The sequence below is a fragment of the Xenorhabdus sp. KK7.4 genome, assembly GCF_963876465.1.
Taxonomy (GTDB): domain Bacteria; phylum Pseudomonadota; class Gammaproteobacteria; order Enterobacterales; family Enterobacteriaceae; genus Xenorhabdus; species Xenorhabdus stockiae.
Genome location: NZ_CAWNQF010000066.1, coordinates 1 through 98,430, shown reverse-complemented (window position 1 = coordinate 98,430; position 98,430 = coordinate 1). Strand labels below are relative to the sequence as shown.

Here is a 98,430-nt window from a genome sequence, read left to right as displayed (position 1 = left end):
TCACTAGAATGCAAATGTCAGATTGCGATGCGCCTGTTAGGGCGCGGCAGGTAAGAGAGCCTTATAGGCGCATATGAAAAACCCCCGGCTATGCCGGGGGATACTTATTATGTTAAGTTACTATTCAAATTAAGTTACCACAGAATTATCGCTGTTTATGAAATCCGTTATGGTTCCTCTTCCACTACAGCAAGCAGTCATGCGCGCTTTACGGCAAAAAATGATTCAGGCCAGTGAATTCCTTCAGCAAACGTTTCCTGAACCCTGTGTGACCTACCAGCAAAGAGGGACAATCGCAGGAAGTGCTCGTTTACAAGATTGGGAAATTCGTCTTAACCCAATTTTGCTCATTGAAAACGAGCAGTCGTTTATTGATGAAGTCATCCCCCACGAATTAGCTCATCTATTGGTTTATCATCAGTTTGGCAAGGTCGCACCTCACGGCAAAGAGTGGCGTTATATTATGGAAACCGTGTTTAAAGTACCTGCCAACCGAACCCATCAATTTTCAGTGCACTCCGTTTGCAGCAAAATATTCATCTATGGCTGTCACTGTCAGCAGCACGAATTAAGCATCAGGCAACATAATAAGGTGCTCAGAGGTAAAAGTTGCTATGTCTGCCGACAATGTGGGGAACGATTAACACTTTTGGGAAAAAATAAACCAGATAAGCCTCAATAACCGCTAAAATGCCCCGCAATCAGGGCGCTTTATTATTTTTCTTAATTTTTTCTGCTTCATTAATAATCTGATCAGCGGTTTTCCCATTCAATGATTGGTAAAAGCTCTTTTCCAGGCTTTCCATAGCATCATATTTTATTTTCCCCTGCTTGTTGTTCTTAAACAGTTCATCAAAATCGATATTATGAAACATAACAATATTCAATGAATCATCAAATTTTAGTTTTTTATCTTCAGGTAGGGTATCCCTGATCTTTTCGATGGATGTTTTTACCGCTATTCCATTCGTTCCATCAATCTTCAGCGGCTTCTCACAGCCTGCTAATGTAAAACCCAATAAACAAATTACTAACAATTTTCTCATAATCAACCCCGCCCAATTATCTGTAGTGTAATAATAGCAGAGAGCGATAAAAATAAACTCACTTAACTCAAAAAATTATTATTAAATAAATATTATTTACAAATTGTTTACTATCATCTTGTTTTTTTAGATTAAGCTATTTTTATTCTATAATATTTTCAATAGACACCTGAAAAATCCATAATATAAGCCGATAGAAATAATAAATTATATTGATAATAAAATTGGCAGGATAATAATTAAAAATCTATTTATGATTTCATAAGAAATCGCAAATTTATATTAAAAACGCAACAGAACACCATAAAGAATAATAATAAAACCATATCAATAATTATTCTCTGAATTTATTTCAGATGTTTATTACTCCGTTAAAATATAAACATCACTCTCTTATTTATTGATACAGGCCTTATATATTTAAATCCAAAATTAAGAATAGGCTCAATAATTTTTTTGAATATATGGTTTAGCATACCAAAAATCAAAGTATCTGGAGAATATAATGAAGAAGTTACATGATATCGCAACAGAATTATTACCTGCCAAATCTTATAGAATGTTGATTGGCGGCGAATGGGTAGATAGTACTTCAAAAGAAACCATGAAAAGCTATAACCCGGCAACCGGAGAACTACTAACTGAATATGCAGCAGGAAATGCTCAGGATGTTGAACTGGCTGTCCGGGCGGCAAAAAAAGCTTTACCGGCATGGCGAAAAACTTCAGCTGAAAAAAAGCAATCCCTCCTACTGAAAATTGCCGATTTACTGGAAGCTGAAGCAGAACGTTTTATCACCCTGGAAACCTTAGATGGGGGTAAAACACAATCTTTGTGCCATAATTTTGATATCCCATTCGCTATCGATCACTTCCGTTATTTTGCTGGTGTGATCCGTGCTCACTCTGATGCATCTGATGTCATTGATGAGAATACTCTCAGCCTGGTTATCAGAGAGCCAATAGGTGTCATTGGTCAAATTATTCCCTGGAACTTCCCTCTGCTGATGGCAGCCTGGAAAATTGCTCCTGCTCTGGCGGCGGGTAATACTATCGTTATCAACCCGGCCAGCCTGACGCCTATCACGCTGTTAGAACTAGGCCGTATCATTAATCAGGTTCTTCCTGCGGGCGTTGTCAATATCGTCACAGGCCGAGGCTCTGTTGTTGGTCAGGCTATCCTCGATCATGAAGGCATTGACAAGGTAGCCTTTACAGGCTCAACAGAAGTCGGTTACAACGTTGCCGCCGCCGCCGCTAAAAGGCTTATTCCCGCGACGCTCGAGCTGGGAGGCAAATCTGCCAATATCGTTTTCCCTGATGCCAATATGAAAAAAGCGGTCAAATGTGCAGCCCATGCTATTTTGCTGAATCAGGGGCAGGCTTGTGAGTCTGGTGCTCGTCTATTCCTGCATAAAGATATCTATGATTCATTCCTGCAATCATTAAAAACCGTCTTTGAATCTATCCGCGTCGGTGACCCGATGGATCCGGCCACTGAGATGAGCTGTCAGGTCAGTGAAGAGCAGATGAATACGATTCTGGGCTATATCGACCTCGCTAAACAGGAAGGTGCGACCATTCTTACCGGTGGTAAACGCATTACTGGTGCAGGTTATGACGATGGCTTCTTTGTCCAGCCAACGATCCTTACCAATGTCACTAATAATATGCGGGTAGCGCAGGAGGAAATTTTCGGGCCAGTGCTTTGTGTCATTCCTTTCAGTAATGAAGACGAAGTTGTGGAAATGGCTAACGATTCAGAATATGGTCTGGCGGGAGCAGTCTGGACACAGGATATCAACCGTGCCCTGCGTGTCGCAAAAGCCATTGAGGCAGGCCGTATATGGATTAATACCTATCATGAACTTCCGGCTCACACACCGTTTGGCGGCTATAAGAAATCAGGACTTGGGCGGGAAACGCATAAAATGATTCTGGATGCCTATACTGAAGTTAAAAATATCTACATCAGTACCAAAGAAGATTAAATCGTAATATAAAATCAATCGCTCCGTAAAAGGAGTCGATTGATTTTAGAGTTTTCCAGAGGCTGACAACGTTGCATAAATGGTCTTGAGCGGTAATACCAGTGTAAGTGGCTCATCATTCAATGGCACTGCACCATATCCTTTATACCAACTGCATACATCATCGTTTTTCGCATCTATCAGCATTGCCACACCACCAACCTGCATCGCTGCCTGTAAGCAACGTCGCCCTGCCGATAACAGTAATTGACCTCCAACACCCTGCCCCTGAATAGACTTATCGACAGCTAGCCGGCCTAATCGAAATACTGGTACATCATATCTGCCAAGCCCCGATGTAATTACATCAGGAGTTCGTTCATAAAGAAGTGAAGCAGGGCTGACAGAATAAAAACCATGAATCCGTGTGGGATCACGATTATCAATGGCCAGAAAAGTTTTTGCTGCACCTTTCTCATGATTTTGTCGTGCATGGCGCTGTAGATACTGGTTTAACTGGACATCACCGCAATCAAACGCCGCACGATTATGATGTTTGCTAATGGCTTCCTCATGCCAATCGCTAAACATTATTTTCTCTCCGGCATAGCGAAAGCTGCTGCCAACAATTTAGCATTTGGTTCTGGGGGATTATCCAGTAACTCCATTACAAGTTTGCTATCACGTTCAGTTAAATGCATTCGCTCTTCATCTTCGACAACTTTTTTAGCAATAGGCAATACATGACTAACGACAAAATCAGTTAAATTAGTTTGCTGAATTGCTGCTGCACGTGCCAGCAAAGATTTTGCATCGGTACTAATGCGTAATGAGATCCTCTCATTGGTTTCCACAATAATCTGAGGCATGATCATTCTCCTTAGCTGTATATGTTTCGTACAATTATAAATCTTTTATGTACACTTTCAATACATACAAAAATTAATCAGCAGAAATATTTTTTCCTAAAAAAAAAAGGATGCCAACCGGCATCCTCATTTTTATTAATATGAATATCAATTAAATCCAGAAGAACCAGGCAACGACAGAAATAATTGCGATACATGCCAAGTTCAATACGATACCCACACGTACCATTTCCGTCTGCTTGATATAGCCAGAGCCATAAACAATCGCATTCGGTGGTGTTGCTACAGGCAGCATGAATGCACAGGATGCACCAATACCAATAATCATAGTCAGCACAATCACCGGCATTCCTAAAGCTTCTGCAACTGTGGCAAAAATAGGAACAAGCAGCGCTGCACTGGCTGTATTACTGGTAAATTCCGTCAGGAAGATAATGAATGCTGCGATAGCAACAATGATCACAAACCACGGGCTTGAACCAAATGTTGTCGCCATACCATTTGCCATCACTTCACTGGCACCAGAGTTTTTCAGGACAGCACTTAATGTCAGGCCGCCACCAAACAGCATCAACACGCCCCATTCAGTGTTATTTTGGATCTGTGACCATGTTGATACGCCAGTGATACCAATCAGAATAGCCGCACTCACCGCAATGATGGTATCCAAATCTTTAATGCCACCCAGAGCATCACTAATGATAGAGCTGGAAATCCAGCACACAACTGTCAGCAGGAAAATAAACATGGTGATAACACGTTTACCATTCCATTCCAGATGCTCAAGTTCCAGATCAAATTTATGATTCAGATTCGGACGCAACATGATGTACATCAGCATGACCATAACCGGCAACAGAATAATCACCATTGGTACGCCATATTTCATCCATGTCACAAAATCCATGCCCAGCTGTGCCGCAGCAATTGCGTTAGGAGGACTGCCGACCAAAGTCCCCAAACCGCCAATACTGGCACTATACGCTACACCCAGTAACACAAAGACAAATGTATTACGTTCGGTACGTACATCCAGATTGGCCAAAATACCCAGAATAAGCGGCAACATCATTGCAGCTGTTGCCGTGTTGCTGATCCACATAGAAAGCAGAGCTGTGATACCAAATATCAGCATCACCGCCACTGACAAACGTCCACGGGCAATCAGCAGAAGACGGTTGGCTATCAGTCTGTCCAGACCTTGGATATGTAGCGCTGTCGCCAGTGCAAATCCACCAAAAAATAAGAATATAATTGGGTTTGCAAAAGATTTCAGCGCGTCACCGGTATTCATCAATCCCATTCCAACCGCCAGAATTGGAATACACAGTGCAGTAATTGTGACGTGAATAGCTTCGGTAAGCCATAACACGCCGACAAATGCCATCAATGCCAAACCTGCATTTGCTTTTTCGCTATAAGGCAAAAACTTCAGCAAAGCAATCAGCAAGATGATATCCAGCGCAAGAATAATAAAGCCTCTTTTATTTGAGGGCATCGGCCCGACCGCTGGGGTTAAAGATTCTGAAGCGTCCATGAAGACTCCATACAACAATGAAACATAACTCCGTAATGTATAAATAATAATTAATGAATCATTGCTCTAAATGTTAAAGAATTACATTACATGTGAAATAATAAGGAGTCTGAACGATAAATAAAATACGAGGTGTGCGATTTTGGGATCTGCTACGCGAGATTTGCTTAATTAATAATTAAAAGAGCAAAAAAACAGCATATTTTATGGAGTTATGTCACATTTCTGGTTTTTGAGTTGCCTGAATAATTATCTATTATCCGGCAGAGAAAGAAAAGAAGAATAAGGCGAAAGGGTATAACTCTTTCGCCAAATCATAAATAAAATTACTATTTATTGAAGCAAATCAGCAATTATGCCTGACCTTTAACTTCCTGCAGACCATTGAAAGGAGCACGGTTGCCCAGCGCTTCTTCGATACGGATCAGCTGATTGTATTTAGCAACGCGGTCAGAACGGCTCATTGAACCTGTTTTGATTTGACCCGCCGCAGTACCTACTGCCAGATCAGCAATGGTTGCATCTTCAGTTTCACCTGAGCGGTGAGAGATAACCGCTGTGTAACCTGCTTCTTTTGCCATTTTGATTGCAGCCAGAGTTTCGGTCAGAGAACCTATCTGGTTGAATTTAATCAGAATGGAGTTAGCGATACCTTTTTCGATACCTTCTTTCAGGATCTTGGTATTAGTTACGAACAGATCGTCACCAACCAGCTGGATTTTATCACCCAGAACTTTAGTCTGGTAAGCAAAGCCGTCCCAGTCAGACTCGTTCAGGCCATCTTCGATAGAAACGATTGGATACTCTTTGGTCAGACCTTCCAGATAGTGAGTGAACTCCTGAGAAGTGAAAGTTTTACCTTCGCCTTTCAGTTCATAGTTACCCGTTTCTTCGTTATAGAATTCAGAAGCTGCGCAGTCCATCGCCAGAGTGATGTCTTTACCCAGTACATAACCCGCTTGTTCTACCGCTTCTTTGATAGCGGCCAGAGCAGCTGCGTTGGATTCCAGATTTGGTGCATAACCACCTTCATCACCCACTGCAGTGTTCATGCCTTTTGCTTTCAGAACTTTTGCCAGATTATGGAAAACTTCAGAACCGATGCGTACCGCTTCTTTCAGCGTGCTCGCACCTACTGGCTGGATCATGAATTCCTGAATGTCTACGTTGTTATCAGCGTGCTCACCACCGTTGATGATGTTCATCATTGGCAGAGGCATAGAGAATCGACCCGGAGTACCGTTCAGTTCAGCAATGTGCTCGTACAGAGGCATACCCTTTGACGCTGCTGCCGCTTTAGCATTTGCAAGAGAAACAGCCAAAATCGCGTTAGCACCGAAGTTGGATTTATTTTCAGTTCCATCCAGCTCGATCATGATTTTGTCGATATTCGCCTGATCTTTAGCATCCTGACCAGCCAGAGCCTGCGCAATCGGGCCATTTACCGCAGCAATTGCCTTCAGTACACCTTTACCCATGAAACGGGATTTATCACCATCACGCAGTTCCAATGCTTCACGGGAACCTGTTGATGCACCTGATGGTGCCGCAGCCAGACCTACAAAGCCGCCTTCCAGATGTACTTCCGCTTCTACCGTTGGGTTACCACGGGAATCGATGATTTCACGGCCGAGCACTTTAACGATTTTGGACATTAGGTTTTCCTCAGTACAAGTTAAATTCCGGGCAATTGATGGTTACTCAAAAGGTAGAGCAAAATCCCATCAATCGCCCTATATCTTATTTCATCTGGCTTTTCTGGTATTTGCCTGCGGCTTCAACGAAACCGGCAAATAACGGATGGCCATCGCGAGGCGTTGAAGTGAATTCAGGATGGAACTGACATGCCACAAACCACGGGTGATTCGGGTTCTCAATAATTTCCACCAGCTTATTATCGATTGAACGACCAGCAATACGCAGGCCTGCATCTTCAATGCGTTTCAACAATAAGTTGTTCACTTCGTAACGATGGCGGTGACGTTCGATAATATCGTCCTGACCATACAGGTTACGCACCAGACTGTTTTCAGTCAGACGGCACAGCTGGCCACCAACACGCATCGTTCCGCCGAGATCACTCTCTTCGCTACGTACTTCAACGTTGCCGTTCTCATCACGCCATTCGGTGATCAGACCTACAACCGGTAACTTACATTCAGGTTCAAACTCAGTCGAGTTAGCCCCTTCCATGCCCGCAACATTGCGCGCAAATTCAATCAGAGCAACCTGCATTCCCAGACAAATTCCCAGATAAGGGACTTTGTTTTCACGGGCATAACGTGCTGTCATAATCTTGCCTTCGATACCACGGCCACCGAAGCCGCCCGGCACCAGAATGGCATCCAGACCTTTCAGTATTTCAACACCACGGGTTTCAACATCCTGAGAATCGATCAGTTTGATGTTGACGGTCAGGCGATTTTTCAGACCAGCGTGTTTCAGTGCTTCAATCACGGACTTATAAGCATCCGGCAATTCGATATATTTGCCCACCATACCGATGGTCACTTCGCCCGACGGATTAGCTTCTTCATAAATGACCTGTTCCCATTCGGACAGATCCGCTTCCGGGCGTTCGATGCTGAATCGATTACAAATATAATCATCTAAGCCCTGAGATTTCAAGAGGGCCGGGATTTTATAAATAGAATCAACATCTTTTAAAGAGATAACTGCTTTCTCTGGTACGTTACAAAACAGAGCAATTTTTGCCCGCTCGTTAGCCGGAATAATGCGATCTGAACGGCAGATCAAAACATCAGGCTGGATACCAATGGAAAGCAGTTCTTTCACTGAATGCTGAGTAGGCTTGGTTTTCACTTCACCGGCTGCTGCCATATAAGGCACCAGAGTCAGGTGCATAAACAGCGTGTTCTCACGGCCTACTTCTACTGCCATCTGACGAATGGCTTCAAGGAATGGCAGGGATTCGATATCACCGACAGTACCGCCGATTTCCACCAGCACAACATCATAGCCTTCTGCGCCACGGATGATGCGGTCTTTGATTTCGTTAGTGATATGAGGAATAACCTGAATAGTTGCGCCCAGATAATCGCCACGGCGTTCTTTGCGCAGAACTTCAGAATAAACACGACCCGTCGTAAAGTTATTGCGACGAGTCATTTTGGTTCGAATGAAACGTTCGTAATGACCTAAATCGAGATCAGTTTCAGCGCCATCTTCGGTTACGAAAACTTCCCCGTGTTGGGTTGGGCTCATTGTACCTGGATCAACGTTGATGTACGGGTCCAGTTTCATAATGGTGACATTGAGTCCACGGGCTTCGAGTATGGCCGCCAAAGAGGCTGCGGCAATGCCTTTACCCAGAGAGGATACGACCCCGCCGGTCACAAAAATATAATTAGTTTTCATGCTGAACCTGAAAGTTTAGGTTTAAAAGGATGATGAATATAACAGGACGGGAAAGCAGTATACCCTAACCTTAAATGCGCTACAAACCATATCTCCTTTATCTATTTAAGTGTAGCAATTTCCAGGAGAAATTAATCACTGCCCAGATCAAAAAAAGTCCAGTTATCTCTGGATAAACCGGACTTTTATGCAGAATTAAACTTTCTGCTTTTTCACCTTCTCCCACATTTTATCCATTTCCTCTAATGTGGCAGTTTCCATTGTTAATCCACTATCGAGGATAAGCTTTTCAACATTGCGAAAGCGGTTTTCGAATTTCTGGCAGGCTTTCTGGAGTGCCATTTCAGGTTTATGCCCCAAATGACGGGATAAGTTAACTACCGCAAATAACAAATCACCCAACTCTTCTTCTACGCGCTCATCATCCACAACTGCCTGTTTAGCTTCATCCATCACCTCGTCAATTTCTTCATAAACTTTATCTAACACCGGGCCGACGGTATCCCAGTCAAACCCGACAGAGGCACAGCGTTTCTGAATTTTATAGGCTTTCATCAGTGACGGCAGGCTGGCAGGGATATCATCCAGAACGGAGTACTGGTCTTTTTCCGTTCGTTCTGCGGTTTTGCGCTGCTCCCAGCTACCGATAGCTTCTTCACTGCTGATACCTGCCTGTTGATTGAAGATATGTGGATGCCTGCGTTCCAGTTTGTTACAGACAGCTTCGCAGATATCGTCGAAATCAAAAAGCTGTTCTTCCTGCGCCATTTGGGCATAAAACACAATATGGAACAGCAGGTCGCCCAACTCTTCTTTCAGGGCATTGGCATCATTGCGTTCAATGGCATCGATGACTTCATAAGTCTCTTCCAGCGTGTAAGGTGCAATGGTAGCCGAAGTTTGTACCTTATCCCACGGACAACCGTGCTGAGGATGGCGCAACTGCGCCATAATCTCTTTCAGTCTTTCAATGCTTTTCATACTATCAGTCATACTTGCAACTACCGTGGTATTTACTTTATCCATAACTGTTTAATTTCCATGCAGACGTCTGGCTTCAATCACATCAGGCAGTTGATTCAGTTTTGCCAGAACCCGACCCAGCACCTGCAAGTTGTAAATCTCAATGTTCATATCGATAGTTGCCAGTTGCTGCTTCACATCGCTGCGACTACTGACACCTAATACATTCACTTTTTCGTTAGCAAGGATTGTGGTGATATCACGCAATAATCCGCTGCGATCGTTGGCAAGCACTCTCACCACCAGAGAATAACCACTGGAGTAACTTTCTCCCCATACCGCATCCACCACACGTTCTGGCGCACTTGCTTCCAGTTCAGTTAACTGATCACAATCCGCCCGATGGATGGAAATACCGCGTCCACGTGTAATAAATCCGGTAATCTCATCCCCCGGAATCGGCTGGCAGCAGCGGGCGATATGGTGCATCAGGTTACCTACCCCTTCCACAACAACCCGACCATTATCTTTTTTATTGTTACGAGGAGTGAACGTCTTGCTTTCTAAAGTACGGAGCGCTTCCCGATCCGCCTCTTCCGCTGTAGTTTTATTAAATTTGCTTTGCAGGAAATTCGCCAGCTGGTGAATTCGGATATCACCGACACCAATCCCTGCCAGCACTTCCTCCAGCGAGTTCACGTTATAACGGGCAATTAGCTCTTTTTCTGCTTCTTTAACTGTGACACCCAAATGTGCCAGTTCACTATCCAGCATCTGGCGCCCGGCAATAATGTTTTTATCGCGATCCTGTTTACGAAACCAGTTGTGGATCTTAGCCCGCCCACGGCTGGTCGTGACATAGCCAAGATTAGGATTCAGCCAGTCACGGCTTGGGTTCGGTTGTTTCTGGGTGATAACTTCAATCTGATCACCCATCTGGAGCTGATAACTAAATGGTACAATGCGCCCGCCGATTTTCGCCCCGATACAACGATGACCAACATCGCTATGAATATGATAGGCAAAATCCAGCGGTGTTGAACCCGTCGGTAAATCAATCACATCGCCTTTTGGCGTGAAAACATAAACACGATCATCAAATACCTGACTGCGGACTTCATCCAGCATCTCTCCGGTATCCGCCATCTCTTCCTGCCATGCAATCAGCTTCCGTAGCCATGCAATCCGACTTTCATAGCTGCCGGATTTACCCCCGCCAATCGCCGTACCTTCTTTATATTTCCAGTGAGCAGCCACACCCAGTTCAGCATCATCATGCATCTGGCGGGTGCGGATTTGGATTTCAAGTGTTTTACCGTTTGGCCCCAACACCACAGTATGGATTGACTGATAACCGTTTGGTTTCGGATTGGCAACGTAATCATCAAACTCATCCGGCAAATGGCGGTAGTGAGTATGCACTATTCCCAATGCGGCATAGCAATCCTGTAAACGTTCAACGACAATGCGAACGGCACGCACATCAAACAACTCATCAAACGCCAGCGATTTTTTCTGCATCTTGCGCCAGATGCTATAAATATGTTTGGGACGCCCGTAAATTTCTCCCGAAATCCCTTCTTTGAGCATATAACGGCGCAGCGTCGTGATAAATTTTTCGATGTATTGTTCGCGGTCAATCCTGCGCTCATGTAAAAGTTTAGCAATTTTTTTATATTCATCGGGATGCAGATAGCGGAAGCAGAAATCTTCCAGCTCCCACTTTAACTGACCAATCCCTAATCGGTTGGCAAGAGGTGCATAAATATTGGAGCACTCTTTTGCAACCAATACCCGTTCATCTTCACTCGCATCCTTAACTTCCCGCAAATAGGCGATCCGCTCCGCCAGTTTAATAATCACACAGCGGAAATCTTCTACCATTGCCAACAACATCCGGCGTACATTATCCACCTGCACTGAGCAGGTAGCATCGGTATGCGTGGCTTTCAACTGGCGGATAGCATCCATTTCCAGCACACCATGAACCAGATCCACGATGGGTTGACCAAACGTTTCTGTCACAGTTTCGCTGTTAAGTAGACGGGCATCAAGAAGGGGAAAAAGCAGTGCCGCACGCATGCTGTCATTATCCATGCTCAGTGTGGACAGAATTTCCACCATTTCAACCCCACGCCACAATAACAACTCGGCATTAGGGTGATTCTGAACTTTTTCGTGACAGTAATGCCATGTTTCGGCTAATTTTTCACTGGATTGTGGATTAACAATATTTAAACTCGCAATCCACTTATCGACAGCAAATTCACCTGCCGGTGTGAGATGAGCACTTCTTACTGCAACCATAATTTCTCCCTACTCGATAGTCATCGGCTCTCGGCTGAATAAAGCCATAGATTCCAGATGACCGGTGTGCGGAAACATATCCAGCATCCGCACACTAACAAGATGATAACCGGCCTCCAGCAGAACTTTGCTGTCCCGCGCCAGGGTTGTGGGATTACAAGAAACATAAACCACTTTTTCAGGGGCCAGTTTTACTATATGTGACATGACACCAGCAGCACCTGCACGAGCGGGATCCAATAATACTTTATTGAAGCCCTGTGCGGCCCACGGCTGCTGATGGATATCCGATTCCAGATTTTCGTGGAAAAAATTGACGTTACTAAGCCCATTTAACCGAGCATTATATTGCCCGCTTGCAACCAATGCCGCAACGCCTTCCACACCAACAACCGCCTGAACTTTAGCCGCTATTGGCAGAGTGAAATTTCCCATACCACAGAAGAGATCCAGTACGCGGTCTTCCGGCTGCAAATCCAGCCATGAAAGGGCCTGAGCGACCATTTTCTGGTTAACCGCATCATTCACCTGAATAAAATCCTGCGGGCTGAATACTAATTTTAAACCATCCACCTGATACCACGGCTCAGATTGCTCTTCTTCAGGAGACAACGGCTCAAGAGGAGTTTCATCGCCAGCCAGATAAATCATCACCTGATTTTGCTTCGCAAAAGCCCGCAGTATTTCTTTATCTTCATGCTTTATGGGGGCGAGATGACGTAAAACAACTAACGGGCCATTATCTGCCAGCACTAATTCAACATGTCCCAGTCGTTTCGCCACTTTCAGGCTGTTTAAACACAGGGTTAGTGGCTGCAATAATTTTTCCAGTTCAGGGTGCATGACCGGGCAATGCCCGATATCCACCAAATCATTGGTCTGGCTCTGACGGAATCCCATCACTAATTTACCCTGTCTGGCCTGATATTGCAGGCCAAGCCTTGCCCTGCGCCGATACCCATACTCAGGGCTGTGAATAATGGGTCGCGCACTGATACTGATGCCTGTCTCCCGCTGGATCAGATGTTCCAGTACACTGGCTTTCGTTTTCGCCTGTAACTCAGGTGCGACATGCTGCTGCTGGCAACCTCCGCACATTTTGAAATGCGGACAGCGCGGATTCACACGAAACGGGCTGTCTGATAAACGTTTTACCACTTTGGCTTTAGCAAACTGGCGTTTCTCTTCTGTCAGTTGAACTTGCGCCTGCTCACCGGGCAATAACCCCGGAATAAAGATCGTTTTTCCTTGATGGCGGGCAATACCCTGCCCCTGAGCATCAAGATTGTCTGCGGTAACGGAAATAATGCTTCGGTTTACGGAGCGGCGATTTGGGGAGTAAAATTGCACCATGATTCTGACTGACTTTGAAAAATTGAGTTTTGATTTTCCCACAATGGATGCTTATGACCAAATATAGCCTGCGCACCCGTATGATGAGCCTGATTTTGGTTCCTGTCTTATTGGTCGGAACACTTGTGAGTATATCATTTATCTCATACCGCTATTATGAGTTGAAGAGCCTGATAGTCCGCAGTGGGATCAGCATTATTGAGCCTCTGTCCATTGCCAGCGAGGTAGGAATAAATCTGGATAACAGTAAGGGCGTAAAATCATTGATAAATCGCCTTCATCGCCGGAATTCTGAAATCGTTATGGCCATTGCGATTTTTGATGAACACCATCAGCTGTTCGAAATTTCCAATGATAAATATGATGTCAACCTGTTGCGACTCAGGCCGAATGATCCTATTCCGACAACACTGACTAAAGAAGAAGACAGCAACAGCATTATCCTGAAAATGCCGATTATCTCGGAAAGCAGTGCTTCTAACGGGTGGCCGGAAACACCACATAAACCCGTCCCCATCGGTTATATCGCCATTGATTTGGATTTACGGGCCGCTCAACTCCAGCAATATAAGGAGATTGCAACCTCTATCATTTTGCTGATCCTCTGCCTCGGCGGAACGGCACTGTTTGCCCATATTCTGGTGCGTAAAGTTACAGAGCCTCTGGAATGTATGGTCAAAGCCGTTAACCGTATCCGGCAGGGGCAGTTGAATACACGAGTAACGGGAGCCATGCCGGGCGAGTTATCCGCACTCCAGAATGGGATTAATACCGTCGCGGAATCGCTGTCAAAATATAAAGACGAAATGCAGTTGCATATCGATCAGGCGACTTCTGACCTACAAATTACAATGGAACAGTTGGAAATTCAAAATGTGGAACTGACTATCGCTAAAAAACGGGCACAGGAAGCAGTCAGGATAAAAACCGAATTTCTGGCGAATATGTCTCATGAACTGCGAACCCCGCTTAACGGTGTTATCGGTTTTACCCGCCAGATGCTGAAAACACCGATAACCTATCAACAGGCAGAATATCTTCATGTCATTGAACGTTCCGCCAACAATCTGCTGAAAATCATCAATGACATTCTGGATTTTTCTCGTCTGGAATCCAATAAACTAATATTAGATCAAATACCTTTCTTACTGCGTGATACCGTCAATGAGGTGATCGAATTACTGACACCTTCTGCCAGTGCGAAAAATCTTCCCCTGCACCACTATATCGATGACCAGCTACCAAACCTGATGATTGGTGATCCCATCCGTTTGCAGCAAATACTCACTAACTTAATTGGCAATGCGATTAAATTCACAGATGAGGGCAATATCACACTGGAAATAAAGTTGCGCCAGCAAAGGCACCATATGGTGCAAATCGATTTTACCGTAACTGATACCGGGATTGGTATTAAATCAGAGTACCGCCCTATTCTGTTTCAGGCATTCAATCAGGCCGATGCCAGCATTACACGTCATTACGGCGGCACAGGGTTAGGGTTAAGCATCACCAAGCGGCTGGTTAATGAAATGGACGGAGAAATCGATTTCATCAGTGAACCCACCAGAGGGACGGTCTTTTATTTTGATATCTGGCTGGAAAAAGAGGAGTTCCTGTTAGATTCAGTGCCTGCACATTTATCTCAGCCCCACTCGTCATTCCGCCTGCCTATGACGGTTATGGCAGTCGATGATAATCCGGCTAATCTGAAATTAATCGGCACACTTTTAAGCGAACAAGTGGATAACACTATTCTGTGCAGCAGTGGTATGGAAGCCCTGAAAATGGCGAAAAAACATTCTCTGGATCTCATCCTGATGGATATTCAGATGGCAGATATGGATGGAATTCAGACTTCAGAACAAATCCATCAATTGCCGGAACATAAACAAACCCCTATTGTTGCTGTCACCGCTTTTATCTGCGATGAAACCTGCAATCAGGGACATTCTCCTTTTATCGACTGTTTATCTAAACCACTGGATGAGGCTCGCTTAAAAGACTTACTACATCAGTACAGTCCAACCAAAAAACCACAAGCCATAGACTGGAAACTGGCTTTACAGCAAACCGCCGGCAAAGAATCACTGGCGCTGGAAATGCTGGCAATGCTGGTGCAATCTCTGCCGGAGATGAAAACGAGAATTGAGCAGGCATTGACCGTGGAAGGTGAAGCCCACCGTAAACAGTTTTTGCATCATGTTCATCAGCTGCATGGCAGTTGCTGCTATAACGGCGTACCTAAATTAAAGATGATTTGCGAACTGATCGAAAAACAGTTAAAGCAGAATATTTCTCTGGCTGATTTAGAGCCTGAACTACTGGAGTTTATTGACGAAATCGACCATGTTATTGCGGCAGCTCCTGACATACTGAGAGCCGCCAGAGCACTCACTTCGATACCATAAACTTGCGATATTCTTCGTAAGCATAATGGTCTGTCATGCCACTAATGTAATCCTGAATCAGACGTGCCCGATAGTAAAATTCGATCACGTCTTTTTCAGTTTCGTCAGTGGCAATAATTCCCTCTACCGCTTCGTTATAAGCCAGCCGGTGTTTAGTTGAAAGCTTGTGTAACAGGCGGGTTTCGATAAAGTATTTTGTGTGGAAGTTATTCTGGTGTAACTCCCAGAAATCTTCTCGGGATAGTTCCAGTAACGGGCTATAAACATCCAGCAAACCGGTAATAATCCGGTAGCCCTGTAATTCCAGTTCTTCCACTTCCGGGTGATTGAATACCCGTTTGCGCGTCACGCTCTTTAAGGTACTCAGTAAACGGTGCTCTTCACCGTTGGCTTCCAGTAAAGCATAATTGAAAGTTCCGGCATAAATTTCCGGTAAATGTTCAATAAAACGCTGTGCCGTATAAGGGACTAATTTACCGGTAATAAATACCCGTAAATACATAAAAAATTGTTCGTGGATATTGCGGCGGGCTTCATTATTGGTTGTTTTTTTATAAGCCTGAATTACCGTCGATTCGAACAAATCGCCTTTATGGTGACCACCATTCTCTTTCCATTCCTGTTTCAGGTATTCCACAAGCTGCTCAACATTAAAAATACCTTTCTCAACCGCATCATCCAGATCAGCGATACAATAAGAAATATCATCGGCGGCTTCCATAATATAGGTCAGTGGAAAACGGCAGAAATCCCCCAATTGCAGCTCTTTCTTTAATTCACGGATAAAACCATCTTCTGACCAGTAATAGCCTTTTTTCTTCATCAGGTAACTGAATTCTTCCGGAGATTCTTCGAGACGATAAGCCGGACAGGTATATTTGAGAATACAGCCGATTTGAGCATACGTCAGATTCAGTTTAAGCAGGCTGTGTGCCAGCCGGATAGCCTGCGCGTTTCCTTCAAACTGGCATAGATCCATCCTCAACTGGCGTCGGAACAGATCTTTTTTCTCTTCTCCACTCAAACACAGTGCTGCAACCTGACAATTATCCTGCCGATTGGCCTGTTCGGTCTCAGGTAATTCAGTCTCAGGTAAATAGTCAGGATCTAACCGGCGGGAGAACCAATCCTTAATCGCCGCCTCACCAAAATGACCAAACGGGGGGTTGCCGATATCATGCATCAGACAAGCCATCTCAATCAGGCTTTCAAAAGCGCTCAGACGCTCACTCAGCCCATATTTTTCCAGCAAATTCTGTTTTGTCAGTTCGGCAATAATCGTTTTAGAGATATAACGACCAATTTGCTGCACTTCCAGTGAATGCGTTAACCGGCTGCGCACCGCCGCATTACGCTCCAGCGGAAACACCTGCGTTTTCTGCTGCAACCGCCGGATAGCCGCAGAGTTGATGATCCGCCCGCGATCACTTTCAAACTGCCGGTTTATCTGCTCTTCATTAGCATCAGGGATGGAAGCGTTTCGGTACTTACGCTGAAAATTCAGTTTTTGCTTGAAATCAATCTTAGACATCAATCCCCCCATATCGAATGATATGATTATTTATGGTCGGAACCTCTGGCAGACGGTTATTTAATGATACACTGCCGCATTAATCAGGCCTATACCCGTCGTCTTTCAAGCTGCCTCTTTGTTGGCTACGCTCACTCACCCCAGTCACATAGTTTTCTATGCTCCCGGGGATGTGTTCCCTCGCCGCCTCGATGCAACTCGAAATCCATAGGGTATATATGAATAGGCACAAACTAATAACAAAAGAGAGTATGACACATGAAAGTAGGTGTAATAGGTGCAATGGAACAGGAAGTGACTTTGTTACGCGACCAGATCGAAGGTCTGCAAACATTGTCGCGCGGTGGATGTGAGATCTATACCGGTAAACTGAATGGTGTTGATATCGCCTTGCTGAAATCCGGTATCGGTAAAGTCTCTTCCGCACTTGGCACTACTCTGTTAATTGAACACTGTCAGCCGGATATCGTAATTAACACCGGTTCAGCAGGCGGTCTGGATCCGAAACTGAAAGTGGGTGATATTGTGGTATCTGAAGAAGTACGTTACCACGATGCCGACCTTACCGCTTTTGGTTATGAACCGGGCCAGATGGCGCAATGCCCTGCGGCATTCATTGCTGATGAAAAATTAATTACTTTAGCTGAAAAATGTATCCAGTCTCTGGAACTGAACGCCGTCCGTGGTCTGGTTTGCAGTGGCGATGCCTTTATCAACGGTTCAGAACCACTGGCACGTATCCGGGCGACTTTCCCGAACGTTGCAGCGGTTGAGATGGAAGCCGCAGCTATTGGTCATGTTTGTCATCAATATAAAGTGCCTTTCGTTGTTGTTCGCGCTATTTCTGACGTTGCAGATCAGGAATCTCATATTAGCTTTGATGAGTTCCTGGTTATCGCGGCACAGGAATCCACACGGATGATCAACGCAATGCTGACTGAACTCAGCAAGCAGTAATTGATTAGAGCCTATTTTATAGGCTCTAAAGTCTGGAACATCACTTAATGAAATTCTATTTGAAAACCACCGCTTATCACTCGGTCTGGATGGTATTCTTATTTCTGCTGTATAGCTTTTTAAGTGTTTTCAGTGCGCCACTATACGCAGCAGCGTCCCGTGTTATCAGCCTTGCCCCCTCCACCACTGAACTTGCCTATGCCGCAGGCATGGGCGATCAGCTTGTCGCTGTCAGTGCTTACTCCGATTATCCTGAAGCAGCAAAAAAACTGGAGCAGGTCGCAGACTGGCAGGGTATCAATGTTGAGCGGATCATCGCCCTGAAACCTGATTTAATCTTGGCATGGCGCGGTGGCAATCCACAAAGGCCACTGGAGCAACTCGCTGCACTCGGTATTCCGATTTTTTACTCTGATGTGAAAAAAGTAGAGGATGTTGCCACTGATTTAGAGCGGCTGGCAGCCTATAGTTCACATCCGGATACAGCCAAAAAAGCCGCTGCGGATATCCGGCAAAAATTCAGTCAGCTAAAACAAACTTATGCCAAAGCAAACCCTACACCAGTATTTATCCAATTTGGTATAAATCCAATTTTCACTTCATCCAGCCATACCATTCAGAGTGAAATTGTTTCTGCATGTGGAGGCAGAAACATCTTTGCCGATAGCCCCGTACCGTGGCCTCAGGTTAACCGTGAACAGGTTCTGGTGCGCAAACCGGAAGTCATCGTGATGGGCGGAACGGAAGATCAAAAACAGCGAGTAGCCGAATTCTGGCGACCACAGTTAAATGTCAGCATTGTCACCATCAACGATGACTGGTTCAGCCGTGCCGGACCAAGGATTATTCTCGCAACTGAGCAATTGTGTCAGCAATTAACACTGTTTTAAAAATAAGAATTCAAACATTACTGCTTCATTATTTTTATATTTTAAAATCTCTTTTTTCTGGTTATAATCCACACATCGATTTTATACTGGTAATTATTACTAATATAAAATTGATATCACAAAAATAACTTATGTTATTAGAGGTATTAATTATGAAAAGAACACGCAAAATAGCTAAACCATCAGCCTGTGAATAATCTCATAAACTTTTTTTGTAAATAAAAAACAGGAATAGGATTAGCTCCTATTCCTGCTTTATCTATGTAAAATAAAAAGGATTACTAAAATGACAAAAGAAGAATTTACTGAAAAAGTCAAACTCCTTGATCTTACGTGGATTATTAAGAAAATCACCCAAAAAGACCCGAATATAGCTAAAGTATGGACAGAAGAGGGGGCAAAGGATGCAATGGAACAGTATAAAAATTTTATGTTTCTTCTATATAAATATAAAGGCAAGAATATAAAAATTGTTCCATCTATCGAAGTAGATGAAATATGGCATCATCATATTCTTGATACTCAGCGTTATCAAAAAGATTGTCAAAATATTTATGGTCACTTTATGCATCATTCACCCTATTTCGGGTTGCGGGATGATAATTATCTCAAAGAATTAAATAAAGATTTTATGATAACTCAAGAGCTTTATTTCAAAGAATTCGGGGACTATATGTACGAAGTTGACTTTTAAGCATTAAATAAATTTAATTACCATCCATCTATAATAAGTAAATTTTATATAAGTAAAATTATTTAGATCAATAAGTGCAATGAAAAAATGACTCAACGTGAAAACTCTATAAGCTTGATAGCGCCTTAAGGGCAACGTGAACGTTGCCCTTAAGTTTTATACACTTCGTCTTTCAAGCTGCCTCTTTGTTGGCTGCGCTCATTCACCCCAGTCACATAGTTATCTATGCTCCCGGAGATGAACTCCCTTACCGCCGCGACGCATCTTGAAATCCATTGTGTATACATTGAAATGAGAATGTTCAATGTACCCAATCAGATACTAAAAGAAGAGCCACAACCACAAGTCGTTTTTGCGTTCGGATTAGTGACGATAAAGCGGGAGCCTTCCAGACCTTCGGTATAATCGACACAGCCGCCTACTAAATATTGCAGGCTCATCGGGTCAACGACCAGTTCAACACCCTGTTTCTGAATTGTCATATCACCTTCGTTAATTTGATCATCGAAAGTGAAACCATACTGGAAACCGCTACAACCACCACCTGTAATATAAACCCGCAAACGCAGATTCGGGTTCTCTTCATCAGCAACCAATACTTTCACTTTGTTGGCTGCGGCATCAGTAAACTGCAAAGGTAATGCAGCATCATCGCTCATATTTTTACTCCAGTCCGGTTTTCCGGTAAAAATTCTCGGAAAGTTACTGTATACCCAATAGGGGGCATAAACCTTCAGATCAGTTAGCGACGATTATCTAATACCTGACTGATTCGTTCAAGTTTTGCCAGACATACTTATCCTTTACTTCTAATTTGGCTTACCTATTAGGGTGATTTAGAATGGCAAATCTACATATCTGTTGTCTTTCAGGAGCATTGATTAATGAGCCAGTCCGAAACACTTTACTCTCAGGCAAAACACGTTATCCCCGGCGGTGTAAACTCTCCGGTGCGCGCTTTCAATGGCGTTGGCGGTACACCTGTATTTATCCAGAGCGCCAATGGTGCCTATCTTTATGATGTCGATGGTAATGCCTATATCGATTATGTCGGTTCATGGGGACCAATGGTTCTGGGACACAATCACCCTACTATCCGCAACGCTGTCATTGAAGCTGCTGAACGTGGTCTGAGTTTTGGTGCTCCTACAGCTGCCGAAGTAGAAATGGCAAAACTGGTAACAGAGCTGGTTCCTTCAATGGATATGGTTCGTATGGTGAACTCAGGCACGGAAGCAACGATGAGTGCCATCCGTCTGGCTCGTGGTTATACTCAGCGCGATAAAATCATCAAATTCGAAGGTTGCTACCATGGTCACGCGGATTGCCTGCTGGTAAAAGCCGGTTCCGGTGCCCTGACTATCGGGCAGCCAAATTCTCCGGGAGTTCCTGCTGATTTCGCCAAACACACTCTGACCTGTGTCTACAATGACCTGAATTCAGTGCGTGAAGCATTCGAAAAATTCCCGGAAGAAATTGCCTGTATTATCGTCGAGCCAGTTGCCGGCAATATGAACTGCATCCCACCGCAACCTGAGTTTTTGCCGGGGCTGCGTAAACTGTGTGATGAATTCGGCGCTCTGTTGATTATTGATGAAGTAATGACAGGTTTTCGTGTTGCTTTAGGTGGTGCACAGGAATATTACGGAGTTAAGCCTGATCTCACTTCTCTTGGAAAAATCATCGGTGGTGGGATGCCTGTCGGTGCATTCGGTGGCCGTCAGGAAATTATGGAAAAACTGGCCCCAACCGGCCCTGTTTATCAGGCGGGAACCCTTTCCGGCAACCCGATTGCGATGGCAGCAGGTTTAGCCTGCCTGAAAGAAGTTGCTCAAATTGGAGTCCATCAACGCCTGAGTGAACTGACGGATAAACTGGCAACAGGATTAAAAAATGCGGCTGCCAAAGCTGATATTCCTCTGGTTATTAACCACGTTGGCGGTATGTTCGGTATTTTCTTTACCGATGCGGAAAGCGTTACCTGCTATCAGGATGTGATGAAATGTGATGTTGAACGATTCAAGCAATTCTTCCATTTAATGCTGGATGAAGGCATTTATCTGGCACCATCCGCATTCGAAGCCGGTTTTATGTCTATCGCTCATTCAGAGGAAGATATTCAACGTACCGTTGATGCTGCTGCTCGTTGTTTTGCTAAGCTGAAATAAATTTTCTGTTATGGCACCACAATTTAGTGGTGCCGAATAAATAGCAACAGATTATGAAAAAACACTCAATATTTCTGTTTTAATTAGATGGAACTTGACCAAATTTAAGTAGATTTCCGCTGGGATCAAATAGATACATTTCTAACCCTCCCCAACTGGTTTCTTTTATATCTGATATTTCAACTTTACCGTTAAGCTCATCAAATACTTCCTGAATATTCTCTACGTATATATAACATGAAGTATTTTCCGCTATATATTTATCATCACAAGACCAAAAGTGTAATTCTGTATCTCCTCTCGATACTATTCCATATTGTTCACCGAATTGAGAATCACAGGTAAAACCTAACCTTTCGGTATAAAACTGGATCATTTCATCCATATTTAATGCAGCTAAAACGGGTACAGATTCCCAAGAACTCATCTTACTGACTCCTTAAATAGGAATATTTTCCTCTAAAAAATACATTGCACTATACCAACACCCGTATCGCCTGAATTGCAGACATTACTGCCAGTACTCCCAACAGAATAAGCATCAGCCAGCGAAAATGCTGTGCACTGATCCGAGTTCTCAGACGAGTACCAATCAAGAGAAAAAGGACAGATAATACAGTCAGTAACAGTACAGGCCATAAATAATCCGAAGAGAATAGTTCAAAGGCTTCGTTACGTAATACTACCAATTGGCTGATTTTGCCGAGCAAAAAACAGAGATTAGCCGCCCGCGCGATTTCATGACGATCACTGCTCATTGCCAGCAGACACATTATCAATATAGGTGACATGGCATTTGTCGCCCCACCGATAATACCCGCCACCAAGCCGAATAGTGACAAAATAACCGGATTTGTAGATAAACGGAGATTCGTGCTACGGATACTATTGATAATGTAAAATGCAATAATTCCACTTAATAGTAATTGCAAATAAGCTGGATTAACCAGAAATAAAAGTTTTGCTCCAATAAAACTGCCGACTAAGGAAAATAGTGCCAGCAAACTGTATTTATGTAATATCGGGACAATTTTCCCACCGGATATGACACTTAACAAATTGACCAATAATGTTGGCCATAAGGCTAAAACCACCGCCTCTTTTAATGGCATAAATAGACTTAATGCCGTTGTACTGGCAATGGGGAAACCAATGCCACTGATGCCATGTAATAAAGCAGCGATAATAAATAGTAGAGATAAGATAATAATATTCATAAATTGAAATTTTTTATATTTTACTAAAAAAATCCTGTAATGGATCATAACCCATGATACTTTGATTATGAGCATTCAGGACTAAAAAACCATACAGAATAGAAATAATCACTTCTGAGAAAAATAAATTTAAAATATGCTTACTTCATACATATGTCAAAAATTTCGTGTATAAAATCACAACAACATTTCATCTGAAACTAGACAGGATCAAGGAAAATAATGTCAAAACGTACTATTTTGTTAACTGGAGCAAGTGGGCGTATAGGACGGACTTTTTTTCTGGCAATGCAAGATCGTTATATTTTCACTCTTGTAGATCAAAAACACCCTGACTATCACATTCCTGCCCCACATTGTTTCATACTGGCTGATTTATCTAACCCCTCTGTTGCGGAAGATTTAGTTTCTGATGTAGAAAACATTATCCATCTCGCCGGTATTCCCTACGCAAATGCAGAATTTGAAGATTTATTACCTGCCAATATCTTAACCACAACTTATCTACTTCAGGCCGCAGCCAAATCACGATGCCGTCGTTTTATTTTTGCCAGCAGCGCACAAACGATTGAAGGGTATTCAATAGATAAGCAAATACCTGACAATATTGCGACATCACCTGCCAATATATACGGTGTAACAAAATGTTTTGGGGAAGCGCTTTGTTCCTATTTTGCAACCCAGAAAGGTTTGTCTTCCATTGCAATTCGCATAGGTGCATTTGAATTTAAAGATAATCACGAACTGAAAACTGCCCGTGACCTCAGTGCATGGCTCAGCCCAGATGATGCAGTTCAGTTAATTACTTGTGCCATTGAAGCAGAAGAAATTACGTTTTTTATTGCTCACGGCATTTCTGATAATCGTTTTAAACGCCTTGATTTAACTGAAACAAGAAAAGTGTTGGGATATTCCCCAAAAGATGATGCATTTCAAACATTTGATCTACGTTTATTCGAATCTTGATATATGCTTCAAAATTAAATTCCCCACCTGTAAAAGTGGGGAATTACATGTAATTACAGCCTATTTAAAATAACTCTTTACTGTCCAAACATCTCTTTCAGCCAGCCCGGAGCCTCTTCTTGGCCCTCCTCAATTGGCTGCTGTACGGATTGCTGACATAACGCCTGTGGATCATCGGTCCAGACCGGTAACATTCTGATACCACCACCTTCGCAGTTAAAAGAACCATCTTCATTAACTGACATATCGACAATACCTTCCGGAGCACGATTATCCAGCGCCAATGGAGTCTCATTCGCCAGATAACGTTCGTAAATCTTCAATGCTCCTGTTGCTCCCGTCAGCCTAGTCGGCTTGTTGTTATCCAATCCGGCCCAGACAATCGCGACTTCTTTACCATCAATCCCGGCGAACCAAGTATCACGCAATTCATTGGTAGTTCCCGTTTTTCCTGCCAGATTATATTTACCATACTTTCCGGTCAGTGAACGGCCCGTTCCCCGCGCCACAACCTGCTGCATACCATATAACGTCAGATAAGCGGCCTGAGCAGGTACGGCTCTTTCCGCCTGTGGGTAACTCTGGTAAACCACTGTGCCATCTTCAGCAATGATAGAGCGCAGTGCGGAGAGTTTGGCCCTATTTCCTCCACTGGCAATGGTCTGAAACTCCTGAGCCATTTCCATCGGGGTCAGATTTATACCTCCCAGCAACATTGCCGGCACTTTCTGAATCTCTTTAGCAGGAATGCCCAGTAACACCAAGGTATTGGCGATATGATCCAATCCCACGTCCAGCCCCAGATTGACTGTCGGAATGTTGATTGAACGTGCCAGCGCATCAACCAGCATCACTCGTTCGCTGAAATTTCGGCTGAAGTTTCTCGGCTCCCACGGTTCCCCCCCCGCCTGAGGTATTGAGATAGGTTCATCCGCCAGCCAGGTATTCAGGCGATATTTATCAGGTTCACTCAATGCAGTCAGATAAGTTGCAGGCTTGGCAAGCGAACCAATTAAGCGACGCGCATCCATAGCACGGTTAAAGCCCGGATATTGTGGCTGCGAACCTCCAACCATTGCCCGGACTTCGCCACTGAAACGGTCAACAACAACCATTGCACCTTCCAGATTAGGCACCGGACGATTTTTATCTTTGCGCAATGCCGCAATACCGTTTTCTATCGCATTTTCAGCCGCATCCTGCGCCACTGGATCTAATGTAGTGAAGATTTTGACACCGGATAAATCATCAATTTTCTCACCCAGCTTTTCTCGTAGTTCCTGACGTACCATCTGCATAAATGCAGGTTGAGGTGCTATCACAGCGCTTTTCGATTTTACACCGAGTGGACGCGCACTTAACAGGTCATACAGCTCCTGATTAATCACTTTTCGATTCTGGAGAATTTTCAATACGACATTACGACGTTCCAGTGCACTTTTAGGGTTACGCCACGGGTTGTAATACGAAGCTCCTTTAACCATCCCTACCAATAATGCCTGCTGATCCAGACTCAGTTCATCAATCGGACGACCGAAATAGTAAAGACTCGCTAACGGAAAACCGCGGATCTCTTCATCGCCACTCTGCCCCAGAAAAACTTCGTTCAGATAGAGTTCGAGAATGCGATCTTTGCTGTAGCGAGCCTCCAGCAGTACGGACATTAAGGCTTCATTGGCTTTACGACTGAAAGTCCGTTTATTCGTCAGGAATAAATTTTTGACTAATTGCTGGGTTAAGGTACTGCCTCCCTGAACTGCACGACCTGCCAGCAGATTTTCCAGCGCAGCACGAGCAATCGAAAGTGGCCTGATACCACCATGTTCGTAGAAATAGCGATCTTCCGTTTCCAGTAAGGTCTGAACCAGTAGATCAGGAAAACCGGAACGTGGAACAAACAAACGCTGCTCACCGTTCGCAGACTGCATCATTGTAATAAGTTTTGGATCAAGACGGAAGAAACCAAACTGGCGCTGGTTCTCCATGTTTTCAATACTGGTTAACTGATTGTCATCGAAAGTCAGACGAGCCTGAATCTGGCCTTCTTTGCCATCAGGAAAATCAAATGGCCGACGCAGCATTTCAATGCTATTGCCTCTGACCACAAATTCACCTGCACGGGTTATTTTAGTCACCTGCCTATATTGCATGCCTTCCAGTAACCGAATCATTTCGGCCTTACTGTAATTCATGCCGGGTTCAAGATTTACCATACGGCCATATACCGCCGCAGGGAGCTGCCACACTCTACCATCAATGCGATGGCGGATTTTGCCATCCAGATAAAAACCATATATGCCAATGAGTACTGCCAGCACAATCAAAATTTTCAATAACAGCAGCCAGATCCATTTACTTCCTTTTTTTACCTGAGGAGATTTCTTCCCTTTCTTCGTCATGAGTTCCTCCTCATCATCGGTGTCATTTTCGTCTTCAACATCATTATATTCATAATCATCATAGTCATCCCGCCGATGACGTTTGTTTGCCTGACGCCCACGACGATGTTTTGATTTTTTACCCTTACGTCCGATTGGCTGACGATCATCATCAGACATACCGAATTCTCCAGTTAAATGCTTTATTTAATAACTAAATATATTTTTTTACCCGCCTTGTCGGTGCTGTGTTTGCCGGATCATCGGGCCATAAGTGTTTTGGATAACGCCCTTTCATCTCTTTTTGCACTTCACGGTAAGCCCCCTGCCAGAATGCTGCAAGATCCTGCGTGATTTGCAACGGCCGCTGAGCCGGAGACAATAGCTCAACAACGACAGGTACACGCCCTTTTGCCACAGCCGGATTTTGCTGTTCCCCGTACATTTCCTGCATTTTTACGGATAGTACGGGGGGTTTATCATAAAAGTATTCGATACCGATCCGGCTTCCGGTTGGCACAGTGTAATTAGTAGGCAATTCATTATCCAGTACTTGCCGTTGCTGCCAGTCAAGTAAACTCACCAGAGCAGCTGACAGTTCAACCTGCTGCAAGCCTTTCAAATTTCTCACACCTTCCAGCACCGGTTGTAGCCACTGTTCAAGAGAAGCCAATAACGCTTCATCATCAACCGCAGGCCATTGCGTTTCCGGCAGCCATTCCTGCGCCCGCTGTAAACGAACACGCAGCTGCAATGCTTCCTGTGACCAGTTCAGCGCTACCAGACCTTCCTGCCGAACCCAGTTCAGCAGAGCTTCCTGCAATTCGGCATCTGAAGGTTTTGCCAAAGGCTGTGATCTGACTGTCAATCGTCCACATTTCAGTCTCTTCCATGCCCGCAAAGTTCCTTTATTATCATCCCATTCAATAGCTGTCTGTTCTGTAAACAAAGAAGAATATTGCCGGATGATTTGCTCAATATCTAATGGACAAGCAAGCAAAATATGTGCATCCGGCATCTTATTACCCTGCTGCAATAAAGGAACCACCAGCCATGTTTCCCCCGAAAGCGGCTCCTCCCGTGCAAGCATAGCTCCCAGCCCTGTAGCCAGTTGGAATCGCCCGAGATTATCACGGTTTTTTGCAATTCTGTCGGGGAAGCCCTGTACCAGTAACTCAGGTATATACTTCACATTACTATCGGCAGCATTTGCCATATTATTACCCGCCAGTTCCCTGAGTAACTGTTTTGACCGTTGCTGCCAGTTCGGTTGAAATGTGTTAAGGCAATGAGTGAGATCCCACTGTCCCCGGCGCGGTGGTTCTTCAAGGATTGCAACAAGTTTTGCTGCTGTTGCCAATATTCCCCGATCTGAATCCTGCCTGTCATATTGCTCTTTAGCTAGACACAACATGGCGGCTAAGCGAGGCTCACAACCCGATTCTGTCATTTGCCAGCCACGGGCGGTTAACTGCTGCTTATCATCCAGTGCTCCCAGCCGTACAAGCAGAGTACGGGCAACAGCCAGTGCGGCCTGTGGTGGATTATCCAGCCAGCGTAGTTGAGTACTGTCACGGCATCCCCACTGTAGTAACGAAAGCAGCAAGCTACTCAAATCGGCGTGCAGAATCTCAGGTTCACTGTGTTCCGCTGCCCGTTCAGCCTGCTCCTGACTGAACAAATGCCAGCAGACACCCGCTTCCAGCCTGCCGGCTCGCCCCGCCCGCTGCACCATTGATGCCTGACTGATACGCTGGGTAATCAGACGGGTTAATCCTGTCCGAGGTTCAAACCGGCTGGTACGTTCCAGACCACTGTCCACCACCAGACGAATACCTTCAATAGTCAGGCTGGTTTCTGCAATATTGGTCGCCAGTACAACCTTACGTTTTCCTGCCGGAGCGGGCATTATCGCCATTCGTTGGTCTGTTAACGATAACGCGCCATATAGCGGACACAATAATGTATCGCTACCGATTTTTTCTTCTAAGTAAGTCTGCACCCGCTGAATTTCCCTCACACCGGGTAAAAACAGCAGTAATGACCCCGGCTCCTGCTGCAACAAACGTAATACTGTTGACGCCACTGATTGTTCAAAAGGCAGATGAGCAGGCAGGGAATGATAACTTCTCGTTACCGGATAACTACGACCTTCGGAGACCACAACCGGTGCTTCTGGTAATAAAGAAGAAAGACGCTGGTTATCCAGCGTTGCAGACATCACCAGAATACGCAAATCATCGCGTAACCCTTCCTGTACATCTAACAACAGTGCTAAAGCCAGATCGGCCTGTAAGCTACGTTCGTGGAATTCATCAAGGATAACGAGAGAGACATCACTCAATTCAGGATCCTGTTGCAACATCCGGTTCAGGATACCTTCTGTGACGACTTCAAGACGTGTGTGAGCACTGACTTTTGTTTCCAGACGCATCCGGTAACCCACCGTTCTGCCGACAGGCTCATTCAATTGTTCTGCCAGACGCTCCGCAACACTGCGTGCCGCAATACGCCGGGGTTCCAGCATGATGATCCGCCCACTAAACCGTGACTTGTTGAGAATTGCCAGCGGTAGTCCGGTTGATTTTCCGGCACCGGTCGGGGCATGCAGTAATACCTGTTTTGAAGTTTCCAGCTGAGCTATGACTGAATCCACAACGTCATAAATGGGTAATAACAAAGGTTCACCATAATGATTAACTTTCAATGAGTGCCATTGTAGCATTAGCGACTTTAATTTCAGTTTCCGTTTAATTTTAGTTCATGTGACTCCGTGCAGGTTAAGTCATGATGAAACTGTTGGTTCAGGTATAAAGGAAAGTTTATGGAATTTTCACCACCGCTAAAGCACGCTACATTAATTCGCCGTTATAAACGTTTTCTGGCCGATGTTCTGACTCCGGAAGGTGAAACGCTGACCATACACTGTGCCAATACCGGAGCAATGACCGGATGCGCAACACCGGGTGATACTGTTTGGTATTCCACCTCTGATAATCCAAAACGTAAATATCCCAATAGCTGGGAACTGACACAGACTCAGGACGGGCACTGGATTTGTGTCAATACCCTCAGAGCCAACGATCTGGTTTTTCAGGCCATTGAAAACGATCTCATTTCAGAATTATCCGGTTACGAAAAAGTCAGCCGTGAAGTGGGCTATGGAAAAGAGAAAAGCCGGATAGATTTATTGTTAGAGTCAAAACAAAAAGTTAACTGCTATATTGAAGTGAAATCAGTCACCCTGTTGCAGGGAAATAATGGTTATTTTCCTGATACTGTGACAATTCGTGGGCAAAAACATTTACGTGAACTATCATTGATAGCACAACAGGGACAGCGGGCTGTCCTGTGCTTTGCCGTGCTACATTCCGGCATTAATCACGTTATGGCAGCAAAACATATTGACCACGATTATGCTTTTCTTTTGGAACAAGCATGCAATTTAGGGGTCGAAGTAATCTGTTACGGGGCCAGCATGACAGAAAACAGGATGGTTCTAAGTCACAAATTGCCTTTTGTATCAATGGGATGATTTGTAAACAGATCATGCTGATGAGGTGAGTTTTGCAGCATATTTAGGCAGTAAACACGGCTGTCTTCACACCATTGCAAAACTAATGGTAGGAATAATTGCCAACCTCGCAGTCATCTGCTATTTATAGCGGCCTATTTTTTTCCCCCTACTGTCAGGGGGCTCGTTTGATAGTGCGTGTGTAAGGAGAAGCATTATGCAAGAAGGGCAAAAACGTAAAACCTCGTCCTTGAGCATTCTCGCCATCGCTGGGGTAGAACCTTACCAAGAGAAGCCAGGCGAAGAATACATGAACGATGCCCAGTTAACGCATTTCAAGCTCATTCTGGAAGCATGGCGCAATCAACTCAGGGATGAAGTAGACCGTACTGTATCTCATATGCAAGATGAGGCAGCGAACTTCCCTGATCCGGTTGACCGTGCGGCGCAAGAAGAAGAATTCAGTCTTGAATTACGTAATCGGGATCGTGAACGTAAGTTGATCAAAAAGATCGAAAAAACGCTGAAAAAAGTCGAAGATGATGATTTTGGCTTCTGTGAATCCTGTGGGGTTGAAATCGGCATCCGTCGTTTGGAAGCGCGTCCTACAGCTGATTTATGTATTGACTGTAAAACGTTAGCTGAAATTCGCGAAAAGCAAATGGCTGGCTAATGGGTAGGTGAGTACGGCGCTGAAAGGCGCCGTATATACCTTTCATCTGATCCTGACATGACTCAATCTGAATCCGAACACTCCTCATTATACGTCGGGCGTTTCGCACCATCCCCATCTGGCGATCTCCACTTTGGCTCTCTGGTGACAGCTCTGGGTAGCTATTTACAGGCCCGTGCTCACCACGGCAAGTGGCTGATGCGTATTGATGATATTGATCCACCACGGGAAATTCCCGGTTCAGCGGGTAGAATACTACGTGCCTTAGAGCACTATGGGCTTCACTGGGACGGAGAAGTGCTGTACCAGTCCCAACGCCATGAGGCTTATCGGGCGATACTTGCTCAGTTGCAGCAGCAGGGAAACAGTTATTACTGTACCTGCACCCGCCAGCGCATTCATCAGCTGGGCGGATTTTATGATGCTCACTGCCAGCATCTACAACTGCCTGCCCATAATGCCGCTATTCGCCTGAAACAGGATCACCCTGTGTATGATTTTTACGACAAATTACAAGGTAATGTTACCGTACCGGTAAAAATGGCTGAAGAGGACTTCATTATTCATCGCAAAGATGGATTATTCGCCTATAATCTTGTCGTTGTTATTGATGATAACTATCAAGGCATCACTGAAATTGTCAGAGGAGCAGATTTGATTGAACCTACGGTTCGCCAAATATCCTTATATCGGTATCTGAATTTTACAACACCGGATTATGTACATTTGCCTCTTGTATTAAATAAAGAGGGAAATAAACTTTCCAAGCAAAATCATGCAAAACCGATCCCTCTTGATGATCCACGTCCATTGCTGGTGGAAGCGTTATCATTTTTAAACCAGCCAACGATTGCTGGCTGGCAGGATATCACCACGGAACAACTGCTAAAGCAGGCAATTATTGGCTGGAATATAAATCATGTTCCGCCTCAGGACATAATCAATGGACAATTTAAATAAAGTGTTTCTATTGATACTGCAAGCATTCTCAAAGAATGCCCAGTAAGTTATGATTAGCGGCTGTTTTTGTTTTAATTTTATCCGTCACTATCGAGGTGTACCATTTTTAACCGAGTAGCAACTTTCTGCCGTAATTTGCTGATCCGCGAAACCAAGATAAAACGCGAAATACAGGCAGCCAGTGAAAGGCCAGTCACCATATCTGACCATCCTGCTCATAAAAAGAGCAGCACTCTGCCTAAACGCCGCAGAGTGAATCGCACATCTTCATCAAATGCTGAAAACATCAAAATGAAGAATAAATCCGGAAAGGCAAAACCTTCTGATTCCCCAATTGCCGTTATTCCACGGGAACAGCATTCTATTTCACGTAAAGATATCAGTGATAATGCATTGAAGGTTTTATATCGCCTGAATAAATCGGGTTTTGAGGCTTATTTAGTCGGCGGCGGTGTCCGTGATTTACTGTTGCATAAAAAACCCAAAGATTTTGATATCGCGACCAATGCTACCCCTGAACAGGTTCGCAAATTATTCCGCAATTGCCGTCTTGTTGGTCGTCGCTTCCGTCTCGCTCACATTATGTTCGGGCCGGATGTCATTGAAGTTGCCACATTCCGTGGGCCACATGAACAAGTTGAAAGCAATGATCGTAATCAGTCTCATAAAGCCCAGAGCGGAATGCTATTGCGAGACAATATCTTTGGTTCTGTGGAAGAAGATGCTGCACGCCGTGATTTTACAATTAATAGCCTTTATTACGGGATTGAAGATTTCGCATTACGGGATTATGTCGGTGGAATGGCGGATCTGGAAAAAGGGATCATACGCCTGATTGGTGATCCGGAAACCCGCTACCGGGAAGATCCAGTGCGGATGTTGCGTGCAGTCCGCTTCGCCAGCAAGCTCAACATGACCATCGAAAAGAACACGGCTGAGCCAATCCCTCGTCTGGCATTTCTGCTACGGGATATTCCGTCAGCACGCCTGTTCGAAGAGTCCCTGAAGCTGCTGCAATCAGGGCACGGTTACAGCACATATAAACTACTGTGTGAATACCAGCTGTTTGAGCCACTATTCCCGTTAATCCAGCGCAGTTTCACCCAGTCCGGTGATTCGCCGATGGAAAAACTGCTGGAACAGGTATTAAAGAATACCGATTACCGTCTCCAGAACGACAAACGGGTCAATCCGGCTTTCCTATTTGCGGCAATATTGTGGTATCCACTGATTGAACATGCCGAGAAGCTGACTCAGGAAGGGGGCTTACAGTATTACGATGCTTTCGCCCTGGCCATGAATGATATTCTTGATGAACAGTGTCGTTCTATCGCCATTCCTAAGCGTCATACCACAACAATGCGTGATATCTGGCTGTTGCAGCTTCGCCTGCCGCGCCGTCAGGGTAAACGGGCAAATAAATTAATGGAGCACCCGAAATTCCGGGCAGCCTACGATTTATTAGAATTACGCGCCAGCATTGAGCCACGCCATGAGCTGAAAGAACTGGTACATTGGTGGACAGAATTCCAGCAATCTACCGCATCACAGCAGCGGGGCATGATCTCCGAGCTTGGCAGCGAGCCTGTTCGTCGCAGAACCCGTCACCGCCGTGGCAACCACCTTCGTCATAACAGGAACAACAACTAGTATGACCCGGGTTTATATCGCCATTGGCAGTAATCTGGCCTCCCCCTTGCAGCAAGTTAATAATGCACTTGCTGCACTTAAATCGATCCCTGATACAACGTTTATTAACCGTTCCTCATTTTATCGGACTAAACCTATGGGGCCACAGGATCAGCCTGATTACCTCAATCTGGTTGTTGCATTAGATACAAACTTACAACCGGAAATATTGCTTGATCACACTCAGGCAATAGAACTGGCACAAGGTCGGGTCCGTAAAGACGAACGTTGGGGGCCAAGAACGCTTGATTTAGATATTATGCTGTTCGGTGATCACATTATTAATACTGAACGCCTGACCATTCCCCACTACGGTTTAAAACAGCGTGAATTTATGCTTTATCCGCTGGCAGAAATAGCCCCGGATCTTGTGTTTCCTGATAAAGAAACATTAGCAGAACGATTAAAACATGTTCCAGAAAATGGCCTGACGTTTTGGTTGTAACACAGCAGTTTTGTACCCAATGAATTTCAAGTTGTATCGCGGCAGCAAGGGAATGACAAATTCGTCGGCAGCGAATTTGCCCAGCCAACAAAGAGACAACATAAAAGACGACGGGTATACGAAGGAAAAGTAACGCAATATCTCATACAATCATGGCCTATTTCTGGATAATCAGAACCTGTTCCAGCGGGTATCAGCTTAGATACCCGAATGGACAAGGCTCTATACCCAACAACGGGTATGAATATTCAGGAGATAACAATGAAACCCACATCTCTGGCTCATCTTAGCCAGTTAAAAAAAGAGAAACGTAAGTTCGCAACAATTACAGCCTATGATGCCAGCTTCGCTCACCTTTTTGCTGCACAGGGCATCAAAGTCATACTTATTGGTGATTCACTCGGCATGACCATTCAGGGGTTTGATTCCACCTTACCGGTTACTGTTGAAGATATTGCCTACCACACCAAAAGCGTCCGCACCGGCGCTCCCCAGACTTTTCTCATCTCAGATATGCCTTTCATGAGCTACGCCACACCGGAGCAAAGCTGCAATAATGCGGCTGAATTAATGCGTTCGGGGGCCAATATGGTCAAAATTGAAGGCGGAAGCTGGTTGTGTGAAACAGTAAAAATGCTGACTGAGCGCTCTGTGCCTGTTTGCGGACATCTGGGCCTGACTCCACAAGCCGTTAATGTGCTGGGAGGTTACAAAGTTCAGGGGCGTGATGAAGCGACAGCTCAGCAACTGCTCGACGATGCCATCGCTTTGGAAAAAGCAGGCATGCAGCTATTAGTGCTGGAGTGTGTACCAACAGAATTGGGCCGTAAAATCACCGAAGCGCTGGAAATTCCGGTTATTGGCATTGGTGCGGGGAACCATACAGATGGTCAGATCCTCGTTATGCATGATGCTTTAGGCATTACCGCCAAACCACCCAAATTTGCTAAGGACTTCCTTAAAGAGACCGGCAACATACGAGATGCCATCAGCCTGTACATCGAACAGGTAGAAAATGGCACGTACCCTGACCAAGCTCATTCATTCAACTGATTTATACCCGCGAGATTTCCAGAAAAACACTAAGTTTTCAGAAAAATAACGAGTATAACCCAGCATGATTGCTAATTATGACTGCTAATTAAAGGAGTAGAGCAATGCTGATCATAGAAACAATCCCCATTTTACGCCGTGAAATTCGCCGTTGGCGTCAGGCAGGAAAACGAATTGCCTTTGTCCCTACAATGGGTAATCTGCATGATGGTCACATGGCTCTGGTTGATACCGCCAAGGCTCAGGCTGATGTGGTAATTGTGAGTATTTTTGTTAATCCGATGCAATTTGATCGCGAAGATGACTTAGTCAATTATCCGCGTACCCTACAGGAAGATTGCGAAAAACTGAGCCGTCGTAATGTCGATATAGTGTTTGCTCCCAATGCCAACGAAATATATCCGCATGGCTTGAATGGCAGCCAAACTTTTGTTGAAGTCCCTGAACTCTCTCATATGCTTGAAGGTGCCAGCCGCCCGGGGCATTTTCGGGGAGTCACCACGGTTGTCAGCAAACTGTTCAACCTGACCCAGCCGGATCTGGCCTATTTCGGTGAAAAAGATTTTCAGCAGTTACAGATTATCCGCAAAATGATCACTGACATGGCTTATGATATCACTCTGGTTTCTGTGCCTATCGTCCGTGATAAAAAGGGACTGGCTTTAAGCTCACGCAACAGCCTTCTCTCTACAGAAGAGAAAAAAATAGCGCCACAATTAAACCAGATTATGCAACGTGCCGCCGAAAAACTGAAAAGTGGCGAGCGGAATATTGAACAACTGCTTGAGATAATATCCACGGATCTGCGTGAAGAAGGTTTTATACCGGATGAACTGTTTATCTGTGATGCAGAAAATCTGCAACCCTTGACTCCACAGAGTAAAAAAGCGGTGATCCTGATGGCAGCATGGTTAGGCAAAACACGCCTGATTGATAATCAGCAGGTTGATTTAACCGCTTAATTTTGCTTCGAGGATGTGTATCAGCAGTCGCGCCGACACGATCCACATCCTCATATGAAAACAGCTGTCTGACTGGTCGTTATCCAAAATCAGCACTAGTAAACGCAATTTTATTATTTAATATTCATAAACCAGCTTTGTTATCTTTCTATACCGTTATCCCCGTCTCTATCAATGCATCCGGTTAACAAGGAAAATCAAGCATGGCACACAAATTACGCTTTAGCAGTTTACTGTTATTACTCGCCCTTTCTGGCAATGCACTGGCTACACAACCTCAGCAAATTACTATTGGTTATCAAAAATCGAATATTTTTACATTGCTAAAATCCCGTGGAACACTGGATGATGCATTAGAAAAAGAAGGTATCAAGGTACGCTGGGTAGAATTTCCTGCCGGGCCACAAATGCTTGAAGGGCTTAATGTTGGCAGTATCGATTTGGCATCAACCGGTGATGTTCCCCCTGTTTTTGCTCAGGCAGCAAGAGCCGATTTAGTTTATCTCGCCTACGCCCCTGCTCACCCGAAAACCGAAGCTATTGTGGTTCCGAAAGACTCAGCCATTAAAACTATTCAGGACCTGAAGGGAAAACGCGTTGCGCTAAACAAGGGTTCTGATGTGCACTATCTGCTTGCCGCGGCGCTGGAAAAAGCCGGATTGAGCTATAAGGATATTAAACCGGTTTATTTACCCCCCGCCGATGCCCGTGCCGCTTTCCAGCGCGGAGCCATTGATGCCTGGGCTACCTGGGACCCTTTCCTGTCCGAAGTAGAAATCAATACCGGAGCACGCCAGATAACTAATGGTGAAGGGCTGGTACCTCATTACACGTTCTATCTTGCCAGCCGTAAATTTGTTGATACCTATCCGCAAACAGCGGAAAAAATCATTCAGGAATTAGTTGTTCTCAGTGACTGGGCAAATCAGCATCCTGACGAAGCTGCTACCATTCTTGCTAACGCCACGAAACTTGATAAAGCTATCTGGCAACGGACGCTTGCACGTTTTACTTATGGTGCTGAGCGGATGACTCCGACTGTTTTTAACCAGCAACAGGTTCTTGCTGATACCTTTACCCGTCTCAGATTATTGCCTGTAAAAATAAATGTTCGTAGTGCAAGCTGGTCTTTAGATAATATTCCGGTCAATACACCATAGTTGGCCGTCTGATTGGGGTCTGAAGTCATCCCTGACGAGTACCCTGATAGATCCGAATGGCCATCATCACTATTCAGTACGACGAATCCACAGCCACACCGATTGATAAGCCCATTTTTACGTTTGCCAATGCTCCCTACACAGGGAGCGGCAACGGATGCCTGAATTATCCCTTTCAGTCTTCATGCTTGATTATCTTGCTTATCCACGATCTAGCACTTTTATTCAGCATACTCTTTCTGAGGTTCCTCTGTGACAGGCCGCTCAGCGCCCCCAATGCTTTCACCAAAAGCGCCTGCTTTGGCAGAACGGAGCGCTGAATTCGCCTTGTTTACCTGCACTGAATCTGTTTTCAGCAATGGCATTACCAATTCGGCAAACCGATGTGCTTCTTCGAGGTGAGGATAGCCGGAGAAAATAAAATTACTGATCCCCAATGCCTGATATTCGCGGATCCGTTCAGCTACCTGTTCAGGGCTTCCGACCAATGCCGTTCCTGCACCACCACGAACCAGACCAACACCAGCCCATAAGTTCGGCGCAATCCGTAAATTATCCCTTGAACCCTGATGCAGTGAGTTCATCCGTGCCTGTCCGGCAGAATCCATCCGGGAAAAAATTTTCTGAGCCTGAGCGATAGTCTCATCATCCAAATGAGCAATCAGGCGATCAGCAGCAGCCCATGCTTCCTCTTCTGTCTCACGGACAATAACATGCAGACGAATACCATATTCCAGCGTCCGGCCTTGCTTCTCTGCGCGCTCACGGACCTGTTGTAGTTTCTGCGCAACCAGTTCAGGTGGCTCTCCCCAGGTCAGATAGGTATCAACCTGTTGTGCTGCCACATCAAGCGCATCTTCAGAGGAACCACCAAAATAGAGCGGAGGGCCATTTTTCTGGATAGGTGGAAACAATAATTCTGCCCCTTCTACCTGTAAATGTTTCCCCTGATAATCCACTTTTTCACCCGCCAGCATACGGGAATAAATATCAAGAAACTCACGGGTCAGCTGATAACGGTCAGCATGGCTAAGGAAAATACCATCACCTTTATTTTCCACCGGATCACCACCGGTCACGACATTAATAAGAACCCGCCCCTCAGAAAGCCTGTCCAGCGTGGCAGTCATTCTTGCAGCGAGTGAAGGTGGCTGTAATCCCGGTCGTACCGCGACCAGAAAACGCAGATTACGGGTGACGGGTACCAGAGCAGAAGCCACCAGCCACGGGTCTTCGCAGCCTCTTCCGGTTGGGATCAAAACACCGTGATAACCAAGGCTATCCACAGCCAGAGCAATTTGTTGCAGGTAAGGAAGATCAACAGCACGCCCACCTTTGGCAGTACCTAAATAACGCCCCTCACCGTGGGTAGGTAAGAACCAGAAGAGATTAATGTTACCATTGCCATAAACTGTCATTGTGTTTTCCTTGATAGATAGTGTCGCGGATAGATTTGTATTTATTTTTCTTTTAGATGATTGCTCGTAATGATTACGATGCCTGATTATCTGGCTGCACTCTCAGGGTTACCCGTTTTACCGGAATGCAGCCAATCCGAATGGCGATCATGCTTCCCCTGCTCACCCGGTGCCATAATCGCCTCAAGAACCTGAGCTTCTAATGCTGATAACGTTGGCATCGTAATTGTTCTGGGACGTCCAAGAGGGATCTCCAGATCCATACCGATCTCCCCCTGCTCTATCAGTAAGATCCGATCTGCGATCAGAACGGCTTCATGAACATCATGAGTCACTAAAATGACGGTAAACCCATACTGCTGCCAGAGTCGCGTTAGCAACTGCTGCATTTCCAGACGGGTCAGGGCATCCAGTGCGCCAAACGGCTCATCAAGCAATAATAAACGGGGGCGGTGAATCAGCGCGCGAGCCAAAGCCACACGCTGTTTTTGCCCTCCCGACAATGCCGAAGGCCAGTCATTCGCTCTGTCAGCCAGACCGACAGCTTCCAGTACTGCCAGTGCTTCCGGTTTCCAGTTACCGCTAAGACCCAGCCCGACGTTATCAATCACCTTTTTCCAGGGAAGCAGACGCGCATCCTGAAACATCATCCGTACTTCACTTTCAGATGCACTCAGGGGATCACCGTCAGCACTCAGACTACCTGCGGAAACAGACTCCAGCCCCGCCAGCAGGCGTAGTAACGTGCTTTTACCACAGCCACTACGTCCGACAATAGCCACAAATTGTCCTTTCTGAATGGATAAATTAAGAGATTTAAGGATTTCACGCTCACCAAACTGTTTGCTGACACCCTCCAGAGTAAGACTTAACCCTTGCTGAACTAACGACAGATGCTTCATGAGTTTCTTCCTCCTGTCTGCCATGACGGATGCCAACGCAGTAACCAGACTTCTAACCCATATGCCACCATATCAGCCAGTTTACCCAGCAGCGCGTACAGAATAATCGCCAATACCACAATATCTGTCTGCAAAAACTCACGGGCATTCATCGCCAGATAACCTATTCCGGCATCAGCAGAAATAGTTTCAGCAACAATCAGGGTCAGCCACATTAAGCCGAGTGAAAAACGGACACCAACAAGGATCGAAGGCATTGCTCCCGGTAAAATAACCTGCCAGAACAAACGCCAGCCATTGAGTCCATAGTTACGAGCCATCTCAATTAATCCCCGATCAAGATGGCGGATCCCATGAGATGTATTAAGGTAGATAGGGAAGAAAGTCCCCAGAGAAACTAAAAATATTTTGGCACGCTCATCAATACCAAACCACAAAATAACCAGCGGGATCAGTGCCAAATGCGGAACATTACGCAACATCTGAACTGTGCTATCCAGCAAGCGTTCCCCGGTTTTTGACAACCCCGTTATCACCCCCAATGCGAGTCCACAGCTGCCACCAATGGCAAACCCACTCAAAGCACGCCAGGTACTGATATAAAGATTGCTCCAGAGTTCCCCGTTTTGCAGTAACGTCCATCCTGCTTGCAGTACCTTTTCAGGTGGGGGCAATATACGATCCGATAGCCAGCCTTCATAACCAGCAACTTGCCAGCACACAACAAGTAATCCCGGTAGCAACCAAGGCAGGAAACGAGACTTAGATAACGATGTCCGGTTACCACCTAAAAAGAAAATACGCATAGAAACCCCACTTATGCAGCCAGGATCAGAATCAGTTATTTCATTTTTAAATCTCGAAGCGAATGAAGAGAAATAAATATTTTTACTTTGTAAATCTAAAAAGTGGCAATAGAACGCAACACACAGCGTGTAATGCGCGACAGGTATATTACGATTGGTTCATGATTCACAATTTATTTATTACTTAAAAGAATAACTTTTATAATTAAATTATTTACTAGCCAGAGAATATATTTCTATATTGACGAAATATTTTTCTGACAACCTTGGTGCAATGAACTTTCAACAACTAAGAATTATCCGTGAAGCAGAACGCTGCCATTTTAACCTGACGGAAGTGGCAAAAGTGCTCTATACATCACAATCAGGCATTAGCCGTCATATTCGCGAGTTGGAAGAAGAGTTAGGTGTTGAGTTATTCATTCGTCATGGTAAGCGGTTCCTTGGGCTGACAGAGCCGGGTAAAGAGATGCTGATCATAGCACGCCGCATACTTAATGATGCTGACAAGGCTCAACGATTAGCTGAACACTTTACCGGGCAGCATCAGGGAGTACTGACTATTGCCACTACTCATACCCAAGCCTGTTATAGCCTTCCCCAAGTGATAAAAGTATTCCGTGAAATCTATCCGGGGATCCGGTTAGTACTTAATCAGGGTTCGCCCACAGAAATCATGAAAATGTTACTTAACGGTGAGGCAGATATTGGTATTGCATCAGAAATGCTGACCCAGAATAGCAATATTACTGCATTCCCATGGTTTGACTGGCATCACTCTTTACTGGTTCCTGCGGAACATGAACTGGTCTGGAGCCCTGATATTACATTGGAACAACTGGCAACTTACCCATTAGTCACTTACCGATACGGTATTGCCGGGCGTTCTCAGATTGATAAAGCATTTCATAATGCGCGGCTCAACCCAGATATCGTCCTCAGTGCGCAGGACTCTGACGTAGTCAAAACTTACGTAAAACTGGGGCTGGGAATCGGAATAGTTGCTGAAACTGCCAGCCAGCATAGCCTTGATCCAGATTTAGTCACACTCAAGGCCCGTCACCTTTTCTCCCCCAACACGGTCTGGATGGCAGTTAAACATGGCCAGTTACAACGTGACTATCTCTGGGAATTCATACTACTGTGTAACCCTGATTTATCGCTGGATAAAATTAAAAACAGCGTCGTTGCAGGTAATAAAAATATTCCGACCTGGCTTGATTTTGAAATTTGAGACATTGGAAAGCCCTTAAAAATTAGCTAATTTTTAAGGGTAAGCAAAAAACCATCATCTCCCGGCAAACGGAATATACTGCCAGCCTCCATCTCATTACCCAGTACTGCCTGAACCCAAACGGTACCATCTGCCAATCTGAGGGAAGAGAGGATCATTCCGGTTTTACGCCAGCGGGAACCCAACTGCCATTCTAATTCACTCCCAACCGCCGGAAGATAACTGGAATCACCGGCCAGCCAATACATGGCCCGTTTGTTAACACCACGGTATTTGGTACGGGCAATCGTCGCCAGCCCCATGTACATCCCTTTTTCAAAACTAATACCACCTTCAATATTGTGGAGATTAACAGCCTGAGGAACGAGCTGTACGCTGACAGCTGCCTCAATCACTGGAAAACCGGCTTCTATATCTAATGCCAGCCACTGTTCACTACCACTTAGCTGCGCCGGAAATTTTTCCATTAACTCTTCGGCCATCACAGTATCTGTAATTAATAAAAATCTCTCCTGCGGTGATGAAAAATAAAGTAACGTAGTCGCACCATGCTGAATAACCGTATTATTCACATCTGGTAAACCAGGGAAAAATACTGCCAATGCAGTCCGGCAATTTTCACCCGCAACCCCCAATAACGAACTTTCCGTTTCTTCAGCCACCACAACTTTAGAGAACACCGCATATTTCTTTAATTCAGCAAGCTGTATCTCAATTACACTGCGACGCTCAATATAGGCATATCCTTCATCACGATGAAATAACCTCAGACTACTCCACATTTTTCCTTTGGCATCACAGTGAGCCGTCAGGACATGCTGGTTTTCAGCCAGAATATTGATATCGGCAGTCAGTTGCCCCTGAAGATATTTCTGGCTATCCATCCCCGTAACAGTAACCAATCCCCAGTCATTAAGAGAAATAAGTGTCAATGGAAGCCTGGCTGAATGCACTGGGAAAAGGGAAGGTGACTTCGGAAGAATTTGGCTGACCATAATGGCTCCTGTCGATAAATATTCTGTTTATATCCGTTATATTTCAATAACAGTCATATATTGAAGAAAAAAACCAATAATGCTGATAGGCACAGATGAACTGAAAATAAAAAATACAACCCTTTTCAAAATATGGAATAACAATACAACCTTTTTAAATTTGACAAAAAAATAAAATGTCACTATAAAACCTCTAGTTAACCTGAGGTCAATAGAAATGGAAAAAAATAAGCATATTGATATTAATAGGGCATTAACGGTTGGAGAAGTAGCAAAACGTAGTGGAGTGGCGATATCAACACTGCATTTTTATGAATCGAAAGGATTAATAAAAAGTTCACGTAATTCAGGAAATCAGCGCCGCTTTCCCGCTGTTGTACTGCGTTACATCGCAATTATCAAAGTCGCACAAAGCACCGGCATCCCATTAAAAGAAATACAGAAAGTCCTTAGCCAATTCCCTCCTAACAGTAAACTGACAGCCGAACAATGGCGCATACTTTCCTCACAATGGCGGGATACGCTGGAACAACGCATCACAAAATTAACCCATCTACGCGACTATCTGGATAGTTGCATTGGCTGTGGATGTCTTTCTCTGACAGAATGCCCGTTGCGCAACCCAAATGATATTCTGGGAGAAACGGGAACAGGAGCAAGAATGTTTGAACAAGAATATGACTGACGTAAAAAATAACTTATCAAAAAAATTATCTTTTTTAATAATGGAAGATCTATTTTTGACTCAATAAACCCATGTTATTTATTTTTTTATTTTATATCATCCTCTGTAATTAATTTATCAGGATTTTATCTCCCTACTCTATTTTCCTGAAATAATTTTAAATCTACATAAATTAATACCATTTTATTCCGTTAAATTTCTTCGGAGCACATAATGAAAAATATTTTAAAAACATCATATCTCGCAATGACATTAGCACTAACAGGTCTCATAACAACAACAGCGACCCCCACCGCATTGGCCAAACCTGCTGAGCAACCTGTAAATCAGGTGCCTGGTTATTACCACCATATGTTCGGTGATTTAATGGTGACAGCTGTTTATGATGGCTATGTTGACCTTTCTCCTTCTTTATTGAAAGGGCTTGATATCAACAATATCAAAAGTCTGATTACACGGATGTTCCAGATTGAAAATAAAGAGGGTATTCAAACCGCAATCACTGCCTATCTTGTCAACACCAAAGAAGGTTTGATATTGATTGATGCGGGTAGCAGCAATTGCTTTGGCCCTACTGCGGGAAATATTGTGAATAATATCCGTGCCGCTGGTTATCAGCCAGAATCGGTTAAAGCAATATTGCTGACACACATGCACCCGGATCACGCCTGTGGCATCACCTCCCCGAGTGGTGAAATTGTATTCCCGAATGCGACCCTATATATTTCTGAGGAAGAAAAAAACTTCTGGCAAGCACCTGAAACCATCGCTTCAGCCACTGAAATAAATCGTTCATTCATCACTCAAACATTGAATGCCATCGAACCGTATGTTGCTAAAAAAGCACTGCGTACTTTTCAAAGCGGGGAGAACATTATCCCCGGTATCAAAGCAATATCGACTTCTGGTCATACCCCGGGGCATACTTCATACCTGCTGAATTCAGGTAAAAATAACATGTTGATATTAGGGGATATGATACATTTTTACGCAGTACAATTGGAACATCCGGAAGTTTCGATTGAATTTGATATAGATAACAATAAAGCCATTGAAGCACGTAAATCGATCTTTAAAAAAGCGTCAGATGAAAAATGGCTAATTGGTGCCGCTCATTTGCCATTCCCGGGGATAGGTCATCTTCGTCAGAATCAACAAAAATATGACTGGGTTCCTGTTGAATATACAACCACTCTAAAAATTAAATAATTAATAATATAATGGAGGGAGAAATTTCGAGCTTTCCCTCCATGAATAAATAATAAAACAATGAATTTTTAATCAGCCTTCTGCTTTTCTGATCGCTTCATCCAAATCATTAACAGTGAGATCAGCATTAATATATTCACTATTATCTGGCAAATGAATATTTATATTCTGTTTTGGCTCATAACTTAACAGACCACTTTGCAACTCAAAATCAAAAACATGCCCACCATTTTTTCGTTCATCATCGATAAAATGAATATGAAACCCCGCAACAGAAATACCGTGAAAAATATCAGGCGTCCAAAAACCAACCAACACACCAGAGACATTGTGTAATGTTTCTTCTGATTGTTCGACAATCGCTTCAATAAAAGTCTTATATGGTTTTTTCTGATAATTAGTCCGACGTAGCCAGACCTTTTTAAATATTCCTTCAATTTTTACAGCAGCAAAAATATTATCAATATTTACCTGAGCCGACAATTCTGAATAAAGATCTTTTTTGCTGATATCCGAAACGGGAAACTGCTCACTGGGATTAAAGTATGTCAACTGAGCAAAAGGAAGCTGGTCATACTCACTAAACCGACGTACATTACCTGCTCCCTGAATTTCAAAAAAGGTGTCATCCAGTGCGATCATTTCACCTGCCAGCGCATGTGAGCAACCAATACCAAATGAGCCGCCTTGACTGATTTCTGCTATTGCAAACATTCCATCAAATACCCCTGACATCAAAGCATGCATGGTGGAATACTGATTTATAATCAGGCTCTTCATATGGCCTCTCCCTTGCTATTATCAGCAATTTAAAATCTATTGGTTATATTAGATATATCTTAGATAGATCAAAATAATAACTTTAGAACATTGTCATGTCATAGATTAATATCCTTAGCACTAAGTCATTGTCAAGATAATTATATTTTCTATTGGATTATTTAATCCCCAATAAAAAACCATAAACAAAACAACTTAATTTATTTTATCTTAATATTTTAGTAATTATATTTAATCAGTGTAAATACTGATGACATAACATGCTGTTTTAACTTCAACTGATATTACTCATTTATACATTTATCTGAAAATAGATTAATTTATTTTTATATTACATTTTGAGTAAAAAATTACCACTATTAAACTGAGTTTTATATTCACCGTATAAATAGATTAAAACTATTGCATACCTCCTTATATTATTAGTATTATCAGCCGTATATTTAATTATCGTCTTTATTTTACGGATTATTCATGAATAAAATTTGTGTATTATTACTCTCCGCTGTGATGCTTTGCAGCGGCTGTGCGACTATCGTTGGTGAAAAGACTCAGCTTGTCCAAATTAATAGCCAGCCTTCTGGCGCAGAATTTTCAATCAAAGATGAAACCGGTCAGGAAATTACACGTGGTAACACCCCACAAAGTGTCATGCTGGCAAAATCAACCGGCCACTATTTTGGCGGTAAGACATATCAAATTACCTTCACAAAAGAAAATTTTCAATCTGTTACCCTGCCATTAGTCGCTAAAGCGAATGGATGGTATATCGGCGGGAATTTCGTCTTTGGTGGTTTAATTGGCTGGCTGGTCGTTGACCCTTTCAATGGCGGTATGTACACACTGCACCCAAAAGCAGCCAATGTGACACTACCTGCATCCAAGACACTATCAGACATCAAATAAGTCAAAATATGGCGATTTAAGTCGCCATATTCATTCCGGTTACTTATGAGGGTAATGAATAAGATTATGGATAACCACAACCTCATCACCTGAATTCGCGTAAGCATGGCTGCAATCAGCAGAAAAACGCATAGATTCACCGGATGAAACTTTATGCCATTCATCATTGATACGCAGATCTAACTCTCCATTAAGCACAATAACATGCTCTACGACACCGGACTCATGAGGAGTAGATTCACTTGAGGCTCCTGGCGCTAATTCTATCTTGAATAAATCGATGAAAAATTCATCATCAAAAGGAATGAGCGGTTTTACACTCATACCTGAATTATTTTGTTCAAAGCTTGGTAATTCATTAAACCGATGTAATGCAGGCTGTAGCTGAGGCTCTGTTCCTTCCAGAAAAGTAGAAAACGCAACATTAAAACCTGTTGCAATTTTCCACAATGTAGACACTGTCGGACTTGACTGACCTCGTTCAATTTGCCCAAGCATTGCTTTACTGACGCCAGTCAGCTTAGCAGCCTGACTGAGACTCACTCCTCTTGAAGCTCTTAATAACTTAAACGTCTCGGCAATTTTAGATGTGATATCACTCATTGGTGCCTTCTCAAAGATAAATACATGATTGAATGCTATAACGGACGATGATATTCTCACCATCGTCTGCTATAACATCCGATAGGTGACACCCTATGCCTAAGCAATCATTTTTTAGGGATCTCTCCCCATCAACCCTCGTTACAGGTTTTGTTGCAATATTAGTTGGTTATGCTAGTTCAGTTGCAATCATTCTCCAAGCAGTGACGACCATTGGTGTTGAACCATCACAAATTGGTGCCTGGTTAGGTATGCTTGGCGTCGGAATGGGGATCACAACAATTGGATTATCACTTTATTACCGCACACCCATTCTAACGGCTTGGTCAACACCGGGAATTGCACTCTTGGCAACACATTTCCCGCACACTTCAGTCAATGAAGCCATTGGCATTTTTGTCTTTGCATCAGCATTAATGCTGATATGCGGTGTCACCGGATTATTTGCCAAGCTAATGAACTACATTCCGCACTCCATCGCAGCCGCAATGCTTGCCGGAATATTACTCCGTTTCGGCTTGGATGCTTTCTCAGTGCTGCAATCCAACTTTTGGCTATGTGGCATCATGCTGCTTATTTACGTAATCTTCCGCCGTTATCTTCCATTATACGCAATAATCTCAACGCTTACGGCTGGGTTAATTATCTGTATTTTCAATGGAGATTTAAACTTAACAGGCAAAGACATCCTGTTTTCCATGCCTGAATTTGTCATGCCAAAATTTAACATCACGACACTGATTGGCGTAGGTATTCCATTTTTTATCGTCACTATGGCATCACAAAATGCACCGGGAATTGCAATCCTACAAGCTGCGGGCTATCCACCCCGTACATCTCAATTACTTATCTGGACATCATTAGTGACAATCATACTGGCTCCTTTCGGGGGATTTAGTATCTGTATTGCAGCAATTACAGCGGCTATTTGTATGGGAGATGACGTCCATCCCGATCCAGATAAGCGATATATTGCCGCTATCAGTGCAGGATTTGTTTATTTACTGGCCGGGATTTTTGGTGGAGTCATTTTCTATCTATTTAGCAGTTTTCCAGCTTCATTAATAAAAATTCTAGCTGGTTTAGCCTTATTAAGTACTTTCACCAACAGCCTAAGTCAGGCAATAAAGGATGAAAGTGCAAGAGATGCAGCAATTATCTGTTTTTTAATAACAGCATCTGGCGCAAATTTACTGGGTATCAGTTCAGCATTCTGGGGGCTGGTTGGCGGAATTATTACACACCAGATATTTAAAAAAAGACTCTGAGGTAGAGTAGCATTGAAATCTAAATGACTTAGTCCTCATATTGCTAAATATGCCAGATATTAATTTGGCTATTTACATTTAGGCGTGATCCAACCTAAATATTAACTTTTATTTTTAATAAATAGCTGGATATTATTATGTGATTCCAGCTCTTATTTCTAAAATCATCTTTTTTGTGATCTATCTCATGAAATGCAAATGATCATGGTTCTATCAAAACTACCATTTTATTTTTTGTATTATTATCAGTAGATTACAGATATAAACACCTTTTCCTTATGGATATTAATCGGTTCTATGCACTAATCATATCCGCTATATAAAGATATTGTTTTTCAACCGCAATCATTTTAATTTTTTACACTGCCATTGTCAGATGTCGTTTTTTATTCCACTTGATTTTATTTGGCCTTTACCCATCCGGTATTTATTATTGCCTTCCATTTTTTATCACAGTTCCGCCGATATATTTGGATAACAGCGTCCCTTCAATTTATCGAAAAACAAAGGATTACATCCTTAATTGACAAATTTATCAAAGACAATTTGAGTTAAATTTAACTCTTGTGCCCGAATGTTATGGCCTGCGTTGTTATCAGGCAGGATGGCCTATTACATAACATTCCATCATCTCAGGGAGACAGAATAGATGTCAGTGAAAAAACACGCCACAACATTAAAGAAAGGAAAAGCGCTGTTGGGGCAAGGACAGCAAACTGCACAAATGGCAAAACAGGCCAAAAGCCTGTTGACCGGGACAGGCGGTAATACTGCAGCCGGTGCCGGTAGCCTCATCAGTGGTGGCAGCTTTGCCGGTGGCGCGGGACAAAAAGCCGGGATGGCAGCCCAGACTTCGATGGGTAACTCATCGGCAGGCAAGCTGTTACAGCAAGCCGGTCAGGTATTGGGATTACTGGGTGGCGCTGACCCCAGCGGCTTGTTATTCACCCTGACAGCAGGCGGATTGCCGGCACAGACCTTTGTGGTTACCGACTTCAGCCTGAACGAACACTTCTCGCATCCCTTTGCATTAGAAGTGGGGCTGGCGAGCGCCATTCCCGCCATTAGTTTCCCGCTGGTGCTTGACCGCACAGCAACACTGACCATTCTGCAAAACGGTATCGAACAGCGCAGCATCACCGGCATCGTCACCCGCTTTGAACAGGGGAACACCGGACTGCACCAAACCACCTACCGGATGAGTATCCGCCCTGACCTGTGGCGTACGACACTACGACAGAACTCGCGCATCTTCCAGCAGCTCAACATCGCCAACATCATCACGACAATTCTCAAAGAACACAGCATCCGCGATGTGGTATTCAACCTGCGTCACCCGCACCCGGAGCGCGAATTCTGCGTACAGTATCAGGAAAGTGACTTCGATTTCCTGCAACGGCTGACGGCAGAAGAGGGCATTTTCTACTTCTTCGAATGCAGTAATGGGCGCAACACGCTGGTATTCGCTGACGACTGCGGCTCTGTGCCACCGGGCATACGCCTGCCCTATCAGCCCGGTGAGGCTAGTACGCTGGGTGAGCCCGCGCTCAGCAGCCTGACCAGCAGCGCTCAGGTCCGCCCGGCTCAGGTACAGCTTAAGGATTACACCTTCAAGAACCCGGCATGGCCAGCGGAATTTCAGCAACAGATGCGGGATGAAAACCTGCAACAACTGTACTATGAGCATTACGATTACCCAGGTCGCTTCAAAGATGAGGCTCATGGCAAGGATTTCACCCGTTACCGACTGGAAGCTCTGCGCAGCGACGCGGAGACCGGGCAAGGCAGCGGCAACGCCATCGCCCTGCAACCGGGCAAACTGTTCATTCTCGATAACCATCCCCGGCTAGACCTGAATCAGTCATGGCAGACCGTCTCCGCCAGCCACAGTGGCAGTCAGCCGCAGGCACTGGAAACCGTCAGCTCAGGCTCCGGCACAACACTGAACAGCCACTTCACCTTCATCCGCCAGAACCAGAACTGGCGTCCGGCTCCGCGGCCTAAGCCGGTGATTGATGGCCCACAAATCGCCAAAGTGGTCGGCCCAGCAGGGGAAGAAATCTTCTGTGACCAGTACGGGCGCGTGCGTCTGCAATTCCCGTGGGACAGATACGGCAAGAGCGATGACCAAAGCTCCTGCTGGATACGAGTCAGCCAGCCGTGGGCCGGTCAGGGCTGGGGCATGCTCGCTATTCCGCGTATCGGACAGGAAGTCGTGGTGGATTTCCTGCACGGCGACCCCGACCAACCGATAGTCACCGGGCGCACCTACCATGCCAGCAATATTCCACCGGGGAGCTTACCGGGCAGCAAAACCCAGATGGCTTTCCGCTCCAAAACCCACAAGGGACAAGGCTATAACGAACTGCTGTTTGAAGATGCCAAGGGCAGTGAGCGGCTGGATTTGCACGCACAAAAAGACATGAACACCAAAGTGCTCAATAACCGCGATACCCATGTACTGGCCAACCACAGCGAAACCGTGGAGAAAAACCAGACCATCAAGGTGAATGAGCACAAAAATGAAATGGTGAAAATGACCAGCACGGAAACCATCGGTATGGTCTATGCACTGACTGTCGGCACCAACATGAATACCACCGTCGGGGCCAGCCAGACTGAGCAGGTTGGCAGCCATAAATCCATTGCAGTTGGTAATACCCTGTCCATCAATGCCGGTGATGTGATTGAGCTGAAATGCGGTGCCAGCGTGCTGCGTATGGACAGCTCAGGCAAAATCACCATACAGGGCAGTGAATTCAAATTTGAGGCCAGTGGCCCGGTACAAATCACCGGTAAAGACATCGACCTGAACTAACAAGGACAGACTGAGATGGAATTTCGTAACCTCACCCCTTTCGCGGTGATGAACTACCAAATGTTCGATGTCGACGATACCAAGCATCACGTCGCGGTGATGAAAATCGGCTACCAATTGATGCCTGCCGGACAAGGAGAATACGTCGCCGAACTGCTGCCTGCGCCGCCCCTGTGTTTACAGGATGAATATCGCGGGCAAATGAATGCTTCGCAAGTATTGCAGGAAAGCGACCTTTCACCGTTTAAACCGCGCTGCGATGTGATTGTTAACGGCATGGCGTATGCGCCGGATAACCGCCCCTGTAGCGAATTTCCCGTACGGTTGCAGGTCAACACCCAACAGGGACAGCCCCTGCTCGACAAAACCCTGACCATCACTGGCGAGCGGGAATTTATCCGTGATGCCAGCGGCCACTGGCAACTAACGGAGCCAAAAACCTTTACCACACTGCCACTGGATTATCGCTACGCCTTTGGAGGCGAATGCAAAATCACGGCAGACGATAAAGCAAGCAAATACCTCAAAGAGCATGACCGCCTGACACCCGAACAGCGCCAGCAACATCCTGACGGAGAAAATGCGCCTGTTGCTCACGCAGTCTGTGAAACTAATCCGCTGGGTACGGGATTTATCACCCCGTGGTACGCCAGTGCCAAAAAGCTCATCCGCTACCCTGCTCCTCGTATTATCCGGTCAGATGCACCTTTCACTGCTGAGCATTTTACAGCACAACTCACCGGCACATTACCGCCTGAGACACCAGCCTACCAACCGCAGGGCATGGGATTTATCGGGCGCCCGTGGCTACCCCGCCGCCAGCTGGCCGGGACTTACGATGCCGACTGGCTGGAGCATCGTCATCCTTACCTGCCAAAGGATTTTGACTTCGGTTACTGGAACGGCGCACCGGATGACCAACAAATCGACTGGCCGGACACGGATATCGCCATCACCCTAAGTGGCTTGACTCCCCATAGTGACCTGCATGTCAAACTGCCCGGACATCGTCCGTTCATTTTGTTGCGCATGCACAACGGCGTGCTGTTACCCGTGCCGATGCGCCTCGATACGCTCATTATCGACAGCGAGGCCAGAACTCTGCATATGACCTGCCGACTGAATTTCAAAGCCTCCCTGCCTGTACGGGTCGCCGAAGCCCGGTTTGAAATCAACCCGGATGCGCCGTTACTCAAACTGGCACCACTGGAAGAGGAGAAAACGGATGGCTGATAACTATATCGCCCGTACTGCGGGCACCTGGATGATTATCGGTATGTTGCCGGACGTGTGCAAAACCCCGATAGGGCCTGCCACACCGCCCATCCCTTATCCAGTGGTGGCGAAACTGGCGGACAGCTCGGCCCCGGAAAAAACCGTGCGGGCTAATGGCATGCCGGTAGTAGTTTTTGCCCGCAGTTTTGTACCCACCACACTCGGTGACCAGCCGGGTGTGGCAAATGGTATCAAAAGTGGCACCGTCGGTGGCAAATGCCATCCATTGGAGCACACCCGCACAGTACGTGCTGGCAACAAGTTGGTACTGCGCCACGGGGATAAATTTTGGATGAATGGGGCATAAGGAAATTTGCTATGGCAGAAAATAAAGAAGTCATAATTACGATAAACGGCGGGCGCGATGAGGCGGTATTTTGCAGAGAATACCATGTTCGCTCACTGGCTGATTTAGAAAAAACTAAAAAAAATCTTCCCGCTTTAGTCGAGGCAGAATACGCTGATAATCCCCGAGTGACTCCGGCTGATAAAAAGTTCATGTTAGACTATGACAAAAAACTGGCTGATAAGGTTGAGGAAAAATTCAAAAACGGCGAATACCCACTAAAAGAATGGGAAGAAGAGAAAGAAGACGACGACGGTCGTCCCCAGCATAATATGACACTGCCTGAAAAAACACGGGACGATAGCCCAACCGGTGAGGGCAATACGATAGGTCAAATCGTCGGACAGGCACCACAGGGGGCAAATCCGCCACATGAAGCAAATGCGGCCGTCACACCGGAAACTGAACAAGAAAAAGGATTTTTGGACAAGGCGGGAGAATGGTGGGATGAGACCAAGGAAGATGTGCAAAAGTGGGGAGAGGAAGCCAAAGAAAAGTTGAATGCCGCCTGGGATAATCCGGGAAAGGCCGCCATAGGTGCAGCAAAAGGGGCTTGGAATACCGTACCTGATATAGCTGAATTAGCCATCAGAGGGGGGACGATTATGCCTTCTTCACTAATGTCTAGTACCGGCACCATATTAAAATTCGTAGGTGCTGATACCATAGGTGATACCGCCCTTGCCGCTGCCAATACATTAAACAAAGCTGCCGATAAGGCTGTCGAATTTAGCCATGTGGATGCCATTCGGTTCGACATCACGGATAAGGCAGAACAAGGTGGGGCATTGATCGTTGATGGTGCTAGTTGGGTAACAGGGTTGGGAGGGATAGCCAAACAAGGTGCGAAAGCCGTGGTTAAAAATACCAAACCTCCTGCTGGCGGTAAAATAAAAGCCCAATCCCAAAATGCCCCGGAAGTGAAACCCAAAAATACCGAACAAGATCCCGTTGACAACAAGTCCACTAACAAAGAAGGCAGTTGTACCGGAACCTGTAAAACGGAAGGCGAACCTGTCGATATGGCTACCGGTGACTTCCTGCAAGTCTGGCCGGTTATCGCCATTCCTGGGCTGTTACCCATCACCCTGACCCGCACCTATCGTTCCACCGCTAAGTACAGTGGCCTGTTTGGCCCGAAATGGGCGGATGACTGGTCACGTCAGTTGATGCTGACCACTGGAAAAGTGAATTTCTCCGATGCTGATGGCGTGATTTATGATTACAACACACCAGAAAATCAGGTACTCGCCCGTAATCAGCATATTCCTCATTACATATTAACCGGGGAATTAACGGGTGAGCTACAACTGACCGATCGCCAGTCCCAGCTTACCTACCACTTCAATCATGCCGTCGGATCTATCCGTAAACTATCCGCGATCACCGATCGTCGCCAAAATGCGATCCAATTTATCTACGATAAACAGTCGCAACTCATTGAAGTCACACGTACCGATGGTTTCCGGCTGATTCTAGGTTATCAGGATCAACAACTCCAAACACTGGATTATCTTGAACAGAAAAAACAGCAGCGATTGGTCACTTGTCACTATGGTCCACAAGGCTATCTGAGCGAATGTGCAGCTTTCCAGCATAACCACCTGTGGCATGAATATGATGTACAGGGGCGGATGATCCGCTGGCGCGATACCGATCAAACCGATGTTACCCTTACTTACGATGATCGTGGACGAGTGCTCACAACCTCCACCACCAGTGGCTACTGGTGCGATAGTTTCCACTATGACGATAACGCCCGTATCACCACGTATATTGATGCAGAGGACGGTGAAACCCAATATCACTACGATAACAACTGTCTGGTGATCCGCGAAGTTGATCCTCTGGGGCGCATTACCCGCCGGCAATGGCGCAACAGTCAAATTGTCTGGGAAGCTGATCCATCAGGCGCTATCACCACCTTTGATTACAATCCTGACGGAGGATTGACCGAAGTAAAACTGCCGACCGGCGAATCCTTTTATTACGGTTATGACGAACACGGACAACTGACTGAAAGTGTCCTGCCAACAGGCGAACGCTGGCGATTTCACTATGATGAGCAGGGCAACCTAACAGCACTGACTAATCCGCTTGGGCATAAAGAAGAATACCAATACGGCCTCCACGGTGAATTACGCCAACGCCTGCTGCCGGATGGGCGCCAATGGCATTACGCTTACGACGAACAACAGAGGCTGGCCGCAGTGATGACGCCGGACGGTCAAACCACCGGCCTACAACTGGATGAACTGGGTCGTTTGCGCCAGTTCACCGATGCCCTTAAACAACAGACCCACTACCGCTATAGCGATGACCATGCCAGCCTTAACGGTAGCCTGACTGAAGTTGAACTGCCTGATGGTACCACACAGCAACTGGCCTATGACAGTGAACGGCGTGTGGTGGCACTAACTGACGGTGAAGGCCGTACCACGCGCTACACTTATGGCGCGTTTGACCTGCTCAATCAAGTGACCCGCCCCGATGGCACGGTATTACGCTTTGGTTATGACCGCCTGACCCGGTTAAATTCTGTCACCGCCTCCACCGGTGAAACCTATCGCTATGAACGGGATGCCGCCGGGCAAATTATTCGGGAAACCGATTTTACCGGGCGTACCCTTGAGTATCGGTACGATAAGCTAGGGCGCCGCACACTGACTCAATATCCTGACGGCCAACAACTCCGCTGGTATTACTCTGCCGCCGGTTCACTAATAAAACAGGAAAGCTGGCAACCGGAAGATGGCAAGTTAGAACTTAAAGCCACCACCACTTATGAATACAACAAACGGTATCAATTGGTGAAAGCCACTAACGCCGATGCTATCGTCGAGTATGAGTATGATAAAACCACCGGTTTGCCAATCTGCGAACGCATCAACGGACGGGAAATCGCCCGAGAATGGGATAGCCTGACAGGTCGTCCGGCCAGTGAAAGTGTAGATGGCAGTACCCTGCACTTCGGTTATAACCTGTCGGGGAGTCTGAATCACTTTCAGCTTAACCAGCATACACCACTGACCTTCCAGCATGATGCACTGGGGCGGGAAACGGTGCGCGAAAGTGCCAACGGTTTTATCCTTGCCAGTCGCTACACCGCAACCGGCCTGCTGGCTCATCAGTCGGCAGGACAGGCGACTCAATTTTTTCGGGAAACGCTGGCACAAAACGATCCACACTTCCCGCCACAAGCCACCGCGGTCAACCGGAGCTGGCAATACGACCGTGCGCATAATGTACGAGTGATTGACGACAGCCGTTGGGGGCAAACCCGCTACCGTTACAATACTAACGACCAAATATTGCATACCCTGTTCGAGGGCGCGCGTCCGCATGAAGAGCAATTTTGCTATGATGCCAATGGCAACCTGAGCCAACATTTACCGACTGATGCTCGGGGGGCAGTGGAACAAATCAACCAACGCCAGAAAGCTGGGCGCGTCGTGCAGCAAGGGGATGTCCGTTATCGCTATGATAGTAATGGTCGATTAATCGAAAAAACCGAACACCGTGATGGCTTCCGCCCGCAAATCTGGCGCTATCGATGGGATACCCAAAATCAGCTCACCCACTGTGAAACCCCGGATGGCTCGCGTTGGCAGTATAAATATGATCCTTTTGGCAGACGGCTCCAAAAACTGAAAATTCACGATGGAAAACTGGCCGCGACTAATTTACAGTTGTGGTTGGCTGGTAAACCGGATGTAGTGCCAAGAGCCGATGCCATCATAGGGCAGGATTACCTATGGAGCGGAGACCAGCTCATAGAGGAAACGCCAATTTACGCCGATGGTACGCCAGTGGAAAATCAGCGTGTTCGCTGGCTGTATGAACCCGGCACACTGACACCTTCGGCACGTTTTGAACACGGCAAGCTCCACTATATCGTCAGTGACCATCAGGGCACACCGCGCGAGATGCTCAATGAGGAAGGCCAACTCATATGGGCGCAGCGGCTGAGAACATGGGGGCAAGTAGATCGTTTTCAGGTGATCGCCTCCAATAACCCAGATTATCATGTAAACTGTAATCTACGGTTTCTGGGCCAGTATGAAGATGAAGAAAGCGGGTTATACTACAACCGGTTTCGGTATTACTTGCCGGAAACAGGGCAGTATATTTCGCCCGACCCCATCGGGCTGCTGGGCGGGTTTAATCCTTACGGGTATGTGCATAATCCGGTTGGATTTGTAGATCCGTTTGGGTTGGCTGGTGATGACTGTAATGAACTACTTAGACAAGCAAAACTAGCAAAAGAGGATCGACTTAGAAGACACCACTCAAGTTCTGCTACATATACCAAACATACTCGTGCTAAAACTCAAGAAGATGCAATGAAAATTTCCAGTAAAGGTGGTCCTGCACAATATTGGAATACCAATGCCCAGAACAACAAAATGACAGGTGATGAATTAACTAAGTTTAGAAATAGTATTGAAAAGGAAGCGTTACAAAAAGGGACATACTCACCGCAAACTGGCGGTTCAGACTATTATATCTACGATGCTGGAAGAAACGTAGGATATAACAATGGAAAACCTACTCAGTATATGAGGGTTGAAGTTACTAAAAGTACTAACGAGTTTCATGGGCATCCGATATCCTCTCAAGATTATTTGGGATATCTAAAGAGAATAAATCAATGATTAATGTTTTCAAAAAATACAAGCCATTGAAATATTTACACATACCAGCAAATTGGCTGGTTATTAAAAATAACATGTATGATATTTCTCCTGAGATTTTAAAATGCATCAATTCTGATGAAGAAGAATTTTTAATAAAAGATACTTTCTTTCAAAATGACATATTTATATCCAGAATTAATTACCCTTTATCAACATCCAGTGAAATGATAGGCATTGTTTCCATACATGCTAGGTTATTAAATCATGAAGATTATCATGATAAATATTCTTGTTTCTATGATGTTGAGCTGTCTATTTTCACTGGAAAAAGAAAAAACATATATACAAAAGAAAACAGTGTAACCAACAGATTTGATGCAGCTCACATGGCATCAGAATATATGGTTATATTTTCTCAGTATATCGCACCTGATTTTGAGTTTGGAAAGCTAGATAAGAACAGCAATTTTGATGAATTAATTGATCTGGTATACAAAAAAAGAAACCATGATGCTCGTGTATAGTTTTGAGACATGAAATAAGAAGTCGGAAAGATCTCCGTCATCTTCCGGCTTTATTCTTTTTTAAAACCGCTCATTCCCTGCCCTTAGTTGCTGCTGTAGTCGCCAATCAATTCCCGCATTCTCAGTTTACTTTCGCTGAATTGATCTTGTTGACGCTGGCACTGTCACCGGATGGTTCGGGTGTCGTTACTGTCAGGAATGAGCACCAAACAGCCATTGTAATGATGTCATGGATGTGTCGATATTGAAGTAACTACGGGGGAACGCTTTTGTTTCTGACTCCGATGCATCACAAGGTAGGAACTGTAAATGATGTTTGAAAATTATTTAAATGATGAGCAAATTTATTGTGAACTTGAACAATATTGGAATGGTTTTTTCTTCAATATAATCAATGGTAGCCCAGATGAATGGATAGTCCCCTATTATAATACGTATTATAGTAATGGATTGAAATTTATGGATGCTAATCCTATTTTTTCTGCAAAGTCTAAGATAACTGATAAATCTATAAAGATAACCCAAGAGCCGTTAGAAGAGCTAAATAGTATACAGTATTGGGTAGACTCTAATGGAAAAAATAAATTGGTTATCATTTGCTCTTTTTCTGAAAAAAACTTATCAGAGATTAAAAAGCTAATTAAAAAATGGATTAAAAACCTGCTCAATTAGATAATAAAAATCCGGAAAGATACAAGTGATCTTCCGGTTATTTATCATCATCCTACCTTATAATCCTCAATCAGCTCACACTGGCGTTGATATTACTATTTGAGGTTATCACTACACCAAGCAAGCAACCATCCATAATTTTGACCTTCAGTGTGCCACCAACATCAAACCTTGCTGCTACTTTTCGCCCGGTGAAGTACAAAAAAGTCTCCACCCTAAACAGGAAGGGGATTTAAAAAATTACAGGAGAAGACGTCATGCAAGTGATAATAGAGAGGATAGGCTTATGAATTTAGTATCTATCAATAAGGTTTTATCTGTTCCAGAGGAAAACCCTGAAGGATGGTTTTATTTACCACCTGACGAAAGTAGTTGGAATCTGAACACTGAAGGTGTTTTTTCTTTAGATAGTGCTGATTTTCTACCTGATTCTGATGAGTTTTTACCTATTCAAGCAAAAGAAAATGGATGGATTGAAACATTAGATAACGGCTTAATTGAAGAAATTATAGAAAATGCTAAAGCACAATTAGGTAATCCCTCTACTGATGATTTGTTTACTGCTTTTATTTTTTACGTCCAACATGATGCTTTCATAGAGTTTTAATTGTTGAAGCCGGACGATCAGAGTGATCTTCCGGCTTATATTTTTTAAAGAGTGAGCCAGTTTCTGCTATCCTATCAGTGGCTTTTTTAGTCGCCAATTAGTCCGCGCATTCTCAGCTTAATTTCTCTAACCCAATCTTGCTGACGATGGCATTGGTATTTAATGGCTCAAGTATCATTAATGCCAGAAAAATAAGTACCAAACAGCTATCCATAATATTAAAGATGTAACAATCCAGAAAAATCAGCAAATGCAGGGCTAAAAGGCCCAATAGCAAATTATGCCGTATCTTCTAAAGAAATTTTAGTAGAAGGTAGGGTTTGTCCAGATAAAATAACCAAATGTGAATGATAGTATGACATCAATGAATGAAGATATAGCTAAAAAAATAGTATTTGATAAATTATTAGGCGAAAATTCTATACCTGTAAGGCTAAGAACAAAGAGTTCTTTTTCTATGAATGAAATAGAGACACTTTATCACGCTTTAGATTTTTTAATTGATTTCTATCACGAGAAAACAGAAATACCTAAGAAACTAGCTCTTGCTTTCGTGGATGTGTATGGTGCATTTTCGTTTAGAGAGGGGATGTATTATGAAAAAATGCTAAATGAAATTGAAGATATAGGAATCGAGCTACAGGATAAAGCTACTCAGCTCCTATCTTAATTTTATTAATACGTGCCTATATTCACCTCAACTATTGAAGAAGAATATCAATCTTATTTAGGATAGAGTACTCAGGTTGATTCTATGAATATGTAATAGTTCTTAATTATCCGGGAGTATAAATAATGAACATGAGAAGTTTAAATAATATATTACCCTTGCCTATCCATCCAAATGAGAATGGTCAGGATAAAAAATGGCCACTGATAGATGATCTACATTCTTTCCCTAAAGATTATAAGGATTTTATCACTCTATATGGTACAGGCAGAGTTGCCGATTTCATCACTATTTTTAACCCATTTAGCGAAGATGATGATCTGAATTTTTTCATGCAGAAGGAATGGATTATTGAGGATTTTACTTCTCTTGTTGAATCTGATCCAGATTACTATCCGTTTATTTTTCATCCTAATAATAACGGATTACTTCCTATAGGTATTACTGAAAATGGTGATTATATCTTTTGGGTTGCATCATCAGATAATTGTGAGCTATGGAGTGTAGCCATTATTGCTGCAAGGGCACCAGAAGTTGAATATAGGCAAGAAAACTTCACTGATTTTTTAGAAGGTATTTTATCCAAAAATCTCAAGTGCATGTCATTTCCTGATAGTTTTCCACCTAATAATATAGAATTTATTACCATTTAAAAATAAGCTGGAAAGATTCCTTAATCTTACAACCTTATTCTTTTAATAGCAGGTTCACTCCCTGCTTTTAGTTAGCAGTTTTTATAGTCACCAATCAAGTCTTCTATCCTTAGCTTAATTTCACTAAATGATCCTTGCTGGCGTTGGTACTACTACCAGATAATTTGGGTGTCATCGCAGCCAGTGTTTTAGCTTTATCATTTTGTAGCATATATTCCATAGTGTTTATAGGTTACAGTATTTAAAATTTCAATTGATATGGAAAAAAAATGAAGGAACGAAGAACTGAAATTAAAGTGATAATGAACGGCAAAAAAGAAAATGCAAAATTATCTCTAATTTCTACTGCAAAAAGAGAGTGTTTTTTGCGAATTTCTATTACCGATATCTACCAAGGAGAATTTTCTGGTTTAGATTTTTTTGCTTGCTTTGCCAAACTAAGAAAAGAATTGAAAGATGTTATTTTCCTTTGCAAAGGAGCAAAAATAAATGTCTATCCATCTGGTATGGCTAGAGATATGGCTTTAGGTATGGCCGCTTATGAGCATACTTTAGGAAAAGAAGCAACTCGTGAGGATTTAGTCGGCACTTTTGACTTTGAAGATAAAGATGTTGCGGTTTCTCCTGATGAACAGAGGAAATGCTTTCATCAATGGATAGAATCAGTGAAAAAAACCAGATAATAAATTGGTATTTAAAGCCGTAAAAATTCCTTACTTTTTCGGGTTTTATTATTCTTATCGTGATGAATATTCGATAATTAATAATTTTATTTACATTAAAATTAAGGTAATAGAATGAAAAGTAATACACAAGTAGTCGATTTATTGATATCACATAGCCAAATTCAGGTTCGCTCAAGACCATTTGATGAAAAGCTATGTCAGTGGGGAGGTGAAAACATAAAACAAGGAGCTATTCTCCACAAAGATTATGTTGTATTCGATCCTTTACCAGATGACGCTTTTGGCACGAATATACACTTAACTTTGGAAGAAAATTTTAATATGGACCCTCTGGTTCAGCGGTGTATGGTTGTTCCTTTTTATGTTACAGATAAAAATAAACTGGAGATAGCGTCAGCCACTGAAAAATTTAAGATTGATTTAGACCTTAAAGAAACGCTTTATAGCTTATACTATGAAGTATGTGAAGGAGATGAAGTTTTTTATAAATTAACTTTTGTCCCATCTGAAATTAAAACTGATGCTAAATATATGTTAGATGACCCATGGGGTGGAGAAAAAAACAAATCTCTTCAAGAAGGTACTATCTAAATAATCCAGCCTGCATTTTTTATAATAAAATGCAGGCTGGATTAATGATGTGACTTATCAATAGAGACAATCAATATGCAATATGCTATTTTCCTTTCGGAACAGCACTTATTCACGTTAACGAGAGGGGAATTAAGCCCCACTAAAATGCAGTTCCAAGCCCAGTGCTTTTGATATTTTATATACCACATTAAACGATGGGTTGCCCTCTTCCATTCTTTCAACTCTGATTAAGATCTTGGCTTTGGCTATCCGGTCTTTTAAGGATTTTAATCATTTTTCAAAATATTGAGTCCTTTCAATGGTTATCATGCTCACCTCTAAAGCGAATATTATTATTGTATATAAACAACACGATATGCCAACCACAGTTAACACACCAATATTATCAGCAATTAAAATGTTTTATACGACTCAGGCAGGTCAGATTCGGTCATCAACATAATTTTGCCGTAACCGAAAGCAACTTGAACGGGTTTATCCAACAAACCGGTTTCCGTTAGCCAGTCGCCTGCCAGATACAGTTCGCCATTATTACGTACCCAATCGATGCCCTGCTTCGGATCATTTTCCACGGCGTGGAACAAGGTTGCCGGATCATCGCCCGGCTCCGCCAATGTCAACATTAGCCCGTTGTGATATTGCTGGATATGAAACAGCGTATTAGGCGTAAATCCCATCTGCTGCATATCATCACCACGTAATACACATTCTGGTTTTTCAGCGTTTTCAGTAGAAAATCTAAGCTCCATAGATTCCTTCTTTGTTGATTCATCAAATAAAATACGAGCGGCTTCGCAAAAGAAAATTTTTGCCATTTTAAGTGCAAAGCACAGATTACGCAGTCGCGTTCAATACTATGTTTTAGTTGATAAAACATAGTATTATGCGTTTATTTCGGCAGCTTTTTATTTAATTTTCCGGGGAATTGCCGTAGCCAGTGTGCCACGGCGATATCATCCCATTCGCCTTCATTCAGGCTTTTTAAGCAGTGCCACAGTTCATGAAAATTCTGAGTCGTGATGATCAGACAACCGGGCATTACTCTGATTTTTAAAGGATCATTGATGGAAAATCCGGCTTCCAGCAACCATTTTCCGCTTAAATTGATGGCAGGGATCGAGCGGTTCATCCCATTGGGGCGGTAAACCACTTTCTGATAACTTTCCGGTTGGGAAATTTTGTAAATGCAGATGCCTGCAGTAGAATGCGTATCAGCCATAATAACTAGGTCCTTAGTTGTTGTGGTTAGCGGTTTTATCGTGCTACCAACACGATAAGGCCGCGTCGAAATTTTCACCGCTCACTCTATCCCCCGCCCAAATAACACGCCACTGACAAAAATGACCTTTGCAAAGCGGCTCGCAAAATAACGACAGCGAATGTATTCCATTTCTATTGACTATCAGCTCGGAATAGCTGTCTCATACCGGACATCAAAGAGTAGTAAAACCAACAGCCGTATTACCCGCCGCCATTTGGGAAAATGACAAAATGAACAAACTTTGCACTATTATTCATAATGTAGTAATGTACCTATATAGATAATTTAAGCAGGAGGTACAACCATGACTATCACCACTCTCTCCAGCCGGGAGCTGAACCAGGATGTGACCCGTGCGAAGAAAGCAACCAAGAACGGCCCGGTATTCATCACTGATCGCGGCAAGCCTGCGCATGTACTGCTGAGTATCGAAGAATACCGGCTGCTGACAAAGCAGCATCGCAACATTGCTGATTCGCTGGCGATGCCGGGCGTTGCAGACATTGAGTTTGAACCCCAGCCCATGACTATCGGCACCCGTCCGGCTGATTTCTCATGATGTATGTACTCGATACCAATGTCGTGTCCGAGCTACGCAAAATTCGGGCAGGGAAGGCTGATCCGAACGTAGCGGCATGGGCTGAAAAAGTTGATGCCGCCGATCTCTTTGTCTCCGCCATCACCATCATGGAATTAGAACTTGGCATTTTATTGATTGAACGTAAGGACGCCACACAGGGAACGATACTGCGGGCGTGGCTGGAGCAACATGTCTTACCGGAGTTCTCTGAACGAACCTTGCCTGTCGATACCGCCGTAGCACAACGCTGCGCACGGTTGCACGTTCCTGACAAGTGCAGCGAACGTGATGCGCTGATTGCGGCAACGGCACTTGTGCATGGTATGACGATAGTCACGCGTAATGTAGCCGATTTTCAAGCCTCAGGAGTAACGATCCTCAATCCGTGGGAATCGAATCTATAATGGCGGCCGAAAACTATCGTTAGTAGATTACCGTGTGCGCTGCTGAAGGTCTTTCAGCCTGTCATGTAGTCTCTCAATGGCCTGCGCATTCTCCGCAGCGGATTGCTTGTAACGCGCATCGACTCTGGCCTGTTCAGCAAGTTGTTCCTGTAAGCGCCGACCCGTTTTTGCATCCAGAAAATGATCCCGACTGGCCTCCACTATCCAGCGGGTATCGGTGGAGGCGTGGCCACTGACCAGAGACGTCCATTCCGAAGCATTACCCGATTTGTCCACCAGCCGTGCCCGAAAGTAGAGCTTCTCTCCCGCTGCCAGCCCTTGTAACGTGTGGGTGCGTTGCGGATAGGCAATATCAGCGAACTGCAACGTGTCATCAACTTCTCCGCTTTTGTTGTAGCCAATTTCCGTTTTCAGCAGAATATCCGTCGGGTTAGCAAAATCCCAGTCCAGCCGGATACCAAAAAGTAGCGGCGTGGTTTGGAGGGAGTGCGGTTCCGATGGCGGCCTTGTGTGTCTTTCCAGCAGGGTATCCCGTGTGGTCGTCCAAATACTGGAGATTGCCGCGGCATTCATCGCCCTGACTCGCGCCTGATAGCGTCCTTCATCGACGTTCGGTACCTCAAGACGCCGGGCGGTTGTCTGGGGTGCCGTTATCCAGTTGCCATTGTCTTTACGCCATTCGACGTCATAGGCCACGGCACTGTCGGCGGCATCCCATGTGATTTGCAACGTGGTGGTGATAATGCCCTGATTGATTGCCGTATCACTGTCGATACGGACATGCTTCGGCGCGGGTTGAACGCGGGGCGGAAAGGTAGTCACGGGGCGTTCGTCAATACGGGTGTTCCTGTCGATAAGCTCATACTTGTCTGGGTTATGCTCAACTGCCGTAATCTCAAACGAGACACCGTCTTCTCCCGCTTTGATACCCATCACCCGGAAAGGGTGTTCCACGCTATAGCTGGATTCAATGGACCAGACGGCCCCCGCCTCCGGGAGATCTGAATAAGCATAGCCACCGCTACTCACGGAAACGTCCTGTCCGTTGATCGCGGTAATGAGATCCTTTCCTGTTTTACCGGAAGGCAGGTTGACGACCAACCAGTCCCCCGATTTTGCTGATGGCACCCGATCCAACGTGAGCATATATCGCCTCGGCACAGCCTGAATACGCCCACTTCTGCCGGCTCCTGACAGTAGATTATCCGATATGCCGATAAGGTAACCCGGCAGAGGAATACGCCCCTCCAGTCCGACGGTGAAGGTGACGGTTCGGTCATGTTCGTTGGTATGCAGCACCCATTTTCCACGCCGGATGGCTTCACTCTGGCGGGTACAACCGATGGCAGTGATATCAGCCTGTCGGATACCATAGCGGCGTATCAGGCGATGTTCAAACACCGGCTCGATAGCATCCTGATAGCCGTTCTTCGGATCAGACCAACTCACCATCGCCGTAGAATAATGGGTTTTCTCGCTGGCACTGGCATAGGTGAATTTGCCATCACGCACATTGGCCCCCGTAAAGAGATAATCCCTGTCACGGGGCATATCCGCCAGCACGTTCATGTTATTATTGGCCCAGAACGTCATCCCCCGGAAGATCCCCGCAATGTCACGCAACACCGCCCAGGCATCTTCCTGTGACTGAATATACACATTACAGGTAAAACGGGGTTCTTCTACCCCTTCACCATCCGACACCATCTGATCACAATATTGCGCGATGGTGTACAGATCCCATTTTGCCAGCGTCAGGTTTTCCGCTTTCACCCGGGTGCCGATACTGAACCGGTCATTGATCATCAGGTCGTACAGCACCCAAGCTGGATTGTCGCTCCATGCCCATTTGAAGGTGCCGTCCCAGCTACCATAATAGCGGCGACTATCGGGATGATAATTGGCGGGCACACGAATGATGCGCATCTTCGGCTCACAGGTGATTTGCGGAATATTGCGAAACTGTTTGGCATCAAACTGAACAAATAACAGGGCTGTTTCCGGGTAGCTTAATTTAGCGTCGATCACTTCAGTAATGGCTTCCACTACCATGGCATCCGCGATCCGGTTGCTGTTTTGTTTTGGCGTCAACCGCCGAAGGCGCACCTGCCAGCCCGAATAAGCAGCGGGTAAATCTACCCGATGGGAACGTTCATATTGGGTGGTGGTTTTGCCATCAACAGCGGTTTTCAGGATTTCCTTGAAAGCGCCGCCATCAGTGGCAAGGTCAATGGCATAGTCAATGCGATAACCCACGGTATCTCCGTTCTCTTTTTGTTGCTGCAACTGGGGCCACGATAACCGCAGGCGAACGGCTGACAGTTGGGTATTGGTGACCGTCGTGACCCACGAGTTGACCAGTTCAGCACTCACCGTTCGGGCATTTTCGACCGCCGGCATCCCGGGAATATAGGCCTGATGGGGGGTACCGGGACGGAATTCCCATTTGACCCCTTCAAAATTAAGCGAGCCATCGGCACCGATAAGTGGCGTGTTATCCAGAAAAATACGTCGGCCATCCAGCTCGCCGGCAAATTCGCCTTCACCGAGGGCAAGAAGGATCTTGGTATAGGAAGTGGATTGCAGCGAGTCCGGTGCTTCCACCGGCGTGCGTGGCTGCTGGCGTCCGCCTTTATTACCCAAAATGGGCTGCTGTTCCATACTTCATCCTCAGCACGTTATTGTTGGTCTTCTGCATAGATACCGGCTGAAATAATAGCGCCACCAATGCGGCGTCTGCCGTAGCCAATCGGTACGGGATTGCCCTGCGCAACCGTATTCACCGGTCCCCCGAACGCATAGGAGGGCTTGTTATCGGGATCTTCGCGCCGGGCCAGTCCGCCCGGCATCGGTGAGAGCATCTGCACCACGCCACCCAACATCATGCCCACCCCGGACATGACCATCGGCGCACCAAACGGGGTTGCCCACAAGAACGCGCCGGCCACCACCATGACCGCGCCCAGAATAGTCTGAAAGACACCGGCATTTTTGCTGCCGATAATCATTGGCGCAATGCGGATATCGTCCTGCCCGGAAAACACCAGTTCTTCCCGACTGATATTGCGTTTTCCGTTAAACACGGCAAAGGTCAGTCCCTGCGCTTTGGCGGTCAGCAGGAAACGTTCAAATCCTTTCATCCGCACGGATAATGCCCGGATCGCTTCCTGCGGGGTAGAGACTGCCAGATTATGTACCCGACCGAAGCGGGTACCGAGCACACCGTATAATCGAATAGTTCTTAGGGTATTCATGCAGTTACTCCAATAAAAAACCCGCCGAAGCGGGTGACAAATGGTGCTCTATTTCATTAAAAAGCAGTTGGATAAATACCGTAATCACCACTTGAACCATATCCGATCCGATATATCAAAGTCCTACCTTCTGTAACTTTACCTTCCTGCTCGCTCATACCACCAACACATATCCCTTCTGGTTGTGCGCTAAAAATATGACTACCTATCTCGGGATATATTTCTATTTTCTGTTTTGGTTCTAGGCGGGCAATTTCTTTCCCATCAACATAAATTCGGGATGAACAGGGGCTTCCTAAAAGACCTGAATCTCTTTTGATTATAACCTTGCCTGTTCCTTCTTTTTTGACCAATAAATCATGCTGTATTATCTGCTTTTCTGGCACTAGTTTTGCTGCTTCATTGGAAATTGGAGTGGTTGCGCAGCCTACGAGATTAAAAATCATTGCCACTACAGCTATTTTTTTCATACTAATCAATCCTTGTAATTAAAACATCTTAAGATTATCCATAATAGACTAATTAATCATAAAACTTTTATACCTCAATACGATTATTGTGCGTTCCTGCCAATAGCCATGATAGGGTTCTCGCTTACTGAGCTGTCCGTACAGGTGGTGCAACATCAGGCCATCACCCAGATAAACACCGGCATGGTTGGGTTCATTCGCCTGTACCTGCATAATGATCACATCCCCTGCCTGTAATTCACCGCGACACGCGACAAATCCGGCAGCGGCATACTGTTTCATATACAGATTTTCGCCCCGCGTCCACCAGCCATCGATACGTTCAAAATCAGGGAGTTCAAGCGTACGTTCCAGTTTGTACCAATCACGCACGATGGCATAACAATCCCAAATGCCGTGTACAAACGGGCGTCCTACTAAGGGCTTAATGCCGGACAGGGGCATCAGGGTACGAATATCCCCTTCCGGCCATGAAACAATCACCCATGGCGTTTGTGACAGATCACACTGGGCGATATCCAACGGGCTCGGCTGTGTCGTCGCATCGGGGTGACTGTGAACAATGGCAATAATCTCGCCCTGATCTTCGGCAGCCGCGTAATCCGCCGGGTGAATACAGAACTGTTCAGTGGGTGATGGGGCAGTATTGCGACAGGGAAGATAATGCTGTCGGCGGTGCTGTTGAATAATTACCCCGCAACACTCATTCGGGTAGGCTGCTTGGGCATGTGCCATCATGGCACGGGTGGTCGCTTTTCTCAGTATCGTCATGGTTAGCGCCTCAGCAAGGCCGAGCCGGGAAACCCGCCAAAGGGCAATTGCGCTGTATCTCCAAAACGTTTTTTACAGTCACTCATTAACCCTCCACAGGCATCCGAGGCCGGATCATTGGTCGGTTTGCCCCGTTCAGTAAAATAACGGGTGCCGGTATAGCCACACGGTGACTGGCGATATTGTCCGCGAATGCACCATGTACACAGGCTGTGAATTTGCCGGGTCGGAATTTTGATTCCCTGCAAATCGGCAGGAGAAGAGAGCGAAAACTGGATGCTTTCGTTATCTTCCTGCGTTTTACTGTCGATGTAGAAAACATCGATTTTTTCCTGTTTCGGATCGGCTTGCGGGTTGCCGTCGGGGAAATTACGCGCATCCAGATAATGGGCAAAGGTCATGCGGATCGTGACACGCGCCTGCACCATATTTTGATAAGCCAGACACAATGCACTCAGTGTGCCGTCCAGATTGGCCACATTGAGAGTAGGCGTGACCGCTCGCCCATCACTGGTCACTTCCAGCCCTTCGATACTGACGGGCCACGGTTTGTATTCGATACCCTGCCACCAGAGGGACTTCACCGGTAAGTTCCCGCTATTTTCCAGCTCAGCCTCGGTATACGGGATAGGATGATGGTGAAAGTGCAAGACAGGCCCGCCAAAGGCCGAGCCATCGACAGTCAATAAGACAATTTTACTTCCCGGCTCAAGCCGCTGAAGTGTTGCATTCAGGGTCATGATGAAATCCCTTACGGATGATAGATACGGGTGAAGGTCACGGAGAGCGTGAAATAAGTGCCATTAGCCTGAACAGTGAATTTTCCGGACTGATACAGTCCCGGTTCAGAGAGCGGATTACGCCATTTAAATGCACGCCAGCCCTGATGCTCACGCAGAAAAGCGATAATCGGCTGGATATCAGACAGCGTCCCGACAAAAGACACCGGCCAATTTTCGCGTTGCGCGTTGATCCCATTGCCGGAGGTCTGCTTATAACCATCACCGAATTGAACAGTACGTACAATCGGCTCAAACTCGCCACTCGCGCCCACCCTGACAGGAAAATCAAAGGTTTTTATCATTATCGTCCTCCTTTAATCGCCGCGCTGAGTTCACCACCCTGACTCAGACTTTTATGCAGTAAAAATTTGAAGCGCTGATCGACAAATTTCGCAATATCCTGCCCCGCAGACTCGGCACCCCGGGATGTTTTCGTGTCATGCGTTCCCTCGGCATGGATCACAATATGAACGGAATTAAAGGTGGAGTGGCCCGTACTGCCGGTGGACTGAACCCCCAACTTACCGTCAGCACCGCGTTTTAAGGGCAAGATCGCTTCCGGGCCGGCTTCCCCCATCACCCCACCCCCTTTGGCGAACGCAAACAGCGTCGGTTGACTGACCATCTGCCCGCTGTACTGACTTAAATCCGCCGATTGATAAACGCCGCCTTTCGCATTCATAATGGGACTCTTCCAGACATCCGGGGTCAGGGTGCTGCCGGAACCCACCGAAGACAGGCTACCTCCCGCCGAAGACAATGCGCTGGCACCCATGCTGCCCATCCCACCCCCAAAGAAACCGGAGAGGGCTTTGGTGATCAATGCCTGTACTGCAATACGAACCAGATCCTGAATAATAGATTGCGCCAGTGAGGCCGACAGCTCCCGCATGGATTCTGAAAAGGATTTTGTGCCCGTCAACATGCCGGTTAACGCACTCCCCGTACGTTGCTCAACCACATCCAGCAGATCCATCTGCATTTTCTGGAAATCCCCCTGTGAGGCGTATAAATCCTTTGCGGAGGCAAATTGCGCCTCTTTGGAACGATGAGCAGCGGCTATCATTAACTGCTCATGACGTTCCTTGCTGATAAGTCCGTTCCGGTAGTAAGTGTCGTAAAGCGCAGTTTGTTCTGTGAGCTGATTTTGCAATTGCACAACGGAATCGACCTCCCCCGCCCTATCCAAATGCGGGGCGGCAATTTGCTTTGCCTGTTCCGCTAATTTGTCTTTCACCGACGTTTGATACAGCGTTTTACTGGCGGACAGATACTCCTGTTCGGTCAATAACCGTTCGTTATACAGCGCTTTCAGTTCTGCACTGGCGTCTCTTTCCTGCCGGATTAATGCCGCTACCGGCGCATATTTTTCCGCCAGTTCCCGCCGCTGTTTTTGGTGATTTTCGACATTGAGGAGGGTTAAGCGTTGCAGCTCACTGTCCGAAGCGATACCCGATTTGCCAACTTCATGGATTTTACCCCGCATTGCTTTCTCGCTGAATCGGATACGATCTAAGCTGGTGGCATGGGTCTGTTCAATGTTCTTGCGTAACTGCTGATAAAGGTGAAGGGATTGTCTGCCTTGTTGCTCTGCGTTGATGAGATCCTGACCTGTCCATGGATTACCCGTACCGTTCCCTTCGGGTTTTGGCGGTGGCTGGTCAAACATCCCCGCTACCGATGTGGCCTGCAGGTTTTTCTTTCTGGTGGTTTTCTTTTCTATCCCTTTGAGGATATCTTCTCGCCGACTGAGTAATACCCGGCCTTGCTTTTCAACTGCTTTCGGGTCTTCATAAAGAAAACTTAAGAACCCTTTTTGACGGTTTTGTAAGTGCTCGATTCGGGTTTGGGAATACCGTTCCAGTTGGCTATCAATCTGCCTGAGTTCTGCTTTCAGATTGTTAAGATCATCGTCAGTCTTATCCAGCTCGACCGCCACCTTAATGCTGGAAAGCCGTTGCAGTTCAGCTACCGTTTCAACGGTTCCCTCCTTTAAGTGTCGCAATCCCTCTCTGGCTTGGACGCTAGAGTTATATAACCCGTACAAAGCAGAACCTGCCAGCATCGCTGCACCAAATGGTCCACCCATCAGGGCAAGTGCGCCACGGGCAGCGCCTGCGGCGGCCGATAATGCCCGATAGGCATAAGACAGCCGGCGGTTAGCTGCTTCAAGTTGCCCGGTGGCCTGTGTTTGCAACTTGAGAGCTTCCGTTTCCTGTCGGATCAGGGTGCTTTTTTCTTTCGCATAATTGACGGAGAGTCCATGCAAACGGTTGGTTCTTTCCAGATACTGAATGTGCCTGCCCTGTGCTTCCGTTGAACGTAGCGTGGCATTGGCCTGTTCAATCGTGCGTTTTGCCGTTTCTGCCTGCTGTTTGGCCATATCACGAGCCGCTTTTTCGGTGGCCCGCCATGCCGTCATATTTTCACGTAATCCCGCGGTCAGCTTTGTTGCTATCACGGGGATTAGCGTATGCAATGCTACGCTGGCCACCAGATTAACATTCTCGGACAGCGCATTAATTGCGTGGGTTGCCCCCTGTACTCCGGTACGCAATGGGCCATCGGCACTCTGCCCGATTTTCAACGCCATGCCTTCAAAGGCACTCGTCATCACCTCCAAATCGGCACCGAGGTTATTCGCACGTGCACTGGCCTGTTCATAGGCAACCTGTGTTCCGGTCAGAGCTTGGGTCAACACCTCCAGTTTTTCCCGCCCGGTGACCAAGTTGGACGCTGCGCTGACATTGGCCCGGCCAAATAATTTAACCGCCTGCGCCGTTGACAGGTTTTTGCCCATCAGGGATTCTAATGCCGACGATAAACCCACTACCGACGGTTTCAGATTTTTGTCTGTCGAACGCTCCAGCGCCAGTATCACATTACGCAGGGCAATACCTGCCTCGCCGCCTTTCATACCGCGTTCTGCCAGTATCTGAATAGCCGCCCCCAGTTCTTCAACGCTGATCCCGGCCTGAGCGGCTACGGTGCCACCCTGTTTAATGGCCTGCGCGGTCTCGTTGATTTCAGAAGAGCCATATTTCGCACCCGCTGCCAGTACGTTAATGAAACGGTCAGCCTGTGCGGCACTGGCACCAAACTGATTCAGCGATAACGCCAGTGCTCGAGTCGCATCCGGGAGAGCAATCCCGGACGCCTGTGCCAGTATGACTGCTTTCTCAGTGGCTAGCGTCAGCGCCTCGGTGCTTTTCAGCAGTTCTGGCTTGGCAGAGGCCATGAGTTTCAGAGCCTGCGCAATGCCGGTCGCCCCGAACTCGGTGGTACGCCCCAGCCGTTGGGCGTTTTCATCCAGTTTTTTTAACTGTTCACCCGTTGCACCGGTAATGGCAGACAAATCAGACAATGCCTGCCCGTATTTGCGAGTCTGGGAAATCATCGTGTTCAGTGAAAAACCGGTGCCGGCCAGTAATGCCAGTTGCCCAGACACCGATTTGATGTGTGACGCCAACGAACTGTACGCCTTTTTGGCCTTTTTCGTGTCTGCGACGGTTTTGTCAGTAAAGCGTTCAGACTCCCGCCCGGCATAACGATAGGCATCCCTCATCTGGGATTTGAACGAAGTCGCATTGACCAGCAAGCCCACCGTCAATGTCGATAAATTAGCCATAACTTAACCCAATAATTTCATGACAGCCTCACACTGTGCCCGGACCACAGCGGGCGAATTGTCTGCCGGTTGGCGGTTTTTCAGTCGATAATAGGCTTGCCATTCGTTGAGCGTGGACGCCGGCAAGGACAGGATACGATAGGGATCGATTTCGCCGAGCTGTTCCGCTAACGTGAAGGCAAAATACAGCCACGACGAGTCAGTTAGTTTTTTTCGGCGTCTTCCAATGTACCGATGGAGTGACGCTTCACGGTCTGGATGGCTTCAATCAGGATGGCGTTATCATGGACGATCATCAATTCCTCTGCCGTGGGCAGGAAGTCAGCGGGAATGGGTTTACCTTTATTATCCACCAGACAATCCAGTACCATCTGGATATTCAGGCGGGAGGCTTCGCGCCCGTCTCCCGCTTCACTCAGCTTTTCCGCTTTTTCTTCCAGCTCCAGCAGTTCCAGTGCCGTCATCCGACGCAGATTAATTTGCGTACCGAACAATTCCACCGCTTTAATCTGCGGACGCGGAGTGAGTAAAGCCGCTTTCAGTGCTTTCATGGGTTAACTCCTGTTTTGCTGTCTGCGATACCCCAGACGAGGTTGTTTTGTTTGCCTTTGACGGTGATCTGGATCACTTCACTCGCCGGCGCGTTAATGTCATTCATTTCCCAGCCGGAAAGCGCCAGCACCATTGTGGCAGTCCGTTTATTCGGCAGGATGATGTAAAACTGCACGGTTTCGCGTTTTTCAGCCGCGTTCAGGAAAGAGACAAAATCCTCGTTCGCCGGATCATCGATAAAGCCGAGGGATTTTTCCGGGCCTTCCGGCATATCGGAGATAAACTGCTTATTGGTATCCATCAGGGTGGTGCAGTCGACAAAACTGCCGGTCAGCCCGGTTGCACCCAGTGCCTTACAGTTAATGAGGGGTTTCATCTGTGCCACGCTATCGCCGGGTTTGCCGAACTTCACCAAAGTACCGACCGGTAATACCGCGTATTCAGGGGAGGTTGCCATGATGTTTTACTCCAGTCTTATGAGTTATAACCGTCCAGTGCATTACGGATTTCTCGCGCCAGCACCTTAATGACAGCGGTTTTGTTGTAATCCAGCGCCGGACGGATAAAGGGACTCGGAACCTGTTTGATCGTGCCCATTTCCTGTGCTAAGGCTTTCATCCGGTGAGCTTTTGCCGGGCCAACCGTGACCATCACGCCACCCGGATACTTCTTAGATTTTGTTGTACGAATAAGGATATTGTCCCGCAGATGCGCGGCATGGCTTTTTTTGTTATAACCGGCATGGGCCTGCATATCTTCCTGTACAATCTGCATCGCCTTTTTACCGGCTTTTCGCATGATGTCGGTCTGTAGAGCCGTATTCAGTGCCTGCAATTGACGTCCCAGTGCTGCCCATCCCGTCGTTTGTGCAGTGATCATGCCAGCTTCTCCGTGTAAGTGATGATAAAGTCCCGTGTGATACGGTAACGCTTACGATTTTCAGTCAGCTCTTCCGCTTCCTGATGCAAGAGTCCGCGTGAAACGGTTTGCACCGGATAACCACCGAGTCGGCCATGCTGCACAGATTCCCATGCAGAACGGATTTTCGCTTCCAGCCGCAGGGCCTGGGTGTAATCGTTCAGCACCATAATGCTGATTTGGAAGCGTGCTTCGATTAACGGCGAGGACACCAGCCCGAGAGTGAATCGGGGATCGCTGATACGCTGGTAGGTCACACCCTCTAATACCGTCGAAGGCAAGATCAGCGGATAAACCGGCAGGCCCGTTATCCGTTCTAAATCAGCTTTCAGTTCAGGTTCAATCATGACGAACATCGGCCTCCGTGGTCATTATCGTGCGGTCGGCACGATTACGGTCAATGGTGCGTACCGTGAACCGCCGATCCTGATGTTCAATCAGCCAACCCGGCTGGATATCACGCCGGGGTCTGACGGTAAATTGCTGGACCTCGATCACTTGTTGCTGCTCGGCAGTACGGAGCTTTCGGTTGGACACGGCCTCGGCTTTTGCCCAGACAGTGGCGACAGTGCTGTGGCTGAACGTTTCTGCACCCAGTTCGTCCCGATGAATAACCGGACGAAGTAACCGGATACGATGACGCAGTTCTCCTGCTTTCATCGTGATTCTCCTATAACGGAATAAAACGATAGGGTTCCAGCAAGGCCTGAAAGCCCAGCGGCAATGACTGGCCGTCCCGACTGTCATACCAGAATCCCACGGTTAACATAATCGCCAGTGCCACATCATCGGTCACGAGCAAGCCATCGGGATCATCCTCCGGTACCGCGTTTTCATACAGGCGACGGTTCAGGTAGCTTTCTGCCCGTTTGATGGCGGCACGGGAATAGGTGTTTAGTAAATCATCATCGGCAGGGTTATCACTGTCGAGTCGGCACTGCTGTCTGAGCAGATCCAGAGTGGGGAATGGCATGTGAACTCCTGATAATTACGCCTTACCTTCTGCCACTTTCAGCAATTTCACGGCGTTGCTGTCCACCAGCAGAGCACCCACCCGTTTGGTGGTATAAAAGTGAATAAACGGTTTGTGCGTGTAGGGATCGCGCAACATACGTACCCCAAGACGATCCAAAATGGTATAGCAGCGTTTGAAGCTCCCGAACGCCATTGGCACAGCACCGGCCCCCAAATCGGCGAATTGCTCATTCTCGGCAATACCGTAGCCGAGCAAGGCGGAAGGTTGCCCCACTTGCAGGCCCGGCTGCCACAGGTAGTTGCCCTGACTGTCTTTCAGGGTGCGCACCTGAAACAGCAGATTGTTGTTCATCATGAACTTTGCGCCGGTGCGATACGGTTTACGTAGCGTGTAGATCAGCTGCAGTATGTCGTCGGCGGTGATCTCGGTCGGCTTTTTCAGCAACCGATGCTGCAACGTGCCCCATTTGCGAGCTTTGTCTTCCTGCGCATCACTGCCGTAAGCTAATAAGCCTTTCGGTTTATTTTTGCCGTCACCGTGGGTAAACGCACGCTCCTCCTGCTCAGCAAACTCTTGTGTGAGTTCAGAAGAAATAAAGGCGTCCACATCGAAAAAGGCATCATCCAGCATGGTCTGGGTCGCGGCAGGGTTGCCGTAAATTTCGCCCCATGTCGGTTCGATGGGCATCAGCTTCGGTGTTTGCGTTTCCGGGCGCTGATCGGTTTCCCCCACCCAGCCACTGTTCGTGCCGCCCTGATTCACCAGCCGCTTGAAATTCGGGCTGCCTACGGACACCACGTGACACTCAGCACGCATCACCACTTCGTCTTTCAGGGCATTGATGATATTGCGATCCAGCTCTTCCGGCACGGCATAGCCACCTTCAGGATCGATGGTGGTTTGCATCGCTTTTTGTTCCAGCGCGGCCAGCCCCTCTTCCTTGCCCTTGCGGAGAAACTGAGCAAACGCCGCTTAGTGTTCACTCACTGCGGGCGCCTGCCGGACGTTTCAGCCCCGCCAGCTCCTCTTCCAGCGCGGTTTTCAGGGTATCCAGCTCAGACAGTTTGCCATTCAGCGTATCTACCTGCTCGGACAACTTCCCTTTCTGGGCTTCGATGGCCTCAATGCGCTGATCGTTCTTCTGCCTGAATTCATCGAAACGCTGCTGAATTTCCTGCGCAACCTGTTGTATTTCTTTAACTTCAATCGCCATCAAACACTCCGGTTAGTTAAAATGTAATGATTTCAGGGCCGTTAATGCCAAGGCAGTCTCAGCATCAGGCAAAGACAAGGCCTCGTAACCCTTCGCCATAAAGGCCTTAGCCTTAGCCTGAGCGCGGGAAAGTCCAACATCGCGCAGAACCCGTTCAATACGACCGGGATTGGGGATATCACCCCGGGCCAAGGCGGATTTCACATTGTTCACCCGCGCATCCTCGTTAGCGGGAAAAGTCACCAGACTGACTTCCCATAAATCGAGATCTTTCAATAAAAAAGCCTGCTTTGTTCGGTCATACTCTCCGTCTTTCAGGGTGTAGCCGATCGACAAACCAGAAAGTGATCCGGCTTTCATATGGGCATGCGCCCGTTTTGCCAGTGGATCCGCCTCGATCAACAACCGCCCTTTGAGATACAGCCCGGTTTCGTCTTCTTTCATGTCGGTATAAATCCCGATGGGTTCATCCATCCGGTGTTGCCAGAGCAAGGCAGGCAGACTGCCTTTTTCACCCCATTGCTTCAGCGTATTGGCAAACGCACCGGGTAAGACAATATCGTCAGCACTGTCTTTGAGACCGAACACGGAACCGTACCCCTCAAACTCGCCGGCATCGCTGACCGATTTGATTTTCAGCGGCATATCAAGTCGTTGTTGGGTGAGCATCGGCATGGTTTTCTTCCTCTTTTTTCGGGGCTTGATCGGGTTTCGTGGTCATGTTCATCGGCGTGAGATAAATATCGCCGCCCTCGCGAGGATTCAGTTCTTCCAGCGCCCGGCATTCGTTCGGGGCATAAATCCCCCAGTTAATACCGGTGGCATAGGCTTCAAAGCGGGATTTCATGTCCCCGCGCAATAAGGCGCCGGTATTAAACTTGGCGTAAAACCGTCCCTGCTTGTTGCTTCTGACCAGTCCGGCATTGATACGTTGTTCAATGCGGGTGAGGTAGGGCACCAGCGAGTAATTAATAAATCCGATCCCCAGATTTTCAATGTTGTTAAAGGTAGCGCGGTCAGTGTTCTGCACCATATGCAACGGCACCCGGAAGATGCGGCAGATCTCCTCCAACTGAAACTTACGGGTTTCCAGAAACTGCGCATCTTCTGCCGATAAACTGATTTGATGCCATTTCAGCCCCATCTCCAGGATCATCGGCTTATGGGCGTTGACCAGCCCCTGATGACGGGCTTCAAAATCCGTTTTCAGACGCTGATAGGCTTCCTCTTTCAAGGCTTGATCCGTTTGCAGGACACCGCTGGTCACGGCCCCGTTGCCAAACAATCGAGAACCGTGCTCTTCGGTGGCCAGCCCCAGCCCTATCGCTTGCCGGGCGTAAGTAATCGGGCTTAACTCGGTCAGACCATCCAGTGTAAAAATGCGCACATGCCAGAGTTCATCCTGTGTCAGCGTCCGGTTTTCACCGCTCGGGAAGGTCACCTGATAGTCCGGCTGCCAATCTTTGTTGAGTTTTGCCGTGACACTGCCTGGATCGAGAGGCAGTAACTCCACCACTTCCCCGAGCTCCTTCACTTTGTAGGCATAGAAGTTACCGCGCAGGCACAGGCAGGCAATGAGCAACTCCCAGAACTCCTGCGGTGTCATATAGTGATTGGGTTTGACCGACAACAGTTGATGCAGCCGCTCTTTAACAGCACGTCGGTTGCCGCGTTCTAATTGCTCATACAGCGAACAGGGCAACATGCCGACCGATTCCGCCAGCACCCGCACACAACTGAACACAGCGGTGAGTTGCATCGCTAACTGTGGACTGACCCGCCGTCCGCTGTAGGTATCATAGGACAGGCCAATCAATTCACTTAAATCACGGGCGGTCATAGCATCGGCGGATTTGCGAAATAAGCCGGGGAAAAACATCAGGTCTCCTTATCGGGTTTCTGGCTCAACATACGTGAGACCCCATACGACCAGCCAAGGCATAACACACCTGCCACCATCAATCCCGCAGCCGGCAACAGCCGCCATGCGCCGTAAGACAGCAGAGCGCCACCGGCCAGCCCGACCAGCGGGGCAGCCATCATTAATAATTTCATAAAAAAACCTCAGAGTGAGCGAACACCGTGGGAGATCAAATGATCGGAGAGACTGGGGGCTGCGTGCAAAATCGCCCGCCCCATCGCCATCATCAACGCCACCGCACCGTCAATTTTGCTGTCTTTCTGCTCTTTAATCGGGCGCACAATATCATCATTACCGCCCATCGTTTTCCCGACCACATTGCCGATACACCACGACATAATCGGGTGACCGTCATGATGGAAACGCCCGGACTGGATAGCCGCTTCCAGCGCTTTCATCGGATCGCTCATATGCGTGAAATTCTGGGTAATGATGATGGGATTAATACCTTCATCCGCCAGTGCGTGAGATAAGCCGGTGGCCCCAAAGGGATCAATCGGTGCTTCATTAACCGGATTCCGGTGACAAGCGAGTTTGGCTTCTTCAAGAATGTAGCGGTAATCCACTTCGGCACCTTCCGTCACGGTCAGCAGATCCATTTCCACCCATTTCTGAAAACGCTCAGCACTGCGCCGATTTTCGTTCTGCTCCACACGGTAAACCGTGTCATACGGCACCCAGAACCGTGGCGCAATACTGTAAAAATGCTGTTTGCCGTCGATTTCACGTGAAAAAAGCCGCGCCATGCTGTTCATGTCCAGCTTGCGGGCAAGGTCAAAGGCCAGAAAACAGGGCTGTCCCTCGAACTGCGCCAGTGCCAGTGAGGTGTCTTCGCACTGTTTCCAGCTCACCATATTGAAGTAAGCCTCCCGCGCAGACACCCAGATATTCAGGTGCTTGGTCTTGAATACGCTGGCTAAACGCGGGTTATTTAGGGCGCGTTGTTGCTGGCTCAGCAGAAAATCAGCATAGACTGAGACCCCCATATTCGGGTTGGCCTTGCGTAATACGTCCGGTGAGGTCCAGTCATCCCCCTCATCCACGGTATAGATCACGCCGAACAGCTCTTCATTGGGCACATTGCCGGACAGCATTTCGATCACCTCGCGCCGCTTGTCATAACACGGGCCTTCAATGTTATAACCTGCCGTGGTGATCGCCCACATCAGCGGCTGTCGCCGTGCGCCCATTCCTGTGAGCATAGTGGTGTAGAGATCATCGGTATCATGCTCGTGGTACTCATCCACAATCGCACAACTGGGTGACTGCCCATCCCCGGGATTGCCGATCAGCGGCTCAAACCGGGCTCCGTCTGCCGGACGATTCATATTGGAAGCATTCACTTCAATGCCGAATGCCTCAATCAGCAAGGGCGTGCGCTTGCACATCAATCTCGCGGGACGGAACACTTCCCACGCCTGTTTCTCCGTGGTCGCGCCGGAATAAACCTCCGCGCCGAATTCGTCATCACAGGTAAAGCAATAGAGGGCAACGCCGGCTGAAATGGCGGATTTGCCATTTTTACGGGGAATTTCGGTATACACTTCCCGAAAGCGGCGTAACCGGCTGCCTTTATGCACCCAGCCAAAGGCTGAGCAGACAATAAATAACTGCCACGGCTCCAGTGTGATCGGCATCCGCTTAAACGCCCATTCACCCTTGGTGTGCGGCAGGAGCTGGATAAATTTCGCGGCACGTTCGGCCAGCGCTTTATCGAACCGATATTTGAATAGCGTGCTCTTTTCCTGATTCAGATTATCCAGATGCCGCTGACAGGCCTCTCTGACGTAACGACTTACGTCAATTTTGCCGCGCACCACATCACGGGCATATTGGTTCGCCGCATTGACATTCAGGTAAGATTTACGGCTCATGATGCAATCATCCTCATAAACGGATTGTCCGTTTTAGCCTGACCTGCCGCCCCAATCAGACGCTGACGGCTGCTCGGATCGAGTCCCAACATCGAGCCGGTGGTATCCATTTCAGCCTGTTGTTCTTTCTTGGCCGTCAGCTCCGGGTTTTTAATCGGTCCGCCGGTTGCACCAGTCACGGTATTGCCCTGCCGGGCGATATTCATCACAGCGTTGCGCCAGAACTGGTAAGCCACACACCAGCGTTCCAGTACCACAAGATCCGTGACACACAGTAATCCCTGTGCGCATAATTCCTTGCTGGTCAGCGCCCACATCACCCCGGCCAGCGACATTTCACCTTCGGCAAACCAATCCGGCGGTGAAACGCTCGTCAACGGGGTAAACGTCGGTTCATCCCGGTTCAGCTTGCGTTTGCCCGGATTGCCGGCCAGTGCCTTGCGTGCCGTCGGCTTGGGGCGACGACCTGACTTGCCCGCCGTTCCGGCCATACACCACACCTCCCGTGCTTAAAAACAGTGAAAAACGCGTGATTTAAATTTCATTTTTCGCGGGGATAAAAAAAGACCCACGGTAGCGGTCCTTGGGAGCGAGAGGGGCAGGGATTTGACCCACCCTCCCCCTATAACGATGGCATGAGTAATGGTTACAATCAGAAATTAATCTCTTCGTAATCGCTCGGTCGCGGTTTTCTGTCGATGACAGGCTTCACACAACAATTTCAGGTTGCTTAACGCATCGGTGCCACCGTGGGCTTTGGGTTGGATATGGTCAACAGTGATGCCTGTGACCACCAGCCCCTGCCGTAAGCAGTGCTGGCACAGAAAGTTATCCCGTTGTTTGACTCGCGTCTTTAGCTTATCCCATTGACTGCCATAGCCGCGTTCGTGTCGACTCCTGCCCTGTTGATGATATTGCCAGCCCGTGTGGATATGGTCAGTACAGTAGCCACGGCGATCCGTAGTGGTCTTTGGGCAACCTGACTTGCGGCAGGCGCGAGGAATGCGGGGTGGCATATTCTGGCCTCCATAAAACAGAAAACCACCCGAAGGTGGTTGTCATAACCCAATTGATTATATTGAATAAATTTCATCCCACCACTCGAGGAGTTCAGGAAGTTGAGACCAAAAGAAGTAACAAAGACAGAGTGCTATGATAACTATCACGCCGATATCTATCCAATCCTTAAATGAGTAATTTTTTGCCTTATCTTCCCCAATCAACTCGAGTAGCGCACACAATATTCCTAATGTTGCAATAGTAACCACTGGTAAAAAAGCAGAACAAAACAGGACATATAACCCTCTGAGCATAAAACAAATTCCCTTTGTTGATTAACCTTATTGGAGTTTCAGTCTACTTTGCGTGCATATTGCTGTCAGCTACTTTCCTCATTCAGCATATTTAACCAGTTTGATTTATATATCCCTGTCTTTTAACAGCTAAGGGCAGTCAAAGCTGATACGAAATCCCTGTACAACTTATTCAGGAAATGGGTAAAAACATTAGTTTTAATTTCAAGTGGTAATAAATCATTAAGTATTATTAATTTGCTGTAGGTGGAAAATGGTGTTATTGGTTATCTAAAATATGTTTTTGCGGAGGTTGTTATGCCTATAAATCCACTCGACTCATTCAGAACCGGGTACCCGCTTGTAAAAAACAAGCTAAAAGTGCTTCCTCTTAGCAATGAGAGTAATTTTCTCGCTGTATATTTCGACTATCTATGTCTCTGTGGATTTTTAAAGCAAGATAACCCTTTAACACCTACAACGTTGGTTGTTGAAACTGACAGTATTGCACAATTATGTTATCGCCCACACGTTACCATCATTAATGCGCGAGAAATACTAGCCTCATTAGGTTTCACTCAAGACCTTTCCTCATGTAATGGCGTGAAATTTGTATTGACTCGATATTCTGGCATTAAATCTATAGAGATTTATAAACGGCAAGTCCTCGGTAGCTGGTCTATGTATTAAACTTATTCTCAACTCACTGACACTGCGTTCTGATATATTCCTGCAAATAGCTTAATTTTGCCCGGTCGTTGATAATGCCTTCTCGGATATCAAGAACAGTTGATCCAGTTTCTCCAGTGAGTTCGACGGAGGTTGGAGTGCCCACGCTGCCGGAGGAAGTGGCCTCACGCACAGGACAGGTGGCTTGGATGCGCAGCTTGCGACGACCAGCGGCAACATCAGCCCGAAGAGTGTCAATTTCAGTCTTGGCATTGGCGAGTTCCTGAGTGTGTTTGCTATCCAGTTCATGCAGCATGTCAATATGCGTGCTCTGATAGTCGATAGTGTCAGTCAGTTGCTGAATTTCAGTTATCTGGTCGCTATTAATGCCGAGCTGTTTCTTATAACCAGAGCGGTATAAGAAAGCTGCGGCTGAAGCAATAATCAAGGCAATAACAACGCCAGAGGTAACATTAAACTTCATGATAAAAACATCTGGCGCTCAGATGCCCTGCGATTATCCAGCCCACGCATAACCTTGCCTGCTGTTTTATTCCAGCGGGAAAACTCGGCTCCTGCGCCGGTGTAATCGCCTTGATTGAGCCTTTTCAATAAAGTGGACCTCGAAAAGTTACCGCTACCACAATTGAAGATAAACGAACACAAAGCATCGAACTGGCCTTGATTCAGCGGAACTTTAACCCATTGCTTTAAGGTGGTGTAAATAGGTTGGAGATCATCACGCAGAAATGCTTCGGCCTGCTGTTCTGTAATCAGATCTCCTTTTTTCACCCCTTTTGTATGACCATAACCAATAGTCCATGGAATATTGCCTGTTGCGGGATCAGGGTAAGCTTTTAGTTTCAGGCCTTCATATTGTTTGATGCACTCCGTACCTTTATCGCTAATTTCCATTAGAAGAAACTCCCGTTCTTTTCTCTGCCGATTTACGCAACAATTGGCCGATAAAGTCCGTACCCAAATAACCTATTACCACACTGCCGATGTAGGCTAAATCAGGATTCAGACCAAACAGAGTTAATACATCACGAATGAACCAGGCGAACATGGCACACATAAAGGCATCGATAGAAACTTTTAGCCAGCCACTACCATTATAGCGGCCTCGGAGAAATGCCATTGTTCCGGCGAGGGTTGCACCGATACCTTGCTCTTTTATTGATATGAACCAGTCACCGAGATGTACCCAAATATCAGGATTATCTTTCATCTTCATATTCCTCGCCATTAGAACAATGGGTGTTAGTGGAATTAAATAGGTTGGCCCCTGCAAGTTGCAGTTAAATGAAAATGTCAACTAAAGTAATTGCGACAGCAAGGATGAAACCCCAGTAAATACTGGGGTAAAAAGAATTCCTCTAGTGGATTATTCATACCACTCACAATGGAAACGATATTTTTTTCCTGCCTGTTCTAGCAACTTACCGAATTCTGCTGTATCACCTTTCGCATAGCGAAGATGTGTTTCAACATTTGTTGAATTACTGCTTTTTTCTGTCAAAACTCCAAGGTTATACTTTTTACCATCTACAGTAATTATCAAAGTCTTATTGCTCAGTTCTGGAATTTGGCCCTTAAATTGTATTTTGATTGTATTAGCAGATGAAGTACTATATTGAGAACCATACCAATAAACACGGTAAGGATATCCATATGTTTTTGTTAGGTTGCTTTCAACAATGACTGGATCCTCGAAGCTCCACAGTGCACCCAAAACTGCTCCAGAGTGAGCTTTTGGTGTTGCATCAAAGACTAAATTATATTTAAGAGTCTTTGGTGTTTCTGGCTCCGGTTTTACTTCTGGTTCTGGTTTCGAATCAGGTGTTGGTTTTACCTTATCTTCAAAAAACTGCCAGTCACACGCCATCATATCTTCCTGCGTTGGCTGCCACGGCACAAAATTACCGTGTTCATTGCGCAGATCAATATGTGTCAAATAATCATATTGAGTCCCAACAGCAACGCCATCAACAGCATAAGCGCTATCTTTTTCCACGGCTAAATTATTTACACGTGGAGTGATAGCCAGATACATCTCATTATTCTCGTGGCAATTCACCCAAACAGAACGGGTAACGCGCTTGCGTAGTTTTAATTGAATCAAAGCCCAAGAAAAAGAACCCACTGGCGCAATAAAACAATCACACTGATATTGTTTTGGTTCAAAAGGGCATTCATGTTCAGGCTTAATAAATTCAGACATATTATTTCCTTATAGTTATAAATAATGGGAAGTTAAATTTAATATTTAATTTCCGCCTGCTGTTAAACAGGATGAATATATTAATAAATTCTTATGATTGAATATATCGGTTAGCCTTGTGTGGTCATTTTTACAATCCACTGGACCCAATTCATTTATTTATAAATAATTTGATTTCCTGCTCCGTCTTCTTAAACCGATCCTCTTCCAGCTCCACCCCCAACACACGACGATTGAGTTTTAACGCCGCTTTCAGTGTCGCCCCGGAACCCATAAAGAAATCGGCTACCAGTTCCCCTTCCCGGCTGCTGGACTGGATAATATGGGCCATTAAATCAGCCGGCTTTTCGCACGGGTGTTTGCCTGGATAATACTGTACCGGCGCAAAATGCCAGACATCGGTATAAGGCACGTCTGCCGTCACCGTGAACGAGCGGCGCATTAAACCGTATTCCTGCCGTAATTCGTCATACTGACGCGACAGGGTTAAATGAGACGCCACCAGCTCAGGATAAGGCGTATTCAGTTCACCGCGCTGATGCTTTTCTTTGGCGATACGGTCAAACAGTCCCTGCAACTTTTGGTAATCCGTTTCACTGGGTAACTGCCACTGGCTGTCGCTGAACCAGTGACTGGCCATCTGCTTTCCGGTGGCTTTGTGTATGGCTTTTGCTGTGATGCCTAACGCTTTTCGGGCATCCCGAAAATAATCCACCAGCGGTTTAAACACCGACTGTTTCAGTTCTCGGCATTGTTTGAAATAGCCATCGCCTTTCGGGTGGTATGGCCCTTGGTAATGTTCGGCAAAAATAATACGTTCTGTGGCCGGAAAATACATGCGCAGACTTTCTTTATGCTGCCTGCGCCACGGGCCGGATGGTTTCGCCCAGATAATCTGGCTCAGCACGTTAAACCGTTCCCGCACCAGCAATTCCGTATCCGAGGCCAGACGCGAACCACAAAACATGTACAGGCTGCCGTTCGGTTTCAGTATCCGCCAGAACTCAGCCAACAGTTCATCCAGCCACGCAAGGTAAGCCGTGACGTCTTCCCACTGGTTATCCCAGTGACAGTCTTTCACGCGAAAGTACGGCGGGTCCGTGGCAATTAAGTCGATACAGTTATCCGGCAGGGTTTTGATAAATTTCAGGGAGTCATCGTTGACTAAGGTGACAGGGCGTAAATCCATCCGCTTTTTTCCTCTCGACGCTGACTGTTCTCAGGAAAACGACAACACGAAAAGCCGGCATTCACCGGCTGCGCTTTCACGTTCTGGGAAATAACCCCATCAGGGAGAACGTTTGAAAAACGTGTCATCGTCCCGGCTTTCCATTAAACCCGCCAGACGAAATTGGGTTAACAATAGTTGGCAACGGGGTTCAGGCAGCCCCATTAATTTAGACACTTCAGAAACAGAAAACCACGTATGCAAAGGCACGGCATCTAAAACACAGGCGGCTGTTATTGTCATATCTTCATGTTTTAACATGATAAATTTAACCCTCCGGGCAGTTTTTATGCATGAACACACATGTAACTCTGACCAAAGACAACAGCAAGTCTTATGTTTATTTCAGGCGTAAAAAAACCTTGCACGGGGCAAGGATTAAGCTGCCGGGTATGAATAAGCCGGGTGACTTTGCTATCACGTTTATCACAATAGCACCGTTTTTACGATCGTAAAGCGTTATTTTTATCGGCAGTCATATTAGGGATATTGCACTAACGGGGTGTCTTTATCCATGTCCAGTGCGATATCCAGCATCATTAACATCCCGTCAATCACGCCTTCGGCCTTTTGTAATCGCTTCCCGATGTGCGTATCCGAACAATGATGATCATGGGCGAGTTGCATCAACGTTTTACCAAAGACGTAATAATCAAAGAGCAGATCATGCGCCTCACTCTGTTGCTGATTCAGTTTTGCCATGCAACTGGCGATAATCAGGGCATCATCATCACAACACTGTACGCGGGATTTCACCCGGTTCGGGATGAGTCCTTTGAAGCCTGCCGCAATGGAGGACCAGTAAACCCCGTCACGATTATCCGCCGCCCATGCCCCCCAACGTTCCATCACTAACTGAATATCACGCATTCATACCCTCCCCTGTGATCAAAGCGCCCTGTCGGCATAACGGCGTTGTTTTTGTTGGGTTTGTTGCGACCGGCGGCAAATTTCGGCTGCTGATATCTGATCGGTCGGCAGGTAATGACCGTGCCGGAATGCCTGATAAACCGTGCCGGTTTGCCCGTGGCGGTTCTTCTCCAGAATAATTTCCGCGTACGAGCTGGCGGGGCTGAGTGGGTTATACACCCCATCCCGATAGGTAAAAATGATGCGATCCGCATCCTGCTCCAGCGAGCCGGAATCACGTAAGTCAGCCGCTATCGGGCGACGCTGATGCAGGGGGCGTTTATCCACGTCCCTTGAGAGCTGGCTCAAGGCCGTGACCGGGGTATGCAGCCGTTTCGCCAGGCCTTTCAGTGCCTTCGATATTTCTGCCACCGCTAAGTCATGACGGTCAGCCCGGGGTTTTCTAATCAATCCAAGGTAGTCGACGAAAATGCCCTTTAAGTTCGGGTGACGACGCTTATGGGTTTCACTGATAGCGCAAATTTGTTCGACACTCAGATCGCTGGCATCCAGCACATGAATATCCCGGTCGATAAGCGAACCCAGCGCATTGCCAATACGCCCCCAGTCCTCATCATACAGTTCGCAGTTTCGGAGTTTAGACACCGGCATCGCCGCCGAACCTGCCACCATGCGCTCGGCAATTTGTTGCGCTGCCATTTCCATGGAAAACAACAACGCCCCGCCCCCGTCGCGGGTCATGCCTTCAATCATGCACAGGGCCAGTTCCGTTTTTCCCATGCCCGGGCGTCCGCCCAGTAAAATCAGGTCAGTCGGGTTAAATCCGCCGGTCAGTTCGTCCAGCGGCTCAATGCCTGTCAGGATCATGCCGGTCTTGCCCTGATTGCGCGCCTCCAGTGTTTCAACGTACCTGTCCAGTAAGGTACCGATGACCACGGGCTGTACGCTACTCTCGCTCTGGGATATCCCGTTAAACCGGGAGGCAAACGCCTCAACCAGTGCTTCCGCTTGCGTGTGATTGCCACAGGCCTGGATCTCTTGCTGGTAGCGGTTAATCAGATCAGTGACCTGACGTACCCGCCAGTAACGCATGACTTTTTCCGCATAGCCCTTTAAATTGGCCCGCCAGACCGGCGTTTTGGCTAATTCCAGCAAGTTAGCCAGAATACCGCGTTCTTCGCCCATCGCATCCGCAATGAAAAAGGGATCGATAATCGCACTGCTCAGGGCCTGCTTTTTGATTTCGCCGTACACCCGGCGCAGATGAACGGAACTGAACGCCTCATCCGGTAACACCGCTAATACGTCGTAGGCATCCGGGGTCGCCCCACCGGATAACAAGCCACTGATAACGGCCATTTCCAAATCATAGACATTCATGCGATTTCCCTCCGGTAGCTTTCCCAGTCAAAGGCCAGTACCGTGCCGCCCTGAAGCACTCGGTCCAGCGTCCGATCACCCAAAAACTGCGCCAGCTCAGTCACGGGCAAGTTACTGATCAGAATGGTGGGCAGCAGATCTTCATAGCGATTATTCAGCACCTCAAACAGAATATGACGTTCAGACTCCGTGCCGTACTGCACGCCGATTTCGTCAATCACCAGCAAATCCCGCTCGCTGTAAAATTTCAGGGTATCAAATTCACTCATCTCCCCTTAGCGGTTCCATGAGCGACGAAATGCCCGGATGATGCGCGATGCGGTGGTGATAAACACGGCTTCATCCCCGCCTGCGGCAATTTCCCGGCACAAAGCGATGGCAAGGTGGGTTTTCCCAGTTCCCTGACGCCCACACAGGATCATGCCTTCCCCTGCTCGCTTGCGTTCCGCCCACGTCTGGACGTAGCCCTGACAGGTTTTCAGATTGATTTCTGCCCTGCGATTCTGTGGCTGGTAGGTGGCAAAACTGGCCTGTGCAAAGCGGGGAACGATGTTCAATATTCCCGGTTCCGTTGTTTCCATCACGTCTGCTGCTCCTTAAAGATTTTTTGTCCAGCTCGCGCCGTGTGATTCATAACACTTGTGCTCAAATCCGCTATGGGTGTTGACTTGGGGCTGCCGACCGGATTTCTGCTTGTCAGGAAATAACCCTTGCCAGCTGTTGGCAATGGAGGTGCAAATTACCGCGTCAGGATTAGGACAGTCTGCCAGTTGCTTGGCCTGCTGGCGGCAACTGGTTTCGGTCAGGGGCTTCCTGATCTCCTGTCGGAACGTCACCCAATCCGCCCATATTTCGGCACTGACATTCTCGGGTTTGGCCGTCAGGGGATCGAATACGGATTTTTTTGCCTGTTTTTCCTGCCCAGCCCCTTGGGGTTTTATAGGTTCTTTGACTGGTTCCTTGACGGGTTCAAAAGAGTGACTGATTCTGGTGCCATCTGACGGCATAGGGGGTCTGCCATTGGGCGGCACAGGGGTGTCAGCAAATGGCATAGGGCTGCCAACCGGTGGCACAGGGGGTATGCTTTTGGGTGACACAGGGCCAGCGGATAAATTCAGGTAATAAACATTCGAGGCATTCCCTTTCCCGTTGTGATTACCCAGCCGGTTTTCCTTGGTCAGCAAACCCATCTTAATCAGGGCACCAATGTGACTTCGCACGGCGCTTTTGCTGCATTCACAGTGATCTGCAATATGCTGATACGAGGGCCAGCACTCCCCTTTGTCGTTTGCATTATCGGCCAGTTTAATCAGCACCAGTTTCCTCAGGGGATTGCCCACCCGGATACTCATTGCCTTCGCCATCAGACTCATACTCATGCCATTTCTCCCTGTTATCGATCCGCCACCAGCGGGAATTGGAAATTTATTGCGGGGTTTTCGCTTCAGGCGGCGGGAAAACGGTAGGCAGATCAGGACGCAATTCATGCGCCTGAACCGCCCCGTTTGAAAACACCACAATAGCGGGGACCCGTGATACCGAAACCCGTTTTTTTCCGTACAACCATGCACTGACGAGCGATTGCGCACACCCCAGTACCTGAGCCAATTTGGCCTGACTGCCTGCGATATCTATCACTTTTTTTATTACACTGTTTTTCATTCTTCCCTTTCTCCAACACCACGGCAATAGCAGTATCACTAAAGGTCAATATAAATCACTATTGGAGTGCTTGTAAAGATATCACTCTAGAGATAGAATAAGAAAAAAATGTTCCAAGACAGCGGTTCTTGGGTTTATCCCCGGTATTCGACGTAAATGCGGGAACCACTCATGAGGCACTTATGACTCTTGCTGATAGATTAAAAGAAGCTATGGCAGATAAGGGGCTAACCCAATCTGCGCTGGCAAAAAAAGCCGGCATGGCGCAATCCATGATATGGAAATTACTTTCCGGGAACGCAACCAAAACAGGCCGGCTCGTTGATTTAGCCAAGGCGCTTGACGTTCGCCCAGAGTGGCTGAGTGATGGCAGTGGTCATAAATCACAGTCCGGTGATACTGATTTTTCTGTCAGGCATGACAACCGTTATGCACCGGTAAAAATTTATGAAGCAGAACAAGAAACCCCGGAGTGCTTCATGGTGCCGGCCTTTTCTGAACAGCAAACCGCCTTTGAATCCTGTCGTGCTTATCGCATCACCCAAAATACCGGCTGTGCTGAAGCGCCGGAAGGGACGGTGATCGTGGTAGATACACAGGAAGAGATCGCCAATGATGATTTAGTCTATGTACGCATCGGAGAACACTATTCCGTTTATCGTTATAAACAAGGGGGAGCGCTCAGCTTTTTATCTGTGGATGACTCACGTATCCCCTTGATAACCCTTTCTCCCGACATGGAAATCGTCGGTGTGATTGTGTATTTATTTCGTCACATGAAGCGAAAACGATAACCTTCCTCTCCCGACTTTAAACACCACCAACCCCTGCCTCTATCTTCAATAAGATACTGTTTTTAATGCAGTATCTTCCTTTTCACTGAAATAATAATCCCCATCAAGATCTAAAATCATTCAAATAATATCAAATTAAAATTATTAGATATCAATAAGATAATTAAAAAATTTGCTTTATATCACTTTAGGTATGGATTCAATGAAATTTAAGTGATAATGTTAGTGGCATCAAAGTGATAGGAATAATCACTACCCTAATAAGCGAGAGGATTTATGCGTACCTTCATTTCTGCCATCATCAAAAAACCGGCAACACAACAAAAAAAGGCTATCAACATTAAAGGCATTGTTGCCAATATCGCACAAAAAAACAGCCTGCATGCAGAAACAACACATATCACCTTTTTGGCAGATCAATATCGTCAGGGCAAAACCCAGCATCACGACATGGATATAAAGAATAACGATGAATTTAAACATCATATTTTAGCGACGTATCGGGTCAGCCCAAAACATACCGAGCCTGTGCCTTACTATCATTTAGAACTGATTGTCGATTACGGTTATGCACTCTATCAGCGGCGAGGACGGTATATGAATTTAGTGGATATATTGCCTTTTACTCAATTTTCAGCCCCGGAAATAAAAACTACCCTCATTGATAATTAACACATTCATGAATGCAAGGAAAATAACAGCAATGGATTGCCTGAAATAAAAATAAACGACTTAATCATGAAATTAAGCGCTTAATTTGTGCAGGTTTATTGTATGCAAAATGTGTAAATTATTCGGAGAAAAATAAAATGAGGCTCGTTGCTAATTATAAGAATAAGAAAAAAGCCAGTCTTACCAGAAAGCAGGCGGCTGACTTTATCGGCATTAATGTCGATACATTATCCCATTGGTGCGCTATAGGTAAAATAGCCTACAACAAGAAAGATCCCGCCAGACCCCGATCCCCTTATTTATTTACATACGCGGCATGTATTGCAGCCCTTAACAATTCGATCCAAACTGTGCCTGTGAGCACGGTAGATGTGGCAGAAAAAGGAGATAAAAAATGTCAATCTTCCGTAGAGGAAATACATGGTACGGGAACTACACGACACCAAGCGGCAAAAGAATTAAGGAATCGCTTGGAACAACGGACAAGAGGCAAGCTCAGGAATTGCACGATCGAAGAAAGGCCGAATTATGGCGCATAGAACGGCTGGGTGATTTTCCTGATGTGACGTTTGATGAAGCCTGTTTACGTTGGATTGAGGAAAAGGCCGATAAAAAATCACTGGATGATGATAAAGGGCGTATGGCGTTCTGGCTGGAATACTTCAGCGGAGTGAGATTAAAAGATATTACCGAAGCCAGCATTTACACGGCGGTTAGCAAGATGAAAAACCGCAAGGCCAAGGAGCGCTGGGAAAGTCAGGTTCAGGCAGCCAAGAAAAAAGGACACGAGATCCCAGCCTATAAAGAAGTCTCAGTATCGGTAGCGACCAAGGCAAAGCACTTAGCTTTGATTAAGGCTCTATTAAGAGCCGCCGAAAGAGATTGGAAATGGTTAGAGAAAGCCCCTGTGATTAAAGTCCCAACCGTCAGAGAAAAACGAGTCAGATGGTTGGAGCCTCATGAAGCGCAGAGATTAGTTGATGAATGTCCCGAACCACTCCAGTCAGTCGTTAAGTTTGCGCTGGCTACAGGGTTGAGACGCTCAAATATTATTAATCTGGAGTGGTCACAAATTGATATGCAAAGACAGGTTGCATGGATACACCCAGATCAAAGCAAATCATCCAGGGCTATAGGGATAGCCCTAAATGAAACAGCTTGCAGGGTGTTACGGGATCAGATAGGAAGCCATAACAGATGGGTTTTCGTTCATACGAAATCATCAATCAGTCCAAACGGAATGGCACTGCCTAATGTGAGAAAGATGCGTGTTGATGATAATACAGCATGGAATGCAGCGTTAAGACGAGCAGGAATCGAAGATTTTCGTTTTCATGATTTGAGACACACTTGGGCTAGCTGGTTAGTACAATCAGGTGTTCCATTATCAATTTTGCAGGAAATGGGCGGCTGGGAGTCAATCGAAATGGTTAGAAGATATGCACACTTAGCACCGAATCATCTGACCGAACATGCGCGACAAATTGACCTGCTTTTTGGCGGAGGTGTCCCAAATTCGTCCCAATCAGGAAAAATAGCGGTTAAAAAATAGAGGTAAGTCCCTACAGGATTCGATAAAAATAATCATATTATTGTTTTTAAATGATTTTATTTAGTTCAATTTTCTATCATACCCCCTGTAATACCCCCATATTATTTTGCCTCTGCTTGCATGTTTGTTTTCTGAACGATACTGTTGATAATGAGTTTTCATTGCAAAAATATCATCAATAAAAATAAATATTACTGAAAATGCAATAATAATCTCAATATAATCTATACCTCTCTCAATACTCAAAAATTAATACAATTGCTAACAAAATCATTAAATTCCAGAAATACTCTAATACTATGAGATAAAAAATAACTCTCTGATTTAATTATTTATATTTAATATAACATGCAATTTCCGGAAAAGTATTTAAATCCACCATTTCAGTATTATAGAATTTTGAAAAAATAAATTTCACTAATTATTACCTTGTCTTTAAAAAATCACTTAAAATCAGAAATAAAACTTAACAGAATACTCTTGTTTATTAACCTGCTGGCAATCTATATTATCACGGCTCCATAACTTATGTGACTTACAATTATAAAAAATTCATTCTAAAACACCACTAGATTAATAACAAAAAATAGGGGCTTACCTCCTAAAATTTAAGTAGCTCAACCTTAAAAATAAAAGTTAGCTACTATATTTATTTTATTAATTTTTAACACTCATATTACAGTAAGGATGAGTTAGCTGGCAGTTTTCATTATTACCTTTTCCTCCATCTTGAACTCGGGTAATATGATCATATGAAATAGATTTTTCAGCATCTAAATACCCATCACAAATCGCACATTTCATTGCTGATTTTAGAGCTGATGAAATAAACACTTGACTTTTGCTATCATCATTAAAACCTTTTTGCCCAGTATAGGATATTCCAGCTATCACTTTACTCTTCAGACCAGATTCCTTAATAAGCATTTCATCTGTGATCCCCTCATTATTTATTAACCTTTTTATTACAAACTCTAATAAATCACAATACTTAGGAACTCGTTTATTACTAACATGTTTTTGCAAAATTGTTGCTATTAAATCTTTATCATTAATTAAAATACTTTCAAGCTTAGCTCTTATTTTAGTGAATTTATTAAAAAATTCCTTATCATTATTTCTTAATTTTCTAGCTATTAATTCAACAGTTCCCATAAACATTGGACCTGAATGTCTTCCTGTTGGTCCATAAAAATATACTGCGGGATGTAAACCTAAACTTCCATTATCATTACCAGTTATTCGGTTGGCCAATTTAGTTGCTTTTTTAAGCACTTCAACAGTTAAATGTCCATCTTGATCATCATCTTGATCATAGATACTTTTAGGATTTCCCTTTATGTCTCTGTTAGCAATAAGAATAAAGCTAATCAATAGCTCTAATGCAACTCGAACTCCTCGAGAACCACCTAATGGTAAGTCGAGAGTTTTCACTGGCCTTTTTAAATTAGGATCAAATAACGTAGCATGCAATTCTGAAGCAGCTTTCTCTATTTTTATAGAGTTTTCATCGCTAAATGCAGACCAATATTTATGCCCTTTTCCTGCCCTAATCACAGCCCTAGCAGCTATTGACGTAGGTTTTTTTCTACTTTTTAGTAAGAGTTCTTCAACATTGTCAAGAGGAGTCCCCTTCATGTTTATGTTAAAAAAAGATGTCTCCGCTTTATCAACATCACCTTTAACCCATTGAATAGGTAGTCCTCTCGTTAAGATAGTTGTTATTTTTGCTCTATCTTGATCTGACAAATCTTCATCATTTTTTTGTTTATGAAAATTAACCCAGCTACCAATTTTAGAATTAACTAATTTTCTTGTTTTTTCAGCTATGGCACGCTGCTCATCAGAGATTTTGCCATCAAAATATTTTAAAGACGTTATTTTATCACCATAATCATCCTCAACCCAAGCTCGCAATACACTTAGCCTATGTCCACCATCAATTACGAATAAATATGAACTAGACTTCCATAAAATTACAGATGGGATTAAATCACCAGACACAAAGCTTTCTAGTAAAGACACTACCTGGTCTGGAGACCAGTGATTAGTTTCACGTTGAAAATCTGGCTTTCTAAGAATAGTAATAAAATCACTTAAATCCCTAACAGAGATATTATGAATAGTATCAAAAGTTGTATCGTTATCTGATTTTGATGCAAAATCTGCACGTTTTATCATAGCATCTAAATTTACAAGATTAGCTTTGCTAGCCATAATTTATAACCACTCTCTCAAATGTATTTTCAACAATATTAGCAAATAATAAAATAATTAGCGTGAGCTAATAAGCATAAAAATCACTCTCTAAGTAAAATGCGCTATACCTTACCCACTCGAAAAAATTTCAAATAGAAACTAGTGAGAAACCTAATCAACCACATATACTCTATGTATTTAAAAATGTGTTGCAGAGCAAAAGAATAAATCCCTTGGAGTATAGATCACTATGCTACTGATAGTAAGCAAAAGAAAGTAACCCCAAATAGCCATTTTCAGATACAAAGGGTATAGTCACGAAGAATATCTTTGTTACATCAGTATCCTAATCGATGCCCTCTAGTAATTATTATTCATCAAAATTGACAGATTAGGCAAAAACAACAAATTAAGAATATTTTTTACTTTAAAAAATCAGGGAGTGCGATTTAAACCTCCATATAAAAATCAGCATCACATTTTAATTTTAAATCAAAATAAATATATCTAAAATTATGATTAAAGTAATATCGTCAATAACAACATCACTAAGAAGAATTAATCATGAAATATTTATATACGCCTATGATTCATATAATAAAAAAATAACCATGAGCATAAAATCAACAGCTATAAATATTATTTTTCCTCATGGTTTATTTTATTGAGAAACTATTGAATGGAAACTTTACGGGCTACCCGTTCAATAAGCTGACCATTCATATCAAAATACCGACTAGGCCAGATTTCCGAAGGATGGATTCCAAGATAATTCGCAATTATCCATTCGCCTTTAGGCCACGGCCTACTGAATGCATTGGCTAATGTTGATGAACTGAGTCCCGCTTCACGAGAAACAGCCGCTAAGGTTGTACCCCGTTTACGTAATGCAGCAATTATATCGGCTTGGTGCCAATCATTTCTAATGTCGTTATTCATTCCTGTTATCCCTTCCATTAATTAATATTTATGGTGGCGATTCAGACAGGGTTCGCGGACCGGAGATCAACCATTCCGGCAAGGCAATGCCTTCCCTGCCTGAACCACCATTGAAAAGGCGATAACAGGCACACTGGTAGAAATTTCCTACCAGTGGGTTGATCATTCAAGGCCGCGACGCCTTGACCATTAGATTTTGCTAATGGCGGGAATACTTTAACTGATTGTTTTAGCTTACTCAATAACTGAACGACTAAGTTTAACGGCTATAAACCCGCTCAACATAACGCCCGCGACCATCACCATGACCTAAATCCATTGAAACCAATGCTCGTGCTTCCTGACGACTAAAACCATTTTGTTGGTAAAACACCAGAGCATCCTGTGCCCACGCATAGCGCAAACTGTGGGGAGAATGGCGACCTGTTAAACCTATTTTTGTGGTATGTGTCCGCCAGTAATTCATGGCCTGCTTGAGATCTGGTTTATCAATCAACCTGCCACCTTGTTGTTCTGCAATAGCAATGGCTTGCTCGACAGCCTCTTTTACCGCTGTAACATCCAATACACGGGTTTGTCTTGGTCGGCCACCTTTTGTACCGAAGACAATATGTAGTTTCGGCTCTGATTGTTCCAATTGTTTGCACCAGCTTTTCAGTGAAGTACTGCATTGTACTGCTTCCTGAGAACGTAATCCCAGCAAGCGGGCGAGTTTCAATGTGACGGCAAATCCGGCATCACGTTCAAGCGCCTTCTGATAAACAACCTGAAATGTAGCATTAGGAATCGCCTGTTTCGTTCCGGCGCGGCTGGTTCCACTTAATCCCAATGCCTGGTTACTCAAACGCGGCGAGGTTTCCAGTTTTTCTCTGCCTGCCATGCGGAAGATATTACGTAGTGCGGACATCTCATTCTGCACTGTTCGTTTTGCAATCCCCTGAGATAGACGGGCATCAACGTAATGTTCCACATGTTTGGCTTTCAAATGACTGAGATTTTTAACCTGAATATTCAGGCTCAACAACAACGCGCCCAAACGCCCTGCAATCCGAATACGATCATGACAAGTTTTATGACTACCGCCACCTTGCCGGGCAAAAAACTTTAATTCTTTAATCAATCGACTCATCTCATTTTCCCTATTGATACCTAACGATATGCGATCTCTGGCGCGCGTCAGTGCGGCAAAACAAAAAGTATCTGCCTTGCCCTTGACGGATATCTGTGCGCCAGAGTGAACACAGGTTGAGGTATTGCGGGGTATCGGTTGAGTACGCTGTACTGCCGCCTGCATAAACAGGTCATCCCCACTGGCAAAAAGCCAGCCTCGATATCGTCAAGTTCTCCTTTTTCAATCTAAAAATGCAGTGTCAGATTCACTGTGTGGTTAAGCAGGCCTGAGCCTGTAATGGTTGTGTGGTTCTTTGGCTGCGGCGTCACTTTCAGCGATAAACCAGCCAAAAGTGACGCCTTAAATTCAGCAAATAGTCAGCAAAAGTCGTGCGGGCGTTGAAATGCCGATAGGCATAGCAAAACGGTGCAAGACTCGATGTCAAACGGTAGCGATGGGTTAATTATTTGTGTGTAGAAAATCTGTCCGCTGAATCATTCAAGCAGAGACAGTAAAAATATGAACCAAACGCGTGAAATCCACGCGGTGTTTATGACATGAAATAGGATCAAAACATCGCTCATAAGGCCAAAGCCAAACGGAGGCAGAGTCTGATGTTGGTATGAAAAATAAGTGCATGACCCAATGTTCAATACAATTGGGTGACAAGATAAAAACACCTTTCTGAGGTCTTTTTTAGTTTAAGAGACTTTCATCGTCAAACAAGGGGTTTATGTTTGACAATATCTGCTTCCAAAAGTGCGCAGATGTACCGCAATTTTGCTCTCCCTTTCAGGCTACAGGAGTTTTTTGCCATTACAGCTAAGTAACCATCTGTGATGGTGAGTAGTCGGTTCAGATTAGCGATTTTTTTGAATTGCGACAAGAGAAATTTTTGACATTAAAAAGGTATCGATAGACTATTATCTCTAAAATTTATAGCGACTCATATTTTTAAATGGAAAAATAGTGAGTCGCTAAATATAAAGGATAAATCAAAACTCAATCATGACTATATATGTTAATCGTTTCCTCATCTAAGAAACAAGTCACTCGGTCATATGAAGATAAATTCTTTTTTTGTTCGATGAGTATTTTTTTATAAAAATTGGATTGTAAAAAATTTTATTTATCAAAAAGCCACATAAATCGCGTTCTTTTGAGAAACAGTCTAAGAAATTATTAATTTCATCCATATCAAAATAAAGAATATAGCAAACATAATTTTGTAATAAAAAATCGACAAAGATATTTTCTCTATTAGTGTTCAATAAACATTCTTTAAACTCATCATAAAACATTATTTTATCTTGATTGTAAATTTTAATAAGGTTATCAAAATTATTAATGACATCAATCATTCCATTATCGTTATATTCACTTGGGAAATTAAACCCAATAAACATCCCCGCCGCAAGCAGCGGGGTATTCCGATATGAAATCACCCGCTTCGCATCGTTCAACTCTTATTTGCTCGTCGCAAGCGACGGGGAATTAAACCCTGAGAGATTAAATTTCCCTTCAACATTACCCAACAATAAAGCAGTTAATTTTTTACAACTTATTAGCTCATTAATTGTAATTGGGATTTTGCTTTTATACTCTTCATAATTATTAACAAAGAAGTCATAATAAGCATCAAGATAATCTTTAACCAACACTCCACTTTTGATATGAAAAACATCACCATTTCTAATTGAGAACGCATATAAGGTTTCATAGTTAACAGGATGTGAATACAAAAATGAAATAAGTATCCCCGGCATAGCCGGGGGTTTTTCATATGCGCCTATAAGGCTCTCTTACCTGCCGCGCCCTAACAGGCGCATCGCAATCTGACATTTGCATTCTAGTGA

95 protein-coding genes and 2 pseudogenes are annotated in these 98,430 nt (G+C 45.5%); 38 read left to right on the top strand and 59 right to left on the bottom strand.

Annotation, left to right across the window (positions count from 1 at the left end):
• The first annotated feature begins 157 nt into the window (after nt 1-157).
• A complete protein-coding gene (locus tag AACS90_RS08045; RefSeq protein ID WP_099122450.1) occupies nt 158-682 on the top strand; it encodes a SprT family zinc-dependent metalloprotease in 525 nt (174 codons plus the stop codon).
• Between the two features lie 19 nt (nt 683-701).
• On the opposite strand, the gene AACS90_RS08040 is transcribed toward AACS90_RS08045, so the two are convergent.
• A complete protein-coding gene (locus AACS90_RS08040) occupies nt 702-1,046 on the bottom strand; it encodes a DUF6694 family lipoprotein (protein ID WP_099122449.1) in 345 nt (114 codons plus the stop codon).
• 505 nt (nt 1,047-1,551) lie between these two features.
• Here AACS90_RS08040 and AACS90_RS08035 point away from each other — a divergent pair.
• The gene (locus tag AACS90_RS08035) at nt 1,552-3,036 is read left to right on the top strand and encodes an aldehyde dehydrogenase family protein (protein ID WP_099122448.1); all 1,485 of its coding nucleotides are present in this window, start codon (nt 1,552-1,554) and stop codon (nt 3,034-3,036) included.
• A 45-nt stretch (nt 3,037-3,081) separates the two neighbouring features.
• Here the strand turns inward: AACS90_RS08035 and AACS90_RS08030 are convergent, their stop codons facing one another.
• The 8 genes from AACS90_RS08030 to rlmD all read right to left on the bottom strand — a co-directional run bounded on the left by AACS90_RS08030 (nt 3,082) and on the right by rlmD (nt 13,422).
• Nucleotides 3,082-3,609: a GNAT family N-acetyltransferase gene (locus AACS90_RS08030; RefSeq protein ID WP_099122447.1), complete on the bottom strand. Its 528-nt coding sequence runs from the start codon at nt 3,607-3,609 to the stop codon at nt 3,082-3,084.
• Entirely contained in the window at nt 3,606-3,884 is a 279-nt protein-coding gene (locus AACS90_RS08025) for a type II toxin-antitoxin system TacA family antitoxin (protein WP_099122446.1), read from the bottom strand. Before AACS90_RS08025 ends, AACS90_RS08030 begins: the two co-directional genes overlap by 4 nt.
• A 151-nt stretch (nt 3,885-4,035) precedes the next feature.
• The gene (locus AACS90_RS08020) at nt 4,036-5,421 is read right to left on the bottom strand and encodes an SLC13 family permease (protein WP_099122445.1); all 1,386 of its coding nucleotides are present in this window, start codon (nt 5,419-5,421) and stop codon (nt 4,036-4,038) included.
• Nucleotides 5,422-5,774: 353 nt separating this feature from the next.
• Nucleotides 5,775-7,076, bottom strand: coding sequence for a phosphopyruvate hydratase (gene eno / locus AACS90_RS08015; RefSeq protein ID WP_099122444.1), 1,302 nt, complete (start codon nt 7,074-7,076; stop codon nt 5,775-5,777).
• A gap of 85 nt (nt 7,077-7,161) precedes the next feature.
• Nucleotides 7,162-8,799, bottom strand: coding sequence for a glutamine hydrolyzing CTP synthase (gene pyrG / locus AACS90_RS08010; protein WP_099122443.1), 1,638 nt, complete (start codon nt 8,797-8,799; stop codon nt 7,162-7,164).
• A gap of 195 nt (nt 8,800-8,994) precedes the next feature.
• On the bottom strand, nt 8,995-9,825 hold the full coding sequence (gene mazG, locus AACS90_RS08005) for a nucleoside triphosphate pyrophosphohydrolase (protein WP_371635506.1): 831 nt from the start codon (nt 9,823-9,825) through the stop codon (nt 8,995-8,997).
• Nucleotides 9,826-9,831: 6 nt separating this feature from the next.
• Nucleotides 9,832-12,069: a GTP diphosphokinase gene (gene relA / locus AACS90_RS08000; RefSeq protein WP_099122442.1), complete on the bottom strand. Its 2,238-nt coding sequence runs from the start codon at nt 12,067-12,069 to the stop codon at nt 9,832-9,834.
• Between the two features lie 9 nt (nt 12,070-12,078).
• Nucleotides 12,079-13,422: a 23S rRNA (uracil(1939)-C(5))-methyltransferase RlmD gene (gene rlmD / locus AACS90_RS07995; RefSeq protein WP_099122441.1), complete on the bottom strand. Its 1,344-nt coding sequence runs from the start codon at nt 13,420-13,422 to the stop codon at nt 12,079-12,081.
• A gap of 53 nt (nt 13,423-13,475) precedes the next feature.
• Between rlmD and AACS90_RS07990 the strand changes: the two genes are divergently transcribed.
• A complete protein-coding gene (locus AACS90_RS07990) occupies nt 13,476-15,833 on the top strand; it encodes an ATP-binding protein (protein ID WP_099122440.1) in 2,358 nt (785 codons plus the stop codon).
• Here the strand turns inward: AACS90_RS07990 and dgt are convergent.
• Nucleotides 15,817-17,364, bottom strand: a complete 1,548-nt coding sequence (gene dgt, locus AACS90_RS07985; RefSeq protein ID WP_099122439.1) for a dGTPase — start codon at nt 17,362-17,364, stop codon at nt 15,817-15,819. The genes AACS90_RS07990 and dgt overlap by 17 nt on opposite strands.
• Before the next feature lie 258 nt (nt 17,365-17,622).
• On the opposite strand from dgt, the gene mtnN reads away from it, so the two are divergent.
• From mtnN to AACS90_RS07970, 3 genes are all read left to right on the top strand, one after another.
• A complete protein-coding gene (gene mtnN, locus AACS90_RS07980) occupies nt 17,623-18,321 on the top strand; it encodes a 5'-methylthioadenosine/S-adenosylhomocysteine nucleosidase (RefSeq protein WP_099122438.1) in 699 nt (232 codons plus the stop codon).
• Between the two features lie 89 nt (nt 18,322-18,410).
• On the top strand, nt 18,411-19,211 hold the full coding sequence (gene btuF / locus AACS90_RS07975) for a vitamin B12 ABC transporter substrate-binding protein BtuF (protein WP_241538269.1): 801 nt from the start codon (nt 18,411-18,413) through the stop codon (nt 19,209-19,211).
• A gap of 286 nt (nt 19,212-19,497) precedes the next feature.
• Entirely contained in the window at nt 19,498-19,905 is a 408-nt protein-coding gene (locus tag AACS90_RS07970) for a glycine-rich domain-containing protein (RefSeq protein ID WP_099122436.1), read from the top strand.
• A 314-nt stretch (nt 19,906-20,219) separates the two neighbouring features.
• On the opposite strand, the gene erpA is transcribed toward AACS90_RS07970, so the two are convergent.
• Complete coding sequence (gene erpA, locus AACS90_RS07965) at nt 20,220-20,564, bottom strand: iron-sulfur cluster insertion protein ErpA (RefSeq protein WP_099122435.1); 345 nt, start codon at nt 20,562-20,564, stop codon at nt 20,220-20,222.
• 225 nt (nt 20,565-20,789) lie between these two features.
• Here erpA and hemL point away from each other — a divergent pair, with 225 nt between their 5' ends.
• Nucleotides 20,790-22,073: a glutamate-1-semialdehyde 2,1-aminomutase gene (gene hemL / locus AACS90_RS07960; RefSeq protein WP_099122434.1), complete on the top strand. Its 1,284-nt coding sequence runs from the start codon at nt 20,790-20,792 to the stop codon at nt 22,071-22,073.
• Nucleotides 22,074-22,152: 79 nt separating this feature from the next.
• Here hemL and AACS90_RS07955 read toward each other — a convergent pair whose 3' ends face one another.
• Both AACS90_RS07955 and AACS90_RS07950 read right to left on the bottom strand, forming a co-directional pair.
• Nucleotides 22,153-22,500, bottom strand: coding sequence for a bleomycin resistance protein (locus AACS90_RS07955; protein ID WP_099122433.1), 348 nt, complete (start codon nt 22,498-22,500; stop codon nt 22,153-22,155).
• Nucleotides 22,501-22,549: 49 nt separating this feature from the next.
• Complete coding sequence (locus AACS90_RS07950; protein ID WP_193757222.1) at nt 22,550-23,290, bottom strand: sulfite exporter TauE/SafE family protein; 741 nt, start codon at nt 23,288-23,290, stop codon at nt 22,550-22,552.
• A 222-nt stretch (nt 23,291-23,512) separates the two neighbouring features.
• Between AACS90_RS07950 and AACS90_RS07945 the strand changes: the two genes are divergently transcribed.
• Nucleotides 23,513-24,256 (top strand): NAD-dependent epimerase/dehydratase family protein, encoded by a 744-nt coding sequence (locus AACS90_RS07945; RefSeq protein ID WP_099122431.1) that lies wholly within the window; start codon nt 23,513-23,515, stop codon nt 24,254-24,256.
• Nucleotides 24,257-24,333: 77 nt separating this feature from the next.
• Here the strand turns inward: AACS90_RS07945 and mrcB are convergent, their stop codons facing one another.
• Entirely contained in the window at nt 24,334-26,814 is a 2,481-nt protein-coding gene (gene mrcB, locus AACS90_RS07940) for a bifunctional glycosyl transferase/transpeptidase (protein WP_099122430.1), read from the bottom strand.
• A 34-nt stretch (nt 26,815-26,848) separates the two neighbouring features.
• Nucleotides 26,849-29,359 carry an ATP-dependent helicase HrpB gene (gene hrpB / locus AACS90_RS07935; protein WP_099122429.1) on the bottom strand — a complete coding sequence of 837 codons (2,511 nt, stop codon included), beginning with the start codon at nt 29,357-29,359 and terminating at the stop codon, nt 26,849-26,851.
• A gap of 99 nt (nt 29,360-29,458) precedes the next feature.
• Between hrpB and sfsA the strand changes: the two genes are divergently transcribed.
• From sfsA to AACS90_RS07895, 8 genes are all read left to right on the top strand, one after another.
• Nucleotides 29,459-30,169, top strand: a complete 711-nt coding sequence (sfsA, locus tag AACS90_RS07930; RefSeq protein ID WP_099122428.1) for a DNA/RNA nuclease SfsA — start codon at nt 29,459-29,461, stop codon at nt 30,167-30,169.
• Nucleotides 30,170-30,365: 196 nt separating this feature from the next.
• Nucleotides 30,366-30,821, top strand: a complete 456-nt coding sequence (gene dksA / locus AACS90_RS07925) for an RNA polymerase-binding protein DksA (RefSeq protein ID WP_099122427.1) — start codon at nt 30,366-30,368, stop codon at nt 30,819-30,821.
• A gap of 57 nt (nt 30,822-30,878) precedes the next feature.
• Nucleotides 30,879-31,781, top strand: coding sequence for a tRNA glutamyl-Q(34) synthetase GluQRS (gene gluQRS, locus AACS90_RS07920; protein ID WP_099122426.1), 903 nt, complete (start codon nt 30,879-30,881; stop codon nt 31,779-31,781).
• Between the two features lie 291 nt (nt 31,782-32,072).
• Nucleotides 32,073-33,431, top strand: a complete 1,359-nt coding sequence (pcnB, locus tag AACS90_RS07915; protein WP_241538268.1) for a polynucleotide adenylyltransferase PcnB — start codon at nt 32,073-32,075, stop codon at nt 33,429-33,431.
• A gap of 1 nt (nt 33,432) precedes the next feature.
• Nucleotides 33,433-33,915 (top strand): 2-amino-4-hydroxy-6-hydroxymethyldihydropteridine diphosphokinase, encoded by a 483-nt coding sequence (gene folK, locus AACS90_RS07910; protein ID WP_099109975.1) that lies wholly within the window; start codon nt 33,433-33,435, stop codon nt 33,913-33,915.
• A 261-nt stretch (nt 33,916-34,176) separates the two neighbouring features.
• Nucleotides 34,177-34,968, top strand: a complete 792-nt coding sequence (gene panB, locus AACS90_RS07905) for a 3-methyl-2-oxobutanoate hydroxymethyltransferase (RefSeq protein ID WP_099122424.1) — start codon at nt 34,177-34,179, stop codon at nt 34,966-34,968.
• Between the two features lie 104 nt (nt 34,969-35,072).
• Nucleotides 35,073-35,930, top strand: a complete 858-nt coding sequence (panC, locus tag AACS90_RS07900) for a pantoate--beta-alanine ligase (RefSeq protein ID WP_099122423.1) — start codon at nt 35,073-35,075, stop codon at nt 35,928-35,930.
• 203 nt (nt 35,931-36,133) lie between these two features.
• The gene (locus tag AACS90_RS07895; RefSeq protein WP_099122422.1) at nt 36,134-37,090 is read left to right on the top strand and encodes a sulfonate ABC transporter substrate-binding protein; all 957 of its coding nucleotides are present in this window, start codon (nt 36,134-36,136) and stop codon (nt 37,088-37,090) included.
• 221 nt (nt 37,091-37,311) lie between these two features.
• On the opposite strand, the gene ssuD is transcribed toward AACS90_RS07895, so the two are convergent.
• The 3 genes from ssuD to ssuC all read right to left on the bottom strand — a co-directional run bounded on the left by ssuD (nt 37,312) and on the right by ssuC (nt 40,216).
• Nucleotides 37,312-38,508, bottom strand: coding sequence for an FMNH2-dependent alkanesulfonate monooxygenase (gene ssuD / locus AACS90_RS07890; RefSeq protein ID WP_099122421.1), 1,197 nt, complete (start codon nt 38,506-38,508; stop codon nt 37,312-37,314).
• 86 nt (nt 38,509-38,594) lie between these two features.
• Entirely contained in the window at nt 38,595-39,410 is an 816-nt protein-coding gene (ssuB, locus tag AACS90_RS07885) for an aliphatic sulfonates ABC transporter ATP-binding protein (protein ID WP_099122420.1), read from the bottom strand.
• Nucleotides 39,407-40,216 (bottom strand): aliphatic sulfonate ABC transporter permease SsuC, encoded by an 810-nt coding sequence (gene ssuC, locus AACS90_RS07880; protein WP_099122419.1) that lies wholly within the window; start codon nt 40,214-40,216, stop codon nt 39,407-39,409. The genes ssuB and ssuC overlap by 4 nt, the downstream gene beginning before the upstream one ends.
• A gap of 274 nt (nt 40,217-40,490) precedes the next feature.
• Here ssuC and cbl point away from each other — a divergent pair, with 274 nt between their 5' ends.
• A complete protein-coding gene (gene cbl / locus AACS90_RS07875) occupies nt 40,491-41,450 on the top strand; it encodes an HTH-type transcriptional regulator Cbl (RefSeq protein ID WP_099122418.1) in 960 nt (319 codons plus the stop codon).
• Nucleotides 41,451-41,476: 26 nt separating this feature from the next.
• Here the strand turns inward: cbl and ygfZ are convergent, their stop codons facing one another.
• On the bottom strand, nt 41,477-42,445 hold the full coding sequence (gene ygfZ, locus AACS90_RS07870) for a tRNA-modifying protein YgfZ (protein ID WP_099122417.1): 969 nt from the start codon (nt 42,443-42,445) through the stop codon (nt 41,477-41,479).
• A 217-nt stretch (nt 42,446-42,662) separates the two neighbouring features.
• On the opposite strand from ygfZ, the gene soxR reads away from it, so the two are divergent.
• Entirely contained in the window at nt 42,663-43,130 is a 468-nt protein-coding gene (gene soxR / locus AACS90_RS07865) for a redox-sensitive transcriptional activator SoxR (protein ID WP_099122416.1), read from the top strand.
• Between the two features lie 213 nt (nt 43,131-43,343).
• Entirely contained in the window at nt 43,344-44,339 is a 996-nt protein-coding gene (locus tag AACS90_RS07860) for an MBL fold metallo-hydrolase (protein ID WP_206601847.1), read from the top strand.
• A 72-nt stretch (nt 44,340-44,411) separates the two neighbouring features.
• On the opposite strand, the gene budA is transcribed toward AACS90_RS07860, so the two are convergent.
• Nucleotides 44,412-45,119, bottom strand: coding sequence for an acetolactate decarboxylase (budA, locus tag AACS90_RS07855; RefSeq protein ID WP_099122415.1), 708 nt, complete (start codon nt 45,117-45,119; stop codon nt 44,412-44,414).
• A gap of 474 nt (nt 45,120-45,593) precedes the next feature.
• Between budA and AACS90_RS07850 the strand changes: the two genes are divergently transcribed.
• Complete coding sequence (locus tag AACS90_RS07850) at nt 45,594-46,025, top strand: hypothetical protein (RefSeq protein WP_099122414.1); 432 nt, start codon at nt 45,594-45,596, stop codon at nt 46,023-46,025.
• Nucleotides 46,026-46,064: 39 nt separating this feature from the next.
• Here the strand turns inward: AACS90_RS07850 and AACS90_RS07845 are convergent, their stop codons facing one another.
• Nucleotides 46,065-46,628, bottom strand: coding sequence for a helix-turn-helix domain-containing protein (locus AACS90_RS07845; protein ID WP_099122413.1), 564 nt, complete (start codon nt 46,626-46,628; stop codon nt 46,065-46,067).
• Nucleotides 46,629-46,723: 95 nt separating this feature from the next.
• On the opposite strand from AACS90_RS07845, the gene AACS90_RS07840 reads away from it, so the two are divergent.
• The 13 genes from AACS90_RS07840 (at nt 46,724) to comJ (ending at nt 61,375) form a co-directional block, all read left to right on the top strand.
• The gene (locus AACS90_RS07840) at nt 46,724-47,896 is read left to right on the top strand and encodes a benzoate/H(+) symporter BenE family transporter (RefSeq protein ID WP_099122412.1); all 1,173 of its coding nucleotides are present in this window, start codon (nt 46,724-46,726) and stop codon (nt 47,894-47,896) included.
• A 649-nt stretch (nt 47,897-48,545) separates the two neighbouring features.
• Entirely contained in the window at nt 48,546-50,714 is a 2,169-nt protein-coding gene (gene tssI, locus AACS90_RS07835; protein WP_099122411.1) for a type VI secretion system Vgr family protein, read from the top strand.
• 15 nt (nt 50,715-50,729) lie between these two features.
• A complete protein-coding gene (locus AACS90_RS07830; RefSeq protein ID WP_099122410.1) occupies nt 50,730-51,947 on the top strand; it encodes a DUF2169 family type VI secretion system accessory protein in 1,218 nt (405 codons plus the stop codon).
• Nucleotides 51,940-52,296: a DUF4150 domain-containing protein gene (locus tag AACS90_RS07825; protein ID WP_099122409.1), complete on the top strand. Its 357-nt coding sequence runs from the start codon at nt 51,940-51,942 to the stop codon at nt 52,294-52,296. Before AACS90_RS07830 ends, AACS90_RS07825 begins: the two co-directional genes overlap by 8 nt.
• An 11-nt stretch (nt 52,297-52,307) precedes the next feature.
• On the top strand, nt 52,308-56,990 hold the full coding sequence (locus AACS90_RS07820; protein WP_241538267.1) for an RHS repeat-associated core domain-containing protein: 4,683 nt from the start codon (nt 52,308-52,310) through the stop codon (nt 56,988-56,990).
• Nucleotides 56,987-57,496 carry a hypothetical protein gene (locus tag AACS90_RS07815; RefSeq protein ID WP_099122408.1) on the top strand — a complete coding sequence of 170 codons (510 nt, stop codon included), beginning with the start codon at nt 56,987-56,989 and terminating at the stop codon, nt 57,494-57,496. The genes AACS90_RS07820 and AACS90_RS07815 overlap by 4 nt, the downstream gene beginning before the upstream one ends.
• Nucleotides 57,497-57,498: 2 nt before the next feature.
• Nucleotides 57,499-57,744 (top strand): hypothetical protein, encoded by a 246-nt coding sequence (locus AACS90_RS07810; RefSeq protein ID WP_193757221.1) that lies wholly within the window; start codon nt 57,499-57,501, stop codon nt 57,742-57,744.
• A gap of 61 nt (nt 57,745-57,805) precedes the next feature.
• Entirely contained in the window at nt 57,806-58,168 is a 363-nt protein-coding gene (locus AACS90_RS07805; protein WP_241538266.1) for a hypothetical protein, read from the top strand.
• A gap of 286 nt (nt 58,169-58,454) precedes the next feature.
• On the top strand, nt 58,455-58,775 hold the full coding sequence (locus AACS90_RS07800) for a DUF7716 domain-containing protein (RefSeq protein WP_099122407.1): 321 nt from the start codon (nt 58,455-58,457) through the stop codon (nt 58,773-58,775).
• A gap of 355 nt (nt 58,776-59,130) precedes the next feature.
• Nucleotides 59,131-59,445 carry a hypothetical protein gene (locus tag AACS90_RS07795; RefSeq protein ID WP_241538265.1) on the top strand — a complete coding sequence of 105 codons (315 nt, stop codon included), beginning with the start codon at nt 59,131-59,133 and terminating at the stop codon, nt 59,443-59,445.
• A gap of 125 nt (nt 59,446-59,570) precedes the next feature.
• Complete coding sequence (locus AACS90_RS07790; protein WP_099122406.1) at nt 59,571-60,098, top strand: SMI1/KNR4 family protein; 528 nt, start codon at nt 59,571-59,573, stop codon at nt 60,096-60,098.
• Nucleotides 60,099-60,367: 269 nt separating this feature from the next.
• Nucleotides 60,368-60,781: a hypothetical protein gene (locus AACS90_RS07785; protein ID WP_099122405.1), complete on the top strand. Its 414-nt coding sequence runs from the start codon at nt 60,368-60,370 to the stop codon at nt 60,779-60,781.
• Nucleotides 60,782-60,895: 114 nt separating this feature from the next.
• Entirely contained in the window at nt 60,896-61,375 is a 480-nt protein-coding gene (gene comJ / locus AACS90_RS07780) for a competence protein ComJ (protein WP_099122404.1), read from the top strand.
• 395 nt (nt 61,376-61,770) lie between these two features.
• Here the strand turns inward: comJ and AACS90_RS07775 are convergent, their stop codons facing one another.
• A complete protein-coding gene (locus AACS90_RS07775) occupies nt 61,771-62,127 on the bottom strand; it encodes a SymE family type I addiction module toxin (RefSeq protein ID WP_099122403.1) in 357 nt (118 codons plus the stop codon).
• A 140-nt stretch (nt 62,128-62,267) separates the two neighbouring features.
• Nucleotides 62,268-62,597: a SymE family type I addiction module toxin gene (locus AACS90_RS07770; protein ID WP_099122402.1), complete on the bottom strand. Its 330-nt coding sequence runs from the start codon at nt 62,595-62,597 to the stop codon at nt 62,268-62,270.
• Between the two features lie 346 nt (nt 62,598-62,943).
• Here AACS90_RS07770 and AACS90_RS07765 point away from each other — a divergent pair, with 346 nt between their 5' ends.
• Together AACS90_RS07765 and AACS90_RS07760 are read left to right on the top strand one after the other, a co-directional pair.
• Nucleotides 62,944-63,198: a type II toxin-antitoxin system Phd/YefM family antitoxin gene (locus AACS90_RS07765; RefSeq protein ID WP_099122401.1), complete on the top strand. Its 255-nt coding sequence runs from the start codon at nt 62,944-62,946 to the stop codon at nt 63,196-63,198.
• Nucleotides 63,198-63,623, top strand: a complete 426-nt coding sequence (locus tag AACS90_RS07760; protein WP_099122453.1) for a type II toxin-antitoxin system VapC family toxin — start codon at nt 63,198-63,200, stop codon at nt 63,621-63,623. The genes AACS90_RS07765 and AACS90_RS07760 overlap by 1 nt, the downstream gene beginning before the upstream one ends.
• A 27-nt stretch (nt 63,624-63,650) precedes the next feature.
• Here the strand turns inward: AACS90_RS07760 and AACS90_RS07755 are convergent, their stop codons facing one another.
• From AACS90_RS07755 to AACS90_RS07605, 31 genes and pseudogenes are all read right to left on the bottom strand, one after another.
• Complete coding sequence (locus AACS90_RS07755; protein WP_099122400.1) at nt 63,651-66,284, bottom strand: host specificity protein J; 2,634 nt, start codon at nt 66,282-66,284, stop codon at nt 63,651-63,653.
• Nucleotides 66,285-66,301: 17 nt separating this feature from the next.
• Complete coding sequence (locus tag AACS90_RS07750) at nt 66,302-66,877, bottom strand: tail assembly protein (RefSeq protein ID WP_099122399.1); 576 nt, start codon at nt 66,875-66,877, stop codon at nt 66,302-66,304.
• A gap of 56 nt (nt 66,878-66,933) precedes the next feature.
• Nucleotides 66,934-67,347, bottom strand: coding sequence for a hypothetical protein (locus AACS90_RS07745; RefSeq protein ID WP_099122398.1), 414 nt, complete (start codon nt 67,345-67,347; stop codon nt 66,934-66,936).
• 48 nt (nt 67,348-67,395) lie between these two features.
• On the bottom strand, nt 67,396-68,118 hold the full coding sequence (locus AACS90_RS07740) for a C40 family peptidase (protein ID WP_099122397.1): 723 nt from the start codon (nt 68,116-68,118) through the stop codon (nt 67,396-67,398).
• 2 nt (nt 68,119-68,120) lie between these two features.
• Nucleotides 68,121-68,858, bottom strand: coding sequence for a phage minor tail protein L (locus AACS90_RS07735; RefSeq protein ID WP_099122396.1), 738 nt, complete (start codon nt 68,856-68,858; stop codon nt 68,121-68,123).
• A gap of 11 nt (nt 68,859-68,869) precedes the next feature.
• Entirely contained in the window at nt 68,870-69,202 is a 333-nt protein-coding gene (locus AACS90_RS07730; RefSeq protein ID WP_099122395.1) for a phage tail protein, read from the bottom strand.
• A complete protein-coding gene (locus AACS90_RS07725; RefSeq protein WP_099122394.1) occupies nt 69,202-72,528 on the bottom strand; it encodes a phage tail tape measure protein in 3,327 nt (1,108 codons plus the stop codon). Before AACS90_RS07725 ends, AACS90_RS07730 begins: the two co-directional genes overlap by 1 nt.
• A 203-nt stretch (nt 72,529-72,731) precedes the next feature.
• Nucleotides 72,732-73,079, bottom strand: coding sequence for a phage tail protein (locus AACS90_RS07720; RefSeq protein WP_099122392.1), 348 nt, complete (start codon nt 73,077-73,079; stop codon nt 72,732-72,734).
• Complete coding sequence (locus AACS90_RS07715) at nt 73,076-73,537, bottom strand: phage tail protein (protein ID WP_099122391.1); 462 nt, start codon at nt 73,535-73,537, stop codon at nt 73,076-73,078. The genes AACS90_RS07720 and AACS90_RS07715 overlap by 4 nt, the downstream gene beginning before the upstream one ends.
• A gap of 17 nt (nt 73,538-73,554) precedes the next feature.
• Complete coding sequence (locus AACS90_RS07710) at nt 73,555-73,959, bottom strand: HK97-gp10 family putative phage morphogenesis protein (RefSeq protein ID WP_099122390.1); 405 nt, start codon at nt 73,957-73,959, stop codon at nt 73,555-73,557.
• The gene (locus tag AACS90_RS07705; protein WP_339373613.1) at nt 73,956-74,354 is read right to left on the bottom strand and encodes a hypothetical protein; all 399 of its coding nucleotides are present in this window, start codon (nt 74,352-74,354) and stop codon (nt 73,956-73,958) included. The genes AACS90_RS07710 and AACS90_RS07705 overlap by 4 nt, the downstream gene beginning before the upstream one ends.
• On the bottom strand, nt 74,338-74,745 hold the full coding sequence (locus tag AACS90_RS07700) for a phage head closure protein (RefSeq protein WP_241538264.1): 408 nt from the start codon (nt 74,743-74,745) through the stop codon (nt 74,338-74,340). The genes AACS90_RS07705 and AACS90_RS07700 overlap by 17 nt, the downstream gene beginning before the upstream one ends.
• Nucleotides 74,669-74,971 (bottom strand): head-tail connector protein, encoded by a 303-nt coding sequence (locus AACS90_RS07695; RefSeq protein WP_099122388.1) that lies wholly within the window; start codon nt 74,969-74,971, stop codon nt 74,669-74,671. The genes AACS90_RS07700 and AACS90_RS07695 overlap by 77 nt, the downstream gene beginning before the upstream one ends.
• A 15-nt stretch (nt 74,972-74,986) precedes the next feature.
• Nucleotides 74,987-76,187 (bottom strand): annotated as a pseudogene (locus AACS90_RS07690) (phage major capsid protein).
• A gap of 12 nt (nt 76,188-76,199) precedes the next feature.
• Nucleotides 76,200-76,856, bottom strand: a complete 657-nt coding sequence (locus AACS90_RS07685) for an HK97 family phage prohead protease (RefSeq protein WP_153043673.1) — start codon at nt 76,854-76,856, stop codon at nt 76,200-76,202.
• A complete protein-coding gene (locus AACS90_RS07680; RefSeq protein ID WP_099122386.1) occupies nt 76,834-78,066 on the bottom strand; it encodes a phage portal protein in 1,233 nt (410 codons plus the stop codon). The genes AACS90_RS07685 and AACS90_RS07680 overlap by 23 nt, the downstream gene beginning before the upstream one ends.
• Complete coding sequence (locus tag AACS90_RS07675) at nt 78,066-78,230, bottom strand: hypothetical protein (protein WP_193757224.1); 165 nt, start codon at nt 78,228-78,230, stop codon at nt 78,066-78,068. Before AACS90_RS07675 ends, AACS90_RS07680 begins: the two co-directional genes overlap by 1 nt.
• A 21-nt stretch (nt 78,231-78,251) precedes the next feature.
• Nucleotides 78,252-79,982 (bottom strand): terminase large subunit, encoded by a 1,731-nt coding sequence (locus AACS90_RS07670; RefSeq protein WP_099122385.1) that lies wholly within the window; start codon nt 79,980-79,982, stop codon nt 78,252-78,254.
• Nucleotides 79,979-80,473 (bottom strand): phage terminase small subunit P27 family, encoded by a 495-nt coding sequence (locus tag AACS90_RS07665; RefSeq protein WP_153043672.1) that lies wholly within the window; start codon nt 80,471-80,473, stop codon nt 79,979-79,981. The genes AACS90_RS07670 and AACS90_RS07665 overlap by 4 nt, the downstream gene beginning before the upstream one ends.
• 168 nt (nt 80,474-80,641) lie before the next feature.
• A complete protein-coding gene (locus AACS90_RS07660; protein WP_099122383.1) occupies nt 80,642-80,998 on the bottom strand; it encodes an HNH endonuclease in 357 nt (118 codons plus the stop codon).
• Nucleotides 80,999-81,977: 979 nt separating this feature from the next.
• Nucleotides 81,978-82,427 (bottom strand): lysis protein, encoded by a 450-nt coding sequence (locus AACS90_RS07655; protein ID WP_099122380.1) that lies wholly within the window; start codon nt 82,425-82,427, stop codon nt 81,978-81,980.
• Nucleotides 82,424-82,858: a lysozyme gene (locus tag AACS90_RS07650; protein ID WP_099122379.1), complete on the bottom strand. Its 435-nt coding sequence runs from the start codon at nt 82,856-82,858 to the stop codon at nt 82,424-82,426. The genes AACS90_RS07655 and AACS90_RS07650 overlap by 4 nt, the downstream gene beginning before the upstream one ends.
• Nucleotides 82,848-83,180 (bottom strand): phage holin, lambda family, encoded by a 333-nt coding sequence (locus tag AACS90_RS07645; RefSeq protein WP_099122378.1) that lies wholly within the window; start codon nt 83,178-83,180, stop codon nt 82,848-82,850. Before AACS90_RS07645 ends, AACS90_RS07650 begins: the two co-directional genes overlap by 11 nt.
• 150 nt (nt 83,181-83,330) lie before the next feature.
• On the bottom strand, nt 83,331-84,167 hold the full coding sequence (locus tag AACS90_RS07640; RefSeq protein ID WP_099122377.1) for a DUF2829 domain-containing protein: 837 nt from the start codon (nt 84,165-84,167) through the stop codon (nt 83,331-83,333).
• Nucleotides 84,168-84,318: 151 nt separating this feature from the next.
• Complete coding sequence (locus tag AACS90_RS07635) at nt 84,319-85,356, bottom strand: DNA-methyltransferase (protein WP_099122376.1); 1,038 nt, start codon at nt 85,354-85,356, stop codon at nt 84,319-84,321.
• A 99-nt stretch (nt 85,357-85,455) separates the two neighbouring features.
• Nucleotides 85,456-85,656: a hypothetical protein gene (locus AACS90_RS07630; RefSeq protein WP_069318274.1), complete on the bottom strand. Its 201-nt coding sequence runs from the start codon at nt 85,654-85,656 to the stop codon at nt 85,456-85,458.
• A 219-nt stretch (nt 85,657-85,875) separates the two neighbouring features.
• Complete coding sequence (locus tag AACS90_RS07625) at nt 85,876-86,265, bottom strand: antiterminator Q family protein (RefSeq protein WP_099122375.1); 390 nt, start codon at nt 86,263-86,265, stop codon at nt 85,876-85,878.
• An 18-nt stretch (nt 86,266-86,283) separates the two neighbouring features.
• Nucleotides 86,284-87,645: a replicative DNA helicase gene (locus tag AACS90_RS07620; protein WP_099122374.1), complete on the bottom strand. Its 1,362-nt coding sequence runs from the start codon at nt 87,643-87,645 to the stop codon at nt 86,284-86,286.
• Nucleotides 87,642-88,067 (bottom strand): annotated as a pseudogene (locus tag AACS90_RS07615) (ATP-binding protein). The gene AACS90_RS07620 and the pseudogene AACS90_RS07615 overlap by 4 nt, the downstream one beginning before the upstream one ends.
• Before the next feature lie 174 nt (nt 88,068-88,241).
• Complete coding sequence (locus AACS90_RS07610; protein WP_099122373.1) at nt 88,242-89,024, bottom strand: helix-turn-helix domain-containing protein; 783 nt, start codon at nt 89,022-89,024, stop codon at nt 88,242-88,244.
• Between the two features lie 46 nt (nt 89,025-89,070).
• Entirely contained in the window at nt 89,071-89,307 is a 237-nt protein-coding gene (locus AACS90_RS07605) for a transcriptional regulator (protein ID WP_099122372.1), read from the bottom strand.
• Between the two features lie 182 nt (nt 89,308-89,489).
• Between AACS90_RS07605 and AACS90_RS07600 the strand changes: the two genes are divergently transcribed.
• The 3 genes from AACS90_RS07600 (at nt 89,490) to AACS90_RS07590 (ending at nt 92,325) form a co-directional block, all read left to right on the top strand.
• Nucleotides 89,490-90,101 carry an XRE family transcriptional regulator gene (locus AACS90_RS07600; RefSeq protein WP_099122371.1) on the top strand — a complete coding sequence of 204 codons (612 nt, stop codon included), beginning with the start codon at nt 89,490-89,492 and terminating at the stop codon, nt 90,099-90,101.
• Between the two features lie 276 nt (nt 90,102-90,377).
• Nucleotides 90,378-90,773, top strand: a complete 396-nt coding sequence (locus AACS90_RS07595) for a hypothetical protein (protein ID WP_099122370.1) — start codon at nt 90,378-90,380, stop codon at nt 90,771-90,773.
• A 394-nt stretch (nt 90,774-91,167) separates the two neighbouring features.
• Nucleotides 91,168-92,325, top strand: coding sequence for a tyrosine-type recombinase/integrase (locus AACS90_RS07590; RefSeq protein WP_099122369.1), 1,158 nt, complete (start codon nt 91,168-91,170; stop codon nt 92,323-92,325).
• Between the two features lie 657 nt (nt 92,326-92,982).
• On the opposite strand, the gene AACS90_RS07585 is transcribed toward AACS90_RS07590, so the two are convergent.
• From AACS90_RS07585 to AACS90_RS07565, 5 genes are all read right to left on the bottom strand, one after another.
• Complete coding sequence (locus AACS90_RS07585) at nt 92,983-94,542, bottom strand: GmrSD restriction endonuclease domain-containing protein (RefSeq protein ID WP_099122368.1); 1,560 nt, start codon at nt 94,540-94,542, stop codon at nt 92,983-92,985.
• A gap of 654 nt (nt 94,543-95,196) precedes the next feature.
• The gene (locus AACS90_RS07580) at nt 95,197-95,463 is read right to left on the bottom strand and encodes a helix-turn-helix domain-containing protein (protein ID WP_099122367.1); all 267 of its coding nucleotides are present in this window, start codon (nt 95,461-95,463) and stop codon (nt 95,197-95,199) included.
• 28 nt (nt 95,464-95,491) lie between these two features.
• Nucleotides 95,492-95,629 (bottom strand): hypothetical protein, encoded by a 138-nt coding sequence (locus AACS90_RS07575; protein WP_193757219.1) that lies wholly within the window; start codon nt 95,627-95,629, stop codon nt 95,492-95,494.
• Between the two features lie 93 nt (nt 95,630-95,722).
• On the bottom strand, nt 95,723-96,592 hold the full coding sequence (locus AACS90_RS07570) for an integrase domain-containing protein (RefSeq protein ID WP_099122451.1): 870 nt from the start codon (nt 96,590-96,592) through the stop codon (nt 95,723-95,725).
• Nucleotides 96,593-97,623: 1,031 nt separating this feature from the next.
• Nucleotides 97,624-98,037 (bottom strand): hypothetical protein, encoded by a 414-nt coding sequence (locus tag AACS90_RS07565; protein ID WP_153043671.1) that lies wholly within the window; start codon nt 98,035-98,037, stop codon nt 97,624-97,626.
• Nucleotides 98,038-98,430: the final 393 nt, after the last annotated feature.

Coding starts and splice junctions, on each gene's coding strand:
- AACS90_RS07735 (WP_099122396.1), bottom strand. CDS start 68,858: ATGACCCTGAATGCAACACTTCAGCGGCTTGAGCCGGGAAGTAAAATT.
- erpA (WP_099122435.1), bottom strand. CDS start 20,564: ATGAGCGATGATGCTGCATTACCTTTGCAGTTTACTGATGCCGCAGCC.
- AACS90_RS07710 (WP_099122390.1), bottom strand. CDS start 73,959: ATGATCACTGCACAAACGACGGGATGGGCAGCACTGGGACGTCAATTG.
- AACS90_RS08045 (WP_099122450.1), top strand. CDS start 158: ATGAAATCCGTTATGGTTCCTCTTCCACTACAGCAAGCAGTCATGCGC.
- ssuC (WP_099122419.1), bottom strand. CDS start 40,216: ATGCGTATTTTCTTTTTAGGTGGTAACCGGACATCGTTATCTAAGTCT.
- AACS90_RS07785 (WP_099122405.1), top strand. CDS start 60,368: ATGAAGGAACGAAGAACTGAAATTAAAGTGATAATGAACGGCAAAAAA.
- AACS90_RS07805 (WP_241538266.1), top strand. CDS start 57,806: ATGATGTTTGAAAATTATTTAAATGATGAGCAAATTTATTGTGAACTT.
- AACS90_RS07730 (WP_099122395.1), bottom strand. CDS start 69,202: ATGATAAAAACCTTTGATTTTCCTGTCAGGGTGGGCGCGAGTGGCGAG.
- AACS90_RS07595 (WP_099122370.1), top strand. CDS start 90,378: ATGCGTACCTTCATTTCTGCCATCATCAAAAAACCGGCAACACAACAA.
- AACS90_RS08035 (WP_099122448.1), top strand. CDS start 1,552: ATGAAGAAGTTACATGATATCGCAACAGAATTATTACCTGCCAAATCT.
- hrpB (WP_099122429.1), bottom strand. CDS start 29,359: ATGCTACAATGGCACTCATTGAAAGTTAATCATTATGGTGAACCTTTG.
- dgt (WP_099122439.1), bottom strand. CDS start 17,364: ATGTCTAAGATTGATTTCAAGCAAAAACTGAATTTTCAGCGTAAGTAC.
- AACS90_RS07580 (WP_099122367.1), bottom strand. CDS start 95,463: ATGAATAACGACATTAGAAATGATTGGCACCAAGCCGATATAATTGCT.
- mrcB (WP_099122430.1), bottom strand. CDS start 26,814: ATGTCTGATGATGATCGTCAGCCAATCGGACGTAAGGGTAAAAAATCA.
- AACS90_RS07775 (WP_099122403.1), bottom strand. CDS start 62,127: ATGGAGCTTAGATTTTCTACTGAAAACGCTGAAAAACCAGAATGTGTA.
- AACS90_RS07700 (WP_241538264.1), bottom strand. CDS start 74,745: ATGACAGTCGGGACGGCCAGTCATTGCCGCTGGGCTTTCAGGCCTTGC.
- AACS90_RS07620 (WP_099122374.1), bottom strand. CDS start 87,645: ATGAATGTCTATGATTTGGAAATGGCCGTTATCAGTGGCTTGTTATCC.
- ssuD (WP_099122421.1), bottom strand. CDS start 38,508: ATGACAGTTTATGGCAATGGTAACATTAATCTCTTCTGGTTCTTACCT.
- AACS90_RS07740 (WP_099122397.1), bottom strand. CDS start 68,118: ATGACGATACTGAGAAAAGCGACCACCCGTGCCATGATGGCACATGCC.
- AACS90_RS08025 (WP_099122446.1), bottom strand. CDS start 3,884: ATGCCTCAGATTATTGTGGAAACCAATGAGAGGATCTCATTACGCATT.
- AACS90_RS07585 (WP_099122368.1), bottom strand. CDS start 94,542: ATGGCTAGCAAAGCTAATCTTGTAAATTTAGATGCTATGATAAAACGT.
- AACS90_RS07770 (WP_099122402.1), bottom strand. CDS start 62,597: ATGGCTGATACGCATTCTACTGCAGGCATCTGCATTTACAAAATTTCC.
- AACS90_RS07950 (WP_193757222.1), bottom strand. CDS start 23,290: ATGAATATTATTATCTTATCTCTACTATTTATTATCGCTGCTTTATTA.
- pcnB (WP_241538268.1), top strand. CDS start 32,073: ATGAAGAATAAATCCGGAAAGGCAAAACCTTCTGATTCCCCAATTGCC.
- pyrG (WP_099122443.1), bottom strand. CDS start 8,799: ATGAAAACTAATTATATTTTTGTGACCGGCGGGGTCGTATCCTCTCTG.
- hemL (WP_099122434.1), top strand. CDS start 20,790: ATGAGCCAGTCCGAAACACTTTACTCTCAGGCAAAACACGTTATCCCC.
- ssuB (WP_099122420.1), bottom strand. CDS start 39,410: ATGAAGCATCTGTCGTTAGTTCAGCAAGGGTTAAGTCTTACTCTGGAG.
- AACS90_RS07830 (WP_099122410.1), top strand. CDS start 50,730: ATGGAATTTCGTAACCTCACCCCTTTCGCGGTGATGAACTACCAAATG.
- AACS90_RS07600 (WP_099122371.1), top strand. CDS start 89,490: ATGACTCTTGCTGATAGATTAAAAGAAGCTATGGCAGATAAGGGGCTA.
- folK (WP_099109975.1), top strand. CDS start 33,433: ATGACCCGGGTTTATATCGCCATTGGCAGTAATCTGGCCTCCCCCTTG.
- AACS90_RS07955 (WP_099122433.1), bottom strand. CDS start 22,500: ATGAGTTCTTGGGAATCTGTACCCGTTTTAGCTGCATTAAATATGGAT.
- AACS90_RS07610 (WP_099122373.1), bottom strand. CDS start 89,024: ATGAGTATGAGTCTGATGGCGAAGGCAATGAGTATCCGGGTGGGCAAT.
- AACS90_RS07695 (WP_099122388.1), bottom strand. CDS start 74,971: ATGCCATTCCCCACTCTGGATCTGCTCAGACAGCAGTGCCGACTCGAC.
- AACS90_RS07945 (WP_099122431.1), top strand. CDS start 23,513: ATGTCAAAACGTACTATTTTGTTAACTGGAGCAAGTGGGCGTATAGGA.
- soxR (WP_099122416.1), top strand. CDS start 42,663: ATGGAAAAAAATAAGCATATTGATATTAATAGGGCATTAACGGTTGGA.
- comJ (WP_099122404.1), top strand. CDS start 60,896: ATGAAAAGTAATACACAAGTAGTCGATTTATTGATATCACATAGCCAA.
- AACS90_RS07745 (WP_099122398.1), bottom strand. CDS start 67,347: ATGAAAAAAATAGCTGTAGTGGCAATGATTTTTAATCTCGTAGGCTGC.
- AACS90_RS07645 (WP_099122378.1), bottom strand. CDS start 83,180: ATGAAGATGAAAGATAATCCTGATATTTGGGTACATCTCGGTGACTGG.
- AACS90_RS07795 (WP_241538265.1), top strand. CDS start 59,131: ATGACATCAATGAATGAAGATATAGCTAAAAAAATAGTATTTGATAAA.
- AACS90_RS07680 (WP_099122386.1), bottom strand. CDS start 78,066: ATGTTTTTCCCCGGCTTATTTCGCAAATCCGCCGATGCTATGACCGCC.
- AACS90_RS07660 (WP_099122383.1), bottom strand. CDS start 80,998: ATGCCACCCCGCATTCCTCGCGCCTGCCGCAAGTCAGGTTGCCCAAAG.
- rlmD (WP_099122441.1), bottom strand. CDS start 13,422: ATGGTGCAATTTTACTCCCCAAATCGCCGCTCCGTAAACCGAAGCATT.
- AACS90_RS07850 (WP_099122414.1), top strand. CDS start 45,594: ATGAATAAAATTTGTGTATTATTACTCTCCGCTGTGATGCTTTGCAGC.
- AACS90_RS07670 (WP_099122385.1), bottom strand. CDS start 79,982: ATGAGCCGTAAATCTTACCTGAATGTCAATGCGGCGAACCAATATGCC.
- panC (WP_099122423.1), top strand. CDS start 35,073: ATGCTGATCATAGAAACAATCCCCATTTTACGCCGTGAAATTCGCCGT.
- AACS90_RS07605 (WP_099122372.1), bottom strand. CDS start 89,307: ATGAAAAACAGTGTAATAAAAAAAGTGATAGATATCGCAGGCAGTCAG.
- gluQRS (WP_099122426.1), top strand. CDS start 30,879: ATGACTCAATCTGAATCCGAACACTCCTCATTATACGTCGGGCGTTTC.
- mtnN (WP_099122438.1), top strand. CDS start 17,623: ATGAAAGTAGGTGTAATAGGTGCAATGGAACAGGAAGTGACTTTGTTA.
- AACS90_RS07665 (WP_153043672.1), bottom strand. CDS start 80,473: ATGGCCGGAACGGCGGGCAAGTCAGGTCGTCGCCCCAAGCCGACGGCA.
- relA (WP_099122442.1), bottom strand. CDS start 12,069: ATGGTTGCAGTAAGAAGTGCTCATCTCACACCGGCAGGTGAATTTGCT.
- AACS90_RS08040 (WP_099122449.1), bottom strand. CDS start 1,046: ATGAGAAAATTGTTAGTAATTTGTTTATTGGGTTTTACATTAGCAGGC.
- AACS90_RS07815 (WP_099122408.1), top strand. CDS start 56,987: ATGATTAATGTTTTCAAAAAATACAAGCCATTGAAATATTTACACATA.
- AACS90_RS07760 (WP_099122453.1), top strand. CDS start 63,198: ATGTATGTACTCGATACCAATGTCGTGTCCGAGCTACGCAAAATTCGG.
- AACS90_RS07990 (WP_099122440.1), top strand. CDS start 13,476: ATGACCAAATATAGCCTGCGCACCCGTATGATGAGCCTGATTTTGGTT.
- panB (WP_099122424.1), top strand. CDS start 34,177: ATGAAACCCACATCTCTGGCTCATCTTAGCCAGTTAAAAAAAGAGAAA.
- mazG (WP_371635506.1), bottom strand. CDS start 9,825: ATGGATAAAGTAAATACCACGGTAGTTGCAAGTATGACTGATAGTATG.
- AACS90_RS07895 (WP_099122422.1), top strand. CDS start 36,134: ATGGCACACAAATTACGCTTTAGCAGTTTACTGTTATTACTCGCCCTT.
- AACS90_RS07630 (WP_069318274.1), bottom strand. CDS start 85,656: ATGTTAAAACATGAAGATATGACAATAACAGCCGCCTGTGTTTTAGAT.
- AACS90_RS07800 (WP_099122407.1), top strand. CDS start 58,455: ATGAATTTAGTATCTATCAATAAGGTTTTATCTGTTCCAGAGGAAAAC.
- AACS90_RS07650 (WP_099122379.1), bottom strand. CDS start 82,858: ATGGAAATTAGCGATAAAGGTACGGAGTGCATCAAACAATATGAAGGC.
- AACS90_RS07755 (WP_099122400.1), bottom strand. CDS start 66,284: ATGGAACAGCAGCCCATTTTGGGTAATAAAGGCGGACGCCAGCAGCCA.
- AACS90_RS08020 (WP_099122445.1), bottom strand. CDS start 5,421: ATGGACGCTTCAGAATCTTTAACCCCAGCGGTCGGGCCGATGCCCTCA.
- AACS90_RS07840 (WP_099122412.1), top strand. CDS start 46,724: ATGCCTAAGCAATCATTTTTTAGGGATCTCTCCCCATCAACCCTCGTT.
- AACS90_RS07825 (WP_099122409.1), top strand. CDS start 51,940: ATGGCTGATAACTATATCGCCCGTACTGCGGGCACCTGGATGATTATC.
- AACS90_RS07640 (WP_099122377.1), bottom strand. CDS start 84,167: ATGTCTGAATTTATTAAGCCTGAACATGAATGCCCTTTTGAACCAAAA.
- AACS90_RS07575 (WP_193757219.1), bottom strand. CDS start 95,629: ATGATCAACCCACTGGTAGGAAATTTCTACCAGTGTGCCTGTTATCGC.
- AACS90_RS07860 (WP_206601847.1), top strand. CDS start 43,344: ATGAAAAATATTTTAAAAACATCATATCTCGCAATGACATTAGCACTA.
- AACS90_RS07750 (WP_099122399.1), bottom strand. CDS start 66,877: ATGAATACCCTAAGAACTATTCGATTATACGGTGTGCTCGGTACCCGC.
- AACS90_RS07635 (WP_099122376.1), bottom strand. CDS start 85,356: ATGGATTTACGCCCTGTCACCTTAGTCAACGATGACTCCCTGAAATTT.
- AACS90_RS07570 (WP_099122451.1), bottom strand. CDS start 96,592: ATGAGTCGATTGATTAAAGAATTAAAGTTTTTTGCCCGGCAAGGTGGC.
- AACS90_RS07675 (WP_193757224.1), bottom strand. CDS start 78,230: ATGATGGCTGCCCCGCTGGTCGGGCTGGCCGGTGGCGCTCTGCTGTCT.
- eno (WP_099122444.1), bottom strand. CDS start 7,076: ATGTCCAAAATCGTTAAAGTGCTCGGCCGTGAAATCATCGATTCCCGT.
- AACS90_RS07705 (WP_339373613.1), bottom strand. CDS start 74,354: ATGTTCGTCATGATTGAACCTGAACTGAAAGCTGATTTAGAACGGATA.
- budA (WP_099122415.1), bottom strand. CDS start 45,119: ATGAAGAGCCTGATTATAAATCAGTATTCCACCATGCATGCTTTGATG.
- AACS90_RS07590 (WP_099122369.1), top strand. CDS start 91,168: ATGTCAATCTTCCGTAGAGGAAATACATGGTACGGGAACTACACGACA.
- btuF (WP_241538269.1), top strand. CDS start 18,411: ATGGTATTCTTATTTCTGCTGTATAGCTTTTTAAGTGTTTTCAGTGCG.
- AACS90_RS07715 (WP_099122391.1), bottom strand. CDS start 73,537: ATGGCAACCTCCCCTGAATACGCGGTATTACCGGTCGGTACTTTGGTG.
- AACS90_RS07685 (WP_153043673.1), bottom strand. CDS start 76,856: ATGCTCACCCAACAACGACTTGATATGCCGCTGAAAATCAAATCGGTC.
- AACS90_RS07720 (WP_099122392.1), bottom strand. CDS start 73,079: ATGAAAGCACTGAAAGCGGCTTTACTCACTCCGCGTCCGCAGATTAAA.
- sfsA (WP_099122428.1), top strand. CDS start 29,459: ATGGAATTTTCACCACCGCTAAAGCACGCTACATTAATTCGCCGTTAT.
- cbl (WP_099122418.1), top strand. CDS start 40,491: ATGAACTTTCAACAACTAAGAATTATCCGTGAAGCAGAACGCTGCCAT.
- ygfZ (WP_099122417.1), bottom strand. CDS start 42,445: ATGGTCAGCCAAATTCTTCCGAAGTCACCTTCCCTTTTCCCAGTGCAT.
- AACS90_RS07765 (WP_099122401.1), top strand. CDS start 62,944: ATGACTATCACCACTCTCTCCAGCCGGGAGCTGAACCAGGATGTGACC.
- dksA (WP_099122427.1), top strand. CDS start 30,366: ATGCAAGAAGGGCAAAAACGTAAAACCTCGTCCTTGAGCATTCTCGCC.
- tssI (WP_099122411.1), top strand. CDS start 48,546: ATGTCAGTGAAAAAACACGCCACAACATTAAAGAAAGGAAAAGCGCTG.
- AACS90_RS07845 (WP_099122413.1), bottom strand. CDS start 46,628: ATGAGTGATATCACATCTAAAATTGCCGAGACGTTTAAGTTATTAAGA.
- AACS90_RS07970 (WP_099122436.1), top strand. CDS start 19,498: ATGACAAAAGAAGAATTTACTGAAAAAGTCAAACTCCTTGATCTTACG.
- AACS90_RS07725 (WP_099122394.1), bottom strand. CDS start 72,528: ATGGCTAATTTATCGACATTGACGGTGGGCTTGCTGGTCAATGCGACT.
- AACS90_RS07820 (WP_241538267.1), top strand. CDS start 52,308: ATGGCAGAAAATAAAGAAGTCATAATTACGATAAACGGCGGGCGCGAT.
- AACS90_RS07625 (WP_099122375.1), bottom strand. CDS start 86,265: ATGCGTGATATTCAGTTAGTGATGGAACGTTGGGGGGCATGGGCGGCG.
- AACS90_RS07790 (WP_099122406.1), top strand. CDS start 59,571: ATGAACATGAGAAGTTTAAATAATATATTACCCTTGCCTATCCATCCA.
- AACS90_RS07655 (WP_099122380.1), bottom strand. CDS start 82,427: ATGAAGTTTAATGTTACCTCTGGCGTTGTTATTGCCTTGATTATTGCT.